Annotated in this window: 101 protein-coding genes, 1 pseudogene and 1 riboswitch (1 of these 103 only partly in view); of the genes and pseudogenes, 33 read left to right on the plus strand and 69 right to left on the minus strand. The window is 69.1% G+C overall.

The genetic code is table 11. The annotated features are described in order from the left end of the window. The 12 genes from ACFV9C_RS05595 to ACFV9C_RS05650 form a co-directional block, all read right to left on the minus strand. On the minus strand, positions 1-1,259 hold a 1,259-nt coding region (locus tag ACFV9C_RS05595; RefSeq protein WP_380190891.1), incomplete at its 3' end, for an NtaA/DmoA family FMN-dependent monooxygenase. Next, positions 1,256-2,314: an LLM class flavin-dependent oxidoreductase gene (locus ACFV9C_RS05600; protein WP_380190892.1), complete on the minus strand. Its 1,059-nt coding sequence runs from the start codon at positions 2,312-2,314 to the stop codon at positions 1,256-1,258. The genes ACFV9C_RS05595 and ACFV9C_RS05600, both read right to left, overlap by 4 nt. Further along, positions 2,311-3,321 (minus strand): aldo/keto reductase, encoded by a 1,011-nt coding sequence (locus ACFV9C_RS05605; protein ID WP_380190893.1) that lies wholly within the window; start codon positions 3,319-3,321, stop codon positions 2,311-2,313. The genes ACFV9C_RS05600 and ACFV9C_RS05605 overlap by 4 nt, the downstream gene beginning before the upstream one ends. A 1-nt stretch (position 3,322) precedes the next feature. After that, positions 3,323-4,363, minus strand: coding sequence for an aldo/keto reductase (locus ACFV9C_RS05610; protein ID WP_380190894.1), 1,041 nt, complete (start codon positions 4,361-4,363; stop codon positions 3,323-3,325). A gap of 10 nt (positions 4,364-4,373) precedes the next feature. Continuing rightward, positions 4,374-5,645, minus strand: a complete 1,272-nt coding sequence (locus ACFV9C_RS05615; protein ID WP_380190895.1) for an acyl-CoA dehydrogenase family protein — start codon at positions 5,643-5,645, stop codon at positions 4,374-4,376. Next, complete coding sequence (locus ACFV9C_RS05620; RefSeq protein ID WP_380190896.1) at positions 5,642-6,712, minus strand: LLM class flavin-dependent oxidoreductase; 1,071 nt, start codon at positions 6,710-6,712, stop codon at positions 5,642-5,644. Before ACFV9C_RS05620 ends, ACFV9C_RS05615 begins: the two co-directional genes overlap by 4 nt. Next, entirely contained in the window at positions 6,709-7,947 is a 1,239-nt protein-coding gene (locus ACFV9C_RS05625) for an LLM class flavin-dependent oxidoreductase (protein ID WP_380190897.1), read from the minus strand. Before ACFV9C_RS05625 ends, ACFV9C_RS05620 begins: the two co-directional genes overlap by 4 nt. Then, positions 7,937-9,151, minus strand: a complete 1,215-nt coding sequence (locus tag ACFV9C_RS05630) for an acyl-CoA dehydrogenase family protein (RefSeq protein WP_380190898.1) — start codon at positions 9,149-9,151, stop codon at positions 7,937-7,939. Before ACFV9C_RS05630 ends, ACFV9C_RS05625 begins: the two co-directional genes overlap by 11 nt. A gap of 305 nt (positions 9,152-9,456) precedes the next feature. Continuing rightward, a complete protein-coding gene (locus ACFV9C_RS05635) occupies positions 9,457-11,079 on the minus strand; it encodes a dipeptide ABC transporter ATP-binding protein (protein WP_380190899.1) in 1,623 nt (540 codons plus the stop codon). Beyond that, the gene (locus ACFV9C_RS05640; RefSeq protein WP_380190900.1) at positions 11,076-11,885 is read right to left on the minus strand and encodes an ABC transporter permease; all 810 of its coding nucleotides are present in this window, start codon (positions 11,883-11,885) and stop codon (positions 11,076-11,078) included. Before ACFV9C_RS05640 ends, ACFV9C_RS05635 begins: the two co-directional genes overlap by 4 nt. 305 nt (positions 11,886-12,190) lie before the next feature. After that, complete coding sequence (locus tag ACFV9C_RS05645; RefSeq protein WP_380190901.1) at positions 12,191-13,366, minus strand: ABC transporter permease; 1,176 nt, start codon at positions 13,364-13,366, stop codon at positions 12,191-12,193. Further along, positions 13,363-14,994 carry an ABC transporter substrate-binding protein gene (locus tag ACFV9C_RS05650; RefSeq protein WP_380190902.1) on the minus strand — a complete coding sequence of 544 codons (1,632 nt, stop codon included), beginning with the start codon at positions 14,992-14,994 and terminating at the stop codon, positions 13,363-13,365. The genes ACFV9C_RS05645 and ACFV9C_RS05650 overlap by 4 nt, the downstream gene beginning before the upstream one ends. 123 nt (positions 14,995-15,117) lie before the next feature. Between ACFV9C_RS05650 and ACFV9C_RS05655 the strand changes: the two genes are divergently transcribed. Next, positions 15,118-16,188, plus strand: a complete 1,071-nt coding sequence (locus ACFV9C_RS05655; protein ID WP_380190903.1) for an acyl-CoA dehydrogenase family protein — start codon at positions 15,118-15,120, stop codon at positions 16,186-16,188. A 152-nt stretch (positions 16,189-16,340) separates the two neighbouring features. Here the strand turns inward: ACFV9C_RS05655 and ACFV9C_RS05660 are convergent, their stop codons facing one another. From ACFV9C_RS05660 to ACFV9C_RS05680, 5 genes are all read right to left on the minus strand, one after another. Continuing rightward, positions 16,341-17,990 (minus strand): dipeptide ABC transporter ATP-binding protein, encoded by a 1,650-nt coding sequence (locus tag ACFV9C_RS05660; protein WP_380190904.1) that lies wholly within the window; start codon positions 17,988-17,990, stop codon positions 16,341-16,343. After that, positions 17,987-18,838 carry an ABC transporter permease gene (locus ACFV9C_RS05665; protein WP_380190905.1) on the minus strand — a complete coding sequence of 284 codons (852 nt, stop codon included), beginning with the start codon at positions 18,836-18,838 and terminating at the stop codon, positions 17,987-17,989. Before ACFV9C_RS05665 ends, ACFV9C_RS05660 begins: the two co-directional genes overlap by 4 nt. After that, positions 18,835-19,866, minus strand: a complete 1,032-nt coding sequence (locus ACFV9C_RS05670) for an ABC transporter permease (RefSeq protein ID WP_380190906.1) — start codon at positions 19,864-19,866, stop codon at positions 18,835-18,837. The genes ACFV9C_RS05665 and ACFV9C_RS05670 overlap by 4 nt, the downstream gene beginning before the upstream one ends. Then, a complete protein-coding gene (locus tag ACFV9C_RS05675) occupies positions 19,863-21,572 on the minus strand; it encodes an ABC transporter substrate-binding protein (protein WP_380190907.1) in 1,710 nt (569 codons plus the stop codon). The genes ACFV9C_RS05670 and ACFV9C_RS05675 overlap by 4 nt, the downstream gene beginning before the upstream one ends. A 94-nt stretch (positions 21,573-21,666) precedes the next feature. Continuing rightward, positions 21,667-22,227: an NADPH-dependent FMN reductase gene (locus tag ACFV9C_RS05680; RefSeq protein WP_380190908.1), complete on the minus strand. Its 561-nt coding sequence runs from the start codon at positions 22,225-22,227 to the stop codon at positions 21,667-21,669. Between the two features lie 127 nt (positions 22,228-22,354). Here ACFV9C_RS05680 and ACFV9C_RS05685 point away from each other — a divergent pair, with 127 nt between their 5' ends. Further along, positions 22,355-22,714, plus strand: coding sequence for a winged helix-turn-helix transcriptional regulator (locus ACFV9C_RS05685; protein WP_380190909.1), 360 nt, complete (start codon positions 22,355-22,357; stop codon positions 22,712-22,714). Between the two features lie 2 nt (positions 22,715-22,716). On the opposite strand, the gene ACFV9C_RS05690 is transcribed toward ACFV9C_RS05685, so the two are convergent. The 6 genes from ACFV9C_RS05690 to sfnG form a co-directional block, all read right to left on the minus strand. Beyond that, positions 22,717-23,688: a zinc-binding alcohol dehydrogenase family protein gene (locus ACFV9C_RS05690; protein ID WP_380190910.1), complete on the minus strand. Its 972-nt coding sequence runs from the start codon at positions 23,686-23,688 to the stop codon at positions 22,717-22,719. A gap of 424 nt (positions 23,689-24,112) precedes the next feature. Beyond that, complete coding sequence (locus tag ACFV9C_RS05695) at positions 24,113-24,616, minus strand: flavin reductase family protein (RefSeq protein ID WP_380190911.1); 504 nt, start codon at positions 24,614-24,616, stop codon at positions 24,113-24,115. Beyond that, a complete protein-coding gene (locus ACFV9C_RS05700) occupies positions 24,613-25,116 on the minus strand; it encodes an NAD(P)H-dependent oxidoreductase (protein WP_380190912.1) in 504 nt (167 codons plus the stop codon). Before ACFV9C_RS05700 ends, ACFV9C_RS05695 begins: the two co-directional genes overlap by 4 nt. Then, the gene (locus ACFV9C_RS05705; RefSeq protein ID WP_380190913.1) at positions 25,113-26,273 is read right to left on the minus strand and encodes an LLM class flavin-dependent oxidoreductase; all 1,161 of its coding nucleotides are present in this window, start codon (positions 26,271-26,273) and stop codon (positions 25,113-25,115) included. The genes ACFV9C_RS05700 and ACFV9C_RS05705 overlap by 4 nt, the downstream gene beginning before the upstream one ends. 10 nt (positions 26,274-26,283) lie before the next feature. Then, positions 26,284-27,495 (minus strand): SfnB family sulfur acquisition oxidoreductase, encoded by a 1,212-nt coding sequence (locus ACFV9C_RS05710; RefSeq protein WP_380190914.1) that lies wholly within the window; start codon positions 27,493-27,495, stop codon positions 26,284-26,286. Then, positions 27,492-28,577, minus strand: a complete 1,086-nt coding sequence (gene sfnG / locus ACFV9C_RS05715; RefSeq protein ID WP_380190915.1) for a dimethylsulfone monooxygenase SfnG — start codon at positions 28,575-28,577, stop codon at positions 27,492-27,494. The genes ACFV9C_RS05710 and sfnG overlap by 4 nt, the downstream gene beginning before the upstream one ends. A 140-nt stretch (positions 28,578-28,717) precedes the next feature. Between sfnG and ACFV9C_RS05720 the strand changes: the two genes are divergently transcribed. The 3 genes from ACFV9C_RS05720 to ACFV9C_RS05730 all read left to right on the plus strand — a co-directional run bounded on the left by ACFV9C_RS05720 (position 28,718) and on the right by ACFV9C_RS05730 (position 31,268). Then, positions 28,718-29,623 (plus strand): LysR family transcriptional regulator, encoded by a 906-nt coding sequence (locus tag ACFV9C_RS05720; protein WP_380190916.1) that lies wholly within the window; start codon positions 28,718-28,720, stop codon positions 29,621-29,623. After that, positions 29,620-30,261, plus strand: a complete 642-nt coding sequence (locus tag ACFV9C_RS05725; protein WP_380190917.1) for a nitroreductase family protein — start codon at positions 29,620-29,622, stop codon at positions 30,259-30,261. The genes ACFV9C_RS05720 and ACFV9C_RS05725 overlap by 4 nt, the downstream gene beginning before the upstream one ends. Positions 30,262-30,428: 167 nt before the next feature. Continuing rightward, the gene (locus ACFV9C_RS05730) at positions 30,429-31,268 is read left to right on the plus strand and encodes a sulfurtransferase (RefSeq protein WP_380190918.1); all 840 of its coding nucleotides are present in this window, start codon (positions 30,429-30,431) and stop codon (positions 31,266-31,268) included. 151 nt (positions 31,269-31,419) lie between these two features. Here the strand turns inward: ACFV9C_RS05730 and ACFV9C_RS05735 are convergent, their stop codons facing one another. Genes ACFV9C_RS05735 through ACFV9C_RS05765 form a run of 7 tightly spaced genes read right to left on the minus strand, consistent with a single transcriptional unit; the run spans position 31,420 to position 40,397 of the window. Next, entirely contained in the window at positions 31,420-32,433 is a 1,014-nt protein-coding gene (locus ACFV9C_RS05735; RefSeq protein ID WP_380190919.1) for an aldo/keto reductase, read from the minus strand. An 8-nt stretch (positions 32,434-32,441) separates the two neighbouring features. After that, the gene (locus ACFV9C_RS05740) at positions 32,442-33,806 is read right to left on the minus strand and encodes an NtaA/DmoA family FMN-dependent monooxygenase (protein ID WP_380190920.1); all 1,365 of its coding nucleotides are present in this window, start codon (positions 33,804-33,806) and stop codon (positions 32,442-32,444) included. A 1-nt stretch (position 33,807) separates the two neighbouring features. Continuing rightward, on the minus strand, positions 33,808-35,238 hold the full coding sequence (locus tag ACFV9C_RS05745; RefSeq protein ID WP_380190921.1) for an NtaA/DmoA family FMN-dependent monooxygenase: 1,431 nt from the start codon (positions 35,236-35,238) through the stop codon (positions 33,808-33,810). Positions 35,239-35,246: 8 nt separating this feature from the next. Beyond that, on the minus strand, positions 35,247-36,995 hold the full coding sequence (locus tag ACFV9C_RS05750) for an ATP-binding cassette domain-containing protein (protein WP_380190922.1): 1,749 nt from the start codon (positions 36,993-36,995) through the stop codon (positions 35,247-35,249). Further along, on the minus strand, positions 36,982-37,857 hold the full coding sequence (locus ACFV9C_RS05755; RefSeq protein WP_380190923.1) for an ABC transporter permease: 876 nt from the start codon (positions 37,855-37,857) through the stop codon (positions 36,982-36,984). The genes ACFV9C_RS05750 and ACFV9C_RS05755 overlap by 14 nt, the downstream gene beginning before the upstream one ends. Position 37,858: 1 nt before the next feature. Beyond that, positions 37,859-38,791 carry an ABC transporter permease gene (locus tag ACFV9C_RS05760; RefSeq protein WP_380190924.1) on the minus strand — a complete coding sequence of 311 codons (933 nt, stop codon included), beginning with the start codon at positions 38,789-38,791 and terminating at the stop codon, positions 37,859-37,861. Positions 38,792-38,795: 4 nt separating this feature from the next. Further along, entirely contained in the window at positions 38,796-40,397 is a 1,602-nt protein-coding gene (locus tag ACFV9C_RS05765) for an ABC transporter substrate-binding protein (protein ID WP_380190925.1), read from the minus strand. Between the two features lie 182 nt (positions 40,398-40,579). On the opposite strand from ACFV9C_RS05765, the gene ACFV9C_RS05770 reads away from it, so the two are divergent. The 3 genes from ACFV9C_RS05770 to ACFV9C_RS05780 are packed head-to-tail and all read left to right on the plus strand — an operon-like array spanning position 40,580 to position 42,297. Further along, positions 40,580-40,975 (plus strand): transposase, encoded by a 396-nt coding sequence (locus ACFV9C_RS05770; protein WP_380190926.1) that lies wholly within the window; start codon positions 40,580-40,582, stop codon positions 40,973-40,975. A gap of 9 nt (positions 40,976-40,984) precedes the next feature. Beyond that, positions 40,985-41,410, plus strand: coding sequence for an OsmC family protein (locus ACFV9C_RS05775; protein ID WP_380190927.1), 426 nt, complete (start codon positions 40,985-40,987; stop codon positions 41,408-41,410). Beyond that, positions 41,407-42,297 (plus strand): sulfurtransferase, encoded by an 891-nt coding sequence (locus tag ACFV9C_RS05780; protein WP_380190928.1) that lies wholly within the window; start codon positions 41,407-41,409, stop codon positions 42,295-42,297. The genes ACFV9C_RS05775 and ACFV9C_RS05780 overlap by 4 nt, the downstream gene beginning before the upstream one ends. A gap of 413 nt (positions 42,298-42,710) precedes the next feature. Here ACFV9C_RS05780 and ACFV9C_RS05785 read toward each other — a convergent pair whose 3' ends face one another. Next, a complete protein-coding gene (locus ACFV9C_RS05785) occupies positions 42,711-44,063 on the minus strand; it encodes an MFS transporter (protein WP_380190929.1) in 1,353 nt (450 codons plus the stop codon). Between the two features lie 269 nt (positions 44,064-44,332). Here ACFV9C_RS05785 and ACFV9C_RS05790 point away from each other — a divergent pair, with 269 nt between their 5' ends. Beyond that, positions 44,333-45,340, plus strand: a complete 1,008-nt coding sequence (locus ACFV9C_RS05790) for an RNA polymerase subunit sigma-70 (RefSeq protein ID WP_380190930.1) — start codon at positions 44,333-44,335, stop codon at positions 45,338-45,340. Here the strand turns inward: ACFV9C_RS05790 and ACFV9C_RS05795 are convergent. The 10 genes and pseudogenes from ACFV9C_RS05795 to ACFV9C_RS05840 form a co-directional block, all read right to left on the minus strand. After that, positions 45,291-45,671 (minus strand): annotated as a pseudogene (locus ACFV9C_RS05795) (SMP-30/gluconolactonase/LRE family protein); the annotation flags it as partial. The gene ACFV9C_RS05790 and the pseudogene ACFV9C_RS05795 sit on opposite strands and share 50 nt — an antisense overlap. A 34-nt stretch (positions 45,672-45,705) precedes the next feature. Beyond that, positions 45,706-46,062: a hypothetical protein gene (locus ACFV9C_RS05800; protein WP_380190931.1), complete on the minus strand. Its 357-nt coding sequence runs from the start codon at positions 46,060-46,062 to the stop codon at positions 45,706-45,708. A gap of 145 nt (positions 46,063-46,207) precedes the next feature. Beyond that, positions 46,208-47,446, minus strand: coding sequence for a TIGR02679 family protein (locus ACFV9C_RS05805; protein ID WP_380190932.1), 1,239 nt, complete (start codon positions 47,444-47,446; stop codon positions 46,208-46,210). Beyond that, positions 47,443-51,528, minus strand: coding sequence for a TIGR02680 family protein (locus ACFV9C_RS05810; protein ID WP_380190933.1), 4,086 nt, complete (start codon positions 51,526-51,528; stop codon positions 47,443-47,445). Before ACFV9C_RS05810 ends, ACFV9C_RS05805 begins: the two co-directional genes overlap by 4 nt. Further along, entirely contained in the window at positions 51,525-52,709 is a 1,185-nt protein-coding gene (locus ACFV9C_RS05815; RefSeq protein WP_380190934.1) for a TIGR02678 family protein, read from the minus strand. Before ACFV9C_RS05815 ends, ACFV9C_RS05810 begins: the two co-directional genes overlap by 4 nt. Then, a complete protein-coding gene (locus tag ACFV9C_RS05820) occupies positions 52,706-54,238 on the minus strand; it encodes a TIGR02677 family protein (RefSeq protein ID WP_380190935.1) in 1,533 nt (510 codons plus the stop codon). Before ACFV9C_RS05820 ends, ACFV9C_RS05815 begins: the two co-directional genes overlap by 4 nt. 348 nt (positions 54,239-54,586) lie before the next feature. Then, positions 54,587-55,234: a response regulator gene (locus ACFV9C_RS05825; RefSeq protein ID WP_380190936.1), complete on the minus strand. Its 648-nt coding sequence runs from the start codon at positions 55,232-55,234 to the stop codon at positions 54,587-54,589. Then, a complete protein-coding gene (locus ACFV9C_RS05830) occupies positions 55,231-56,397 on the minus strand; it encodes a sensor histidine kinase (protein WP_380190937.1) in 1,167 nt (388 codons plus the stop codon). Before ACFV9C_RS05830 ends, ACFV9C_RS05825 begins: the two co-directional genes overlap by 4 nt. A 28-nt stretch (positions 56,398-56,425) precedes the next feature. Next, the gene (locus ACFV9C_RS05835; RefSeq protein ID WP_380190938.1) at positions 56,426-57,943 is read right to left on the minus strand and encodes an alpha/beta hydrolase; all 1,518 of its coding nucleotides are present in this window, start codon (positions 57,941-57,943) and stop codon (positions 56,426-56,428) included. 71 nt (positions 57,944-58,014) lie between these two features. Next, the gene (locus ACFV9C_RS05840; RefSeq protein ID WP_380190939.1) at positions 58,015-58,959 is read right to left on the minus strand and encodes an AraC family transcriptional regulator; all 945 of its coding nucleotides are present in this window, start codon (positions 58,957-58,959) and stop codon (positions 58,015-58,017) included. 139 nt (positions 58,960-59,098) lie between these two features. Between ACFV9C_RS05840 and ACFV9C_RS05845 the strand changes: the two genes are divergently transcribed. The 7 genes from ACFV9C_RS05845 (at position 59,099) to ACFV9C_RS05875 (ending at position 66,001) form a co-directional block, all read left to right on the plus strand. Then, a complete protein-coding gene (locus ACFV9C_RS05845; protein WP_380190940.1) occupies positions 59,099-59,851 on the plus strand; it encodes an SDR family NAD(P)-dependent oxidoreductase in 753 nt (250 codons plus the stop codon). Between the two features lie 20 nt (positions 59,852-59,871). Continuing rightward, positions 59,872-61,299 (plus strand): META domain-containing protein, encoded by a 1,428-nt coding sequence (locus ACFV9C_RS05850; protein WP_380190941.1) that lies wholly within the window; start codon positions 59,872-59,874, stop codon positions 61,297-61,299. Positions 61,300-61,340: 41 nt separating this feature from the next. Continuing rightward, positions 61,341-61,751: an ester cyclase gene (locus tag ACFV9C_RS05855; RefSeq protein ID WP_380190942.1), complete on the plus strand. Its 411-nt coding sequence runs from the start codon at positions 61,341-61,343 to the stop codon at positions 61,749-61,751. A 90-nt stretch (positions 61,752-61,841) separates the two neighbouring features. Then, positions 61,842-62,441, plus strand: coding sequence for an acyltransferase (locus ACFV9C_RS05860; protein WP_380190943.1), 600 nt, complete (start codon positions 61,842-61,844; stop codon positions 62,439-62,441). Further along, positions 62,441-63,328, plus strand: a complete 888-nt coding sequence (locus ACFV9C_RS05865) for a phosphotransferase family protein (protein ID WP_380190944.1) — start codon at positions 62,441-62,443, stop codon at positions 63,326-63,328. The genes ACFV9C_RS05860 and ACFV9C_RS05865 overlap by 1 nt, the downstream gene beginning before the upstream one ends. 113 nt (positions 63,329-63,441) lie before the next feature. After that, on the plus strand, positions 63,442-64,932 hold the full coding sequence (locus tag ACFV9C_RS05870) for an alkaline phosphatase family protein (RefSeq protein ID WP_380190945.1): 1,491 nt from the start codon (positions 63,442-63,444) through the stop codon (positions 64,930-64,932). 55 nt (positions 64,933-64,987) lie between these two features. Next, positions 64,988-66,001, plus strand: coding sequence for a hypothetical protein (locus ACFV9C_RS05875; protein ID WP_380190946.1), 1,014 nt, complete (start codon positions 64,988-64,990; stop codon positions 65,999-66,001). On the opposite strand, the gene ACFV9C_RS05880 is transcribed toward ACFV9C_RS05875, so the two are convergent. The 6 genes from ACFV9C_RS05880 to ACFV9C_RS05905 all read right to left on the minus strand — a co-directional run bounded on the left by ACFV9C_RS05880 (position 65,964) and on the right by ACFV9C_RS05905 (position 72,354). Further along, entirely contained in the window at positions 65,964-66,569 is a 606-nt protein-coding gene (locus ACFV9C_RS05880) for a glyoxalase (protein ID WP_380190947.1), read from the minus strand. The two genes, ACFV9C_RS05875 and ACFV9C_RS05880, sit on opposite strands and share 38 nt — an antisense overlap. 4 nt (positions 66,570-66,573) lie before the next feature. Then, positions 66,574-66,999, minus strand: a complete 426-nt coding sequence (locus ACFV9C_RS05885; RefSeq protein WP_380190948.1) for a PPOX class F420-dependent oxidoreductase — start codon at positions 66,997-66,999, stop codon at positions 66,574-66,576. Between the two features lie 29 nt (positions 67,000-67,028). Next, positions 67,029-68,726: a GMC family oxidoreductase gene (locus tag ACFV9C_RS05890; RefSeq protein WP_380190949.1), complete on the minus strand. Its 1,698-nt coding sequence runs from the start codon at positions 68,724-68,726 to the stop codon at positions 67,029-67,031. Further along, positions 68,719-70,209: an aldehyde dehydrogenase gene (locus ACFV9C_RS05895; RefSeq protein ID WP_380190950.1), complete on the minus strand. Its 1,491-nt coding sequence runs from the start codon at positions 70,207-70,209 to the stop codon at positions 68,719-68,721. Before ACFV9C_RS05895 ends, ACFV9C_RS05890 begins: the two co-directional genes overlap by 8 nt. Next, positions 70,206-71,630: a purine-cytosine permease family protein gene (locus ACFV9C_RS05900; RefSeq protein ID WP_380190951.1), complete on the minus strand. Its 1,425-nt coding sequence runs from the start codon at positions 71,628-71,630 to the stop codon at positions 70,206-70,208. The genes ACFV9C_RS05895 and ACFV9C_RS05900 overlap by 4 nt, the downstream gene beginning before the upstream one ends. A 112-nt stretch (positions 71,631-71,742) precedes the next feature. Beyond that, positions 71,743-72,354: a TetR/AcrR family transcriptional regulator gene (locus ACFV9C_RS05905; protein ID WP_380190952.1), complete on the minus strand. Its 612-nt coding sequence runs from the start codon at positions 72,352-72,354 to the stop codon at positions 71,743-71,745. A gap of 138 nt (positions 72,355-72,492) precedes the next feature. Between ACFV9C_RS05905 and ACFV9C_RS05910 the strand changes: the two genes are divergently transcribed. From ACFV9C_RS05910 to ACFV9C_RS05920, 3 genes are read left to right on the plus strand one after another with little or no spacing between them, the layout of a single operon-like run. Further along, on the plus strand, positions 72,493-74,100 hold the full coding sequence (locus ACFV9C_RS05910; RefSeq protein ID WP_380190953.1) for an amidohydrolase: 1,608 nt from the start codon (positions 72,493-72,495) through the stop codon (positions 74,098-74,100). A 13-nt stretch (positions 74,101-74,113) separates the two neighbouring features. Further along, a complete protein-coding gene (locus ACFV9C_RS05915; RefSeq protein WP_380190954.1) occupies positions 74,114-75,628 on the plus strand; it encodes an APC family permease in 1,515 nt (504 codons plus the stop codon). Beyond that, on the plus strand, positions 75,625-77,580 hold the full coding sequence (locus ACFV9C_RS05920) for a primary-amine oxidase (protein ID WP_380190955.1): 1,956 nt from the start codon (positions 75,625-75,627) through the stop codon (positions 77,578-77,580). The genes ACFV9C_RS05915 and ACFV9C_RS05920 overlap by 4 nt, the downstream gene beginning before the upstream one ends. Here the strand turns inward: ACFV9C_RS05920 and ACFV9C_RS05925 are convergent. The 5 genes from ACFV9C_RS05925 to ACFV9C_RS05945 are packed head-to-tail and all read right to left on the minus strand — an operon-like array spanning position 77,565 to position 82,168. Continuing rightward, entirely contained in the window at positions 77,565-78,962 is a 1,398-nt protein-coding gene (locus ACFV9C_RS05925) for an aspartate ammonia-lyase (protein ID WP_380190956.1), read from the minus strand. The genes ACFV9C_RS05920 and ACFV9C_RS05925 overlap by 16 nt on opposite strands. Further along, positions 78,959-80,101 (minus strand): M20 family metallopeptidase, encoded by a 1,143-nt coding sequence (locus tag ACFV9C_RS05930; protein WP_380190957.1) that lies wholly within the window; start codon positions 80,099-80,101, stop codon positions 78,959-78,961. Before ACFV9C_RS05930 ends, ACFV9C_RS05925 begins: the two co-directional genes overlap by 4 nt. Continuing rightward, positions 80,094-80,762, minus strand: a complete 669-nt coding sequence (locus ACFV9C_RS05935) for a DUF1028 domain-containing protein (protein WP_380190958.1) — start codon at positions 80,760-80,762, stop codon at positions 80,094-80,096. The genes ACFV9C_RS05930 and ACFV9C_RS05935 overlap by 8 nt, the downstream gene beginning before the upstream one ends. After that, positions 80,759-81,196: a RidA family protein gene (locus ACFV9C_RS05940; RefSeq protein ID WP_380190959.1), complete on the minus strand. Its 438-nt coding sequence runs from the start codon at positions 81,194-81,196 to the stop codon at positions 80,759-80,761. Before ACFV9C_RS05940 ends, ACFV9C_RS05935 begins: the two co-directional genes overlap by 4 nt. A 42-nt stretch (positions 81,197-81,238) precedes the next feature. Further along, positions 81,239-82,168, minus strand: a complete 930-nt coding sequence (locus tag ACFV9C_RS05945; RefSeq protein WP_380190960.1) for a LysR family transcriptional regulator — start codon at positions 82,166-82,168, stop codon at positions 81,239-81,241. Between the two features lie 125 nt (positions 82,169-82,293). Between ACFV9C_RS05945 and ACFV9C_RS05950 the strand changes: the two genes are divergently transcribed. Continuing rightward, positions 82,294-83,529 (plus strand): flavin-containing monooxygenase, encoded by a 1,236-nt coding sequence (locus tag ACFV9C_RS05950; protein ID WP_380190961.1) that lies wholly within the window; start codon positions 82,294-82,296, stop codon positions 83,527-83,529. Positions 83,530-83,545: 16 nt separating this feature from the next. Here ACFV9C_RS05950 and ACFV9C_RS05955 read toward each other — a convergent pair whose 3' ends face one another. Beyond that, on the minus strand, positions 83,546-84,178 hold the full coding sequence (locus ACFV9C_RS05955) for a TetR/AcrR family transcriptional regulator (protein WP_380190963.1): 633 nt from the start codon (positions 84,176-84,178) through the stop codon (positions 83,546-83,548). Positions 84,179-84,252: 74 nt separating this feature from the next. Between ACFV9C_RS05955 and ACFV9C_RS05960 the strand changes: the two genes are divergently transcribed. From ACFV9C_RS05960 to ACFV9C_RS05970, 3 genes are read left to right on the plus strand one after another with little or no spacing between them, the layout of a single operon-like run. Continuing rightward, positions 84,253-85,170: an NADP-dependent oxidoreductase gene (locus tag ACFV9C_RS05960; protein ID WP_380190964.1), complete on the plus strand. Its 918-nt coding sequence runs from the start codon at positions 84,253-84,255 to the stop codon at positions 85,168-85,170. A gap of 36 nt (positions 85,171-85,206) precedes the next feature. After that, the gene (locus tag ACFV9C_RS05965) at positions 85,207-85,944 is read left to right on the plus strand and encodes an IclR family transcriptional regulator (RefSeq protein ID WP_380190966.1); all 738 of its coding nucleotides are present in this window, start codon (positions 85,207-85,209) and stop codon (positions 85,942-85,944) included. After that, the gene (locus ACFV9C_RS05970; protein WP_380190967.1) at positions 85,941-88,199 is read left to right on the plus strand and encodes an FAD-dependent oxidoreductase; all 2,259 of its coding nucleotides are present in this window, start codon (positions 85,941-85,943) and stop codon (positions 88,197-88,199) included. Before ACFV9C_RS05965 ends, ACFV9C_RS05970 begins: the two co-directional genes overlap by 4 nt. Before the next feature lie 26 nt (positions 88,200-88,225). Here ACFV9C_RS05970 and ACFV9C_RS05975 read toward each other — a convergent pair whose 3' ends face one another. The 3 genes from ACFV9C_RS05975 to ACFV9C_RS05985 are packed head-to-tail and all read right to left on the minus strand — an operon-like array spanning position 88,226 to position 91,428. After that, positions 88,226-88,717, minus strand: coding sequence for a DUF5134 domain-containing protein (locus ACFV9C_RS05975; RefSeq protein WP_380190968.1), 492 nt, complete (start codon positions 88,715-88,717; stop codon positions 88,226-88,228). 39 nt (positions 88,718-88,756) lie between these two features. After that, positions 88,757-89,155 carry a hypothetical protein gene (locus ACFV9C_RS05980; protein WP_380190969.1) on the minus strand — a complete coding sequence of 133 codons (399 nt, stop codon included), beginning with the start codon at positions 89,153-89,155 and terminating at the stop codon, positions 88,757-88,759. After that, positions 89,155-91,428, minus strand: a complete 2,274-nt coding sequence (locus tag ACFV9C_RS05985; protein ID WP_380190970.1) for a CehA/McbA family metallohydrolase — start codon at positions 91,426-91,428, stop codon at positions 89,155-89,157. The genes ACFV9C_RS05980 and ACFV9C_RS05985 overlap by 1 nt, the downstream gene beginning before the upstream one ends. A gap of 162 nt (positions 91,429-91,590) precedes the next feature. On the opposite strand from ACFV9C_RS05985, the gene ACFV9C_RS05990 reads away from it, so the two are divergent. The 8 genes from ACFV9C_RS05990 to ACFV9C_RS06025 all read left to right on the plus strand — a co-directional run bounded on the left by ACFV9C_RS05990 (position 91,591) and on the right by ACFV9C_RS06025 (position 99,540). Next, entirely contained in the window at positions 91,591-92,739 is a 1,149-nt protein-coding gene (locus ACFV9C_RS05990; RefSeq protein ID WP_380190971.1) for a sensor histidine kinase, read from the plus strand. Next, entirely contained in the window at positions 92,736-93,431 is a 696-nt protein-coding gene (locus ACFV9C_RS05995; RefSeq protein ID WP_380190972.1) for a response regulator, read from the plus strand. The genes ACFV9C_RS05990 and ACFV9C_RS05995 overlap by 4 nt, the downstream gene beginning before the upstream one ends. 65 nt (positions 93,432-93,496) lie before the next feature. Beyond that, positions 93,497-95,575 (plus strand): MMPL family transporter, encoded by a 2,079-nt coding sequence (locus ACFV9C_RS06000; protein WP_380190973.1) that lies wholly within the window; start codon positions 93,497-93,499, stop codon positions 95,573-95,575. A 23-nt stretch (positions 95,576-95,598) separates the two neighbouring features. Beyond that, a complete protein-coding gene (locus ACFV9C_RS06005) occupies positions 95,599-96,246 on the plus strand; it encodes a HEAT repeat domain-containing protein (protein WP_380190974.1) in 648 nt (215 codons plus the stop codon). A gap of 31 nt (positions 96,247-96,277) precedes the next feature. After that, positions 96,278-97,216 carry a HEAT repeat domain-containing protein gene (locus ACFV9C_RS06010; protein WP_380190975.1) on the plus strand — a complete coding sequence of 313 codons (939 nt, stop codon included), beginning with the start codon at positions 96,278-96,280 and terminating at the stop codon, positions 97,214-97,216. A gap of 51 nt (positions 97,217-97,267) precedes the next feature. Further along, positions 97,268-98,119 carry a hypothetical protein gene (locus ACFV9C_RS06015; RefSeq protein ID WP_380190976.1) on the plus strand — a complete coding sequence of 284 codons (852 nt, stop codon included), beginning with the start codon at positions 97,268-97,270 and terminating at the stop codon, positions 98,117-98,119. A 4-nt stretch (positions 98,120-98,123) separates the two neighbouring features. Beyond that, entirely contained in the window at positions 98,124-98,726 is a 603-nt protein-coding gene (locus tag ACFV9C_RS06020; protein WP_380190977.1) for a bleomycin resistance protein, read from the plus strand. A 232-nt stretch (positions 98,727-98,958) separates the two neighbouring features. Then, entirely contained in the window at positions 98,959-99,540 is a 582-nt protein-coding gene (locus ACFV9C_RS06025; RefSeq protein ID WP_380190978.1) for a hypothetical protein, read from the plus strand. A gap of 741 nt (positions 99,541-100,281) precedes the next feature. Here the strand turns inward: ACFV9C_RS06025 and ACFV9C_RS06030 are convergent. The 8 genes from ACFV9C_RS06030 to ACFV9C_RS06065 form a co-directional block, all read right to left on the minus strand. Continuing rightward, positions 100,282-102,030, minus strand: a complete 1,749-nt coding sequence (locus ACFV9C_RS06030; RefSeq protein WP_380190979.1) for a DUF222 domain-containing protein — start codon at positions 102,028-102,030, stop codon at positions 100,282-100,284. A gap of 81 nt (positions 102,031-102,111) precedes the next feature. After that, entirely contained in the window at positions 102,112-102,789 is a 678-nt protein-coding gene (locus ACFV9C_RS06035) for a (2Fe-2S)-binding protein (RefSeq protein WP_380190980.1), read from the minus strand. After that, a complete protein-coding gene (locus tag ACFV9C_RS06040; RefSeq protein WP_380190981.1) occupies positions 102,786-103,586 on the minus strand; it encodes a CbtA family protein in 801 nt (266 codons plus the stop codon). Before ACFV9C_RS06040 ends, ACFV9C_RS06035 begins: the two co-directional genes overlap by 4 nt. A gap of 1 nt (position 103,587) precedes the next feature. Continuing rightward, complete coding sequence (locus ACFV9C_RS06045; RefSeq protein ID WP_380190982.1) at positions 103,588-103,794, minus strand: CbtB-domain containing protein; 207 nt, start codon at positions 103,792-103,794, stop codon at positions 103,588-103,590. A gap of 49 nt (positions 103,795-103,843) precedes the next feature. Then, positions 103,844-103,932, minus strand: a riboswitch (adenosylcobalamin (AdoCbl) riboswitch). Positions 103,933-103,966: 34 nt separating this feature from the next. Continuing rightward, the gene (locus ACFV9C_RS06050) at positions 103,967-104,887 is read right to left on the minus strand and encodes a methylenetetrahydrofolate reductase (RefSeq protein WP_380190983.1); all 921 of its coding nucleotides are present in this window, start codon (positions 104,885-104,887) and stop codon (positions 103,967-103,969) included. Next, positions 104,884-105,705, minus strand: coding sequence for a metal ABC transporter permease (locus ACFV9C_RS06055; protein ID WP_380190984.1), 822 nt, complete (start codon positions 105,703-105,705; stop codon positions 104,884-104,886). The genes ACFV9C_RS06050 and ACFV9C_RS06055 overlap by 4 nt, the downstream gene beginning before the upstream one ends. Beyond that, on the minus strand, positions 105,702-106,493 hold the full coding sequence (locus ACFV9C_RS06060; protein WP_380190985.1) for a metal ABC transporter ATP-binding protein: 792 nt from the start codon (positions 106,491-106,493) through the stop codon (positions 105,702-105,704). Before ACFV9C_RS06060 ends, ACFV9C_RS06055 begins: the two co-directional genes overlap by 4 nt. Beyond that, on the minus strand, positions 106,490-107,386 hold the full coding sequence (locus ACFV9C_RS06065; protein WP_380190986.1) for a metal ABC transporter solute-binding protein, Zn/Mn family: 897 nt from the start codon (positions 107,384-107,386) through the stop codon (positions 106,490-106,492). Before ACFV9C_RS06065 ends, ACFV9C_RS06060 begins: the two co-directional genes overlap by 4 nt. A 232-nt stretch (positions 107,387-107,618) precedes the next feature. Between ACFV9C_RS06065 and ACFV9C_RS06070 the strand changes: the two genes are divergently transcribed. After that, positions 107,619-108,458 carry an SAM-dependent methyltransferase gene (locus ACFV9C_RS06070; RefSeq protein ID WP_380190987.1) on the plus strand — a complete coding sequence of 280 codons (840 nt, stop codon included), beginning with the start codon at positions 107,619-107,621 and terminating at the stop codon, positions 108,456-108,458. A 51-nt stretch (positions 108,459-108,509) separates the two neighbouring features. On the opposite strand, the gene ACFV9C_RS06075 is transcribed toward ACFV9C_RS06070, so the two are convergent. The 5 genes from ACFV9C_RS06075 to ACFV9C_RS06095 are packed head-to-tail and all read right to left on the minus strand — an operon-like array spanning position 108,510 to position 114,228. After that, positions 108,510-109,673: a Gfo/Idh/MocA family protein gene (locus ACFV9C_RS06075; RefSeq protein WP_380190988.1), complete on the minus strand. Its 1,164-nt coding sequence runs from the start codon at positions 109,671-109,673 to the stop codon at positions 108,510-108,512. Further along, positions 109,670-110,722, minus strand: a complete 1,053-nt coding sequence (locus ACFV9C_RS06080) for a Gfo/Idh/MocA family protein (RefSeq protein ID WP_380190989.1) — start codon at positions 110,720-110,722, stop codon at positions 109,670-109,672. Before ACFV9C_RS06080 ends, ACFV9C_RS06075 begins: the two co-directional genes overlap by 4 nt. A gap of 32 nt (positions 110,723-110,754) precedes the next feature. Next, complete coding sequence (locus tag ACFV9C_RS06085) at positions 110,755-112,380, minus strand: extracellular solute-binding protein (RefSeq protein ID WP_380190990.1); 1,626 nt, start codon at positions 112,378-112,380, stop codon at positions 110,755-110,757. 22 nt (positions 112,381-112,402) lie between these two features. Beyond that, positions 112,403-113,311 (minus strand): carbohydrate ABC transporter permease, encoded by a 909-nt coding sequence (locus ACFV9C_RS06090; protein ID WP_380190991.1) that lies wholly within the window; start codon positions 113,309-113,311, stop codon positions 112,403-112,405. Then, entirely contained in the window at positions 113,308-114,228 is a 921-nt protein-coding gene (locus tag ACFV9C_RS06095) for an ABC transporter permease (protein ID WP_380190992.1), read from the minus strand. The genes ACFV9C_RS06090 and ACFV9C_RS06095 overlap by 4 nt, the downstream gene beginning before the upstream one ends. Before the next feature lie 185 nt (positions 114,229-114,413). On the opposite strand from ACFV9C_RS06095, the gene ACFV9C_RS06100 reads away from it, so the two are divergent. Next, a protein-coding gene (locus ACFV9C_RS06100) for a LacI family DNA-binding transcriptional regulator (RefSeq protein ID WP_380190993.1) crosses the window boundary here: on the plus strand, positions 114,414-115,029 show its 5' portion. Its footprint extends 359 nt past the window's final position; only the first 616 of its 975 coding nucleotides appear in the window; the start codon lies at positions 114,414-114,416; the stop codon falls past the right edge of the window.

Raw genomic sequence — 115,029 nt, forward strand, 5'->3', positions numbered from 1 at the left:
TGGCGGAGGGTGGTGCCGGGCGGGGCCGGGGTGAAGAGATCACGTTCGACGAGGAGCGGGACGACCTGACGGGCGAAGCGCTCGAAGTCGACCGACGTGTCGGCGTACATGATCGTGAAGCCGTCGGCGGTGCCGGCGCGCCACCACGATTCCAGGTCGTCGGCGATCTGCTCGGCCGTGCCGATCACGAGGCGGTGGCCGCTGCCGGGTGCGAAACGGGCGAGTTCCCGCGCGGACAGCGGGCGCTCGGCGAGCAGCGCCCGGGTGCTGACCTGGAAGCCGACCGAACCGGCCTCGGCCACCGGGACGTCCGGGAGGTCGTCGAACCGGATCGGCTCGTCGAGGTCTCGCTCGGGTAGGCCCAGGCTGGTGAGAACGCCGCGCGCCAGGTTGTCCATCGGCAGCGTGCCGTACAACTCGTCGGCCCGTCGGCGCGCGTCGTCCTCGGTCTCGCCGACGAGAACGATGACGCCGAGCGACACCTTCACGTCGTCCTGCCCACGCCCGGCGGCGACGGCGCGGCCAAGGATCTCGTCCCGGAAGTCGACGGCCTTGGCTTGCGTCTGCGCGACCGTGAAGATGACGTCGGCCAGTTCCGCGCCGAGTTTCAGGCCGCCCTCGGAGCCGCCGGCCTGCACGACCACGGGATGGTCGCCGGGCACCGGTAGCGGTCCGGCGACCGAGAAGAACTCACCGTGGTGGTCGGCCGGATGGATCCGCGCGGGATCGGCGTACCGGCCGGTCTGCTTGTCGGCGATGATCGCGCCACGCTCCCAGCTGTCCCACAACCGGCGTACGACGGTCAGGAACTCGTACGCCCGCCGGTACCGGGTCTCCTTGGCCATCGGCTCGGTCAACCCGAAGTTCGCCGCCGCGGCCGGGGCGTAGGTGGTGACGAGGTTGACCGCGGCGCGGCCCTTGGTGACGATGTCCAGCGCCTGGAAGCGACGCGCCAGATTGTATGGCGAGTTGTAGCTGGTCGAACTGGTGATCAGTACGCCGACGCGTTCGGTCACCGCCGCCAGGTGTCCGAGCAGGATCAGCGGATCGATGCCGGTGCCTGGGTTGGTACCGACCTCCGGGCCGAGCGCCGGCGCGTCGCCGAGGAAGATCGCGTCGAGGCCGGTCTCGTCGGCGAGCTGTGCGAGTCCGCGGAAGTAGTCGACGTCGAGGTACGCGCGAGGGTCCGCGTCCGGCAGCCGCCAGGCGCTCCGGAAGTGTCCCGGGGTCATGAGTGAGGCGATCAGGTGGAAGGTCATCGCGCTTGCTCCCAGCCGAGCAGGCCGGCGACTTCCGTTGCTGCCTGCAACAATCGGAGGTGCTCGTCCACCGGCGGTACGCCGGGCACGAAGCTCACCAGCAGATCGGTCACGTGTTCGAGGGCCGGGTCGGCGGCGAGTGATTCGGCGATTCCCTCCGCGGGTCCGAGCAGCGCGTTGTCCCGTTCGAGGAACTCCTCGACCGTCAGCTCGGGCAGGCTCCGGCGCGACGCGATCCAGGATTGCCACCGGCTCGCTCCTGGTGCCACCGCGGCGACCGCCGCGGCACGATCCGGGTGCGGATAGATCGCCCGCGAGACCTGCACCCGTGGCGTGACCTCCGGATAGGCCGCCTGGTGCGCGCCCCGGAACGCGGCGACGATCTCCGCTTGGCGCCCGGGTGTCTGCTGCCGGTTGAACGACGTCGCACGCGAGAGCTGCAGACCGTCACCCGCGCGTCCGGCGGCTTGGGCGGAGGCGATCGCGACCGCTGGGTCGGAGGACGTCGCCTGCCACAACCGCCGCCGCAGACCGCGAGCCGGTGGATGGAGTACTTCGCCGAGGCTGTTCACCGGATGACCGGAAAGCAAGCGGTGCAGGCTCGTCACGCGCTCGTCGTACAGCGTGTGGCGATCCGCGAGGTCCTTGCCGAAGGCGTCCCAGGCACCGGGGAACGGGCCGGAGCCGACACCGAGCTGCAGCCTGCCGCCGCTGAGTTCGTCGAGGGTGGCGGCCGCCTCCGCGACGACGAGCGGGTCCTCCAGCGGCAGCACGTACACGCCGGTGCCGAGGTGGATCCGGGTGGTGTGCTCGGCGATCGCGGCCAGCAGTACCAGCGGCGCCGAGACGTGCTCGTTGCCCTGCCGGAAGTGCCGGTGGATCACCCAGCCGGAGTCGTACCCGAGCTCCTCGGCAGCCTTGAACAACTCGATCGCCTGCCGGTACGCATCCGCCGGCGCACTGTCATTGTCCAGATGCAGCAGAAACCCAAGCCGGAACGGCCGCCCGTCCCCCACCCCGGCCCCGATCCGGCTGGCGGCCACCGCCTCGTTCATAGCTTCAGCCCGGTGCCGTGGATACCGTGCTCGTCCACGATGGCCAGCTCTTCGTCGGTCAGCGCCGGGAAGCTCAAAGCCTGCAGGTTGTGGTCCAGCTGCGCGGTCGAACTGGCCCCGATCAGCGCGGACGTGACCTCGTCCCGGCGCAGGACCCACTGCAACGCGAGCTGCGCGAGGGACTGCCCGCGGGACTCGGCCAGCTTGTTGAGTTCCGTCGTACGACGCCTGTAGGTCTCGTCGATCACGTCTGGCGAGAGGAACGTGCTGTTCTGCGCACGTGCACCGTCGGGAATGCTGTCGAGGTACTTATCGGTCAACAGACCCTGAGCGAGCGGGCTGTAGACGATGACACCGAACCCGTCCCGGTCCGCGGTCTCCAGCAGACCGTTCTGCTCCGGACGGCGGTCGTAGATCGAGTACCGGGTCTGGTGGATCAGCAGCGGTACGCCGGCCTCCCGCAGCAGCTCGGCCGCGGCATGGGCGCGGTCCGGCAGATAGTTGCTGATGCCGACGTACAGTGCCTTGCCCTGCTGTACGGCGCTGACCAATGCCCCGACGCTCTCCTCCAGCGGCGTCTCCAGATCCGGGCTGTGGTGGTAGAAGATGTCCACGTAGTCGGTGCCGAGGTCGCGCAGACTGTGTTCGAGCGACGTCAGGATCGACTTCCGCGAACCGCCTTTCAGATAAGGGCTCGGGCCGATCGGGTTGCCGGCCTTCGTCGACAGGATCAGCTCGTCACGGTACGACGCCAGATCCGACGCGAGCAGCCGCCCGAAGGTCGCCTGCGCGGCGCGGTGCGGCGGGCCGTAGCGGTCCGCGTTGTCGAAGTGGCTGATGCCCAGATCGAACGCGTGCAGGATGATCTCGCGCTGCGTCTCGTACGCGTAGTCGGTGCCGAATTTCTGCCACAGCCCGAAGGACACGGCTGGGAGGACAAGTCCGGAGGAACCGGTCCGGCGGTAGGGCAGGGTTTCGTATCTGGCCGGGTCGGCGCTGTAGGTCATCTCATACCTCTCGGTGGCGGAGGGCGGCTGGTTGCAGGGATGGGGTGTCGCGACCGGTGTCGCGTTCCAGGAACTGGGTGCCCGGATCGACGATCTCGTCGATGCGGTCGAGGAGCTCGTCGTTGAGCTGTACGTCGACCGCCCGCAGGTAGGCATCGAGGTGCTCCCGCGTCCGTGGTCCGATGATCACGCTGCTGACGGCCGGGTGATTCAAGGCGAACGCGATCGCCAGCTCGACCAGCGTGAGGTCATTGCTCTCAGCAAGCTTTGCCAGCGCGTCGGCGGCGGCCAGTTTGCCCTGGTTGCGATCCAGCGAGATGTCGAAGCGGCCGGCGATCAGGTCCGCACGCGCCGACTCCGGCTGCTCTCCGCCGAGACGGTACTTGCCGGACAACCACCCTGCCGCGAGCGGGCCGTAGCTGAGCACGCCGACGCCGTACTTCCGGACGACGGGAAAGACCTCCCGCTCCACGCCGCGGACCAGCAGCGAGTACGGCACCTGCTCGGTGTGCGGCGCGATCAGGCCGTACTTCTCCGCGAGCCACTGCGCCTCGACCAGCTGGTGCGCGGGGAAGACAGAGGTGCCGTAGTACCGGATCTTGCCGGCGCGAACCAGACCGTCGAGGGTCTGCAACGTCTCCAGCAGATCGGTGTGCGGATCGGGTCGATGCGCTTGGTAGAGGTCGACATAGTCGGTGCCGAGACGGCGCAGGCTGTTCTCCACCGCCTGGGTGATCCACCGCCGGCTGTTGCCCGCGTGCTGTGGGTTGTCTCCCACCTGGCCGTGGAACTTGGTCGCCAGGAAGAGGTCTTCCCGTCTGGTCGGATTGTTGACAATCGCCTTGCCGACAATCTCCTCCGAGCGACCGTCGCCATAGACGTCGGCGGTGTCGAGCGCGGTCACGCCGGCGTCGATGGCGGCGTGGATGATCTCGATGCTGTCGTCCTCGGCGGCCCGGCGCCCGAAGTTCATCGTCCCCAGGGTGAGTGGTGGAACGAGTACTCCGGTGCGGCCGAGGCGGCGGTCGAGTGCGAGTGCCATGGTCGTCCCTTCAGAACAGGCCGGTTGGAGGCGGTTCGTCACCGGTCAGGTGGAAGCCGCCGACGACCGCGGCCTTCCAGTTGCGCGGGTTGTGGTTGGCGACGGTCCGCGCATTCCGCCAGTGCCGATCGAGCGCCGTACCACGATCCGTCGCCGAACCACCCCCGACGTCGAACACAAGTTCCCCCGCCCGCAACGCCGCCTCCACCGCGACGTACTGCGCCTGCGCCACCACCACCGCCGCCCAAGCCCCCGCGACACGCACCGGATCACTGGGAGTGGCCGAGCCAGGTGCGGCCAACTCGTGGTCGCCGGCGGTTGGCACGGCGGCCAGTTCTTCGGCTGCGAGCAGGACCACCGCTCGTGCGGCGTTCGCCCTTGCCGCGATTTCGCCGATGACGTGGCGTACGTATGGATCGTCGACGGCGCGGTCCGCCGTGCTGTGCTTGATCGGTCGTGCCTTCTCCCTTGCGAACTGGACCGCGTCGTCGAGCGCGGCGCCGGCGATGCCGGCCTCGATCGACGCGAGGTACAACTGCGCGAACGAACCCTGCCAGGGGTTCCGCGGCGGCGCCTCGTCGGCGCGAATCAGCTCGTCCGGAGAGACCCGTACGTCGTTCAGCCGGGTCGTCCCGCTCGCCGTCAGCCGTTGCCCGATCGCATCGAAGTCGTCGAGCCGCTCCACGCCCTCCCGGTCAGTTGGAATCGTGAAGCGGACGATCTTGCCGTCCTCGTCGGTCGCCGTACCGCCGAACCACTGCGCGAACAGGCCGCCCGTCGAGTAGTACTTCGCGCCGCTGAGCACCTGTCCGTCGCCCTTGCGGAGCAGTCTCGTCGCGACCGCACCCGCGGCGCCGCCGCGTTCGTTGGCCGTACCAGCGAACAGGTCACCGTTTCGCAGTCGTGCCAGTGTCCGTTCCCGGTGCGGGAGGTCCCGCCGTGCGACCACACTCGCGGCGGTCAGGAAACTCGAACGAAGCGCCTGCGCGACGTTCGAGTCGGCGCGCGCGATCGCGATGACCAACTCCACGACATCGCGCAACGTCCCGCCCGCACCCCCGTCCTCGACCGCGACACCGATCAGCGTAATCCGCTGCTCAGCCAGCGCCCGAACCTCCTCGAACGGATAGTCCCGAGTACCTTCCCGCTCCCGAGCCGTCGCAGCAAGCCGCTCCAGCACCGGAGCAACACCTGCCTGGATCCCTTCAACAGTCAGGCGCTCCGGAGCAGACGATGTGGTGTCGGTCAGGCCCTGCGTAGTAGGCGGTGCGATGGCGGTCATGCTGTCGCCTCCCGTCCAACGCCAACGGAACTCCGCGCATCAGCCGCCCCAGGCAGCGCGCCCGGTGTCGCGTTTGGCGTCGCACTTGGCGTCGCGGAAGTTCCCGTGTCCGGTGGGTGTGCGGTGGGCGCGACCGGTGCGAGGCCCAGCGCCTCCCGAAGGCTGCGTGCCGGTCCTGGGGCCACGAGTCTCGACACGGCGCTCTCGATCAACGCGAGGAATTCGTGGATCGTGCCGTTCAGGGTCAGCACCAAGCCGTCCAGGGATTGGCTGGTCACCTGGTCGTGGAGCCAGTCGGCGTCGATGCCCGGCGGCACCTGGATCCGGCCGAGCAAGGCGACCTCAGCGCGCGTGCGGCCGCGTCGTTCCAGCTCGGTCGTCAGGGCGGCGTCGGCGAGCGGCGCGGCCGCGATGTCGACGATCACCGCGTCGGCATGGCCGACCACGCAGGCGATCTCGGACGCGTCAGTGACCGCCGCGACCTGGACCGGCCGGCCTTGCACCGACGACGGGCCGTCGAGCGCACCGGCGACTCGATAGAACCGCCCGTCGAACCCAGCAGGCCGGATCAGCTCGTCGCGAACGAAGATTCCCGCCTCCTGATCCCCGACCAGCGCCTCGGACGGGAACGAGTCCCACAGCCGCCGCAGGATCTCGGCGTACTCACACCAGCGCTCCTTCGAATCACTAGCCGCAGCATCGGGTACGACGGCGTCCGTCACCTCGTCGCCCTCCCCCGGCCGCAGCACGAGCCCAGCTCGACCGCCGGTCGCCCGGTCGATCGAGTGGATCCGCCGAGCCAGGTTGTACGGCGCATGATGCGTCGTCGATACGTCCGCGAGGTAGCCGAGCGCCGACGTACGCCCGGCGAGGAACGACGCCACCACCGTCGGATCAAGGACAGCGAAACCCGGCACCGCGTCGAGCAACCGCAGCCCGGCAACTCCGGCCGCCTCGGCCACCTGCGCGATCCGGACCGCGTCGGACAAGCTCCCCACCAACGGCGAATCGGGCCCGCGCCCGTCGGCGTCGATCAGCTGCCCGACGCCCAACTCCAACACGATCATCGCGCCGCCTCCAAAGGACCCCACACGCCGCGCGGCACGTCCGGTACGCCGAGACCGAGGTGGTCGCGCAACGTCGTACCGGCGTACTCGTGCCGGAACAACCCGCGCCGCCGCAGCTCCGGAACGACCTGCTCGACGAAGTGGTCGAATCCCGACGGCAGTACGTCGGGCATCACGTTGAACCCGTCCGCGGCGCCCGCGTGGAACCAGCGCTCGATGTCGCCGGCGATCTGCTCCGGTGTGCCGACCACGATCCGGTGACCACCGCCGCCGCTCAGCTTCTTCAGCAACTGCCGCAGCGTCGGGTTGTCGCGGTCGATGATCCCCTTCACCATCCGGTAGAACGTCTGCGACCCGCCCGCCGCGTCCGGTTCTACCAGCAACTCGGCAGGGATCGGCTTGTCGTCGTCCAACCCGTCCAGCGAGAAGCCCAGCTGCCCGGCCAGCCGCGCACGCGCATACGCATCAGGCAGCACCTCGTCCAGCAGCTCCCGTCGTTGCCTCGCCTCCGCCTCGGTACTGCCGACGACGGTCGACAGCCCTGGGAGTACGACGACCTCCTCGGGCCGGCGTCCGAAGTCAGCGGCACCGAGCCGGATCTCGTCGCGGAACGTACGGGCATGCTCGAGGTCCTGATCGGCGGAGAAGATCACCTCGCCGATCCGCGACGCCAGCCGGCGCCCGTCGCTGGACCCGCCGGCCTGCACCACCACCGGCCGGCCCTGCGGGGACGTGTGCTCGGTTCGTTCCGCCCAGGTCCCGACGACCTGTTCCACGAAGTCGGCCGCCCGGCGGTACCTGAGCGCGTGGTCCGGCTCACCGTCCCGCCCGAAGTTGCGGGCGGCAACAGGTCCGGCGGTGGTGACGACGTTCCAGCCGACGCGACCGCCGGAGACGTAGTCCAGATCGGCGACTCTGCGAGCCAGCTCGGCAGGATCGTTGTACGACGACGACAGCGTGCCGATCAACCCGATCCGCTCGGTCTGCGCCGCGATCCGCGCGAGCACCATCGTCGGCTCGAGGTTGTTGCCCGGCCGGTGCCGGACCTGCGGGTCGAGCACCGGGCCGTCGGCCAGGAAGACCGCGTCCAGTTGCGCGGCCTCGGCCTTCTTCGCGATCTCGGTGTAGTGGTCGATCGTGTAGCTTGCGGTCGCGTCGGTGCCTGGGAAGCGCCAGGAGCCGCCGAAGACGCCGGCGTTCAGGATGTTCACGTTGAGATGCAGTTCACGACTCATGGTCGCTCTCCTTCCGATCGACGAGCACACGGTCGAACGAGCTGTCCGGTGGGGTGCCGTTCACGAGGTAGGCGCCGATCACCCGCGGTTTGTAGATGACCGGGTTGTGGGAGGCGAGCGTGCGGGCGTTACGCCAGTGCCGGTCGAGGTGCGTACGCTCCCGGACGGCCGACGAACCGCCCGCGTTGAAGGCGATCGTCGCGGCGTCGAGGACCGCCTCGATGATCGCGACCTGTGCCGCGGACACGTCGGCGAAGTTCGCGGCGTACGCCTCCCGTGTCCCGGCGGCGTTGGCCGCTTCCAGTCCTTCCGCGGCCAGCCGCAGCAACGTGTCCGCGGTCAGTGACCGGGCGTGGAGCGTGCCGATGACGCCGAGCACCTCTGGGTCTGCGGTCGCCTCGGTCGACAGCGCGTGCAGGCTCGTCCGCTGCCGAGAGCGTACGAGCGTGATGGTCTCTTCACGGATGCTGCGGGCGATCCCGGCGAGGTTCGCCAGATGCACGATCTGGAAGAAGGCGGGCAGCGATCGCAGCGCCTCGCGGACCAGGCCCAGCCGGCCGTGTTCGGCGACCGGGACCGCTTCGAAGTACGTCGTACCGCTGCCCGTCAGGCGCTGCCCGACGCCGTCCCAGTCGTCGGCGTGGACGACCCCCTCGTGTCGCGCCGGTACGACCGCAAACGCCCGCTGCCCGTCCTCGTCGAGCACCGCGACCCGGATGTAGTCCGCGAACAACGACCCGGTCGAGTAGAACTTGGTGCCCGAGACAACCAACTGTCCGTCAACCCGATGCAACCGGGTAGTGATCTCGAACCCGGTGCCAGCTCGTGCAGCATCCGTCCGCACGGACCCGTTCTTGCCGACATCCGCCCGAGCGGCTCCGGCCGGCTCGGACTGCGCGTTGCCGAAGACCGCGCCGGCAGCTATCCGCCGGAGCCAGTACGCGGCGCTCTCCGGGTCGTCGCTGTTGCGCAGGATCTCGACGGCCGAGAAGTGCCCGCGGAGGATCTGCGGCACGTTCGAGTCGGCTTGCCCCGCCTCGGCGAGCAGGTCGAACAGGGTTGGCAGGTCGACGCCGTACCCACCGTTCTCCACCGGCACCCGCAGCCGACCGAACCCGGCGTCCGCGAGTTCCCGCACCAGCTCGAACGGATGCGTCCGTGTCAGGTCCCGCTTCCCGGCGCCCTCCGCCAACCGCGCAAACACGTCCCGGAACCCAGGCAACGCGTCCGCCAAGGTCGGCGGCCCCGCAACAGGCGGAGGAGCCGGAGCCGGCACCAAGGTCAGTGCGGAAGCTAGGGACGCGGCCGTGGTCGATGGTGCGGCTGATGCCGGGGGCCGAGGCGCGCCTGAGCCCGCACGTAAGGCTGAGGCGGGTTCCGGGGCAGGCGCGGGCCCGGAAGCGGGGGCGGGAACCGACTCAGCCTCGGAGGCGGGTACCGCGGTCGGGGTGGAGGCGGGAGCTGAGGGTGTCGTGGTCGCGGAGCTGGTCGATGGGATGGTGTGGTTGGTCATGATGCTCCCTTTCCCGTGGCGGCGAGGGTCTTGCCGGCGACGGCGCTGAGCAGTTGGACTGTGTAGTCGGCTGTTGGCGCTGTGAAGACCTGCTCGGCGTCGCCCTGTTCGACGATGCGGCCGCGGTGCATCACGGCGACCTGGTCCGAGACGGCGCGTACGACGGCCAGGTCGTGCGAGATGAACACGTACGTCAGCGCCAGTCGCTCCTGCAGGTCGCCCAGCAGCTCGAGGATCTGCGCCTGGACCGACACGTCGAGGGCCGAGATCGGTTCGTCGAGTACGACGATCCGCGGTTCGAGCACCAGTGCCCGCGCGATCGCGACCCGCTGCCGCTGGCCGCCGGACAGCTCACGGGGATGCCGATCCACGAAGTCCCCCGGCAACGCCGCGGCCTCCAGCGCCTGCACCACCCGTTCCTCGTGCGTACGACGGCTACGGCGCGGCGGCCAGTGCTTCGCCGGCGTGAACGACAGCAGCGGCTCGGCGACCACGTCGTAAACGTCGAACCGGGGATCGAACGACGAGTACGGGTTTTGGAAGACGATCTGTATGTCGCGGCGCAGCGGACGGAAGTCACGCCGGGACAGCCCGGTGATCTCCTTGCCCAGCAACTGCACGCTGCCCGCGGTCGCCGCGGTCAAGCCGGTCAGTACTCGGGCCGTGGTGGACTTCCCACTGCCCGACTCCCCGACGATCGCCAGCGTCCGTCCCGCCTCGACAGTGAACGACACGTCATCCACGGCGACGAATCCGTCGTACTCCTTCCGCAGATTCCGCACCTCGATCACCGGCTCCGGGTCAGCAGGCGCCGGGCGTTCGCGCGCGAACTCTAGCCGTGACGGGACGCTTGCCAGCAACTGCTGGGTGTACGGATGTTGTGGGTTGTCCAGCACCTCACGCGCCGGCCCGAGCTCGACCAGTTCGCCGCGCCGCATAACGCCGATCAGATCCGCCCGGTCCGACGCCACCCCGAGATCGTGCGTGATCAGCACGACCGCCGTACCGGTCCGGGCACGAAGGTCGTCGATCAGGTCGAGGACCTGGGCCTGCACCGTCACGTCGAGACCCGAGGTCGGCTCGTCCGCGATGATCAGGTCCGGCTCGGCGGCAACCGCCGCGGCGACGAGCACTCGCTGGCGCATGCCTCCGGACAACTCGTGCGGGTATTGACGGTACCGCTGCTCGACATCGGTGAAGCCGACCAGTTCGAGCAGCGCGAGCACCTTCGCACGCCGCTGCGGTGCATCCAGGTCGGTGTGCAGCCGCAGTACGTCCTCGATCTGGTGGCCGATCCGGCGGACCGGATCGAGCGAGACCGTCGGGTCCTGCGGGATCAGGCTGATCGACGTACCCTGCAGTTCGCGCAGCTTGCGGGCGGGGAGGTCGTGGATCGGCTCACCGCGATACCGGATGGAGCCGCCGGCTACTACCGCGTTGTCCGCGAGCAACCCGAGAATCGCGTGGCCTGTCGTGGTCTTGCCCGAGCCCGACTCACCTACCAACGCCAGAACCTGTCCCGAGCCCACCTCGAATGACGCACCGTCGACGGCTCGGGCGAGCCCGTGCTCAACGCGATAGTCGACACTCAGATTGTCGACAGTCAACAATTCGCTCATGCGTGCCGCCTTCCCGACAGGTGATGCGAGAGGTGGTTCGTCGCCAGGACAACGGCGACCACGGTCAGCCCCGGCCACAGGGTCAGGTAGCCGCGGGTCGCGATGTAGTTGCGTCCGTCCGCGACCATCCGGCCCCACTCCGGATCCGGCGGCTGGGCGCCCAGCCCGAGGAAGCTCAGCGAGGCGATCCAGATGATCGCGATCCCGAACTGCACGGTGATCAACGCGACCGTCGGCGCGATCGAGTTCGGCAGTACGTGCCGGAGCAGGATCGAGTACGTCGACGCGCCACTCGTCACCGCGGCGTCGACGTAGTTGCTCGCGCGGGCCCGCAGTACCTCCGCCCGGATCAGCCGGGCGAACGTCGCGGACGACGTCAACCCGACCGCGACCGCGGCCTGCACGATCCCGAACCCCAGCAGCACCACGATGGTGATCGCGAACAGGAACCCCGGAATCGACAGCAGTACGTCGATCAGCCGCATCACCACGCTGTCGACCACGCCACCGAACCAGCCGGCCAATGCCCCGACGAGGGATCCCACCACCACGCCCACGAGCACCGCGATCGCCGATCCGCTCAGCGAGGCACGCGCACCGTAGACCAGCCGGGCGAACTGGTCCCGCCCCAACTGATCCGTCCCGATCCAGTGCGCACCGGACGGTGGCTGCAACTTGCCGGCCGGATCAACCTGCGTCGGTCCGTACGCCGTGAACAACCCCGGCACCACCGCCCAGAGCAGCACCAGCACCACCACCGCACCCGCCAGCAACAAACTCCAATGCCCACCAACCCACCGCAACACCGCCGCTGCACTCGCCGAACTGCGCGGCCGCGCGCCGGACTCAGATTCCCCGGTGGCCCCTGCACCGCGCTGTGGTGCAGGCCCTTCGGAGCCTCGCAGGGCACCCCGCGCACCGTCGCCTCCGGCGCCCGACCTACCATCGCGGACGCCGACGGCCCCACCTCCCTTCCCAACATCACGGGCGCCGACGGCATCCCCACGTCCCGGCAAGCCATCGCCAACTCCGGGCGCTCTGCCGGCCGGCCCAGCCTCTCGTGCACCGGCGCGCCCGCCGGTCGGTTCGGTGCCCTTGGCAACGAAGTTGCTCATGGCATCGCCACCTCCGCCGGGAGCCGGCGGGCCGCCGGCTCGGCTCCTGACCCCGAGGTGAGCCCGGGAGCTGACCCGGCGTGCAGCCCAGGGGCGGGCACTGCGGGCTGCCCGGGGGCGGAGGCTCCTGGCTGCCCGGGGCTGGACCCGGCCGGCTGCCCGCGGGTGGACCCGGCCGGTAGGTCAGCGGTTGACTCCACCGCCTGCCCGTCCGTACGCCAGCGTGCGGATCGGCGTGATCTGCCCTCGACGAGGATCCGTGGATCGACGAGTGGGTACACCAGGTCGACGACCAGGTTGACGACGACGTACGCCGCCGTACTCAGCAACACCACGCCCTGTACCACCGGCAGGTCCTGGGTGTTGACGGCGCTCACGGTCAGCTGACCGATCCCTGCCCTGGCATAGACGGACTCCGTCACGACCGAACCGGCGATCAGCTCGCCGACCGCCAGACCGAGCAGCGTCAGCACGGGCAGCGACGAGTTGCGCAGAACATCCTTCCGGAAGATGTACCCCTCGCCGGCCCCCTTCGCTTGCAACACGTGTACGAAAGGCTGTCGACGGGTCGCCCGCATCGAGGTCGCCAGCACCTGTGCCAGCGGCGCAGCCACCACCAGCCCCAGCGTGGCAGCCGGCGCGATCAGCGCCCGCAACGTCCCGTCGTCCACCGACGGAATCAGCCGCAGCCGAAACGACAAGTACTGCAGCGCCACGATGCCGACCACGAAGGTCGGCACCGAAGCGAACAACGACGGCACCGCGGTGACCAGCGAACGCAACCACCGCCAGCGCCCGTAGTTGATCAGCACCGCCACGACGCCAGCGAACAGCACCCCGAACACGAGACCGAGCCCGGTCAACTGCAGCGTGCTAGGCAGCGCACTGGCGATCAGGTGACCGACCGAGTCCCCGCTGCTCAACGAGTACCCGAACTCTCCCCGGAAGACGCCGCCGAGCGCATGCAGGTACTGCTCGGCGAGCGGTCGGTCAAGGCCGTAGTACGCCAGCATCACCTTCGCCTCCTCCGGCGAGATCTGCGCCTCGGGGTTCGCGATCCGGTTGTGTACCGAGTCGCCCGGCAGGGCGCTCAGGAGCACGAACGACAACGTGTACGCGGCCCACAGCACCAGTACGGCCTGCGCCAGGCGTTTCCCGACGTACGCCGTCATTTCGACAACCAGGTGTCGTACAACCAGGACCTTGCCGTCGACTCGGTCGCGAAGCCGTGGATCTTCGGACCGAGGCCGAACACCTGCGTCTCGTCGTACAGCGGGATCACGTAGCCCTGCCCGAGCACGTAGTCCTCGATCTCCTGGATCGCCGCCTTGCGCTTCGCAGGATCGAACTGCACTGCCTGAGCAGCGAGCAGCCCGTCGAGCTTCACGTCCGCCTTCGGGCTGTGGAGCACGTTGTAGCGATCGCTGCCGTACGACGCTCGCAGTACGCTCGGCTCCCCAGTCGACGTCTGCCCCTGGGTGAAGGACCACTTGGCGCCACGCGCCGTCTCGAGGGCCTGGTACTCGGTCAGCGACGCACTGTTGATCTTGAGCTCGACGCCGGCCTTCTTCCACTGCGACTGCAGCAGCTCGAGCACCGACTGCGAGACCTGGTAGTACGGCGAGACCCAGATGTCGAAGTGCAGGCGCTGACCGTTCTTGACCCTGATGCCGTCCGCACCGACCGTCCAGCCGTCGGCGTCAAGGAGCGACTTCGCCTTGTCGAGGTCATAGGTGAGGTACTTGCTCGAGTCCCCGCGCAACGGCGTGCCCTTCACCAGCAGACTCGTCGGCACCGGGTAGCTCGGCGACAGCACGGTCTTGTTGATCTCCTGCCGGTCGGTCGCCGCCTGCAACGCCAGCCGGATGCTCTTGTCCTGGGTCAACGGGTTCGCGTCGAGCTGGAAGGCGAGTTTGTTGGTCTCACCCTGCACCGGGATCGCGTCGATCTTCCCGCCACCCGCGGCCACGGTCTGCTCGTCGTACGGCGCGATGTTGCGGGCGATCTGCGCCTCACCGGACTGCAGCGCACCGACCCGGGTGCCGGCCTCGGGAACCGTCTTGAAGACGATCTTCTCCAGGTACGCCTTGCCCTGATGACCGGAACCCTCCGGCGCCCAGTTGTAGTCGTCGCGGCGCTTGAGGGTAACCCCGGTCGTGCCGTCGACCTTCTCGACCACGAACGGTCCGGTGCCGACCCAGTTCTCCAGCTTGCTCTGACCGTTGAAGTCCTGCTTCAGGTACGGCTTGCCGAGGATCGAGCTGGCCCGGTAGTTCGACAGGACCTGAAGGAAGCCCGCATTCGGCTTGGTCAGCGTCACACGTACCGTCTGCGGGTCGACGGCCGTGGTTCCCTTGTAGTTCACCCAGAACGAGTCCGGCGGGATGGCCAGCTTCTTGTCGCCCAGGCCGTGCTGGTCGAAGTTCAGCTTGACGGTCTCCGCGTCGAGCGGATCGCCGTTGCTGAACGTCACCCCTTGGCGCAGGTGGAACGTGTAGGTCAGGTGGTCGGGGCTGATCTCCCAGCTCGTCGCCAGCCACGGCTTGAAGTCACCAGTCTTTGGGTCCTGCCAGATCAGCCGATCCACCAGGTTGTCGGTGACGTTGCTGTTCGACCAGGTCGAGTTGGTCGCGTTCCAGGCGACGTACTGGATCGGATCGTAGAAAGTCAGCGTGCCGCCGGACTGCGGGGTGCCGCTGCCGGTATCGCTGCCCGCGGACGATCCACCACAGGCCGACAGCAACAAGGCAGCGGCCGTCAACGCGGCCGTGGCGACCACGGATCTCCTGGATATGCGCATGGTGGACTTCCTTCTGGTACGGCCCCGAGTCTCACGTTATGTCTAGTAAATCTATAGACATAAGTTGCTTAGTAGAGTCGCGTCTCACCAGACGATCAACGGGCGGGAGACGAGATGACGACGGTGAGTTCACTGCTTGAACGGGTCGGTAAGTACGCCGCCGATCACCTGCGGCCGCGTGCGCTGGAGACCGAACGCGTCGGCGTCACCGACCAGGTCATCCGCGACCTGAGGCAACTCGGCGCTCTGAACCACCTGGCTCCCACCGCCTACGGCGGCGCCGATCTGGATCGAGACGCGGACCGCCGGCTGCACGAGATCATCGCCGGCGCCTGCTTCAACACCTGGCTGGTCTGGGCCCAGCACGGCCCGCAGATCGGCCGCATCCGCCAGGCCGTCGAAGACCCCGGCCGGTTGCTCGACTCCGCCCTCGCTGCCTCCATCCTGCGCGGGGAGGTGTTCCTCGGCGCGGCGTTGAGCGACGTTCGGCGATATCCGGACCGGTATGTCGCGGCACACCGGACCTCGAACGGCTGGACGTTCGACGGGACGATCTCGTGGGTCAGCGGCTGGGGTCTCAACGAATGGCTCGGCGTCGCCAGCGTCGACGACAGCGACCCGGCCGAGCCGCGCGTGGTGTACGGACTGATCCCCGTCGGCGCGGGCGTCGACGCGTCGCCGCTGCGGCTGAGCGCGGCCGGCGGGAGCCGGACCGAACGCGTGACGCTCAACGGGATCGCCGTACCTGAGAACCACGTCATCGCCGTACAGGATCTCGAGAGCTGGCGTGCGGCAGACATCGCGGCCGCCGCCGACGCGCGGCCGCACCATTTCGGGCTGGCGGCAACGGTTCTGGACGAGCTCCACGCCTCGTCGCATCCGGCCGCCCGCCAGGTTGCCGATGCCTGGGCTCCGCGGGTGGCCAGGATCCGGGAGCAGGCGTACGCGATCACCGACGAGGTCGCGGCCGCAGGACCAGGCACACCACAGCGCGTCGAGGAGCGCCTCGCTCTGAAGGTCGCCAGCGGCGAAGCGCTCGCCACCCTCACCCGCGCGCTGCTCGTGTCCCGCGCCGGCCACGGCCTGACCGACGACGACACCGCCCAACTCCACGCCCGCTCAGCCCTCTTCCTCCTCGTCCAAGGCCAGACCGCCGCAGTCCGCGAAGCCCAACTGAAGGCCCTGGCCGGTTGATCCCCGTCCGCCACCGGCAGCCGACCTGAGCCCGGCGAGCCGGGCGGACCCCAGCCACTCACCAACCGCGGCCGCAGCTGCGATTCGACCACCAGGCACGCGTGAGCAGGGTCAGCAAGCCTCGGTTGATGAGTGGCAGAGGTCCGGCCTTACTAGGCCGACTGTTCGGATGGCGTCTCGTACCGGTGTGCTCCGGGGATCGCGGCGAGGAGTTCGCGGGTGTAGTCGTGTGTGGGAGAGCGGAGTACCTGCTCGGCCGGACCGGATTCGACGACCGCGCCGTCCTTCATGACCGTCACGTCGTCGGCGATCTGCCGGACCACACCGAGGTCGTGGGTGACGAACACGTAGCTGAGGCCGAACTCGGCCTGCAGGTCGACCAGGAGCTGCAGGATCTGCGCCTGCACGGACACGTCCAGTGCACTGACCGCTTCGTCGAGAACGAGGATCTCCGGGTTCAGCGCGAGCGCCCGAGCGATCGCCACACGCTGACGCTGTCCCCCGGACAGCTGCCCCGGCAACCGGTCGAGGTACTCCTCACCGAGCGAGACCGCGTCGAGCAGTTCGCGTACCCGGGCCCGAAGCGCCCGTTTGGGAGATCCAAAGGCACGTAGGGGCTCGGCGATGATCCGGCTCACGGTGAACCGCGGATCCAGCGAGGTGAACGGATTCTGGAACACGAACTGCAACCGCCGGCGAAGCTCACGCAGCGGACCGCGGCCGAGTCCGGTCAGCTCGACCTCACCAACGTGGACCACACCTGCATCGGGCGCGACAAAACCAGCCAGAACGCTCGCCAGCGTGGACTTCCCCGCACCAGACTCTCCGACCACCGCATGCGTCGTGCCAGCTCGAACCGCAATACTCACACCATCCAATGCCCGTACGACGTGACTCCGCCCGCCGGCACGTGCGACGTACTGCTTCCGCAACTCACGCGCCACGATCGCCTCAGATCCATCGGCCGACCGGAGGAGCGCCGCCTTCTCCTGCACTTTGGCGGGTGTCAGGCGACCAGGGCGGTGGGCCGATGCCAGCAACCGGCGCGCGTACTCGCTGCGCAGTGGCCGTTCCAGCAGCTCCGGCGCGGTGCCCTCCTCGACGATCTTGCCCTCGCGCATCACCAGGATGCGATCGGAGCGGTCGAGGGCGACGCCGAGGTCGTGGGTGACCAGTAGGACGCCGAGCTCGAGACTGCGGCTGAGCTCGGTCAGATGGTCGAGGATCACTCGCTGCACGGTGACGTCGAGGCCGCTGGTGGGTTCGTCGGCGAGGATCAGCTTGGGTTTGCCGGCCAGCGCGATCGCGATCAGAGCGCGTTGTTTCATGCCGCCGCTCAGTTCGTGCGGGTACTGCTCGTACAGTCGCTCCACGTCCTTCAGCCCAGCCGTCCGAAGATAGCCGAGCGCGTCCTCGCGGTCCGCCCTACCCGGGCTGTTGAACCGGACCGCCTCCAGCACCTGGCGGCCGATCTTCTTTGTCGGGTTCAGTGCGGTGCCGGGGTCCTGCGGTACGAACCCCACATAGTTGCCGCGCACCCGAGTCAGCCGCTTGTCGGACCAGTTCGTGACATCGACCCCGGAGTACGCGATCGAGCCGCCGCGGATCCGCGCCGCGTCCGAGAGCAGGCCGAGCGCGCCCTGGATCAGCGTCGACTTCCCGCAGCCCGACTCCCCCACCAGCGAGACGAACTCGCCCGGTGCGACCGTCAGGCTGACACCGTCGACCGCCGGCGTCCAAGAACGCCTGCCGCCGCGGTAGTCGACAGCCAGGTCCGTGATCGACAGCAGTTGCTCGGTCATCGGGCGTGGTCCTTCCGGAACGACGTGCTGATGCGGTGCGTACTGAGCACGACCAGGGCCAGCGCCAGGCCGGGCAGGATCGAGACGTACGGGTGCACCGCCAGGTAGTCACGGCCCTCGGCGACGAGCAGACCCCACTCCGGTTCCGGCGGCGGGGCGCCGTACCCGAGGAAGCCGAGCGAGGCCACCGCGAGGATCGCGGTTCCGACCTCGAGCGCGGCGAGGGCGAGGACGGAGTTGAGCGAGTTCGGTACGACGTGCCGCAGCACCACGGCGGGCCGCCGTACGCCGGCGCCGTACGCCGCCTTCACGTAGTCCTTGCCCGCGACCGTCAGCACCTCGGCGCGCATCACCCGGGCGAACGCCGCGATGGACGAGATGCCGACCGCGATCGCGATGTTGTCGGTGGAGTAGCCGAGCACCGAGACGATCACCATCGCGAGCAGCAGGCTCGGAATCGACAGGAACACGTCGATCACCCGCATCGTCGCGGTGTCGATCGCGCCACCCAGGTAGCCAGCCACGAGCCCGACGACCGTACCGACCCCGAAGGCGATCAGTACGGCGACCAGCGTTGCCGTCAGCGTCGTACTGGCGCCGTACACCGCCCGGGCGAACAGATCCCGCCCGAGTCGGTCCGTACCGAACGGATGCGCCAAGCTCGGACCGGCAAAACTCAGGTTGCTGTCACCTTCGTACGGACTGGCCGAGGTGAACAGCCGAGGCACGACCGCCCAACCGGCAGCGATCACCACGATCACCCACGAAAGCAACAACACAGGCCGCCGTAGGAGGTCCGCGAGCCTGCCGGGGAGCGCCCACCAGCCGGCCTCCGTGGGGCCGTTCACGCCGTACCCCCAGCCGCGGAAACCGCACCGGCCGGTCCACTGCCGGATGCCTCTCCACCCGGCACGCCACTCCCCGACCGAGCCGCTCGGCCCGTCAGCGTGCTGCGGAGGCGGGGGTCGAGGAGTGGGTAGATGAGGTCGATGGCGAGGTTGATGAGTGCGAAGCTGGCCGCGACGAAGACCACGATCCCTTGCACCAAAGGGATGTCGAGGGTGTTGATCGCGGTCTGGGTCAGGCGGCCGATGCCCTGGCGGGCGAAGACCGTTTCGGTGATGACGGAGCCGGCGATCAGGTTGCCGAACGTGATGCCCGCGATCGTCAGCGCGGGCAGGCTCGCGTTCCGGAAGACGTCGCCGACGACGATCGCCGACCGCGGCGCGCCCTTCGCCCGGCTGGTGGTCACGTACCCGGCGCGGAACTCGCTCGCGAAGCTCCGGACCAGCAACTGCGTGATCGGCCCGGAGACCGGGATCGCCAACGTCACGATCGGCAGCACCAGACTCTTCACCCCGGCGTTCCCGAACGACGGAAACCACCCCAGCCGGAACGAGAAGACCTGCAGGAAGATCACCCCAACCAGGAACACCGGAACCGATACCGATGCCGACGGCAACGACTCGACGACCTCCCGGAGCCACCGCCGGCGGGTCGTGGTCGCGACGACCGCCGTCACGAACGCGAAGACCAACGCCAGCACCAGCGCCCCCGTCGCCAGTACGAGCGTGCTCGGCAACGAGTCGAGGATCGCCGCATCCACAGCACGCCCGGACAGCACCGACGTACCGAAGTCTCCACGCACCGCGTGCCCCAGCCGGTCGAGGTACTGCACCACAACCGGCCGATCGAAGCCGTAGCTGTGCACGACCTGCGCGCGCACCTCCGGCGGGATGCTGTTGATCTCGGCCGGATCGAACAACAGATCCACCGGATTGGCCGGCAGTACGAACAGCAGCACGAAGGTCACCGTGAAGGCGGCCCACACCACGAACAACGCCCGCCCGACCTTCAGCACGACATAGCGGATCATCTGCTCTTCCACGCGTCGACGAAGTGGTTGCGCGACTGCGCGTCGAAGACGATGCCGTGCACGTACGGCGCCTCGGCGATCACCTGCGACGGGTTGTAGACCGGGTTTGCCAGCGCGTACTTGTCGACGATCAGGTCCTGCGCCTGTTTCGCGTACTCCTTCCGCAACGCCGGGTCGAGGGTCGAGTCGAGCTTGTCGAGCGTGGACACTATCTCGCCGTACCCCGGGAAGTCCTTCGGCAGGTACGACCCGTCGTCGGCCTGCGGGCTGTACGCGAGCCGCAGTACGCCGGGATCGTTGCGGGACCGGTTCGCCGCCTTCACGTTCCACTTGGTCCTCGCCTTGGACTGCTCGGCGGCCCAGTCCGCGAGCGGGAGAACGGTGAGCTGTACGTCGATGCCGATCTTGCGCAGGTCCTGCTGGATCGACTCGTACGCCGGCTTGTTCGCGACCAGATTGTTGATCCCGACAAGCTTCACCACCAGCCGCTGCCCGTTCTTCACCCGGATGCCGTCCGCGCCAGGTACCCAGCCGTCCGCGTCGAGCAGCCGCTTCGCCTCGTCGGGGTCGTACTTCAAAACAGTGTTGCTGTAGTCCACGAACCCGGTGACTGAGTCCGCCAGGATCGAGCGGGCGATCGAGTAGGACTTCGTCAGCACGGTCTTCTCGATCGACTCCCGGTTCCAGCCGCGCTGGATCGCCTTGCGGACGGCGAGATCGTTGGTCGGGAACAGCGACGTGTTGAAGTCCCAGCGGATCGCCGTACCGGACACCTGCCGCGAGATGATCGTGAAGCCGGCCGCCTTCAACGGCTCCTCGTCGGTCGTGCCGACATCCAGCGTCGCGTCGATCGTGCCGGACTTCAGCGAACCGGTTCGTACACTGGCCTCGGGGATGGTGTTGAAGACGATCTTGTCGAGGTACGCCGGACCTTGGTGGTGCAGCGCCGGCGGTGACCAGTTGTAGTCCTTGCGCTTGACCAGGACCGTCTTCACCTGCTCCTGCCAGGACTCGTACACGAACGGGCCGGTGCCGATCACGTTCTTCGGGTTCGTTCGCTGGTCCGCGCTCTTCTTCAAGGTGGACAAGGAGAGGAAGCCGGGTTGGGCGTTCGCGGTGAACGACGTCGCCTGCAGGAAACTCGCGTTCGGCTTGGCGAATCGCACGACCGCAGTGAACTCGTCCGGCGTCGACGTCCCGGCGTACCCGTTGAACAGCGACGCGCCGCTGGCGACGATGCCGAGCTTCGGGTCGCCATGCACATACTGATCGAAATTGGCCTTCACAGCCGCCGCGTTGAACGGCGTACCGTCGCTGAACGTCACGTCGTGGCGAAGGTGGAACGTGAACTCGGTCAACTGCCTGTTGTACGACCAAGACTCCGCCAGCCACGGCGTGATCTCACCGGTCTTCGGGTCCTGCCACGTGAGCTTGTCGGTGACGTTGTTGCCGATGATCGACTCGGCATAGTTGCTCCCCCACTGCGGATCCGGACTGCGCTGGTAGTCGAGCAGCGCGAACTCCAGCGTGCCACCGGAGACCGGCTTCCCGTCCCCCTGCGCCGCAGCCGCATCGCCCGGCCCGGATCCCACCGCCCACACCACCCCAAGGACGGCGATCAGTACTACGGCAACGCCTCCAGCCACCCACGGCCACTTACGCCGCGGCCCACCCGCCTGCTCGATCGAGGTCAATGAGTCGGTCATCGTTGATCCTAATGTCTAGTTCTTTAGTAGACATAATAGGAAAGGCGACCGACCCACGGACCGCCGTCCACGCCTCGGACCGCAGACTGCTAGATCAGCCCTGGCGCACGGTCGCCAGAGCGTTGGACCACGCGACCACCTGGTCGAGCAGTTCTCCGAGCGCGTCGACCTGCCGCTGCTCTGGGCGGAGCGCGGTGAAGTTCTCGAAGTCGGTGTAGAACGAGAGAGCGACCTGACTGCGGACGGTTGCCAGTTGGAGTTCGGCGGCGATCAGGCGGAGGTGCTCGACCGCGCGGGCCGCGCCGACGACGCCGTACCCGACGAAGCCGGCTGCCTTGTTGTTCCACTCGCGGTACAGGTAGTCGATCGCGTTCTTCAGCGCGCCTGACACGGAGTGGTTGTACTCCGGCGTCACGAACACGTAGCCGTCGTACCGGTCGATGGTCTCGGACCAGCGCTTGGTGTGCTCATTGGCGTACTGACCGGCCGACGCCGGAACCGGCTCGTCCAAGTGCGGCAGCGGGTGGTCGAGCAGGTCAACCAGCTCAAACTTGGCGTCGCCGCGCTCCGATGCCTGTTCCAGTACCCACTGCCCCACCGCCTCGCCGTACCGTCCCGGCCGCGTGCTGCCGACGATGATCGCGATGTTCGTCATGCGTTTCCACCTTCTGTCATGATCGATCCCGAGCGGACCGTCGACAGATGCCAACCAGCGCCGAACGCCTTCCATACCGGCCTCGGCACCCGCACTATTTAGTGCGTCACGCACACGGAGGGAAGAAATGGAACCAGAACTCTGCTCCTCCGACGCGTCCCGCCGGCACACACGAGAGGTCCTCCGCCGGGTCGGCGACACCTGGTCGCTGGCGACGATCGCGCGCCTCACCGACAGCCCGCGCCGGTTCACCGAACTGATGAAAGACCTGCCCGGCATCTCCCACCGCATGCTCACCCAGACACTGCGCTCACTCCAGCGCGACGGCCTGATCAGCCGCACCGCGTACGCCGAAGTGCCGCCGCGGGTCGAGTACGCCCTGACCCCACTCGGCCGGTCACTTCTCGATCCACTCACCGAGCTGACGAGGTGGGCCGAGAACACGCACGCCGAAGTCACCGACCACCGCAGCAGGTTCGACGCCTGAGCTCAACCGACGGCGAGCACCAACTTGCCGCGGGTCGTTGCGCTCGCCAGGCGGTCAAGCGCAACCTTGGCCTCGGCGAGCGGCAGTACGTCGGTGACATCGATGCGCACCTGTCCCGACCTGACCAGATCGAGAGCGGCACGCCCGAAGCGACTGACCGCCTCGGGTGCACGTCGAGCGAGATCACCGATGTTGAAGCCACCGACCAACCGGATGTTCTTCCACAGCGGCTGCACCTGCAGCGTGAGGTCCGGGTAGCCGCCGGCATCCCCGAAGGCAGCGAGCCGCCCGAACGGCGCAAGCAACTCGATACTCTCCGCCCGCACCGACCCGCCGACCGGATCGAGCACCAGATCGACACCCCGACCGCCGGTCAACTGCCGGACCTCCTCGGAGAACCCCTCCCGGAGCAGGACCGCGTCGTACCCGAACCCCTCGGCGTACTCGACCTTCTCGAGCGATCCGACCGTACCGAGAACCCTGCCCGCACCGAGCGCCCGGGCGAGCTGAGCCGCGACTGTACCCACACCACCCGCGGCAGCATGGATCAGAACGGTGTCACCGGCAACGATCCGTCCGGTCCCGGCCAGCAGGCCGTACGCCGTCGTCAGCACGGTCGGCGCCGCCGCGGCAACCGTACGGTCGAGGTCCCCGATCGGATAGGTGAACGCCGCGGGCGCGAGAACGTACTCCGCATAACCTCCGAAGCCCGGAAGGTACGCCGTCACCGGATCGCCGACCGCGACGTTGCCGACGTCCGGGCCGACTGCCGCCACCACGCCCGCCGCCTCAAGTCCGGGCACATCACCATCTGGTTCCGGCGGCCCGAAATCACCGCGCCAGTGCTGCAGCTCGGCGAAGTTCACACCGGCGTGCGAGACCTGGATGAGCACCTCGCCATCCCCCGGCACAGACACCGGGCGATCGAGCTGAATCAGGGCACCTCGGACACTCTTGAAACCAATCGCTCGCATGCTCAAAGGCTCACACCAGCCGCAGCACAGCCGGCCGCGATCTCACATCCTGACCCCGAGCGGTCTCCTGGACGGGTGATCCCCGCCCGCCCAGGAGACCGGCACCGGCAGTAGCCCACCACGGTCCGCCGGTTACCCACGAGCATCCACTCGTGGCGCGCCGGATCGTACGTCGACGGTGCGCCCGCGGTCCCGCCTGGTGAACGGGGCCGATGGCAACCACCGGCCAGAGCACGATCCAGCTCGTGGCGTGACCCCGCCGACGACTGACGGGGTCACACCGGAAAGTCTAGTACGACACTAGACATTCACCGCCACGTCTCAGCGCTCGAGATCGGCGAGGCCCGAGTGGCTGAGCTGTCGGCGCGCATCGACGGCCTGACAAACTCGGGACGAACTTGTCCGCAAGATGCCCTGGCCGGCCTCAGGCGGAGGCGGCCAGGCGGCCGAAGCCGCTGCGGTGGAAGATGAGCGGGGGCGAGGTGTCGGCGTGGTCGACGGCGTGCAACCGGAGGAGCACCAGGACGTGATCGCCGGCCTCGACCTCGCGGTAGATCGAGCAGTCGAAGCGGGCCAGGCCGTCGTCCAGAGTGACGGCGCCGTCCGCGGTCGCGCTGATGGCAACCCCGTCAAACCGCCGCTCGACCGGTCCGGCCAGCTGACGGCAAACCTCGCCGTGGTGATCGGCCAGCACCGTGAGTCCGAGCCTGGTCGCGCGCCGCAGCGCCGGCCAGGTCTTGGAGGCCTTCGCCACGGATACCGAGACCAGCGGCGGGTCGAGGCTCACGGAGGTGAACGAGCTCGCCGCCAGGCCGACCAGGCTCTGGTCGACCTCGGCGGCGACCGCGACCACACCGGTCGGGAAGGTTCCGAAGGCCGCCCGAAGAAGCTTCGGGTCCAGATCCTGGTTGGTGGGGAAGGTGGTCACGCGGGTAGCCCTGCCAGCAGCCCCGTGACCGCGGGCAGCGTGTCGTCGAGCCAGTCCTTGTAGGCCGACGGGTCGTCGTACTGACTGTCGAGGACATACAACGCCCGACCTGGCACAGTGCCGCCGAGTTCTGTGAGGAGAGGGCGCAGGTGCAACTCCGCTGCCAGCGCGTGCCCCGGTCCGGCACCGAGCATGAGCGGTACGGCGACACCTCGCAGTCCCGTACCTCCGGCGAACCGGTCGAGGAACAACTTCAGCAACCCCGTGTAGGTCGCCTTGTAGGTCGGGCTCGCGACGATAACGAGGTTCGCGGCGCCGACCTGCTCTACCAGCGCGCCGACAGACGGCGACTTCCAGTCGAGGAGCTCAGCGCCGACGGCAGCCAGGTCGACGACGAGATCAGGCTCGCCGCCGGTGAGTTCGCGGGCGAGATATTCGGCGGCCGCGAACGTACGACTCTGCGGCTTCGGGTTGCCGACGACAACGGCTGTGCTCGTCATGAGGCTGCCTTTCCAGCAGGAGCGCCGAACGGGACGGTCGACCGGGTTGTCACCGGTGCGGGATGTTGCCATCGGCCACGACGTGCGAGCTCAGGCAGGACGCCTTCGCCGAACCAGTAGGCCTCTTCCAGGTGGGGGTAACCGGACAGGACGAACTCCTCGATGCCAGCCTCGGCGTACTGCTCGATGAGGTCGGCGATCTCGTCGTACGAACCGACCATCGCCGTCCCGGCGCCACCGCGGACGAGACCGACGCCGGCCCAGAGGTTCGGGTAGATCTCCAGGCCGTCCTTGGTGCCCTGGTTGAGCGCGAGCATGCGGCGCTGTCCCTCTGCCTCGCTGCGCTTCAGCCCAGTCTGCACCTCGGCGATCTGCTCCTCGGAGATCCCTTCGAGCAGTCGCGCCGCCTCCGACCACGCTGCGTCTGACGACTCCCGCGCGATGGTGTGCAGCCGTATGCCGTACCGCAGCTCACGTCCTTCATCGGCGGCCAGCTTGCGGACCCGGGCGATCTTGTCGGCGACCGCTTCGGGCGGTTCGCCCCAGGTCAGGTAGACGTCGGCGTGCCGGGCCGCGACCTTGAGCGCCGCGTCGGACGAGCCGCCGAAGTAGATGTCCGGGACCGGATCGGGCCGTTGCGCGAGCGTCGCCTCCTCGACCTGAAGATGACGGCCCTGGAACGTGACCGTCTCGCCGGCCCAGAGCCGGGTGACGATCTCGAGGAACTCGTCGCACCTCTCGTAGCGCCCTTCCTTGTCCAGGAAGTCGCCGAACATGCGCTGCTCGTGACTCTCGCCTCCGGTCACCACGTTCAGCAGGAGCCGGCCGCCGGACAGGTTCTGGAAGGTGCCCGCCATCTGAGCGGCGAGGTACGGCGAGATCAGCCCGGGGCGGAAGGCCACGAGAAACTGCAGTCGCTCGGTCACCGTACTGAGCATCGCGGTACTGATCCAGGCGTCCTCACACCAGGCGCCGGCCGGCGTCAGCGCGGCCTCGAAGCCGAGTTGTTCCGCGCTGCGCGCTATCTGCCCCAGGTACGGGACTGAGGCCGGGCGGCCGGATGCGCCTGCGCCGACCCCGTGGCCGCCGCCGACCACCTGCCGTCCGTCGCCGCCGTTCGTCGGCAGGAACCAATGGAACTTGAGCTGTGCTGACATCCAGGTCCTCTCAGATCTGTCCGTGCCGAGGCGGCAGAACGCCGTCGACAGCCCAGCGCCCGAGGTGCTGGACCTTCCAGGCGGCCGGGTCGTGCAGGGTGTGCGTGCGCGCGTTGCGCCAGTGCCGGTCCAGGTCGAGTTCCGCCAGCGCGGACCGGGTACCGGACACCTCGAACAACCGGCTCGACACCTCGACGGACGTCTTCGTCGTGATCGCCCGAGCAGCAGCTACGGCGAGGCTGGCAGCACCTGCTGTCTCGGCGGTCAGGTTCGCGTTCGCACGATCAAGCGCTCGCCCCGCCTCACCGAGCACGGCATCCGCAGCCCGTACTGCGAGTTCCAGCTCGCCGAATGCCTGCACCACCAGCGGGTCATCCGCAGCCCGCGGTACGCCCGCGTCCGGGTACGGGCGGCTCTTCGTACGAACGAACTCCGCAGCATCGTCGAGCGCCGCCCTGGCGATGCCGGCGTCGATCGCCGCGTGCAGCAGCTGCGCGTAGGCGCCGTACGTCTGCGGCGCGTCGAACATGAGCGCGTACGGCGTGATCCACTCGTCGGTCACCGCGACATCCGTCAGCCGGACCGTCCCGCTCGCGGTCGTCCGTTGCCCCACGGAGTCCCAGTCGTCGATCACCTCGAGCCCCGGTGCGTCACGGTCGACCCAGGCCACCGCCATCGGGCCGTCCACCCCGCGGTGTGCCAGTACGGCGACGCGATCGGCGAACAGTGCGCCGGTGCAGTAGAACTTCGTCCCGTTCAGCCGCCAGCGGCCGGGGCCGTCGGGCGTCAGCGTCGTACGGAAGTCGCGGACGTGGGCCGTGCCTCGCTCGGACTGCGCGTTGCCGATGGTCCGCCCTTGGAGGACCTCGGCGAAGATCCGCTTCTTCTGCGCGCCCGAACCCTGCCGGACCGCCTGATTCAGGTAGACGAAGTGGCTGTGCGGGATCTGCGCCACGTTCGGGTCGCCCGCCGCGATGATCCGGAACACCTCGGCCACGACAGACGCCGGCAGACCGGCGCCGCCGTACGCCTGCGGCACACTGATCGCCAGCAAACCGCTCTCGGCGAGAGCCAGTACGGCGACGACCGGGAGGATCCGCTGGCGGTCCCGTTCCGCGGCGCCGAGCGCGATTTCCGCCGCCTGCTGCCGGGCGATCTCGATTGCCTGATCGGCATCGAGCACCGGCACGCGCGCCACCGACCGAACTCGCGTGGTCGTCATCCGACCCGCTCTCGCTCGGCCGCCTCCAGTTCGCGGACGATCGGCAGGACCTTCTGGCCGAAGTACTCGACGTCCTCCAGGTAGTGCAGGAAGCCGAGCAGGAACAGGTCCACTCCGCGGCGCTTGTACTCGACGATGCGCTCCGCGACCTGCTCCGGCGTACCGATCAGACCGGTCCGGAAGCCGTCGTTGTACTGCACGAGATCGGCGAACTCCGAGTCCTGCCACATCCCCTTCTTGTCCGACGTCGACTGCCCCGCCTGCTTGACGGCGGCGCCGAAGCCCTCGACCGCCTCGCGATCGGCCTTGTCGATGATCTCCCGGAGCACGTCCCGGGCCTCCGCCTCGGTATCCCGCGCGACCACGAACCCGTTCACTCCGAACCGCACCGACCGGCCGTGCACCTGGGCGACGTCGCTGACGTCGCGGATCTGCTCCGCGACCCCCTCCGGCGTGTTGCCGTTCGCGAAGTACCAGTCCGAGACCCGGCCGGCCATGCCCCGCGCGTCGCTCGAGTTCCCGCTTTGGAAGATCTCCGGGGTCGACACCGGCTTGGGTTTCAGGTCGAAGTCGTGCAGCCGGTAGAAGTCACCGTTGAACTCGGCGTGCTCCGACGTCCAGATCTCCCGCACGTACCGGATGAACTCCTCAGAGCGCCGGTACCGCTCACCGTGCTCCAGCCACGGCTCCCCGAGCTTGGTGAACTCGTCCTTGAACCAGCCACTGACCACGTTGATCGCGGCCCGCCCACCGGACATCTGATCGGCACTCGCGATGAACTTCGCCAGTACGCCGGGCTGCCACAACCCCGGGTGAATCGCCGCGATCACCTTAAGCCGCTCCGTCGCCAGCAGCAGCGCGAGACTGAAGCTCGTGGACTCGTGCTGGTACGCCGCGCCGTACGACGCGATGTAACGGACCTGGGTCAGCGCATACTCGAAGCCGTTGTTCTCGGCGAGCTGTGCAAGCTTCTTGTTGTACTCGTAGCTCCAGTCCGTGCGCTGCTCGATCTTGCTGACCACCAGGCCGCCGCTCACGTTCGGCACCCAGTAGGCGAACTTCAGCGCGTCTCCGCTGGTCATGTCCTCGCTCCGCCCGTCTCACGTTCTGACTCGACACCCAATGTCGACAGGATTACTGGACAATGGAGGAGGTTCAAGGGAGTTGCTGCCAGCTATCGCCGATCACCGCATCGGCGGATCCGAGGACGACGGAGGTGGAGATGCGGATCGAGCAGCTCGAGTTCATCGCGGCCGTGACCCAGCACGGCTCGCTGCGCCGTGCCAGCGAACATCTGCACGTCTCCCAGCCCGCGCTCAGCGAGGCGATCGCGAAACTCGAGCGCGAACTCGGCGTACCACTGCTCGACCGGCGCCGCTCCGGCGCCCGGATCAGCGCCGAAGGCCGCGACCTGCTCCGCAACATGATCGAAGTCCTGGAAGCCGTCGACCGACTGAAGTCCGCCGCCGGCGACCAGACCGCCGCGGCCCGCATGCTCCGCATCGGCACGGTGAACGCCGGTACGTCGTCCCTGCTGCTGCCCGCACTGCGAAAGTTCCAGACCATCCGGCCCGGCGCGACCGTCGAGATCCGGAACCTGCAACAGAGCGAGATCGAAACCTCGCTCGCCGAAGGCGGCCTCGACGTCGGCCTCGTCAACCTGCTGAGCGGCGACGACACACCACCCGGCCTGGACGGTACGCCGGTCCGGCACGGGCACCCGGTCGTGGTCATGCCGACCGGACACGAGCTGGCCTCCCGCGCGGAGGTGACGGTCGACGAACTGCGCGCCGAGCCGTTCGTCGGGATGCGCGCCGGCTACGTCATGCACCGCTTCGCGCACCGGATCTTCGGCTCCACGCTGCCCCGCGACTGGCACAGCACCGACGGCGCCGAGATGGGCAAGACGATGGTCGTCGAGGGCTTCGGCCTGACCATACTGCCGGACTACAGCGTTGTCGACGACCCGCTGACCCGAGCAGGCCTGATCACCAGCCGCCCGATCGCAGGCGACCGGACAGTCGTCACCATGGTCCTCCTGCAACGCCGCCAGGGGCGCCCTTCACCCGCCGTCCGCGACCTCGTCAGCACCCTCACCGCCCCTGATTCGCAAAGGCTGTCCGCATGAACTCCACCCTCGTCCTGTCACCCGATCAGTTGCTCACCACAACAAGAACTGTCCGCAAGCGGCTGGACCTCGAACGACCGGTGTCGCGGGACTTGATCCGGGAACTCATCGACATCGCCGTACAGGCCCCGTCCGGAAGCAACGGCCAGACATGGCACTGGCTCGTGATCACGGACCCGGACAAGCGCGCCGTCATCGGCGACTACTACCGGCGATCCCTGCAGGCCTACTTCGCCGACAGGGACGCCGCCGAGCCGACAGTGGATCCAGAACGCGCGGCAGTTCAGCAGCGGGTACGCAGCAGCTCGTCGTACCTCGGCGATCACATGGGAGATGTGCCGGCGCTCGTCATCCCCTGTATCGAGGCCGCTACCTTGCCGGCCGGCAATCAGGCCGGACTGTGGGGCTCGATCCTGCCCGCCGCCTGGAGCTACATGCTCGCCGCCCGCTCCCGCGGGCTCGGCACGGCCTGGACCACGCTGCACCTCAAGTACGAGACCGAGATCAGTGAGCTGCTGAAGCTGCCCGGCAATCTGCGCCAGGCGGTCCTGATCCCCACCGCCTACTCGATCGGAACCACCTTCAAACCGGCCGCCCGCAAACCCCTCGACGAAGTTCTGCACTTCGACACGTGGTGACCCCGGATCCAGGTTCGCCGGTTCAGTGCGCGCCGCGCGAGCAGCCGTTGGCCCGTAACCCCGCAGTTCCTTCTGGAGCGTCCGCGATCCGGTCCGCTATATATCGTTCGGCTCCTGCTATTTAGACTTATGTAACCGATACGGAGCCAGCGCTTGGAGCTAGACCCATGGGCGTAGCGATCACGCAGCGATTCCTCATCTCGGCGGAGCAGCTTGCTCGAAGGCGGGACGGGGTCGTGGTGCTCGAGGTCAGTCGGTCGTCCGAGACGGCGTACCTGGAAGGGCACGTTGCCGGTGCGCATTCGGTCGTGCTGGAGCGAGACCTCGTCGGGCGCCTCACCGAGATGTCGGGCAGTGGTCCGTTGCCGGAACCTGGGGAGTTGCAAGGGCGGCTTCGGCGGTGGGGTGTCGGTGATGACAGCACTGTTGTCGTGTACTCCCGGGAGACCCCGGCGATCGCCACCCGGGCCTGGTGGACATTCCGCTGGGCCGGGCTCGCGAACGTCTTCCTTCTCGACGGCGGTCTGCGGGCGTGGGAGGAGGCCGACGGCACGCTGGATACCGAGATTCCGCCGCCTTCCGAGGGGTCTGTGGTCGTGCGGCCCGGCTCGTTGCCGGTCCTCTCGCCCGAGGATGTCGCCCGGATCGCCGTGAGCGGGCACCTGCTCGATGCTCGAGGTACGGCGGCGTACCTCGGTGACCCGCAACTTCCTCGGCTCGGGCACATCCCCGGCGCGCACAGCGTGCCCGGTTCGGTGAACTTCGTCGACGGCAAGCTTCTGGGTCCGGCGGCGCTGCGTGAGTTGTACGGCGCGTGTCTCGACGGGCACGAGATCGGTGCGTACTGCGGGAGTGGGGTCTCGGCAACCACGACGGTGCTCGCCCTGGCGCAGCTCGGGATCGAGGTGGCGTTGTATCCGGGCTCGTGGTCGGAGTGGATCACCGACCCAGCCCGCCCCTCCGCAACCGGCGACCGCCCCGGTACCTACCCGGCGCCCTCCGACTGAGCGCGCAGGCCGGCCCCGCGCAGGCCGACCCGGCAAGGTCGGCCGCGCGGAGATCCGCGGCGCGGACGTCAGTCGCGCTCCGGTTCGTCGGCCGTGCGGCGAGATGCCGTGCCGGGCGCCCCGCAGTAGGCGGGGAATTGCCAGACAACTCCTAGCCGCGATCGACTCGGCCGGGGCCGCCGGAGAGGTCGCCGCTGAAGAGGTCGCGGAGTTCCGCGTCCTCGTCGGGGGTCGGGGTCCAGTCGGTAGCGCGAAGGTTCTCGTCGAGCTGGTCCGGGACGGTGACGCCGGCGATGACGCTGGTGACGGTCGGCTGGGCGAGGAGCCAGCTGAGGGCGGCGGTGCTGGGGCTGATGTCGCGGTCGCGGGCGAACTGTTCGAACTTCGCCAGGGCTTCCCACGGCGCGTCACGCAGGAGGTAGCGCTTGAGGTTGGTGATCTTTGCTTCGGCTGGTGCGCGGTCGGCGGAGTACTTGCCGGTGAGCAGTCCGTTTTGGAGTGGGAAGTACGGGATGAAGCCCAGCCCGTAGTGCCGCAGGGCCGGGATCAGCTCCTCTTCGGGCTTGCGCCACAGCAGGTTGTACTCGTCGGTCGTCGACACGAACCGGGTCAGGCCGTTGCCCCGGGCGACATGGTCGGCGTCGGCCAGTTGCCACGCCTTGAAGTTCGACGCGCCGACGTACCGGATCTTGCCGGACCGTACGAGCGAGTCGAGGGCGGACAGCGTCTCCTCGATCGGCGTGAGCGGGTCCGGGAAGTGGATCTGGTACAGGTCGATGTAGTCCGTACCCAGTCGCCGGAGTGACTCCTCCGCGGCGGAGACGATGTACTTCCGTGATCCCGGCCGGGCGTAGGCCGGACCGCGCTCACGGAAGAGGTTCAGCCCGAACTTGGTGCCGATGACAACCTTTTCGCGCCGGTTGCCGAGCGCCTCGGCGAACAGCTCCTCGCTCTGGCCGGGATGGTCGCCGTACCCTTCGGCCAGGTCGAAGTACGTGACGCCGAGGTCGAGAGCGCGGTCGACGATCGCGGTCACGGCGCGCTGGTCGGTGGCACGCATCCCGGTGCGGCCGAAGGTGCTGGCGCCGACGCCGATCTCGGACAGGACCAGTCCTGAGGAACCGAGCTGCCGGTGTCCGTCCGGCACGTTGTGGTTGGCGGGCATGTCTCTCCTCAGTAGTCGTCGGTGTCGAGGAGGCCTTGCAGGGTGGACGCCTCGTACTCGGTCCGGAAGATCCCGCGCCGCTGCAGCTCCGGCACGACCAAGTCGACGAACAGATCGGCAGGACCTCGGTGGTACGGCGGGAAGAGTTGGACGCCGTCGAGTACGTTCTCCTCGAGGTTCTCCTCCAGCCAGTCCGCGATCTTCGCGGCGTCACCGACCACCGCCGGCTGCTGCTCGTGCTTTGACCGCTGCACGTACTGGTACAGCTCACGCAATGTGGCGTCCTCGCCGACTTGGGTGGTCAGCACCTGCCGCAGCAACTCCCGGTCGTTCTTCACATCCCTCGCACGATCGCTGATGAAGGGCCGCAGCGCCCCGTCGTCGAGCGATTCCACGTCGACCACGTCCAGCACGCGCTCGGTGTCGCGCACCCGCGACAGGTCGACTCCCAACGCCGCCGAGAAGGCGGCCGGGATCTCCTCGGTCAGTTGCAGTGCGTTGATCTCGTTGAACTTGGCAACCGCCTCGCGCGTCGTGCCCGCCAGGTAGAACGTGATCCCCGGAATGATCTTGAACTTCTCCGGATCCCGCCCGTTCGCCGCGACCCGTTCCTTGAGCTTGCGGTACTCCTCCTTGCCGCGGCTGATCCCGAAGTACGGCGAGAACCGCACCTGCGCGTAGTCCGCCCCGAACCGCAGCGACTCCTCGGACAGCCCGACCTGCACGATCGGGATGTGCGACTGCACCGGCGGCGGCACGTTCAGCGGCCCGCGTACGTCGAAGTGTTCGCCGTGGTGATCGATCTGGTGCCACGAACCCGGCTTGATCAGCGTCCCGCCGGTCTTGTCGCCGAGCAGCAGGTCGTCGTCCCAGCTCTCGTAGAGCAGCCTGTTCACGACCTGCGTGAACTCACGGGCGCGCTCGTACTTGGTCGCCTCGGTCGGCACCGGGTTCTTACCGAAGTTCCCGATCGGGTCGCCGTCGCGGTCGATGCCGAAGACCACGTTCAACGCCGTACGTCCGGCGTTGAAGTTGTCGAGAGTGGCGAGCTGGCGGGCGATCGAGTACGGGTGCTCGAACGACGAGTTCACCGACATCAGGAAGCCGAGGTTCTTCGTGACCGCGGCGGCGTACCCGGCGTACACGAAGTTGTCCCAGCGGTAGATCCGGTTCAGCCGATCCGGTTCGCTGCCGAGCGCGCTACCGGCGAAGACGTAGTCGAGCTTGCCCCGTTCCGCGGTCCGGGCGATGTCGAGGATCACGCTCGGGTCGCGCAGACCGGCGTTGGTTGCTTCCGGCAAGCGCCAGGCGTCGAGGTCCCAGCCGGTGCCGTACGCCGCCAGGCCGAGGCGCAGCTTCCGTCGATTCGACATGTCACTCCTGGGTGAAGGTGTTGGGCGGGACCGCGAGGCCGAAGTGCCCGCGGAAGGTGTCGGTGGTGTAGTCGGTGCGGAAGACGCCGCGCTCCTGCAGGATCGGGACGACTTCGCCGGTGAAGCGCTCGAGCTGGTTCCACAGGAACGGCGAGTTCACGTTGAACCCCTCGGCGGCGCCGCGGTCGAACCAGTCGATCAGGGTGTCGGCGACGTGTTCCGCCGTACCGATGACCAGCGGGAAGCCGCCGGCCACTGCGGCATGCAGGAGGTCGCGGACCCGCACTCCCCCGTTGCCGACCACGCGATCGGTGCGGTCGGCGAGCGAGCGCAACAGGCTCTCACCGTAGGAGTTGAACTGCTCGGCGACATCCGGCTTGATCACGCCGTCCAGGCCGAGCGGCCGCAGGTCGGTGCCGATCCGTTCGGAGAGAGCGCGGACGCTGCGGATGCCCTTCGGCAGCGGGAATCGTGAGGAGGTGACCCGTTCCCAGTCCGGACTTGACCAGAAGGACGCGTCCTGGTCGCCCTCGAGGAGGTCGTCGTCGAACGGCAGCAACGTGTTCAGCTCTTCGTACAGCTCGATCGCGTCCGCACGGGTGTCGCCGATCAGCGGCGCGATGCCGGGAAGGAAGAAGATCGGGTCCTCCCGGCCACGCAGGCGTACGGCGCGTTGCCGGACGTCGGCGTTGAACGCCGCCGATTCCTCGGACGTCGCGGGACCGGTGAAGTTCACGTCGGCCCACTTCGCGGTCAGCTCGCGGGACAGCTCCGACGCGCCGGCGTACAGCAGCGGAATGTGACCCTGGGGCGGACGTTCGAGCGGCAATGTGCCGGCGACCTGGAAGTGCTTGCCCTGGTGGTTCAGGCGGTGGATCTTGCTCTCATCGACATATCGGCCGGTGCTCTTGTCCTGCAGGTACGCACCATGGTCGATACTGTCCCAGAGCTTCTGGATCACCTCGATGAACTCGTCTGCCCGTTCGTACCGCTCGGCTCCGCCGAGATCGGGCAGGCTGAAGTTCTGCGCTGCGAGGTCGTTGGCGCCGAGTACGACGTTCCAGGCCAGCCGTCCGCCGCTCAGGTGGTCGAGCGAGGCGGTGAGGCGGGCCAGGATGTACGGCTCGTAGAACGTCGGGTGGGCCGTGACGACCAGCCCCATCTTCGACGACTGCAGGGCGAGTTGCGACGCGAGCGTGAACGGTTCCAGCCGGCCGGTGTTGTGGGTGGTGATCCACTGCTCGCGGACGATGTCGCCGGGGAGCGTGTCGCCGAGGAAGAAGAAGTCGAACTTCGCGTCCTCGACGATCTTCAGCGCCTTGGTCGCATACTCGAGCTCGAAGGCGTGCGCGGTCGGCGCGTCCGGGTGCCGCCAGCCGCCCCAGTGGGTGCCGTTCAGCCAGTACATGTAGCCGAGGTGGAGCTGGCGCATGGATCTCCTCATGAGGACAGTGCGGACGACGGTTCGGCGGCGCCGGGGATCGACGCCAGCAGTTCCTTGACGTAGTCGGTCCGCGGCTGGGTGAGGATGCCGAGTGCGGGACCGTGTTCGACGATTCGGCCTTGCTGGAGTACGACGATCTCGTCGGACACCTCGGCGATCACGCCGAAGTCGTGCGAGATGAACAGGTAGGTCAGCGCGAACTCGCGCTGCAGGGAGCCGAGCAGGTCGAGGATCTGGCGCTGCACGGTGACGTCGAGGGCCGACACCGGCTCGTCCAGAATCAGCACCTCCGGCCGCGGAGCGAGCGCGCGGGCGATCGCCACCCGCTGCCGCTGCCCGCCGGAGAGCTCGGCGGTGTAGCGGTCGGCCACCGAGGACGGGAGACCGGTCACGTCCAGCAACTCCGCGATCCGGTCCGCACGCTGACTCCGGACTGCTCGCTGAGGCGAGCGGGCGGTCGCGCCCGAGCGCTCGGGAACCTCCCCACCCCGCCTGGCAGCTCCACCGCCGCGCCCGGCTCTCGTGGCGCCGAGCTTGTGTCCTGTGAGCGGTTCTTCGAGGATCGAGCGGACGGTCGCGCGGGGGTTGAGCGAGGCGAACGGGTCCTGGTAGACCAGCTGCACCTTTCGGTACAGGTCCGACAAGCCTCTGCCGCGTCGATGGTGGATGACTGGCTCGCTGTCGATCTCCACCGTGCCGGAGTCGGCCGGCGTCAGGCCGGCCAGCACTCGCACCAGAGTGGTCTTCCCGGAGCCCGACTCGCCGACGATGCCGAGGGTCGTGCCCTTGCGCACCTGGAACGATGCGTCGGCGACCGCTGTCACCTGATCGGACCCTCCGCGGGCTCCGAATGTCTTTGTGAGACTCTTGGCCCGCACCACGACAGGCGAGTCGGACGGGACGGTCCGAGAGAATTCCAGGCGGCTGTTCGCGGCGCGGGTGCCGGAGAAACCGAGCGACGACGCGCGCAGCAAACGTTCGGTGTATTCGTCGCCGGGGTCCGCGATCACCTCCTCGGTGCGGCCGCTGCGGATCAGGCGTCCGTCCTTCAGTACGGCGATCTCGTCGGCGCGCTCGCCGGCGACGCCGAGGTCGTGGGTCACCAGCAGGATCGCGAGGTCGTCGGATTCGACCAGGCTGGTCAGCAGGTCGAGGATCGTCTTCTGCACGGTCACGTCGAGTGCGGTCGTCGGCTCGTCGGCGATCAGCAGTCGCGGCCCGGTACTCATCGCCGCCGCGATCAGCACCCGCTGGCACATGCCCCCGGACAGCTCGTGCGGGTGCCGCGAGTACAGGCGCTCCGGGTTCCGCAGGCCGACCTTCGCGAACAGGTCGATCACTCGCTCCCGGCGCTCCGCCTTCGACGCGAGACCGTGCGCACGCAGCGGTTCGCCCGCCTGCACGCCGACCGGCATCAGCGGGTTCAGCCCGAGCAGAGCATCCTGCGGGATGTAGCCGATCTCCTTACCGCGAACGCCACGGTACTGCCGCTCGGACAGATCAGTCAGGGTCCGGTCGGCGAGCGTGACCTGGCCGTCGGTGATCCGGCCGTTCTCGGCCAAGGTGCCGGTGACAGCCCTGCCGAGGGTGGACTTGCCCGACCCTGACTCGCCGACCACGGCAACGACCGAGCCGACCGCGACCGTCAGACTCACCTGGTCGAGTACCCGGGCCGCCGGCCGCCCAGGCAGCCGGAACTCGACGCCGACGTTGCGCACGCTGAGCAGCGGTTCAGGCGACGACACTGGTCCTCCCGCGGTTGAACGACCGGCCGATCCGGTAGACGGCAAGCACCGTCAGGACGATGACGAGTCCGGGCAGCAGACTCAGCCACCACTGGACCCCGATGAACGTGCGGCCCGCAGCAACCAGCAGGCCCCACTCCGGCGTCGGCGGTGGCGCGCCGAGGCCGAGGAAGCTGAGCGCGGCGACCGTGAGGACCGCCGTACCGATGTCCATCGTCGCGGCGGCGAGCACGGAGCGGGACGCGTTCGGTACGACGTGCCGGAACAGCCTGTATACGTATCCATGGCCGGCAAACACGGACGCCTCCACGTACTTGGCATTGCTGACCTTCAGCACCTCAGCACGCATCAAACGCGCGAACCCCGCCGTACTGTTGATGCCAATGGCAACAGCTATGTTGAGCGTCCCGCGGCCCAGCGCGGAGATGATTGCCAGCGACACGATCAGGCTCGGCACCGCCAGCATGATGTCGACGACCCGCATCAACACGGCATCGAGCTTGCCACGCAGCGCACCGGCGATCAGCCCGAGCAGCGAGCCGCCGATCAGACCGATCAGAACCGCGACCACGGCCGCCTGCAACGACAGCCGCGTGCCGTAGACCGCCCGAGTGAACTGATCACGCCCGAAGTCGTCGGTGCCGAACAGATGATGTGCGCTCGGTGGAAGCAGCATGGATGATGCGTCCTGCCGCAACGGGTCCCCGGAAACGAACAGGCTGGGATGGATCGCGGCAAGCAGGATCACGAGCACCCAGAGGTACGACGCCAGCAGCGCCGGCGAGCGGAGTACGTCAGCCACCCAGCCACGCACAGCGCGCGACGGTGCGGGCGCGACCGCCTTGAGGTCGAGGGTTGCCATCTCACGCGTCCAATCGGATTCGCTTGTCGATCAACGGGTAGACCGCGTCGACCACGAGGTTCACGACCACGAAGATCGCCGCGCTGATCGTCACCGCGACCAGCACCAGCGGCATGTCCCGGCCGTTGACGGCGTCGACGACCAGCCGGCCGACACCGAGGCGGGAGAAGACCGTCTCGGTCAGCACAGTCCCGCCGACCATCACGCCGACCGTGGTCCCGAGCGATGTGATCACCGGAAGCGCGGCGTTCTTCAGCGCGTGCCGTACGACGATGTCGAAGCGGCTCAGGCCCCAGTTCCGCGCGGTCTCGACGTACGGCGAGGTCAGCGCGCCGCGCAGGTTGGCGGTCAGCAACTGCGAGATGCTGCCGCCACCCGCGACCGCCAACGCCACGGAGGCGACGAGCAACCCGCCGAGGCTCTTGTCACCGACGGCCTTGATCAGATGCAACTGGAACGCGAACACCTGCAGCAGCACGAGACCGACCAGGAACGGCGGCAACGAGACAGCGACCGGCGGCAAGGAGATGAGCAGCTCGCGAGCCCACCGCCAGTTCGTCAGCTCGATGACAACCGACAACGTCACACCGAGCACGACAGCGAGCAGCAACCCGAGGAACGCCAGCTTCAGCGTCTCGGGAAAGGACTCGAAGTACACCTGCACAGCGGGCCGCCGCTGATAGACGCTCTGACCGAAGTCACCTCTCAGTGCCCCGACCAGAGCATCCCAGTACTGCACGAGCACCGGCCGGTTGAGGCCGAGCAACTCGCGCTGCTCGGCCAGCAACTGCTTCACGTCCGCACCGTCCGCGCCCGCGGTGAGACCTCCGGCCGCGTCACCGGGCACGATGTAGAGCAGGAAGAACGCGCCGGTGAACGCTCCCCAGATCACGATCACGCCGTACAGCAGCCGGCGTACGCCGTACCTCAGCATCGGGTTACTTCTTCTCGAGCCAGGCGTCGATCAGGTACTGGTCGAGACCCACCGGCTTGATGTCGTGCAACCGCGGCGAGTACGCCCACACGTCGACGTCGTTCGAGACCGGGATGTCGTACGCCTGCTCGACCAGGATCCGCGACGCCTGATCGACGAGCTGCTGGCGCTTGGCCTTGTCAGTCGTCTGGTTCTGCTCCTGCAGCAGGCGATCCAGCTCCTGCCCCTTCGCGTCGTCTTTCGCGATGAAACTCCGGTTCGAACCCGTCGTCGTGCCGTAGTTGGCCCGCAGTACGTCGGGTTCCGGCGAGGACGCGTACCAGTACGCGACGTCGTACGTACCGCTCAGCAGCTTCTCGTTCGCCTCGGCCGCCAGCGGCGGGTCGAGCACCAGTTCGATGCCGATCTTCTTCCACTGGTCCTGCAGTACCTGGAACGCGGCGTCGTCCCGCGGCGCCCGCAGCGACAGCCGCTGACCTGCCGCGTTCACCCGGATGCCGTCGGCACCGATCTTGCTCCAGCCCGCCTGGTCGAGCAGCGACTTGGCCTTGTCCGGGTCGTACTTCAGCAACGCGCTCTGGTCGGAGTAGTACGGGTTGTCCTTGCTCAACGGCCCGGTGGCCGGCTGGTCGATCCCGCCGGACGCGATCTTCACCAGCTCGTCACGGTTCACCCCGACCTGCAGCGCCTGCCGGACGCGGACGTCCTTCAGGAACTTCGACGACGAGTTGATCGGCAACTCGAGACCGGTCGCCGGGTTCAGCGTCTTCGAGATCGTCAGGCCCGCGCCTTGCAACTGCGGGACGTACTTCGCGTTCACCCAGTAGATGAACTGCAGCTCGTCGTCACCGATCACCGCGCCGTTGCGGACCGAGTCCTCCGGGATGATCTTGTAGACGACCTGGTCCAGGTACGCCGGACCGTTGTGCTTGAAGTACGCCGGCGCCCAGTGGTAGTCGTCCCGCTTCTTCAGCACGATGCGCTGATTGGGTACGTATTCACTCAGATAGAACGGGCCGGACCCGTCGATCCACTTCTGCCGCTCCGCCACCGGCAGTTTCGCCGTCTTCTCCGACACGATCCCGACGTACGCCCGCGACAGCGACACCAGGAACGCGGCGTTCGGCTTCGCGAACTGGACCGTGATGTCGTGCTCCGTCGGCGTCGTGATCTTGCTGATGCCCTGGACGATCGTCTTCGCGCTCGAGTGGATACCTGGCCGGTTCAGGCTCTCGAGGTTCGCCTTCACCACGGCCGAGGTGAGCTTCGTACCGTCGTGGAACGTCACGTCGTCGCGCAGTTTGAACGAGTACGTCCGTGCATCCGGGCTCTCGGTCCAACTGGTCGCCAGCCACGGCTCGAGCTTCTTCGTGTCCGGGTTGTAGAACACCAGCGAGTCCGACAACGCGCGCGCGACCGTTCGCCAGACCTGGTTGACCACGGCCGCGTCGATACCGTTCGGCTCGGCGCTGAGACCGATGTTCAGGGTGCCGCCGTTGTGGTCAGTCCCCGAGGCAGCTGTTTGGGTTGAGTTCCCGGAGCAGGCGGCGGTGGCGAGCAAGGCGAGGGTGGCGGCCACTCCGGCAAGCCGACGGAAACAGGACACGGCGAGTTCCTCTCAATAAAAGATCGCGTGACGCTATATAGCGGAGCGTCCGGATCGTGCGTTGCCGACATCGTGACACGGCTGCTGGGAGCGTCAGAGCATGTCTCATATGTCGAGCAACTTAGTCGACTTTGAGTGTGATAGCCGATACATAACCACTTGTACGCGCGTAGTATCACGGCGTGGTGTTCGACAAGAAGTACAGCGACGAGGTCCGGGAGCGTGCCGTCGAGCGGGTGCTGCAGCGCCGCCGGGACGAGCCCGACAACCGCTCGATCGTGCGCGAGGTCTCCGAGGAGTTCGAGGTCGGCCCGCAGTCCCTACGCAAGTGGATGGCACGCTACGACGACGGCAGCTACGACTATGATGCCGACGGCTGGGACCCGGCGCCGGCACCAAAGCAACGCAAGGGCGGCCGTCGCGAGCTCGAGGCAGAGATCGCGGAGCTCGAACACCAGGTCGCCGTACTCCGGGAGGACAACCGCTCGCTCACGCGGGTCGTCGCCCTGCTGTCCGAAGAGTTGCGCGCTGTGACCACGATCCGGGAACCGTCCGCGGGCGAGGTCGGTCGTTCATAGACTCGAGCAATGAACGACCGGATCACCGTCGTCAGCAACCTGCACGGACGGACCACCGACGTCCGCGGCCGTTACACGCTCAGCGGACCGGGCTTCGAGATCGTCTCGGACGGTTCGGTGCGCAGCGGTGGACCGGGCGAGGAGGCAAGCTCGCTCGACCTGCTCGTGGCCTCTCTGGTCTCCTGCGCGCTGAACGCCTTCCGGCACGACTTCGTCGAGAGCGGGCAGCCCGACCGACAGGTGGAGATCTTCGCCCGGATCGAGCGCAAGGTCGAGGGCGACTACCTCGGCACCCTGATCATGGAGTGCTTCATCGACGGCGTCGACAACCTCACCGCCGACCAACTCGTCGCCGAGTACAAGAAGCGCTGCCGCATCTACAACGCCCTGAAGGACAGCCTTCCAGTCGTCTTCGTCCCCCACACCTCGTCATGAGTCAGCTGCTCGACGCCCAGACGGCGTACCGCTTGACGAACCGGTATGTGTTCCTCGAGGTTGCTCCATGGCGGGCGATGGCGGACGGCGCGGATCCCATCGACGGCAGCATCCCCGACGCGGTCGACACCTCGGTGAAGGACGACTTCGCCGGGCGCCCGACCGCCACCAGCGGCCACCTGCCGCTGCCCGCCGTCGGCGACCTCCACGCAGCCCTCCACGCACGCGGTGTCCGGCCGACCGACGACATCGTCGTCTACACGCGCCGCGTCGAGGAGCTCTCCTCCGCAACCCGGGCGTGGTTCACCCTCACCTGGGCGGGGTACCCCTCGGTCCGCGTCCTGAACGGCGGCCTCCAGGCGTGGGTCGCAGCCGGCGGCGTGACCGAGCATCTCCGGAACGCCGAGCCGACAGCTGCGCGCTCCGCCCCAGAAGCACCCGCCGGCGCCGCCGATCCTCCGCGTTCGGCCGGCGTGCGGATACTCCATGCGACCGAGGTTCTCGACATCTCGGAGTACGGAACTCTGCTCGACGGTCGTCCCGCCGCGGCGTACCACGGCTACACCGACGACCCTCGCAGCGGCCATGTCCCGCACGCCGTCCACGCGCACTCGGCCGAGCTGATCGCGCCGGACGGACGGTTGCACCGAGCAACAGATCTTCGCAAGTGGTTCCTGCACCGGCGCTCGATCGGCGGCCACCAGGTCGGCGCCTACTGCGGCGGCGGTGTCTCCAGCTCGCTGCTCGTCTTCGCAGCCGCCGTGATCGGCCAACCGATCGGCTTGTACGTCGGCTCCTGGTCAGCGTGGTCCGCGGACCCGAACCTCCCGGTCGAGCAGGGCGCAGCCCTGAGTCGCTCCCCACTGCTCGATACGGACTGCGCCTGATCGAGATATCGCTCGGACTGCGCCGCTGTCCGGCCTACCGTGACTGAAGAAGCGGTTCGTCACCGGCCAGACTCTCGCCGTCGACGGCGGCATGACGACGGCCTTCTGACCATCAGCGATCTATCTGGTCACCGGCGTGCCGACGAGGACCCGGCCGCCGCCAGAACGCAGCAGCGTCAGCTCGAACGATCTCAGGCCTTCCTGTGTCCGTATCTCTACCGCTCTGGGCGTGAACTCGCGCACCGACCTGCACCGCCACCAGGCCGACAGGTCGGGTCGCGCGGCCGGCAACTCCTTCACGACATGGGCGGCCCGAGGATCATCTGGACGCGTATCGGCGTGCGACGCGCACTGCAGCCTCAACTGCGAAGAGCCGCACATTGATCTCCCTGTCCGGGAATTCGGGGGCAACCTCAACCATTCATCTGGCTGTGGCAGCCGGGGTCCATGTCGGCCGCGCTCATGGCTTGCGGTGGAGGGCGTTGCGTCTGCAGGAGCGGGTCGGGTATCCGGTTGCCGAGTCGCAGCAAGCCGGCTCCGGTCAGTGCTGCCGCCAAGGCGCCGCCCCACCAGACCGCGTCCGGTGAGGTTGCGAGCAGCGCGCCGCCGACCGCGGGGCCGAGGGCTACGCCGGCCAGGAAGGTGAGGCTGTAGAGCGACATGTAGCGGCCGAGCAGATGCGGCGGTGCGAGGTCGGCGACGATTGGGCCGAGCACGATGAACTGCGCGCACTCACCGATCGCGATCACGATCGCGACCCCGGCCAGGACAGTAGTAGCGGTGAGCGTCGAGGTCGTCAGCGTTGCGAGCAGGACAGCGAGCAGGCCGATCGCAAAGAGCCCGCTGGTCGCGGCCAAGGCATGTGTACGGCGCATTCGCTCGACGACGCGTGTGGCTGGAAGCTGCGCGACGACGATGAAGAGCGTGTTGAGGAAAATGACGATGCCGATCTCGCCCGGCCCGACCGGCGTGTGCGCCTTCGCGAACGGCGGGAGGATGTTCGAAAAGAGCGCGCCGCCGGTCAGTATGAGCACGATGTTGGCGGCGGCCAGGACAAGGAAGAGCCGATCGTGAGCGACTGCACGGAATCCTGTTCGCGCGTCGCTCGCCGGAGCAGCATTTGTACTGCGGAGATTCGGGATCCCCACGAGCACAACCAGCGCACAGACACCAAAGGTGACGCCGTCGAGCAGGTACAGCGCCTGGAACGCGCGGAGATGATTGGTGGACGCGATGACGAAACCCGCAACCGTCGCGCCGCTGCCGAGACCGAAGTTGCCTGCGACTCGGCGGAGCGCGATCGAGGAGGCGCGCTGCTCCGCTGTGACCAGGGTCAAGCTCAGAACCTGGTTCGCGGTGCTCGCGACTCCGAACCCGGCGCCGCCGACGGCCGAGCAGAGGAAGGCTTGCCAGGGACGGTCGACGAACGCGAAGCCTGCGTAGCCGAGTGCGCTCGCGAGATTGCCGGTGATCAGGATCGGCTTGGCACGGAAACGATCGAGCAGAGCACCCGAAGGGGGCGTCACGACCGCCGCCGTGGCCATGACCGCCGCCAGCACCAGCCCCGCGGTCGCCGTTGGGAAGCCACGGGCCTGGTGCATGTAGATGATCTCGAAGGGAAGGATCAGTCCAGTGCCGAAGTAGTTGACCGCGGTTCCAGCCTGAAGAACGATGACAGGCCCCGACAGGCCGGTCCGCCAGCCGCCGAACGCGCGAGCGAGCGTCCTGCCCGCTTGCTTCCCGCGGTGAGCTGCTTTCCGGTGCATGCCTGAGACGCTCATCAGCGCCCGCGGCCGCGCAGATCGAGAACACCGAACACCACGCGCTCGGCCGATGCGGACGATTCCATCGCCAACCTCCAGGGGGTCGCTGCCAGCTGCCGCGGGACGATCCGGTGCGCGGATCGTCCGGGCGGTCGCTAGTGCATACACCGCGGCGCTGGAGAACTGGGCGCCCGCGAGCCGCCCAGTTCGCGTCGTGGGCGGTGTATATACCGGGTAGAGGCACGACAAGGCGCGGACGGAAGGGGTGCAAGATGGTGCCGGCCGATCTGCTCTCGCGGGCGCGGGCCGGGGACGGCGAGGCGTTCCGGGAACTGGCCGAGTCCCACCGGCGGGAGTTGCAGGTGCATTGCTACCGGATGCTCGGATCGTTCGCCGACGCCGAGGACGCGGTCCAGGAGACGATGCTGGCCGCCTGGCAAGGCATCGGCGGGTTCGCTGAGGAACGCGCGTCGCTGCGCACCTGGCTGTACAAGATCGCCACCAACCGGTGCCTCAACGCGCGCCGCGCGGCAAGCAGGCGCCCGGCCAGGGAGTGGGATATGTCGCAGTTCCAACCGCCCCTGCCGACCCCGCGCGACGAGGCCGCCTGGCTGCAGCCGTTTCCTGACGCGTTCCTCGAGGGCGCCGTCGACCAGCCGCTCGGGCCGGCAGCCCGCTACGAGCGGAGCGAAGCCATCTCGCTGGCCTTCGTGGCCGCCCTGCAGGTGCTTCCGCCCCGTCAGGTTGCCGTCGTCATCTTGCGCGACGTCCTCGGATTCCACGCCGGCGAGGTGGCCGGCATGCTGGATGCGACTGTCCCATCGGTCAACAGTGCCCTCAAACGAGCCCGCGCCGGTCTGCAGCGCCGGCAGCAAGCCGCCGGCCATCAGCCGCCCGCGGCAGGTTCGCCCGACGAGGAGGCGATCGTGGGCATCTTCGCCCGCGCGTGGGAGTCGGCCGATCTCGACGCGCTGGTGGCCCTGCTGACCGACGACGTCTTCATCGCTATGCCTCCGGAGCCATTCGGGTACGAGGGCCGAGATGCCGTCGCCCGCTACTGGGCCCGCCAGTTCGGCGCGGGCCGCAGGTTCGACCTCGTGCCGACCCGAGCCAACGGCCAGCCCGCATTCGGGGCATACCTGCGCGTCCCGGCCGGAATCCGCCACGCGGCCGGCCTCTACGTGCTCACCCTGGTCGGTGACCGGATCTGCGCCATGACCCGCTTCGAGGTCAGCGTGTTGCCGTGGTTCGGGCTACCGCGATCGCTCCCGGCCCGGTGACGAGTCCTGGAGCAGCGATCGTGAGCAGCAGCGATCCTGGCTGGGGAATACTCCCTCGACTACCAGAGCCTGAGCAAGATCCCCAGCCCAGCCGCCGCCGGGCGGCGCCGCGGCCGAATCGGAGGACGTCGCCCGCGACACGTACCCGGCCGATCCGCCCAGCACACAGATCAGGACCACGATGGCAGCGCGCTCGCCCCGAGAACCAGGGAACCGCCTCGCGACGTGGTCGAGCCGGCCGGACGGTGAACAGCCGGACCGCGCCGCCTCCCCACAATGCGACCCAGACGCCGCCGTCCGCGTCGATCGTCAGACCGTCCGCAGCTCCGTGTTCGACGTCGCCTGCACGAACGGACGCCGGTTCCTCAGATCGTGGTCGAGCACGTCGATCCGATTTGTTGCCGTGTCGACGTAATAGGCCGTGCCGCCATCAGGGGACCAGGCGAGCCGGTACGACGAGGTCGGAGCGCCGCAGCCACCTTGCCGACGTACTGTCGCCGCACCTCGCCGGAATCGCTCAATATCAGCACGTCGCCTGCGAGCATGTCGACCCACCGCAGCCCGGTACGATCCGGCCACCAGACGGGACCTTCGCCGTGCTCGGTCACCACCGGAGTGATCTGTTCTGCCGCAGTCATCGAACTGCTTGCGGCTCGGGCTGCTGAGCCTCCTGCTTGATCCGGGAAAGCCGCCTTGACCAGTTGCAACGCCTCGGCGTACATGTCGATCGGCGCCAGTTGCGGATCTGTGAGTGGCTCCGTCAGGGCGAAACGCTGCCGACGCGGCCGATGTCGGGATGGCGTCGATGGCGACGGAGCACGGCGACTCGTTCCGTCGCCATTGTTGGAGGAGTTACCGCTGCATGAGTCACTGCGCGAGGTCGGACAGGAGGTGGTCCAGGACCTGCTCTTCTTCGATCGCGCGGTCGGTCTTCGCCATCGTCTGGGCGAGCTGCGGATCCCAGGTCGCGGCGACGGGCGTTCCCCGCAGCGCGTGGCCTCGGCGCGGGACTGTCCCGGCCGCCGCCGCATAGTCCGCCGCGCGGAATCTCCAAGGGCGTGCGGGCACGCGATCGAAGATCACGTTGCCGATGCGGAGTCCGCCCCAGTCGAAGTCGCCGTGGTAGACAAGCTGGGCTCCGTCGGCTGTCAGCCGGCGTAGCAGGTGCAAGACCGCCGCGCTCGGCTGGCCGTTGCTGCACACCAGCGGCGCGCACCCCGGCCCGAGCCGGTCCGCGGCGGTCGACACGAGGATCGGGTTCTCGCAGACGAAGACGTACGGCGCCTGCACCAGGATCTCGTCACGGACCAACTGCCGCAGTGTCAGTACAGCGGGCTGACCGTCCTCTCGCAGAGCACCCAGCGCGCGCCCCGTCGCAGACGTGCGAGTCCCCGGAAGCCCCAGCGTGAGCACCGTCGCAGACAACTCGTCCCGAAGAATACCGACCGACGCCCACACCTCTCGCCTCCACTCGGCACCGCTCCCGGAGGCGAGACCTGACAGCGCTCTGGCCGCGCTGAGCGCCAAGGTCGCCAGCGGCCGTCCGTCGTCGAGTGCGTGGGCACGCCCGGCCACGCGCGCAGCGAATCCGCCGAGCAGCTCACCTCGAGCAGGCAACTCCCGGACGACCGCTGCCAGATCAGCGAGTACCGGAACTGCCGCCGGCGGCGTCCCTGTCAATCGCCGGACGAGACCGCTTCGATCCAGTTCACCGAGCCACTCGGTGAGCTCGGGCCGTCCCGCGACCGCCTCGCGCAACGGCCCGAATGCGAGTCGCCAGGCGTGGACCTGCTCGGCGGCCACCACCCGACGATCGATCACCTCGCCGGTCAGGGCGATGATCGCAGCCGGAAGGCCGTCCGGGCTCGCCCCGGAGTCGCGCAGCAGCCGATCGAGCGCAGGCAGCGAGACAGTGAGCGCCCGGCCCGGCACCGGTCGCCGGCCCAACAGCCGCTGCACCGCCGACCGCTGCGAATCCGTTGCGTCCGGCAACATGACGCTCGTGTCCAGCGGCGTGCCGCGCTCCATCCGCTGACGCACCCGGAGTACCAGCCAGGCAAGGTCCTCGGAACCGAGCAGGCGCCGCAAGCGGTCCTCGTCGGTCACTCCCACAACCCGTCCTGCGGTACCTCGACGGTGCCGTGAACATCATGATCGACGCGGGTCCGCCGTTGTCCGTCCCATTCCCAATTGGTGACCAGGACCGCCGGTACGCCGTCCGCGCGGGCCAACTGCGAAATCGCCAAACCAGGCACCTCCGGATAGCAGCCCCACTCACGCTCGCTGGTCATCACCACATCGAGATCGAACGCCGCCAGCAGACCCAGGTACTTCGCCCGCGCGTTGTCGTCGACCCCCGCGAACGCCTCGTCGAGGGTGATGAGCCGCGGAGCGTGTGGGTTCCCGGCCGAACTGTAGTGCGAGGAGGCCGCTGCGAACAGCGGGACACTCGCCGCGAGGACCCGTTCGCCACCGGACGCCGGACCGGTAGCCGACTTCCACTGCCCGTTCTGGTACCGCTGGATCACGAACTGGTTCCACGTCCGATAGTCCATCGCCGCGGTCAGGTGCTCCAACCAGGTACCGGTCGTATCCTGGGCGCGGACCTCGGCGATCCGAGCCTGGAGGAAGTCTCCGACGGCGGCACGGTCCTCCGGCGCCCATGCGTCCGAGGTCTGGCGCAGCAGTCGTTCCCGGGCCGCGGCGAGGCCGGCCGGACCGTCGGGCCGAGGCTGCCAGAGCAGCCGGAGCCGCATGCCGGTGCTGGTCGGGCGATTCTCCAACTCTCCGTTCATCGCCGCGACTTGAGCCTCGGCGGCTGCGATCAACTCCTGCAAGGTGCTGGCCACCTCGTTGACCAGGTGGTTCTCGAGGACCTCCCGCTCGCGTTCACTCAGCAGCCGTTCGCGATCGGCCACGTCCGTGCTCAGCGCCTCGGCCAACTGAGCGACCGTCGCCGGCCGGCCCTGGAACTCGACCTCGACGACAACGCCATCCTCCTGCAGATCCGCCGACGCACGGTTCCCGTGCCGTGACAACGTGTCCTGCAAGGTCTTCAGCTCTGTGTTCAGCCGGTGCTGAGCACGATCCCAGACCGCATCGGCGGCGTCCACCTCGCTCAGTTCGTCGTTCACCCGACGAGCCAGACGCATCGCGGGGATCGCCGCCCACGACGTACCGGCATCGGGAATCTCCAGCCCGGGCAGCGCGACGGCCAGCAGCCCGGTGCCGGCGAATCTGCGGAACGACTCGGCTGCTTCGGCGCGCCGGTCCGCGGCCTCGTCGAGTTGCCGGGTCAGAGTATGGAGTCGGCCATTGGCCTCACCGCGCGCCTCGATCGCCTCGTCGACCCCTGCCCGGGCTGCGTCCTGCGCTGACTGGTTGGCGCGGAGCAGTTCAGTGGTCTCGGCGAGCTGGGCCTGCAGCTCGGCCACCGCAGCTCCGACTGTGTCCTGCAGGGTCCGGTGCCGCTCGGCATCCGCCGTTGCTTCCTGTGCGACGTCATGGGCACGAAGCGCGAGGTCGGCAGACGCACGTTCGGCCACCCGCAGATCGCCCGCTGCCTCCGCGACCTGTCGCGCCGCATCCCCGGCCGCGGACATCGCCGGCCAGAGCTCAACCAGGGCCATGCGGTAGTTGCCCAGCGCGGTCGCCACCCCCGACAAGGCCTCCAGCTCGGTCGGCAAACCAACGTCGATTGCCGCTGTCTCCAGCGTAGACCGCGCTTGCTCAGCTGCCTTGACCGCACCGGCTTCCTTGCCTTCAGCAACTGTGCGGCGCGCGCTGAGCCCCGCCTGCTCCGCGACGAGCCCGAGTACGACGCTGTGCGCCTTGCGCAGCTCCGTATCAGACGGCACGGCGGCGACCTCCAGGGCGAGCGTAGCTTTCCGCTCGTCAAGGCGTTGCCGGGCCAGTTCGAGATCGGCAAGTTGCGCCTCGACTGCGGCTGCCTGCTCGCGCAGTTCGGCCAGCCGAACTCGCCGGGCCGCATCGCGCGCCGTGCGGCCGATGAGGGTCGCGGTCGGCTTGTGCCATCGGCCGGCCAGCACGCCCAGCCGGAACCGGCCGTCGGTGGTCACCCAGGTGTGCACGTCCTGCTCGCCGTACCCGATAGAAGACAGCAGCACGTCGATCAGCTCGCAGGACACTGCGCTCAGCTGTGGATCGTCGGGATCGGTCACAGCTCGCAGGACGGCGCCGAGGTGGACAGGCGCCGCATCGCCGCGGCGGAGCAGGACGTCATCGGTCTCCGCCGCCCGCAGCTCCCCTTCGGGTGTCACCCACGCGTCAAGGAGTCCGGCGACCTCGAGCGCCGCCTCGACCCCGGCACGGTCCACCTCGACGACGTCGTCCGCGAACTCGACCAAGCGCCACAGGGGACCGCCAGGCCGGTTCTCCCTCGCCGACCGATCCCGCGTGTACGGCGCCGGCGGGACCGTGTCCTCACCCCGCTCCAGCCGGACGATCTCAGCGGTCAACTCCTGGCGGCGGATACGCTCGGATCGATGGCGCGCCGCGACGTCCGCGGCGTCGGTTGCGAGCCCGGCGGCCAGGGATTGGCTTGCAGTGGCCACCGCAACGGCGGCCGGGTTCGGGCCGTCGAGGGTCTCCACCCACAGGTCCAGCTCGGCCAGCAGGTCCGCAGAATCCGTCACTCGGAGCTCGGCAGCGCGCTCCAGATGACGGCGGACCTGCGACACCAGGTCAGCCCCCGCCCCGGTGACGGCGTCCGCCGCGGTCCGGCGCCGCTCCGCGAGGCCCGCGGCTTCGGTGTCGAGCTCGGCCAGCTCCCGCCGTACGAGGGACACCTCGTGACCGGCTGCATCGACCGCGCGGAGCAGTCCGCTCACATGGTCGAGCGCGCGCTGCTGGCGACTCGCGATCCTGTCGCCCTGCACACGGAGCTGAACCGGGTCGCCACCAGCCTCGACTGCCACGTCAATGCGATCCGCGTGATCGACGGCGACCCGCGCCGCCGCCGCAGCGTCGACGGACTGCGCCCGAATCCTTCCCAGCAGCTCGTTCTTGGCTGTCCGCCGTTCCTCGGCAGCCGCGAGCCGCCCTTGCTGCTCCTCGACCTTGGTCTCGGCCTCGCCGCTTTCACCGGTCAGCCGCTCCGACTCCGCCCGCGACCGGCGCGCATCGTCGGCCGCCCGCTCCAGCTCACGGGCACTGCGCATCTCCGGGCTCACGCGCAGGGCCGTCTCCCTCGCCTGCAGACGAACACGCTCCGACTCGGCAGCCGTCAACCGGCCTTTCGCGGCAGTCAACCGGCTCTCGGCGTCGGAGACGGTCTGCTGCACGTCGCCGAGTTCCTTGCTCACCCGTTCGAAGGCGCTGTGCGCCTCCCGCGGCAGCCTGGCACGCCGCCGCGAGGCGATCCGCGCATAGCGCCGATAGTGATCCAGGAACGAGCTCGCCGCATCGCGCGCCTCTGTCATCGCTTCCAGCGCGGAGCGGTCCTCCTCGAGACTGCGGAACGCCTCGGCAACGTCGGCGATCACCGCCTGGTCCAGCGGCGGCAACGACTCTGTCAGGGCCGCCGACAGCATCTTCTCACTGGGACGTTTCGACAACTGCGGTTGCCGGAGCTGGATCAGGAGGTCGACGAGCACGCCGTACCGCTGCTCGCCCAGGCCGAACAGACTGTCGTCGACCGCCCGCCGGTAGTCGCGCGCACGGTCGTACACCGTCCCGCGGTCGTCGAGTATGTCGTTCAGCCGATCGCGCGTCAATGCGGTCCCCGTCGCGTCGACCAGCGACAGATCCGCGCCGACCCGACGGCTGGTGACGAAGAACCAGTGCCGCGCGATGCCCCGGCCGGCCACCGCCTTGAGACCACAACCGATCGTCCGGAAGTGGGCGGTGCCGTCGGCGTCCAGCCGACCGAACTCCAGCCAGGCGTAACCGAGGCGTTCGGCATGCGGATGGTCTCCGCCGAGCAGCAGGTTCCACTCCATCCGCTTCTTCGGATCGGCATCCGGTTCGACGCGATGCGCGGACAGGTCGCCGTCGAGCAGGAACGGCAAGGTCAGCGCGAGGACCTTCGACTTCCCGGTCCCGTTGTTGCCCCGCAACAGCAGCCGCCCGCCGCGGAACCAGAACTCCTCCTGGTCGTAGTAGAAGAGGTCCACAAGGCCGGCCCGTAAGGGCTGCCAGCGCTCGAGCCCGGGGGCTGGAAGGATCACAGGGGCTCCTGAATCGTCGGCTCCGCCACGCCGTACCGGGAGAGCGCGGGTCGTGCAGTGACCACGTCACCGACGCGCGCGATCAGCCGGAGCGCCTCGAGCCGGGCGAGAGCTGTCGCTGCGAGCACCCGCTCGGCTCCGGGATCGGCGACATCGCGCCGCCAGTAGCCCTTGTGCTCGACGGCCTTGCGACGCAGCAGGTCGTGGATCTCCTCCACCGGCACGTCCCGGCCGGCCCGACTCGCGAGGTACTCCGCGGTGAGGAGGGTGGCATGCCCTTCGGTCCCGCTCTCCGGCATCCGTACGTCGGTCAGGTCGTCGTACGGATCGACCATCGCCAGACCCTCGGCACGCACTTCGGCCACCAGCCCCGTCAACTCGGTGATCCGGGCGGTGATCGCGGCGCGTTGGCCTTGCAGGTAGGTGCGCTCCACCTCGTCGAGCTCCGCGTAGTACAGCACCGGTTCCTCGAGCAGACGACGGGTCAGGTGGTGGCGGATCCGCTGGTTCCGCAGATCGTCCGTGGTCGGCGGAAGCTCGCGGGTCGAGGCCGCCAGCCGCTCGCCGAAATCAGTTGCCTCGATGGTCGACGGTCCGCGCGACGCGGTGAGCAACGCACCGAGGACGCGTCGCCGTACGTCGTACAGCACGTCGCCGGTGTCCTTCACGAAGGCGTCCTCGTCGCCGGCCACGCGGCCGAGGACGCCGATGTCCATCAGCAGCCGGACCACGGCCACCATGTCGGCCCGCTCTTCACGTCCTTCGAGCTGGAAGACGACACCGGCGCCAGTCAGGCGTGCATCGGCTGCTCCGAGCACCACCTGCTCGGCCAGTCTGCCGAGGGTGATTTGTGCCTCGGCCCTGCTCAAGGCCGCGAGCGCCAGGCAGACCAGCACGTACCGCCGCCGTCCGAAGGCCTGCTTCGATTTCACGTCCCGCGCCGGATGAGTTGCGTCGCCCGGACCGGCGACGGCCTTCGCCAACCGCGCCATCTCGCTGTCGACGACGAGGTGCCAGCCGGTGTTGCGCTCGAACCAGTCCCGGAGCACCGGCGCGTGCCGGCGTACCAGGACGAAGTCGTCGTCCGACTGTCGTAGCAGGGGGCGGCGCAGCAATGCCCTTGCCGCCCGGCGGGACTCGTCCGCGCGCGATGCCGCCAGCGCATCCGTCAGGCCGCTCATGCGCTCTGCTCATCGATGTCGGCGGCCAGCAGATCTACGATCTCGACGAGATGGTCCGGACCGCGGAAGCTGCCGTCCGGGGTACGGATCACGGCGCGCCGCCCGTCGTCGAGCGCAGTGAGACGGATCGCCATCGTGCCGTCGGATGTCGTCGTCTCGACCACACGCCGGCCGGGCACCCGGGCCGCCAGCGCGTCGCCGAGCAACGCCAGGAAGGTGCGGAACGCCGCCGGGTCGAGTTCACCGAGATCCGACAGGCGGGTCGGACGCGAGGTCGCCAGCAGCTCCCGCGCGGCCGCTGCCTCGGCGGACTCTCGGCGCGCCAGGTCGGCGAGGTAGGCACGCTGGGGCGACCGATCGACCACGCGGCTGGGCTTACCACGCCGCTCGTAGCTTCCGGTCCGGCGGAGCCGCGGGCTGATCACCAGCGGCGGGGCGTCGGCCCAGGGCGTCTGTGCGGGGACCATGGCATCGGCGGTCTCGTTCGCCGAGAGGTGGCGGGCGCCGTTCAGACCGAACGACGCCCGCCACAGCCGGTGCAGCTCGTCCTCGCTCGGCGCCTCCGCGAACCACTGTGCCAAGGCACGGAAGTCCGCCGAGCGGTCGGATCGTCCGGAGCGGCGCTCGTTCAGCACCGCGACGACCTGGAGGAGTTGGGGAATCGCGGCCCGTGCCTGCGCCCGCAGCAGCTTCGCCTGGCTCGGATGGTGCGGCTCACTCACGAACCAGGCACAGAATCCTTGCCAGCGCTCCTGCCACAACTGGAGGCCGCGCTCGAACTCCACCGCACGCGGATCGTCCTCCCCGGATGCGCCCGGTGCGGCGTCCTCGGCCTCACGCCAGGCGGCGCCGGCCAGCAATCTGCCGACATCCCGGCGTTCCAGTTCAGCTATCAGGGCAGCGATCTCGGCACCGATACTCACCAGGTCCTTGATGAACCGTTCCAGATAGTCGATCAGCCGATCCTTGTACGCACGGAACACGTCCGCATCAGCATCGTGCAGATCGATCGTGCGCTGCAGCGAACTCATGAAGGCGCGCGCGTTCCCGGCCAGATCCGTGAACCGGTCAACCAGCCCGCGCAGCAGCAGATGCACCTTGGCCGCATCGGGCTGGGCGGCCTCCGACAGCTCGGTCAGCGCACGCAACTGCATCGCGATGTCCGCCAGGGCGACCGCCTGCAAGGCCCCACGCCGACCCAGCGCCTCGTCGTACGCCGACACTGCCTGCTCGACCGCCTCGCCGGGCACCGTCAACTGGTACAGAAACCGGGAGCGATGGAAGTCCTCCACCGATGTCACCCGGCTCGTATCCGGGTCCGCTCGCAGATTGCCCCACTCCACGAGCCGGGCGAGGGCATCGGTGATCACCAGCAGCTCCGCCGCGTCGCGCATCGACGTACGCACGTCCTCCGGCCGCAGGTGCACGACGAACCGCCTCTTGGCCTGCACGAACGCGTCCATGACGGCCCGGTACAGCCGCTCGTTCGGCGCCGTCAGATAGCTGAACGGCGTGAAATCTCCCTGCACTTGGTCCTCCTCCCGATCTGGCCGACGCCAGCGTACCGAGCGTCACCGACACTGCCGCGGGCCATCTGCCACGCCGGCCGCGCCGATCGGGGTTTCTCCGCTGCTGACCGGCCCGGCCGGCTTCGAGGGGCGGTTGTCCACGGACGGCGGATCGGCGTCATCCGCGACGACCTTCCCGAGCAGCTGCTCATCCAGCTGACGCTGAGCGTGCTACAGACCATGGGAGGACCAAATGAACACCGCCGTCGTCACACCGGCCAGATTGCCTCGGCGACCGCGCCACCATGGACGTCGTGCCCGCGAATATCCGACGGGCCGCCGCGGACGGCGCAGACGGCTCGCGCCCGGTCAGCGGACGAGGCCTGATTCCCAGGCCCAGACGGCGATCTCGGTTCGGTTGCGGGCCTGGATCTTGCGCTGGATCGAAGACAGGTGCGATTTCACCGTCGACAGCGAGATCAGCAGTTCGGCGCTGATCTCGGCGTTCGTCCGGCCGCGGGCGATCGCTCGCGTCACGTCGAGTTCGCGTTCGGTCAGCGGCGGCTCGGCGCGGCAGGTCTTGCCGGTCGGCCTGCTGAAGTGCTGCAGGAGGCGGGTGGTGATCGACGGGGACACCAGCGAATCGCCGTTCGCGGCGGCGTGCACGGCTTCGACGAGCAGCCGCGGGCCGGCGTCCTTCAGCAGGAAGCCGCGGGCGCCGGCTTGCAGTGCCTCGTGCACGAGCTCGTCGAGGTCGAACGTCGTGACCACCAGCACGCGCAATGGATCCGCCACCTCCGGTCCGGCGAGCAGCCGGGTCGCGCTGAGGCCGTCCAGCTGCGGCATCCGGATGTCCATCAGCGTCACGTCCGGCCGTAACTCACGAGCGAGCGATACCGCCCGCTTGCCGTCCTCCGCTTCGCCGACGACCTCGATGTCGGGCTCGCGTTCGAGGATGAGCCGGAAGCCGGTACGCACCAACGCCTGGTCGTCCGCCAGCAGGACTCGGACAGTCATGCGTCCACCTCACCAGACAGCGGGAGTTCGGCGAGGACGCGCCATCGACGCCCGCCGTGGTCGTCCTCTTCCCCGGCGGTGAGGGTCCCGTCGAGCGCACCGATCCGCTCCCTCATGCCGATCAGTCCGTACCCGCCGGCGGTACGCCGCGCACGGCCCGGCCGGATCCCGTCGTTCGTGACCTCGACGCGGAGCAGCCTGCCCGCGGGCTCCACGGCGACCGTGACCGTCCGGGCGTCCGGCGCGTGCTTGCGGACGTTCGTCAACGACTCGAGGACGATGCGATGCACGGTCGACACCGTCTCCGGTGCGACGGTCAGGTCCTCCAGGCCCGGCGCGAGCCGCAGGTCGACGTTCGCGTGATCCGCAACGGCTGCCTCTACAGCGGCCACCAAGCCGTCGGAGGTGAGCGGGACAGTCTGCTCAGGGCTCCGCAGCATCGTCACCAGGCGTCGTACGGCGGCCAGCGCCTCGGCGCCGGCGCCCTCGATCTCGCGCAGCACCTGCTGTTCGGGGCCGTCCGCCAGCACGACCTGGGCCGCCTGGGTCCGGACCACCACCCCGGTGATGTGGTGGGCGACCAGGTCGTGCAGCTCCCGGGCGAGCGCGAGCCGCTCCCGGTTCCGCGCCGCCACGAGCTCGGCCTCGCGCCGCGTGTCGGCGTCCCGCAGCATCAGCCCGATCGCGACGCTGCAGCCCCACAGGATCGTCCAGAACACCGCGAGGGTGAGCGTGGTCGAATCCCTGCCGTAGCGGAGCATCGGCGCCGTGACGAGTGCCAGCCCGCCGACGATCGCGACCGCGATCGCCGGCCGGGATCGGAGCCGATGGCAACCGGCTCCGATCAGCAGGACCAGCCCGACGGTCTCGCCGTCACCGCCAAACGGGGCGGCCGGCTTCGCGAAGAAGCCGACCGCGCTGCAGATCAGCGAGACCGCGAACGCGGCGGCCACGATCTGCATGATCGCTCCCGGGTACCGGCGCCGCAGCAGCGCCAGCGCGCTGATCACGGCCCCGGACCCGAAGAACACCAGGGCGCCCGGTGTGACCTGGTCGTGCAGGATCAACCGGCGTACCGCTTCGTCGCCGTTGAAGCCCACCAGCGCCACGACCTCGAGGGCGATCAGGATGCGGCCCAAGGTCCGGTCGGTACGTCGGATCACCGGATATTTCGCCTTTCCTCGTGGAGTCTCAGCGGGGTGCCGCGTCCGCGGAACAGTGGTAGTCGCGGTCCGGCAGCCGGCCCGTCAGCAGGAACGACGTCGCGGCCGTGTTCGCGCACTGGTTCTTGTTCAGCAGGTACACACCGTGCCCGCCCTGGTCTGCCGTCACCATCCGGGCCCGGTCGCCCCACGCCTTCCGCAGCCGCTCGGCGCCGGCCAGCGGGGTCGCGGGGTCGCGGAGGTTCTGCACCATCAGCACGTTCGACGGGCCGTCGCCGCCGACCCGCACCGGCTCCTCGACCGGCTTCGGCCAGTAGGCGCACGGGTTGATGTTCGCCCCGGCCGCACCGAACAGCGGATACCGGACCCGGTCGACAGCGACGTTCCGCTGGTACGACGCCGGCGACGTCGGCCAGTGCGAGTCGTTGCAGATCATGTAGTAGCGAGCCGAGATCAGGTTGTCCACGTCGGCCGCCGTCGCCTTGGCGGTCACGCCCGCGGGCAGCGGCGCCGGCGGCTGGTTCGCCTCGAGCGCCTTGAAGACCTCGGCGAGGGTGGCCAGCTGCGTCGCGCCGTACGAGTAGCCGAACGTGATCAGCCGGAACAACGCCCCGTCCCACACGACGTCGGGCCCCTTGACCGGCGTCCGGTCCAGGCGCGCCGCCAGCCGCAGGTACGTCGCCTTCACCTGGGCCGCCGTACGACCGAGGCCGTACTCGCGGTAGTTGGCGGCGACGTACTTCGCGAAGTCGGGGAACCGGTCGTCCATGCCCTGCGACCACAGCCGCTGACTCTGGTAGTCCCACCCGGCCGGCCCGAGGTTGCTGTCCAGGACCACACGGTCGGTCCGGTTCGGGAACATCGTGGCGTAGACGGAACCGAGGTACGTGCCCCAGGACGCACCGAGGTACGACGTCTTCTGCTCGCCCAGCGCGGTCCGGATGCTGTCCATGTCGCGCGCGGTGTTCTTGGCGCTGACGTACGGCAGCATCCAGGCGGTGTCCGAGGCCGCGCACTGCTCGGCGATCTTCCGGGACTGCTCGGCCCGTTGCGCGACGTCGGCCGCGTTCCGCGCGTACGGCGGGATGTTGCCGAAGAGCTGCTGTTCCTCGGTCAGGTCACACTTCACCGGCGTACTCCGGCCCATCCCTCGTGGGTCGAAGCCGACCAGGTCGTAGCTGTCGAGCACGGCCTGCGGCATCTTCACCGCCACCAGGAACGCGAGGTAGCCCAGCCCCGGGCTCGGACCGCCCGGGTTCGTCAGCAGAATGCCTCGCCGCTTCTCCGGGTTCTTGCTGGGCAGCCGCGAGACGGCGATGTCGATCGTGCGGCCCTCGGGCTTCTGGTAGTCCAACGGGACCTTCAGCGTCCCGCACTGCATTCCCGCCGGCAACGGCACTCCGTCACCGACATCCTTGTCGCACTCGCCCCACTTGATGTCCTGCTTCGGCTCCGCGGCAGTCACCGTCCTCGCCTGCGAAACCCCCGAGACCGTCGCTGCTGCCATTGCGGCAACAGCCACGGCGATGGTCACGACCTTTCGCATCCTGACTTTCCCTCCAGCCGGCACACGTTTCTGACGGCTGTCACTCTGCCGATCAGGGCCGTCCTTCCACATCACGCGCGCGACTGGTTCGTACCCTGGCCGAAAGTACTAGGCCACTGCCGCGCCTGTTTCCGGAACTGTGCGGGCGACGAACCGGCCACGCGGCGGAAGGTCGTACTGAACGCGCTCTCGGACAGGTAACCCGTGGCCCGTGCGATCTCGGCGATCGACAGGGTGTCGCGGACGAGCGCGTCGCGCGCGAGGCTCATGCGCCAGTGGATCAGGTACTCCATCGGCGGTACACCGACGTGGCTCTTGAACGCCTGCGCGAACGCGGAACGCGACATGTGGCTGATCTCGGCGAGCTCCTTCAGGCTCCACGCGTGGGACAGGTCGGCGTGCATCGCGCGCAGCGCCGTACCGATGCCGTCCTCGTTGAGGGCGCCCAGCCAGCCGGTCGGTCGATCTGTCTGGCCGGCGTGCGCACGCAGCATGTGGACGAGCAGGATCTGCGCGAGGTGGTTCTGCACCAGCGGACCGCCTGCCGCCGTGACCCCGACCTCGGTCGCCAGTTGGTCGATCAGTTGCGCGAGCCGCTTGCCGTGCGGGTCGGTCTCGCGGACGATCACGAGCGGCGGCAGAAGATCGGTCAGCAGGGCCGCGTTGCTGTCGTCGAACGCGATGTGCCCGATGCAGAGGTAGAGGTCCTGCTCGGAGGACGGGCCGATCCGCACGAACCCGTCGTCAGCCCTTGCCAAGACCGGCGCCGCCGGGCGCGGCTTCGCCTCGAGCCCACTGGCGAGCACGTACGGCGGCGGGTTGCCCAGCATGAAGGTGTCGCCCTCCCGCAGGAGCACCGGCTCGCGCCCTTCGAGCATCAGCCAGCACGTGCCGCGCACCAGGCCGCCGATCCGCACGTGGACGAACGAGTCGAAGCGCAACGCCCACTCGCCGACGGCCCGGAGGCTCGGCCCGATCACCGTGCGGGGCCGGAGCAGGCCGATCGCGTCAGCCACTGGATCCCCAAAACCGAGCACCGGCGGCCTCCCTGGACGATACATAAAGAATCTTGGACTCAACGTTATGGATCGTACTACCCGACTCCAGCAGTATCGATGTCGAACGATTGACAGCGAGAGTGACGGAGCAACCCCTATGGGACAGCTGGATGGCAAGACGTCGGTGGTCACCGGCGGAAGCAGCGGCATCGGCCTGGCCACCGCCGTACGACTGGCGGACGAGGGCGCGTACGTGTTCGTCACCGGCCGGCGCGAGGCCGAACTGGAGGCCGCCGTCAAGACCATCGGAACGGACCGGGCGACGGCGGTCGTCGGCGACATCTCGAACCTGGACGACCTGGACCGGCTCTACGCAGCGGTTCGGGCCCGCGGCAACGGGCTCGACGTACTCGTGGCGAACGCGGCGATCGGTACGTTCGTGACGCTGGAGCAAACCACCGAGGAGCACTTCGACCAGACCTTCGCGGTCAACGTCCGAGGCACGCTGTTCACCGTGCAGAAGGCGCTGCCGCTGCTCAACGACGGAGCCTCGATCGTCCTCGTCGGCTCGACCGCCGGCGACCGCGGGGTGGAAGCGTTCGGCGCGTACGCCGCGTCGAAGGCGGCCGTCCGATCCTTCGCCCGGACGTGGTCGAACGAACTCAAGGACCGCGGCATCCGGGTCAACGTGGTCTCGCCGGCCTGGATCGAAACCCCCGGCGGCACCGCCGCCTTCGGCGACGAAGAAACCGCCCGTGCCGTCAAGGAAAACGTCGCCGCAACCGTGGCCAAGGGCCGCATGGGCCGCCCCGACGAAGCCGCCGCAGCCGTAACCTTCCTCGCCTCGAACGAGAGCAGCTACATCGTCGGCACCAACATCTACGTCGACGGAGGCACCAACCAGATCTGAACCCGGCTGATACTTGGGGTATGTCGGTGATGGACCTGCCTGAGTTCGAGGCTGCGCTGATGTACGGGGTCGAGGCGTTGCGGGAGGGGCTGGCGGTGGTGGTCGCCAATCCCAGTCCGCTGACGTACGGCGTGATCGCCCGCGATGCGCGGGTGGTGAATCGACTGAAGGGGCGGCCGGCCGGCCAACCCGTTGGGGTCTCGGTGCATACCGAGGCCTCGCACGATCGGCTGTTCCGGTGCCTCGATTTGCGCACTGATTCTCTTGCGATGGTCGACTTCGCGCTCGCCGAGCGGATCACCGTGCTGGCGCCGATCCGGCCGGATCCGACGATGCCCGAGTGGCTGGCGCCGGCGGTCAAGGACGGCTGGGTGCTGTTCTTCGACGGGTCCTGGGGACCGACCTGGTTCCTCTGGGAGAGCCATCCGTTCCTGTACGGAAGCAGCGCCAATCGGACCGGCGAGGCCCCGGCGGCCTCAGCTGCCGAGGCCCGCGCGCAGTTCCCCGCCCGCAGCCAGATGATCATCGACGCCGACGACCAACGTAGGCCGGCCACCGCCTACGGCCCCAGCACGATCATCCGGGTCGCGCGCGACGGCAGGCCGAGGCTGCATCGGTCAGGCATCCAGGACCCCGACGTACTGCTGAACCGTTTGCGCGAGTTCAGATCCGCGGTCGCGGTCCTGGACGGCTCGGCCCGTTCACCGCTGGGCAGGACCTACCTGTCGACCTCGGTGGACGAGAACGGAAAGCCCAAGCAACTGGTGCCGAACACGCGCATCCGGCTCGGGTTCGCGCGGCAGCCCAACAAGAACGAAGGCGACCCGCGAGTGTGGGACATCGTGCGAGCGCACGTCGGCTGCAACAGCCTGGGTACTGCTGCCGCGGCGGGCGAGCTGCTGACCGGGGGACGCCTGTCGATCCCCGGGATCGGCGGGACGCAGGTCGGTTGCGAGCCGCCGCTCCGGGACCAAGAGGAGTGGCTGGAGGCGTTCCTGACCAGCGGACCCGCCTGGCGGCTGAGCGGCGACGAGCTCACTCTCACTTCAGGCGGTACGACGATCACGCTGCTGGACCGCATGGTCGCCGAACCGGACTTCCCGCTCGACGGCGTCAAATGGACGGTCGTGACCACCATCACCAACGCCGACGCACGCCAGGGCTACGGCCGCACCGAAGCGGCGTGGATCCGCTTCGACGACGGGCGCCTCACCGGCTGGACCGGAGGCAACGACGTCACCGGCACCGTCACCCGCAACAACACAGAGCTGAGCTTCACCGACGTCGCCGTCAGCAACCGCGCCTGCACAGCCGAATCCGCCGCCATGCAGGCCGCGATGCTGGCCACCTTCCAACCCGCAGTCTCCTACACCATCGACCACAACCAACTGACCCTTCTGGCCCCCTCCGGCAGAGGCCTCGACCTCTCAGCCCAGGTCCGCTACTAAGCTCTTCGGAAGCAGCGTAGCGCTGGGGCGTGGGAGGTCCGATGGACATCGAGGGGCACAAGGCGGTCGTGCGGGAATTCGACGAGCTGGGCAACGGCATCGGTGACCTGGAACGGCTCGACGAGCTGTGTACGCCGGACATGGTGAATCACGCTCTTGCCCCTGGGATGCCGAGCGGGCTGGAAGGAACCCGCCAGTTCCTCCTGCGGGCCAGGCGCGACATCCATCCGGCACGATGGCTCGAGACGTCGGTCGTTGCCGAGGGCGACCTCGTCGTCCAGTTCGGCCGCCGTGAGATGTATTGGCCCGGCGGCCCCTTCCGCGGCGTCGACCTGACCGCCGGAACGGTCGCCCGGGACGTCGCCTTCGCCTATCGCCTCCGCGGCGGACGTATCTGCGAACGGTGGGCCATCCGCGACGACCTCGCCATGATCCAGCAACTCAGGACCTAGCCAGCGCTGGTGCCGTTCGCGGTGCGTAGGTCGTGGACTCCGGGGAGCGAGACGCAGCGTCCTGCGCAGGGACCGCGTAGCCTGGCGCGGGTGGAGGAGCTCCGGGGTCAGCTGAAGGTCTGGGCGCAGAAGTGGCGTTGGTACCAGCGGAACTCGCTGCCCTGGAACCGCGGGCGGATCCACTGGGAGCTGATGCGGCGCGAGGCGTTCGCGCGGTGGCCGCTGCACGGGAACGTGCTGGAGGCCTTGCAGGACGGCCGGCTCGAGGTCGGCGCCAACGCGATGTTCGAGCCGAACGTGTGGATCACCGTCGGCGACAACGGGCGGGTGCGGATCGGCGACGGGACGTTCCTGAACATCGCGGTGATGGTCGCCGCCCTCGACCTGGTCGAGATCGGATCGCACTGCATGCTGGCGAACGGCTGCTTCGTGACCGACGCCAATCATCGGTACGACGATCCGGACCGGCCGGTGCCGTGGCAGGGGTTCGATTCCAAGGGGCCGACCCGGATCGGCGACAACGTCTGGCTGGGGGCGAACGTGGTCGTCACGAGCGGGGTGACGATCGGCGAGCGATGCGTGATCGGCGCCAACAGCGTCGTCACGCGCGACATCCCGCCGTACTCCGTCGCCGCCGGCGCCCCCGCGAAGGTCCTCCGAGCCGTCACCTACCCGAACACCCGGTCCTGATGGAGCGGGTCGAGGGTGGGTTCGCGAATCGGGTGTATCGGCACGACACCGAGCAGGGGTCGTTCGCGGTCAAGGAGTTGAATCTGGCGGATCGGCGTTGGCCGTACTACGTCGACGATGTGTTCAGGTTCGAGCGGGCGGCGTTCGCGGCCGGGGTTCCGATGCCGGAGCCGGTCTCGGCCGATCGGAACGTGCTCGTGCACCGGTGGGTCGAGGGTGAGAAGGTGCCTGAGGCGCCGGTGGCGGCGGCGTACGGGTTCGAGGTGGGTGAGATCCTCGCGCGGATTCACGCGCTCGACGTCGAGTGGCCTCACGGGGCGGTGGACGAGCCCACGGCGGACGACTGGCCCGAGCTCGCCGAGCAGGCCCTGAAGACGGGGCAGCCCTGGGCTGATGAGTTGGCTTCGCGGGTTGAGACGTTCCTCGCGATCGCGCGGTACGTCGACACCTGCGAGCGGCCCGGTCCCGTCGTACTGACCCACAAGGACATCCAGCCGTGGAACCTGCTCGCTCGGGACGGCAGGCCGGTGGTGCTCGACTGGGAGCTCTCGGGGCTGCTCGACCTGTCCGGCGAGCTCGGCTCGACTGCGCTGAGCTTGGCGAAGGGGCCGGGCTTGGACGACATCGAGCCGGCGATCTTCCGTGCGGTCCTCGACGGGTACGCCGCCGGCGGGGGCACGCTGCCGCCGTCGGGACCGAGCTGGTTCGTGTACCTGGTCGGCGGCTGGCTCGGGCACACGCGGTGGAACATCCTCCGCTGCCTCGCGGGCGTCGAGGCGAGCACCGGGCCGGACCTGGCGCTGTCGCAGGAGTCGGCGCTGAACGGCGTACGCGGCCTGCCCGAACTGTACGAGCGTCTCCCGGACCTCGCGACGCTGCTCCCGTGACCGAGATCCTGAAACCCAGCTGAGTGCGCGCAACCGTGGGGCTCGGCAGTGTTCACCAGTACGGCACATCCGCTTCCTGCGGTGGGCGCCGTACGCGGTCTTTGCTGTGGAGCATGGTGGAAACGCAAGGGATCACCCGTAGGCGCCTGCTGGGCGCGGCCGCCGGTGCGGCCGCGGTGACGGCGCTGCCCACGTCGATGCAGAAGGCGCTCGCAGCGCCCGCGCCGGAGCTCCGGTCGCTGCGGCAGATCGAGCACGTCATCTTCCTGATGCAGGAGAACCGGTCGTTCGACCACTACTTCGGCACGCTGCGCGGGGTACGCGGGTTCGACGACCCGACCGCGCTGCGGCTGCCGTCCGGCGCGTCGGTGTTCCGGCAGCCGGACCCGAACCACCCGGACGGCTACCTGATGCCGTTCCGGCAGAACACCAAGACCACGAACTCCGCGAAGGCGTACGGCACCGGCCACGCGTGGGACGTGCAGCACAAGTCGTGGAACAACGGCGCGATGGACAACTGGGTGGTGGAGCACACCGCCAGCGACGGCGCGCACGGGCCGTTCACGATGGGGTACCTGACGCGCGAGGACCTGCCGTTCCACTACGCGCTCGCCGACGCGTTCACCGTCTGCGACAACTACCACTGCTCGGTGATGGGCCCGACGCACCCGAACCGGGTGATGGCGATGAGCGGCACCCTCGACCCGCACGGGCTCGGGAACGGCCCGGTCCTGGACAGTTCCGCGCCGAAGCAGCTCTACACCTGGACGACGTACCCGGAACGCCTGCAGCGCGCCGGGGTCAGCTGGAAGTACTTCACCGCCAACCCGTACGACACCGGCCACGGCTGGTTCAAGAACTTCGCCGAGGCCAAGCCGGGCGACCCGCTGTACGACAACGGCATGGTGCGGTACTCCCCCTCGATGGTCGCGGACGTGATCCGGCGCGACGAACTGCCGTCGGTCACCTGGCTGGACGCGCAGTACCTGCCGAACGTCTACGGCCTGCCCGAGGGCGCCGAAGGACCGAACAACCTGGTCGCCGGCGGAGCGGAGTACATCGCGACGATCCTCGACGCGCTCGCCTCCACCCCCGAGGTGTGGCAGAAGACGATGTTCGTGATCACGTACGACGAGAACGACGGCCGGTTCGACCACGTCGCCCCGCCGGTCCCGCCGCCGGGCACGCCGGACGAGTACGTCACGGTGTCGCCGCTGCCCGCCTCGGCCGGTGGTATCGCCGGGCCGATCGGCCTGGGCTTCCGCGTCCCGACGATCGTCGTGTCGCCGTTCAGCCAGGGCGGCTGGGTGTGCAGCGAGGTCTTCGACCACACGTCGACGCTGAAGTTCCTCGAACGCCGCTTCGGTGTCCGCGAACCGAACATCAGCGCCTGGCGACGCGCCACCGTCGGGGACCTCACGTCGGCGCTCCGCCTCGACGGCCAGGGCAAGCGCTCGTTCCCCCAGGGGATCCCGACGTACGACGACACCGTCGCGCAGTTCGCACTCGAACAGCACGAGGTGGCGACCCTCCCGCCGCCGGTGGTCCCGACCGTCCAGCAGACACCGCACCAGGAACCCGGCCACCGCCCGCACACCCGCTGACCGCGCCGCTCCGATCGCACCGTCCCCTGTCGGTGGGCTGTCCTAGGATGCCCGGGTGGATGGTGCGGTCGGTCGGGTGCTGCGACCCGACGAGTTGGCGGCGTACCGTGGCGCGCCGCTGATCGTGTTCATCGGGATCAGTACGGCGGGGTCGAGCATTCATCGGGTGCATCCGGCGTGGGCGCCGTCGCTCGTGCCGGGGACCGAGCTGCGCGGTCTCGATCTTCCCGAGACCGTGCGGCCGGACGAGCTGCGCCGCGTGGTGACGGACCTGTGCGCGAACCCGGCGATCCACGGTGCGGTCGTGACCAGTCACAAGCTGCGGATCTTCGAGGCCTGTCACGAGCTGCTGGACGCGAGCGATCCGCTCGCCGGGCTGACGCACGAGTTCAACTGCCTCGCCGTGTCCGGGACGCCGCGGGCGTACGCGCGGGATCCGTTGTCGTTGGCAACGATCCTCGATCCGGGCGGGTCGCTCGACGCGGAGCACGTCGTCTGTATCGGCGCCGGCGGCGCGGCGACCGCGCTGCTGCTCGCCGTCTGCCTGGACGTCGGCACGTCGCTGGAGCAGAGCAGGCCGGTCCTTCGGCCGTCGCGCCGGCAACTCACCGTCGTCGGTCGTACGGCGAGCTCGCTGGCGGCGCTCCGTACCGTGTGCGCGGGGCTCGGTCTCGCGGAGGACGCCGTACCGCTGCTGCTCACGTCCGACGCCGACGAGGTGGCGGCGATCGTGGCGGATGCTCCGCCGGGTTCGGTGATCGTCAACGCGACCGGGCTGGGGAAGACCTCGGCGGCTTCACCGTTGCCGGATGCAACGGCCTTCCCGGAGCGGGCGGTCGCGTGGGACTTCAACTACCGCGGCCCGCTGACGTTCCTGCAGCAGGCGGGCGCGGCCGGGTTGCGGTGCGTGGACGGCTGGGAGTACTTCGTCGCCGGGTGGTCGGCCGCGCTCGCCGCCATCGCGGGCATCCCGTTCACCAACGCGCTGCTGCAGGATGCCACCAAGGCCTCGGCTGCCTTCGCACCGCGTACTAGTTGGACTCCCACTGGAAGCCGTCCGGGTCGGTGAAGCTGCTTCCGTCCGCGGCCAGCGTGATGCGGTGCGATCCATCGCCTTCCATCGGTACGCCGGCGTCCTTGGCGAGCGCCTTGCGCGCGTAGAGCCCCAGCTTCACCTGGCCGCCGCCCTCGAACTCGACGTACTTGCGGCCGAAGCTCTTGCCGACGGTCAGGCCGTGGTCGACGTAGAACTTCTTGCTCGCGGCAACGTCGTCGCAGCCGAGCAGCAGGACGACGGAGTCGATCGCGCGGGTGGCCGGGCCGGTGTCCTTCTTCGCGGAGGTGGCGATCTTCCAGATGGTCCCGTCCGGGGCCTGGAGGGTGCCGCCGTACCCCCACAGCGACTTGGTGACCGGCTTGATCACCGTCGCACCGTTGGCGACCGCGCTGTCGAACAGGCTGGTCACCGTGCTCGGCTGGGCCACGGTCAGGGACAAGGTGAAGCCGCGGAATCCGTTCGATGCGGCGGCGGACTCGCGGACCCGTACCTGCTCGGCGAGGCCGAAGGCGTCCGCCAGGAACTTCTCGGTCGATGCGACGTCGGTTGCTTCCAGAATCACACTGTCAAGAGTTGTCATGCCTCTAAGCTAGGAAGTCGCGGCCGGGGTCGCTTCTCGATTCCTGATCGATCGTGCGGGTCGCGCGCGGGCCGTCGATGCCCCAGGCGATGATCGTCGCCGGGATCAGGCGGATGATTTCGCGGGAGAAGTACGGCAGCGGTGGGTCGACGTCCGTCACCGCGACCGCGGAGCCGCGGATCTCGATGCCGCGCGGAGTCCACGGATCGATCGACGCGAGGTCGTCGACAACCAGGGAGACTGTGCTGCCCTGCTGGATGTTCCGGAACTTCTTGGACGCGCCGAGCGCGTGGCCGCCGATGGTGATCGTGTCGGCGTCGACGAAGAAGCCGACGGGGTTGTTCTGGACGTCGCCGGCGGGTGAGACGGTCGCTAGGCGGCCGAGGGGTTGCTCGGTGAGGTAGGTGAGTTCGGCGGGGGTGAAGATCATGCACGTAGTGTCCAACGTTGCCCCTGGGGTCAGGGCAAGAGAAGGAGGTCGGCGGCGCGTTCGGCGACGAGCATGACGGTGACGACGGGGTTGACCGAGGTGAGGGTCGGGAAGACCGAGGCGTCGGCGATGCGGAGGCCTTGTACGCCGTGGACTCGGAGGTGTGGGTCTACGACGGGGCCGATGCCGCAGGTGCCGCTGACGTGGTAGACGGTTTGGTGGATGTCGCGCTCGATGGTCGAGAGTTCGGTGCCTTCGACGTGTTCGCCGGGGAAGACCTCTCGGACGAGCCAGGAGCGCATGGGTTCCTCGGCGGCGATGCGGCGGGCCAGGCGGACGCCCTCCAGCAGCATCTGTTCGTCGTAGCCGTCGTCGTCGGTGAAGGAGCGGTAGTCGATCGCGGGTGGGGCGTCGGGGTCGGAGGACTCGATCCAGACCCGGCCGCGGCTGCGGGGGCGGGCTACGTTCGGGGCGATCGCGACGATGTGTTCGGGGAGGGGTGGCTCGGCGTGGTCGGCGAGGTAGCGCTCGGCGTGGACGGCCCAGGGCTCGACCGGGAAGTGCATCATCACGTCGGGGCGGTTGTCCGGGCCGAGGGTGATCATCGCGCCGGCGTCCCAGCCGCTCGCGCAGACGTCCGGGGGTGTTGTCTTCGCCTCCCAGACGACGAGGCCTTCCACGTGGTCCTGCAGGTTCTCGCCGACGCCGGGCAGGTCGACCACCACCGGCACACCAGCGGCGTCGAGCACCTCACGCGGACCGATCCCCGACAGCTGAAGCAACCGCGGCGAGTCGATCGCCCCACAACACAGGACCACCTCCCGCCGAGCGAATATCTCCCGCTCAACCCCCTCGCCGTCGCGCACCCGCACCCCCATCACACGCGGCCCACCGCCGGCAGAGGCGGAGGCGGCGGCAGAGGAGGCGGAGGAGGCGGAGGAGGCGGAGGCGGAGGAGGAGGAGGCGGAGGCGGCGGACCCCGTGGCGTGGGCGGCGGACACGGGGGGAGGGGCGGCGGACCCGGTCGAGGGGGCGGCGGGCCTTGGGGCGGGGGGCCTGGGGGCGGGTGGGTGGTCGAGGAGGAGTTGGACGGCTCGGAGGCCGAGGAGGACCTTGGGGCCGGTGGGTGTGGTGCGGGATGGGTGGAGGTAGTGGATGGAGGTGGAGGAGCGGAGGTTGGTTTCGGGGGTGTAGCCGAGTTCGAAGAAGCCGGTGCCGTTGGCGGAGTCGGTGCGGCGGCCGTCGTTCCAGTGGGTCTGTTCCGGTACGCCGAGGGCCTTTGTGGCGCTGGTGACGACGTCGGCGACGTACGGGTTGCGGTCTGCCTCCGCGACCGGGTGGATCGGGGTTCGGAGGCGGTCGTACAGCGGGAGGATCTCGTCCGGGCCCCAGCCGTCGGCGCCGAGGCTGACCCACTCCTCGAGGTCGCCGGGGAGCGGGCGCCAGGCGATCATCGTGTTCGCGGTCGAGCAGCCGCCGAGGATCCGCAGCCGCGCCATCCGGAGGTGCGAGTTGCCGCACTCGTTGGGTTTCGAGCGGTAGTCGAGGTCGTACTCCCCCTCGAGCATCTCGTCCCAGCGCCGCAGCTCCCGCGCCCGCGGTTCGTGCTCGTCGTCGGGCCCCCACTCGACGAGCGCCACCTCGCGGCCCGCCTCCGCGAGCCGAGTGGCGAGCAGCGCACCCGCCGTACCGCCGCCGACCACGACGTACTCGTAGGTGTCACCCATGGTGGAACCAGGTCGTCTTCAACCCGGTGAACTTGTCCAGCGCGTGCAGTGAGAGATCCCGCCCGTACCCGGAGTGGCCGAACCCGCCGAACGGCGTCGACACGTCCAGCGCGTCGACGCAGTTCACCGAGACCGTGCCGGCCCGCAGCCGGCGCGACACCCGGTGCGCCCGGCGCAGGTCGTCGGTCCACAGCCCGGCCGCCAGCGCGTATGGCGTACCGTTCGCCACCGCGACCGCCTCGTCCTCACTCCCGACGGTGTGCACGGTCAGCACCGGCCCGAACACCTCGGTCTGCGCGATCGACGCGTCCGGCGCCACCCCGGCCAGCACCTGCGGCCGGACGAAGCAGGTCGTCGCCGCCCCGTCGACCACGCCGCCGCCGTACGCCTGCCCCGCCTCCGACGCGCCGCGCTCCATCAGCGCCAGCACCCGCTGCGCCTGCCGCTCGCTGACCAGCGGACCCATCTGCGTCGCCGGGTCGAGCGGATCGCCGACCACGATCGCGGCCGCCCGCTCGACCACCCGGCCGATCAGTTCCTCCGCGACACCCCGCTGTACGACGAGCCGCGAGGTGGCGGAGCACACCTGCCCCGAGTTCGTGAAGATGCCCGCGGCAACACCGTCCGCGACCGCGTCGAGATCGTGGACGTCGTCCAGTACGACGACCGCGCTCTTTCCGCCGGCCTCGAGCCACACCTGCTTCATGTTCGACTCACCGGCGTACGTCTGGAACAACCGCCCGACGGCGGTCGACCCCGTGAACGTCACCGCATCCACATCGTGATGCCGCCCGAGCGCCGCGCCGGCAACGGGTCCGCTCCCGGGCACAACGGACAGCACGCCCTCGGGGAGGCCGGCCTCGGCCGCCAACGAGGCCAGCCGCAGCGCCGACAGCGGCGAGTCCTCGGCCGGTTTGAGTACGACGCTGTTGCCCGCGGCAAGCGCCGGCGCGAGCTTCCACACCGCCATCTCGAGCGGATAGTTCCACGGTACGACGGCCGCGACCACGCCGAGCGGCTCGCGGGTGACGACTGCCAGGTCACCGGGCCCGGTCGGCGCGACCTCGCCGTACACCTTGTCGAGGCTCTCGGCGTACCAGCGCAGGATTGCCGCAGATCCAGGGACGTCGATCGACGCGGTGTCGACGATCCGCTTGCCGGCATCCCGGCAGTCGAGCAGCGCCAGCTGGTCGAGATTCTCGACCACGAGATCCGCCCAGCGCATCATGACCGCGGCCCGCTCGCGGGGATGCACCCTCGACCAGTGCCCGGCCTCGAACGCGCGCCGTCCAGCCGCGACGGCCCGATCCACGTCGTCCGCGTCGCACTCGGCAACGTCGACGAGCACCAGGCCGGTCGCCGGGTCGACCGTCGGGCGGGTGGCGCCGCGCAGCGCCGGGACCGGGCCGTCGATCCAGGCGAGCGAAGGCGTCTCGAGCTTCGCCGCGAGGTCCTGCCAGTTCTCGTAGGTCCGGTTGCTCATGCATGGTCCCCTTGGGTGGTCACCGGTTCGGCGGCGATCCGCGCGCGTGCACCCGTCGTCGCCCGTACCCACACGTAGTAGACCGGGGCAATGATGGCAAGTCCAACGATCCAGGAGATGTCCACGCCGTCCAGCGCCTTCGCGACCGGCCCGGTGAAGAGCGCGTTGGACAGGAACGGGACCTGTACGGCGATCCCGAGCACGTAACAGCCGACCGCCGGGACGTTGACCTTCCCGTACACCCCGCCGTTCGTCGTGAACAGCGACGGGATGTCGTACTCGCCGTGCCGGATCAGGTAGTAGTCGACCAGGTTGACGGCCGTCCACGGGATCAGCACGCAGAGCAGCAGGAGCATCAGGTTCTCGAAGTTCTCCAGGAAGTTGCCCTTGCCGGCCAGCGCGATGACGAGCGCGACCGCGAAGATCACGGTGCAGACCGCGATCCGGGTGCCGGCGCCCGGCTGCCAGCGTGGCCGGAGCGTCTGCCCGATGGTGAGGCTGGACAGCGCCCCGCAGTACAGGTTCATCGCGTTGGTGGCGGCGATGCTGATCGCGAAGATCGCGAGGACGACCGCACCGATCGCACCACCGGCCGTGTGGACGCCGGTGACCGTGTCGGCGTCCGGCCAGGCCGCGCCGATGAACGCCCCGAGCAGCATCGGGAACAGCGAGCCGAGCACGCAGCCGGCGTACGTCGCCCAGAAGGCCGCCCGGACGCCGGTGTCCTTCGGCATGTAGCGGGTGTAGTCGGAGACGTACGGCGCGTACGCGATCTGCCAGAGCGCGGCGAGCGACACCGTGCCCATGAAGCCGGCCCAGCCGAAGCTCCCGCTCGACATCGTCCCGGACGGCAGCCCGACGACGGCGAACAGCATCACGAACGCGGCCACCAGCGCGAGGCCCGCGAGCGCGCTCAGTACGCCGGCCATCGCGTGGATCACGCGGTAGCCGTAGATCGCGCCGACGACCCCGAGTATCCCGACCAGCACGATGCCCGGCGTCTCCCCGATCGGGGTGAGGTCCGCGAGCGCCTGGCCGCCGAGGACCATGTTCGACGCGAAGAACGCGGTGTACATGACCACGACGATCGTGACCACCAGCAGGCTGCCGTACGACCCGAACTGGGCCCGCGTCTGCAGCATCTGCGGCACGCCCATCTGCGGACCCTGCGCGGCGTGCAGCGCCATCACGACGCCGCCGACCACGTTGCCGATCAGCAGCGCGAGGATCGCGGCCCAGACCGGCAGGTGGTAGACGGCGGTCGCCAGGACGCCGGTCGCGACCGTGAGCAGCATGATGTTCGAGCCGAACCAGATCGTGAACAGCTGGGTCCAGCGACCGTGCCGTTCGTCGACCGGGATGTGCTCGATGGTCCGGTGCTCGAGTGCCTCGCGGCGGGTGCTCTCGGATGTCGCGCTCATGGGGTGCTCCTGGAACTCGGCGGTTCAGATCACCATCGACCGGGTGTGAGCCATCTGTCCATCACAGAAAATACGCGTCCTGGATCAGGAAAGTCGATGACTGCCGCCGAGTTCACACTGCGGTAACAAGAGAGCATCCGACCTCGCGCTCCACGAGCGCCGCGACCAGCCCGCGAGCGCGCTCGACGCTCACAGCGGCGTTGTGCCCGACGACATGCAGCCCGACCGCGTCCTCCAGCGCGACCACCGTCTCGGCGATCTCCCGCGGCGAGCTCCGCAGCGCGAGTACGCCGCGTTCGGCACCGCGGGCGAGGACCAACTCGTAGAGCGACACCTCCTGTTCCCAGAGCGAACTCATGAGCGCCGCGTGTGCGGAACTCCGCGCAGCGTGCACGTGGAGCTGGTACAGCACCCGGAAGTGCAGGTCGTCGACGTCGTCCGGCGTCCCCCGCCGTACCAGCTCGGCGAGCTGCCGGAGCGGGTCCTCCAGCCGGTCGATCGCCTCCCGGCGGGCGGAGTAGAAGCGGCGTACGGCGTCCGCGTGGACGTCGAGCACCAGCTCGTCGAGGTCGCGGTAGTAATAGGTCACCAGGCCCGCGGACAGGCCCGCCTGGGCGGCGACGTCGCGGATGCGCAGGCCGGCGACACCGGTCTCGGCGATCGCCCGCCCGGCCGCCCGGACGAGGTCGCCACGCCGCTCACGTTGATCCTTGGGACGCGCCACCCCGGAATTATCTATGACATGCATCAAAGAATCGAGTCTTCTGAAACATTGCCGAAACCTGAACTTTGCAGTGCGATGACAGGAAGCTGATCAAATTCTTTGCGACGAGCAGCAAAGAACTCGGTGGAAGGAGCAACGATGGCTGCCGACCTGGTGTTCCACGGCGTCGTCCGCCGTGACGCCTATACCGCGCCGACCGATGCCGTCGCGGTGCGGAACGGCGTCGTCGTCGCCCTCGGTCGCGGTGCCTGCGACGCGCTCGTCGACCGCGGCACCGAGGTCGTCGAGGGCGTGGTCACGCCTGGGTTCGTCGACGCCCACGCGCACCCCGTGATGGCCGGTCTGAACCGGTTGCGCTGCGACCTGGACGACCTCCACAGCCTCGAGGACTACCGCCGCCGGATCAGCGAGCACCGGCCGGGTGACGGCGAGTGGTTCCTCGGGTCGGGGCGGTACGGCGACGTGTTCCCCGGCGGCTTCCCGTCGGCCGCCGAGCTGGACCGGCTCGTCGGCGAGCGTCCCGCCGTACTCACGTCGCACGACGCGCACGGCGTCTGGGTCAACTCCGCAGCGTTACGGCGCGCGGGGATCGACGACACGACCCCGGATCCGGCCGGCGGCCGCATCCACCGGGACGAGCACGGCCACGCCACCGGGTTCCTGATGGAGTCGGCGGCCGACCTGGTGACCGACCTGGTTCCGAAGCCAGGCCGGGCCGAGCTGGTGGACGCGCTCCTGGAGGCGCAGCGGTACCTGCACTCGCTCGGGATCGTCGGCTGGCAGGATGCCGCCGTCGGCGAGATGCTCGGCATGCCGGACCTCTTTCCTGTGTACCGCGAGGCCGCCGAGTCTGACCGCCTGACCGCCAAGGTCACCGGCGCACTCTGGTGGAACCTCGACGAGGATCTGACGCAGGTCGACCGGCTGTTGCAGCGCCGCGCGGAGGCCGAGGCGTGGCCGCATTTCCAGGCGAGCGCGGTGAAGATCATGCAGGACGGCGTCTGCGAGAACCTCACGGCCGCCGTCATCGACCACTACCACGGCCGTCCGGGCGAACGCGGCCTCAGCTTCGTGGACCCGGAGTTCCTCGGCCTGGTCGTGAAGCGGCTGGCGGCCGAGGGGTTCGACCTGCATCTGCACGCGGTCGGCGACCGCGCGGTCCGCGAGTGCCTCGACGCCCTCGAAGCGGCACCACGCCACCCGGACGCCCGCCATCAGCTCGCGCACCTCGACCTGATCGACCCGGCCGACGTACCGCGGCCGGCGGCGCTCGGGGTGATCGCCAACATCCAGCCGCTGTGGGCGCGGGAGGACCAGGTCCTCGTCGAGACCAAGCTGCCGTACCTGACCGACGCCCAACGCCGGCACCACTTCGCGTTCGGCTCGCTGCGGGCGGCCGGTGCGGAGCTGGCGATGGGGTCGGACTGGCCCGTCAGCAGCCCGAATCCCTTGTGGGGCATGCATGTCGCCGTGCACCGGACGGCGCCGTACGGCGATCCGCATGCACAGGACGACCACGCCCGTACCGTTCCGCTCCTGCCTGACGAGGGCATCGACGTGGCGACGGCGTTCCACGCCGCCACCGCGGGCGCCGCCCGTGCCGCCCGGCTGGACGGCACCGGAACGCTCCGCGTCGGCGCGCCCGCCGACCTGGTCATCCTCGACCAGGACCCGTTCGAAGCCGCGGACCTCGCGTCCGTGACCGTACTCGCCACCTACGTCGACGGCGTCGCCGTCCACCACTGACAGGAGGACCGCGATGTCCGCCACCCCCACCGCTCTCGCCCAGGAGCAAGAGTCCAAGCTGCTCAAGACGCTGGGCCGGTTCGACCTGGTGTTCCTGCTGATCGCCGCCGTGGTCGGACTCGAGACGCTCGGCCAGGTCTCGACGTACGGCGCCGAGGCGTTCACGTGGACGCTCGTCCTCGCCGCGCTCTTCCTGATCCCGTACGGCCTGATCTTCGCCGAGACCGGAGCTGCCTTCACCGAGGAGGGCGGCGCGTACACGTGGGTCCGCGACGCCTTCGGGCGCAAGGCCGGCGCGATTGCCGCGTTGCTGACCTGGGTCACACAGCCGGTCTGGGTCGGCGGGTCGATGGCCTTCCTCGCGACCGAGGGCTGGAACATCAACCTCACCAAGATCGCCGCCGGGTCGACGGCCGACTACGTGTTCAAGCTGGTCTTCATCTGGCTGACCGTCCTCGCCGCGATCGTCAGCCTGCGGTACGGCAAGTGGCTGCCGACCGTCGGCGCGATCCTGAAGGTGGCGCTGCTGATCTTCTTCGTCGGCACCGCGGCGCTGTACGCCGCCAAGAACGGCATCGCGGACCTGTCGATCCACGACTTCTCCCCCACGCTGACCGGGCTGTTCGGCGCAACGCCGCTACTGCTCTTCGCGTACCTCGGCTTCGAGTCGGGCAACAGCGCCGCCGGCGAGATGAAGAACCCGAAGCGCGACGTACCGTTCGGGATCCTGCGGTCCAGCGGCATCGCCGCGCTGTGCTACCTGCTGCCAATCTTCTCGATCCTGCTGGTGGTCCCGAAGGACATGATCACCGGCATCGGCGGGTTCTTCGACGCCACCGCGACTGTGTTCAGCGTGTACGGCGGCGCGGCGGACGTGATGCTCAAGGGGCTGTCCGTCTGCCTGGTGTTCGTCCTGATGACGCAGGGCGCGGCGTGGATGATCATCTCGGACCGGATGCAGGCGATCGCGGCCGCGGACGGCGCGTTCTTCGGCGGCTTCTTCGGCATCTTCAACCGCCGGCTGAGTACGCCGGTGCGGGTCAACTTCCTGTCCGGCACCGTGGCGACCGTGTTCATGCTGGTCGCGATGAAGGTCAGCGGCAGCGCCGGGGCGATCTTCGGCGTCGTACTCACGATCGCGATCACGACGTTCCTGCTCTCGTACCTGCTCGTCATCCCGGCGGCGATCCGGCTGCGCAAGGTCGACCCGGACCGCCCGCGCCCGTTCCGCGTGCCCGTCCCGGACCGGTGGTTCGCGGCGATGGGCTGGCTGTGCTTCGCGTGGATCGTGCTCGGTTCCTGGGTCGCGATCTTCCCGGGCACGCTCGAGCCGCTGTTCGGCATCGAGTACGGCTTCCACGACGTCTGGGGCGTCAGCCGCGGCACGTTCGAGCTGTTCACGATCGGCACGCTCGTCGTACTGCTTGCCCTCGGCATCATCGGCTACCTGCGCGGTGCGCCCGTACGCCGTGCCGTCTCGCTCGACCCGACCGACCACACCACTCACGACAGGAGCGGCGTCGCATGACGACCATCGCCAACCCCGGCCTCGCCCGTACCACCGGCCCGACGCACCCGCTCGACCGGTTGAGCGCCGCGGAGATCGACCACAACCGCAGCATCCTGGAGGCGGCCGGCCTGATCGGTCCGGCGACCCGCTTCCCGCTGGTCCAGCTCGCCGAACCGGGCAAGGCGGACGTCCTCGCCTGGCAGCCCGGGCGGCCCTGGGACCGGCGCGTGTGCTCGGTACTGCTCGAACGCGGCACGGGCATCGTGACCGAGGTCGTCGTGTCGCTGACCGAGGGCGAGGTCGTGTCCCGCCGCGAGGTCGACCTGGTCGACGAGGGACAGCCGCCGATCATGGGCGAGGAGTTCGACCTGGTCGAGCGGATCCTCTGGGCCGACGAGAAGTGGTGCGCCGCGATGGCCCGCCGCGGCCTGACCACCCCCGAGCGGATCCGGATCTCCGCGCTCAGCGCCGGGCACTTCGAGCTCCCCGGCGAGGACGGGCGCCGGCTGGTGCGCTGCCTGTCGTTCCTGCAGCTGGACGACGACGACAACGTCTGGGCACATCCCATCGACGGCATCGTCGCGTACGTCGACCTGAACACCGGCGAGGTCGTCGAGCTGATCGACGCCGGCGAGTTCGACGTACCGCTGGACCGGGCCGACTTCGAGCGCGGCCCGGGCACGGTGCCCGAGCGGACCAGCCAGCGGCCGATCGTGATCACCCAGCCCGACGGGCCGAGCTTCGCCGTCGAGGGCGACCTGGTGCGCTGGGAGAACTGGGAGTTCCGGATCGGGTTCGACCAGGTCGAGGGGCTGACGCTGCACCAGCTCGGCTTCCACGACCGGTCCCAGGACCGGGTGCGGCCGATCGTGTACCGCGCCTCGGTCGCCGAGATGGTGGTGCCGTACGGCGACCCGTCGCCGGTGCGGTTCTGGCAGAACTACTTCGACGCCGGCGAGTACTCGCTCGGCAAGGAGGCGAACTCGCTGGCGCTCGGCTGCGACTGCCTCGGCGAGATCCACTACTTCGACGCGATCGTTGCCGACGACAACGGGCTGCCGCGGCCGATCGAGAACGCGATCTGTATGCACGAGGAGGACTTCGGGGTGCTCTGGAAGCACACCGACTCCTACAACGGCACCAGCTCGACCCGGCGGCAGCGGCGGCTGGTGATCTCGTTCTTCATCACGGTCGGCAACTACGACTACGGGTTCTACTGGTACCTGTACCTCGACGGCACGATCGAGCTCGAGTGCAAGGCGACCGGGGTCGTGTTCGCGTCGGCGTACCCCGGGGCCGGGTATCCGTGGGCGAGCGAGATCGCGCCGGGCGTGGGGGCGCCGTACCACCAGCACCTGTTCTCGGCGCGGCTCGACCTGATGATCGACGGAGTCGGCAACGCGGTCGACGAGGTGGACGCCGTACGGGTGCCGGTGTCGGACGAGAACCCGTACGGCAACGCGTTCACCCGGCAGGCGACGCGGCTGCGGACGGAAGGTGAGGCGGCGCGGCTCGCGGACGGGGCGGTCGGGCGGACCTGGCAGCTGGTGAATCCGCAGGTGACGAACGCGCTCGGGCAGCCGGTCGGGTACACACTGCATCCCGAGGGGCAGCCGACGCTGCTGGCCGATCCGTCGTCGTCGATCGCGCGGCGGGCGGCGTTCACCACGAAGCACCTGTGGGTGACGGCGCAGGACGATGCCGAGCGTTACCCGTCAGGGCGATTCGTCAACCAGAACAGGGGAAACACCGGGATCGACACCTGGACGCAGGCGGACCGCGACATCGACGGGACGGACATCGTCGTCTGGCACACGTTCGGCCTGACGCATTTCCCGCGCCCGGAGGACTGGCCGATCATGCCGGTCGACTACACCGGCTTCACCCTCAAACCCAGCGGCTTCTTCAACCAGAACCCAGCCCTCGACGCACCCCGCCCGACCAGCACCTCAGATCATTGCTGCCACTGAAGATTGGCGAGAACCTGCGGGCTGAGGAGGGTGTCCAGCTCCTCAGCCGTCAGGTCGCCGGTAGCCAGGGCTAGGGTACGTACGTCGCCCGCGCCGGCGAGGACCGCCTTCGCGAGTTCTGCGGAGCGGGTGTAGCCGAGGTACGGCGTGAGCGCGGTGACGAGGCCTACGTTGCGCGCGGCAACCGCTGTGAGGGCGACCTCGTCGACCGTGATGCCGTCGACGCACAGCTCTCGCAGTGCGTCGAACGCCGCGGCTGTCCACGCAAAGCCCTGCAAGAGCCCATGGCAGATCACCGGCTCGAAGGCGTTGAGCTGCAACTGCCCGCCCTCGGCCGCCATCGTGACCGTCACGTCCGTGCCGATCACCCAGAACGCGACCTGGTTTACCAGCTCCGGAATCACCGGATTCACCTTGCCGGGCATGATGCTCGACCCCGCCTGCCGGGCCGGCAACCGCAGTTCCGCCAGCCCGGCCTGCGGCCCGGACGCCAGCAGCCGCAGGTCGTTGCAGATCTTCGACGCCTTCACCACGATCCGCTTCAGCACGCTCGACACCTGCACGAACGCCCCGGTGTCGCCGGTCGCCTCGACCAGGTCCCGCGCCCCGACCAACGGCAGCCCGGTGATCTCCGCCAACTGCGCGACCGCCCGCTCCCGATACCCCGGATGCGCCGTGATCCCTGTACCGATCGCCGTGGCGCCGAGGTTGATCTCGCACAGCAGCCCGCGCGAGTCCTCCAGCCGCGCCAGCTCCTCCCGCAACGTCACCGCGAACGCCCCGAGCTCTTGCCCGACCGTCATCGGTACGGCGTCCTGCAACTGCGTCCGCCCGATCTTCGGTACGGCGCGAAACTCCACCGCCTTCGCCGCGAACGCGTCCGCCAGCGCCACGACCGCCCCGCTGAGCCGGTCGATCGCCGCGATCAGCGCGAGCCGGACCGCCGTCGGGTACACGTCGTTCGTCGACTGGCACCGGTTCACGTGGTCGAGCGGATGCACCTCGTCGTACGCCGCCCGCGGCAGCCCGAGGAGTTCCAGCGCACGGTTCGCGATCACCTCGTTGGCGTTCAGGTTCGTCGACGTACCGGCGCCGCCCTGGAGGACGTCGACGACGAACTGGTCGTCGAGCTGCCCGGTCCGCACGTCCTCGGCGGCCTGGGCGATCGCGGCGTAGCGGCGGTCATCGAGCAGGCCGAGGTCGTGGTTCGCCCGGGCGGCGGCGAGCTTGACCGCGCCGAGCGCGGCGACGAGTTCGCGATGACTGCCGACCGGGGTGCCGCTGACCGCGAAGTTCGTCAGCGCCCGCGCGGTGTGCACGCCCCAGTAGGCGTTCGCCGGGACGTCGTACGGACCGAGTGAGTCGGACTCGGTCCGCATCATCGCGCGGCCGTATCCACCACGGCCATGTCCAGCGCGGTCCACGCGAGCGCGGTCGCGGCGTCGAGCAGTGCCTTCTCGGCGTCGCCGCCGACGCAGTGCGCGGCGAACTCCGGCTGGTGGTTCAGCGCCGGCAGCGACCCGATCCCGACATACGGATGAATGGCCGGCACGATCTGCGACACGTTGCCCATGTCGGTCGAGGCGCGGTTCATCCGGCGGGCCGGCGTCCCCGGATCGAATACTCGGCCCAGGGCCTCGGCGTTGCTGACGTACGCCTGCAACGCGGGCTCGTACGTGCGGAACTCGGCGTATGGCTTGCTCTCCGGGGCGATGTCGAGCGTGGCGCCGGTGGCGAGCGCCCCGGCTTCGAAGCAGCGCCGTACCTTCTCCTCGGTCTCGGCGAGCTGTGCGAGCGACTCGGCGCGCACGTACCAACGCCCCTCGGTGCGGGCCGGGATCGCGTTCGGGGCCTCTCCCCCGTTCGTCATCACACCGTGCACGCGCACTGTCGGCGGGAGCTGCTGGCGGAGCAGGCCCATCGCGACCTGGGCGATCGTGAAGGCGTCGGCGGCGTTGACACCTTGCTCCGGGTACGCCGCGGCGTGCGCGGCCTTGCCCTGGTACGTGATGTGCGAGTGCGACACCGCGAACGGCTCGGCCTCCGCGACGTCCACCGGCGCCGGGTGCACCATCATCGCCAGGTCCAGCCCGGCGAAGGCGCCGCGGTCGAGCAGCTCGATCTTGCCGCCACCGCCCTCCTCCGCGGGCGTGCCGTACACCTCGATCGTCAGCCCGGCCGCGTCCGCCAACGGCGCGAGCGCGCGGGCCGCGCCGACCGTGATCGCCGAGATCAGGTTGTGCCCGCACGCATGCCCGAGACCCGGCAGCGCGTCGTACTCGGCGCACAGCCCGAGCCGGAACGGCCCACTGCCGTACGTCGCGAGGAACGCCGTCTCGAGCCCGAGGTACGCCGAGGTGACCGTGAAACCGGCCTCGTCGAGCGCCTCGGCGACCCAGCGTGCCGAACGGTGCTCCTGCCAGGCCGTTTCGGGATGGGCATGCAGTTGCTCGGAGAGCTGGATCAACCGCTCGGCGTCGGCCGCGACCGTCCGCGCGGCGTGCAGCCGGGTGTCACTCATCGCCGGGTACGCCGTACGACGGTGCCGCGGCCGGGTTGAGCCCGCGCGTGACGTAGTCGTCGCGCTGCGGAAGCCAGCGGTCGAGCAGCGCGCGCAGATCCCCGATCGGCTCGTCGCTCCAGTCGACCCGCAGATCAGTCTCGCGCCACGGCACCCGCCGGACGACGGAAAGCCCCGCGGAGTGGACGGGCCCGGCTTCACCACCGGCTTTCAGGCCTGCCTCCAATGCCGTCAGCAGGCGCTCCTCCAGCTCTCCGGTCGACGACTCGAACGCCTCGACGATCGCGCCCACGACCGCCGGCCCGGCCAGCATGTTGCCAGCAGCAACCACCTGGGTCCCGACCCGGTCGCGGTGCAGGCCGAGCGCCTGGTCACCGGAGTACGCCGCGCCGTCTCCGTCCAGGGAGAGGACGGTCAGCTGGCGGTGTTCGATCAGCTCACGGTCGCGTACGACGTTCTCGAGCGCGGTCCGCGCGTCCGCGCCGTTCGCCAGCTCGTCGAGCAGCAAGGTGCCGAGCCGGGGATCGGTGATGTTCTGCGAGGACGCTCCGCCGACGCCCGCGCGCAGGTGGACGCAGCGGGCCGCGACGGCCGGGCTCGACGACGTGACCGCGATGCCGACAGCGCCGTTCCCGTCGGTGCCCAGGACCGAGAACGTCACGGGATCACCGCGATCGCGTCGACCTCGACCAGCCACTCCGGGCGGGCCAGCGCGGACACCACGATGCCGGTCGAGATCGGGTGCACGCCCTTCGTCCAGCGGCCGATCGTCCGGTACACCGTCTCGCGGTAGCGCGGGTCGACGAGGTAGATCGTCAGCTTGACCAGGTGCTCCATCCGCGCGCCCGCCTCGCGCAGCAGCAGGTCGATGTTCGCCATCGCCCGCTCGGTCTGCGCCTCGACGTCGCCGACACCGACCGACTCGCTGGTGTCCAGGTCCTGCCCGATCTGCCCGCGGACGTAGACCGTGTTGCCGGCCACGACGGCCTGGCAGAGGTCGTTGTCGAGGTTCTGCTCGGGGTAGGTGTCGCGGGTGTTGAACGGACGGATCCGGGTGTGGCCGCCGACGACGATCGGCTCCGCTGCGTGCGTCATACCACCGAGCGTAGGAAGCCTGACGGGTGCTGTCGAGACGATCTATTTGGCCCCGAACATCGACGCAATCGATCCACGGTCGACGAGGTCGCCGATCAGCTCCTCGACCGCGGCCACCCGCCGGGTCGAACGGACGCCGGTAGCCTTGATCAGTACGACGTCCAGCGCCGGCGCCTCGTGCGCGATGTCGACCGCGACCACCTCGCGCGCGTCGGGGCGGCCCGAGCTGCGCGGGCGGACGTTCAGCACCGTGTAGGCGAGTCCGCGGGCGACGAGCGCGCGGCAGGTCTCCGCACTCGTGGAGCGGAACCGGGGCGTCGGATTCAGGCCGACCGCGCGGAACATCCCGGTGAAGTAGTCCCGGCTGTACGGCAGGTCCAGCAACGCCAGCGGTTCGTCCGCCAGCTCGGCCAGCTTCACCTTCTTCCGCCGGGCGAGCCGGTGTGTGCGCGGCAGCAGCACGTACGGCGGCAACGTGTACAGCGAGGTGACCTCCACCCGCGGGTCCGAGGTGATGTCGTACCCGACCGCGATCTCGAACCGGCCGCTCGCCACCCCCTCGACCAGCTCCTCCAGGTCCACCTCGCTCGTGTTCACCGCCAGCCCGGGCAGCCGCTCGGCCGCCTCCGCGAGCAACTCCGGCAGCAGATACGGCGCCAGTACGCCGAAGCAGGCGAGGTGCAGCGTCCCGCTCACCTCGTCACCGAGGCCGCGCGCCTCGTCCGCCAGCTCGGCCGCCTGCCGCAGCAGCCGCCGGCTCGCCGCCAGCAACTGCTCACCCGCGGAGGTCAGCGTGACGCCGCGGGCGTGGTGCCGGAGCAGGAGCTGCACGTTGAGCGCCCGCTCCAGCTCGACGAGCGCCGTGGACAGGGCCGACTGCGACAGGTGGATCGACTGCGCGGCGGCGGTCACACTGCCCGCCTCCGCCACGGCAACGAAGTACTCCAGCTGCCTGAGCGTGTACTGGGCCATGGCTCACTCTAGGCCTTGCATCGATCGAGCGGAACTAGAACGCCAGGAAGATCTGTTGGACAGGGGGATTGCCGGACGCTGAGGATCGAAGCGAGACAGTGAGTACGGCGGACTGGAGGTTGGGGATGTCGAACCTGGAGGTGGAGGTCGTCGTCGTGGGCGCGGGGCAGGCCGGCGTCGCGATGAGCGAGCACCTGGGCAACCTCGGCGTACCGCATCTGGTCCTGGAACGCGACCGGATCGCCGAGCGCTGGCGGACCGCGCGCTGGGACTCGCTGGTCGCGAACGGGCCCGCGTGGCACGACCGCTTTCCCGGGCTGGAGTTCTACGACCTGGACCCGGACGGCTTCGCCGGGAAGGACCAGGTCGCCGACTACTTCGTCGCGTACGCCGAGAAGATCTCCGCGCCGATCCGCACCGGCGTCGAGGTGACGTCGGTCCGCAGGCACGACGGCCGGCCCGGGTTCCGGCTGGAGACCTCGGACGGGACGATCGACACCCGCTTCGTGGTCGCCGCGACCGGGCCGTTCCAGCGGCCGGTCATCCCCCCGATCGTCCCGGCCGACGCGGGCCCGGTGCAGCTGCACTCGAACGCGTACCGCAACCCCGGCCAGCTGCCCGAGGGCGCCGTACTCGTGGTCGGCGCCGGCTCGTCCGGCGTACAGATCGCCGACGAGCTCCGCCGGTCCGGGCGGCAGGTGTACCTCTCGGTCGGCCCGCACGACCGGCCGCCGCGCAGCTACCGCGGGCGGGACTTCTGCTGGTGGCTCGGCGTCCTCGGCCTCTGGGACCTGGAGACGCCGCCGGCCGGGGCCGAGCACGTCACGATCGCGGTCAGCGGCGCGAACGGCGGCCACACCGTCGACTTCCGCGCCTTGGCCGCGAGCGGCATCCGGCTGGCCGGCATGACCGCGTCGTACGGCGACGGCGTACTGCGGTTCGCGAACGACCTCGGCGAGAACATCGCCCGCGGCGACGCGAACTACCTGGCTCTACTGGACCAGGCCGACGCGTACGTCGAACGCAACGGCCTGGACCTCCCCGAGGAACCGTCGGCCCGGGAACTCGGCCCAGACCCGGAGTCCGTCACCGATCCGCTCCTTGAGCTCGACCTGTCCGGCATCAGCTGCATCCTCTGGGCCACCGGCTACGCCACCGACTACAGCTGGCTCCAGGTCGACGCCTTCGACGACGCCGGCCGGCCTCGCCAGCGCCGCGGCGTTTCCACCGAACCAGGCGTCTACTTCGTCGGCCTCCCCTGGCTCTCCCGGCGCGGCTCCAGCTTCATCTGGGGCGTGTGGCACGACGCGAAGTACATCGCCGACCACATCGCCACCCAGCGGAACTACCTCTCCTACTGATCGATGCCGCACGACGTTAGGTCGTGAGGAACGAGCGGATGTGGTCGAGCGCCATGTCGAGGGCGGTCTCCATCGGGGCGATGTCGTGCTGGGTCTCGGCGAGGAGGTAGCCGCCCTGGAGTGCGGCCATCAGGCCGACGGCGAGTTTGTCGAGGTCGGCGGTTTCGGCGAGAGTGCCGGCGGCCTGCATGCGGCGTAGGCCGCCGGCGATCAGGCCGGTCCACTCCGCGAAGGTCTCGGCCAGGGTGGCGCGGGCCTCGTCGTTTTGGTCGGACAGTTCGCTGGCCATCGAGCCGAGGGCGCAGCCGTACGCGCCGTTCTGCAGGGCGTTGCGTTGGACCAAAGCGTCCCGCCAGCGCAGCAGGCCGCGGAACGAGCGGAGGCGTTCCAGGTAGCCCTGCTCGCGTTCGAGAACCTGGCCGGACCGGAGCGCGACGACCGCTCGGACCAATTGGTCCTTGTCGGCGAAGTGCTGGTAGAGCTGCGACTTGCTCGTCCCACTGGCCGCCCGGACATCGTCGAGGGTGGTCGCGTTGACCCCACGGATGTACATCAGGTCCGCGGCGGCCTCGACGATGCGCGCCCGGGTCGCGACGCCGCGCGCCGTCAGGCGGCGGGACGGCGCGTCGGCGGCGGTTCCTCCAGTCACGGTCCCAACACTACCGGCCGGGGCCGTCACGGTGTATCGTTCTGGACGAAATAGTCCAATCTTGGGAGGTTCTGATGAAGGCGATCGTGGTGACGGACCAGGCCGCGGGGACGGCCGGGATGACGCTGACCGAGCGTCCTCAGCCGCCGGCAGCGATCAACGACGTCGTCGTGGCGGTCCGGGCGTCGGGATGGGTCCCGACCGAGCTGGAGTGGCCGTCGACCTGGACCGACCGCGCCGGCCACGACCGGGCGCCGTCCGTTCCCGGGCACGAGTTGGCCGGGGTGGTCACGGCGCTCGGTTACGGCACGACCGGGCTGTCGATCGGGCAGCGGGTGGTCGGCCTGACCGACTGGCATCGCGACGGCACGCTGGCCGAGTACGTCGCCGTCGAGGCGCGCAACCTCGCCCCACTGCCGGGCGACGTCGACTTCACGGTGGGTGCGAGCCTGCCGATCTCCGGGCTGACCGCGTGGCAGGGGCTGTTCGACCATGGGCGGTTGCGCGCGGGCCAGACCGTGCTCGCCCATGGCGCGGCCGGGGCGGTCGGGACGATGGTGACGCAGCTCGCGCGCGAGGCCGGCGCCTACGTCATCGGTACCGGACGCGCCGCCGACCGGCAGAAGGCGCTCGACTTCGGCGCTCATGAATTCCTCGACCTCGGCAACGACACCCTGGCGGACGTCGGCGGCGTCGACCTGGTGTTCGACGTGATCGGCGGCGACATCCAGAAGTACTCCGCGGCCCTGATCCGCCCCGGCGGCACGCTCGTCTCGATCGTCGGCCCGGTCGAGCACCGCCCCGCCGACGGCCTCGCGATCGACTTCGTCGTCGAGGCCGACCGCAGCCAGCTGACCGAGGTCGTCCAACGCGTTCGCGACGGCCGTCTCCGCACCAACATCGGCGCGGTGGTCACGTTCGACGAGGCCGTCGCCACCTTCAACTCCACCGAACGCACCAAGGGCAAGACGGTCATCCGCGTCCACGACTGACTCGCCAACCCCGGCTGATGGTGCTATAAAAGCACCGTGAAGCTTCCGGCGCAGCCCAACAAGTCGTTGATGGATGGGCTCGCCTGTCTGCAGGCGCTGTCGCTCTGCACCGAGCCGGTCGGGTCGCGGGAGCTGGCGCGGCTGTTGCGGCTGGAGCCGACCAGGGTGAATCGGCTGCTCGGCACGCTGGCGTCCATGGGGCTGGCCGAGCAGGACGCGCAGCGGAAGTACCGTCCCGGTCCCGGCATTCACGCGTTGGCCGCCCAGAGCCTCTTCGGTTCTGGGTTGGTCAACCGGGCGGTCCGGTATCTGCCGCCGCTGCACAAGTACGGCCATGTCGTCGCGCTCGGCGTGCTCTGGCGCGATCAGACGTCGTACCTGTATCAGGTCAACCCGCAGAGTCCGGCGGACCGGGGCATCGTGCAGGGCTTCCCGTTCCCGGCCGCGTCGTCGGGTATCGGGCTGGTGCTGCTCGCCCAGCAGCCCGAGGAGTCCGTACGGGAGCTGTACGAGCCGACCGAGCCGCCGCTGCTGCCGCTGAACTTCGACCCGCCGGACCTGGACGCACTGTTCCGCAGGCTGGCGCAGGTCCGCGAGGAGGGGCACGCGCTGGTGACCACCGACCTCGGGCGCCGCACGCTCGCCGTACCGGTGGGAGACACGGCGTACGCCGGCGTCGGGTTCGCCGGCAAGTTCCGCAACGACGACGTACCCGGGCTCAAGGCCGCTCTGACCGACGCCGCCGCCAACATCGACCGAACCGAGGTGCCATGAGCATCGTCCGCGAACCTGCCACCGCCGGCCGCGCGTTCCGTACCGAGCACCTGCGAGCCGACCTGGTCGTCGTCGGAGGTGGTCTGGCCGGCACCTGCGCGGCGATCACCGCGGCCCGCGCCGGAGCCCGGGTCGTCCTGGTCCAGGACCGGCCGGTGCTCGGCGGGAACGCGTCCAGCGAAGTGCGGCTGTGGGCGCTCGGAGCCACCGCACACATGTTCAACAACAACCGCTGGTCGCGCGAGGGCGGCGTGATCGACGAGCTCCTGGTCGAGAACACGTTCCGCAACCCCGAGGGCAACGCGGTCCTCTTCGACGCGGTGCTGCTCGACAAGGTCGTTGCCGAGGACAACATCACACTGCTGCTCAACACGGCCGCGACCGCGGTGTCGAAGGACGGCTCGCGGATCACCTCGGTGACGGCCTTCTGTAGTCAGAACTCCAAGCGGTACGAGCTCTCCGCGCCGATGTTCTGCGACGCGTCCGGCGACGGCGTCCTCGGCTACCTCGCCGGGGCGGCGTACCGGATGGGTGCCGAGTCGAAGGAGGAGTTCGGCGAGCTGTTCGCGCCCTCGGAGTCGTACGGCGGGCTGCTCGGGCAGTCGATCTACTTCTACAGCAAGGACGTCGGCGTACCGGTGCGGTTCACGCCGCCCGACTACGCGCTGGACGACATCACGAAGATCCCGAGGTGGCGGAGCTTCAACACCAAGGTGCAGGGGTGCCGGCTGTGGTGGATCGAGTACGGCGGCCGGCTCGACACCGTGCACGACACCGAGGAGATCAAGTGGGAGCTGTGGAAGGTCGTGTACGGCGTCTGGAACCACCTGAAGAACTCCGGTGAGTTCCCCGAGGCCGAGACGCTGACGCTCGAGTGGGTCGGCCTGATCCCCGGCAAGCGCGAGAGCCGCCGTTTCGAGGGCCTCACCATGCTCACGCAGCACGACCTGGTCGAACAGCGCCGGCACGACGACACGATCGCCTCCGGCGGCTGGTCGATCGACCTGCATCCGGCCGACGGGGTGTTCAGCGAGCACGCGGGCAGCAGCCATCTGCATCCGCGCGGCGTCTACCAGATCCCCTATCGTTCGCTGGTTTCCCGCGATGTCAGCAATCTGCTGCTGGCGGGCCGGATCATCAGCGTCTCGCACGTCGCGTTCGCGTCGACCCGGGTGATGGCGACCTGCGCGCAGCTCGGTCAGGCGGCCGGGATGGCCGCCGTACTCTGCACTCGCGACGGGCTGCTGCCGGCCGACCTGGTGGAGCCGGAGCGGATGCGCACGCTGCAACGGGAACTGCTGCGCACCGGGCAGCACATCCCCGGCGTACGCCTCGAAGACCCCGACGACCTGGCGCAGCGGGCCGCCGTTGTGTCGGCCTCGAGCTCGCTAGTTCTCTCCACCTTGCCCGACGACGGTCCCGTCGTACCGCTGAACCACTCGCGGGCCCAGTTGCTGCCGCTGCCCGCGGGGCCTCTGCCTCAGTTGACGGTGACCGTCGACGTCGCAGCGCCGACGACGCTCACAGTCGAGCTCCGGACCGGCAGTCAGCCTGACGACTACACGCCGGATGTCGTCCTCGGCAGCCGGCGGTTCTCGCTGGATGCGGGCCTGGGGCAACAGCTGAAGGTGGACATCGAAGGTTTCGTCGACGAGCCGCGGTACGTCTTCCTGGTGCTGATACAGAACGACGACGTGGCGGTCCGAACCACCACGAGACGTGTCACCGGCCTGGTCTCCCTGGAGCACAAGTCGACGCAGGAAGCCGACGACAGCGTCGGTCGCCCGCGAGTCGAGTTCTGGACGCCGGAACGTCGTCCCGGCGGACACAACTTCGCCCTGTCCGTCGACCCGCCGGTGCACGCGTGGCCGGTCGAGAACGTCCGCAACGGCCACGCGCGCCCGACCGCACACCCCAACGCCTGGGTGGCCGACCCCGATGACAGCCGGCCCACCGTTCACCTGCACTGGCACGACACCCGACGCATCGCCCGCGTCGAGCTCGGCTTCGACACGGACTTCGACCACGCGATGGAATCGGCGCTGTGGAACCACCTCGAGCACGCGATGCCGTTCTGTGCCAAGCATTACGTCGTACGGTCGGGCCAAACTGTCGTCGCGGAGCACACCGACAACCACCAGACCCGCCGTACGATCGCCTTCGACCCGCCCCTCGAGACAACCGACCTCTCCGTCGAAATCGTCGCGAGCCAGGGCGACGTTCCCGCCGCCCTGTTCGAGATCCGCTGCTACTAGTCGAGGACGAAGGCGTGCAGCCAGGTTCACAGGACCGGGTTCATCATCGCCAGCATTACCACCATTCCGGCGGTCGCCAGGGCGTGGCAGCAGCACATCAGCCGGTGGCCTGAGCAGCGGGTCGCGCGCAGTACCCACCAGCCCGCGGCGAGGGCGAGCGAGCCGGTGACGACCCAGCTCAGCATGCCTGTCCACGTCCGTAGCGCCATCGGCATCGTGCTCAGCATCCAGACCATGCCGAGGTTCATCGCCGCATGCATCAGCGCCCCGGCCCGTACGGCGACGTCAGCCGACCTCGCCAGGTGCCGGAGGAACACGACCGCCGCTCCCCCGAACGCCACCACCTGCACCCAGCGGGCGACACCGTCCAGAGGCAACCACAACATCGCCAGCATCGCCGCGCTCATCACGACATGGTTCACATCGGTGAAGACCTCGATCCCCCGCCCGCGCCCGGTCGCCAGCCGCCACAGGCAGTACAACCCCGTCGTACCGAAGACCAGCGTCAGCGTGTTCACATCAAACACGTCGAAGCCGGGCGGAGGATCTCGACATGGTCAGGCGAGCGGCAGCAGCGCCCGGTGCGATCGCAGGATCAGGTGCAGCGAACTGTGCAGCGCGAGCCCGCCGAGCGAACCCAGCGCCCGGAACCGCAGCGTCACGTCGACGACCGCCGGTCCGTCGAACCGCACCCGCAGGCTCCCGTCCTGGGCCGGCTCGCCGGTCAGCTCGTGCACCGGCAGGTCCAGCTCGACGCCCGGCACCGGGTCGCTCTCGATCATCAGCCTGCCGGTGACGAATCCGGTGTTGACGATCGGGAACTCGATCGTGTGCCACTCACCGGCGGCCAGGCTCGGCACCCGGTTGCCGGTGGTGGCGACGTTCACCCGGGCCTCCGGGTTGATCACCACCGAGAGCGCCGCGGTCGTCTCGACCGGATCGCAACAACCCGCCATCAGTCCACCTCGCATTCGTCGCGCCGGCTCGCGTACGTGGCCTGCGCCTCGTCGTACGCCGACCGTGCCGCCTCCCGCTCGTCCTCGCGGATGAAGCCGGACTTCGCCGTCCACAGCGCGTCGACCGAGTCGTACAGCCACTGCGCGCTGCGCCGCGACGCGCGGATCGGCTGCCCGGCGATCTCGACGAAGACCGGCTGGGTGTGGACGCTACGCAGGATCCGCACCGCGACCCACGCGGACCGCTCCAGCGGTACGTCGAACCCGATCGCCTGCTCGTTGCCGTCCGCAACGATCTCCTGGGAGCCGACGGGTACGCCGTTCACCAGCACCTCGACGAGGACGTTCCGGGTCTGCCCGATCCGCGACCGCTCCAGATGCCAGCCGACCGGCGCCGAGTACACCGGCTGTCCCGCGGCGGGTGCGGCCGGCGGCTCTTCCGGCAACCAGGCCGCGACCGTCGCCGTCACGCGCGCAGTCCCCGGAGCGTCGACGGACTGTTCGCGGTCGGGCGAGCCGTTGACCGCGAAATCGTAGACGTGGCTGCGGCCGTCCCCGAAGTACGACGCCCTGTCCTTCAACCCACCGAGCCAGGTTTCCAAGGCCTGCGGGCCCTGCGGCGGCTCGGGCAGCTGGACGTACGTCCGCCCGACGCCCGGCCCGTCGTCGTAGATGCACGGGTAGTCGGTCTCGCCGAGCATCAGCGTGCGGTACCCGACGTTCAGCAGGTGGTACCAGATGTTCAGCTCGGCCGCCGGCGCGAACTCCGCACCGCACTGGAAGTCGGCCGCCCCCAGCGGTACGTCGACGATGATCTCGTTGGACCCGATCGACTGGAACCCCGGTACGACGTAGTTCGGCAGCTCGTCGGTGTCGACCGCGAGCCCGAGGCCGCAATGCGCGTACCCGACCAGGGCGTTCTGCGCGTGCCCCCAGCGCATCACCGGGAGGTTCCAGGACGGCCAGTCCTCGATGAGCTTCGTCCCCGGGTAGTCCTGGTCGGTGAGCCCGAGCAGGATCACGTGCCCCGAGTGGCTGGACGGGAACCCGGACACCTCGAGGTCGTACCGCAGCAGGCTCTGCCCGTCGCGGTCGGTGTCCTGCGGGTCCCAGGTCATCCCCTGCGCCCGCTGCATCGCCGGGTACTCGAGCTCGGCGCGCGGGCTGATCGACGAGCCGCTGAAGAACTGCTTCTGGTGGTAGTAGCACGGGCCCCAGGTGAGCACGCTGCCCATCCACAGGCCCTCGCCGCGGACGTGCCGGATCATCGTCTCCGGCGTCACGCCCTCGGACGGCACGTTGTAGTGCGAACAGCCGCCGGCGTGGATGTGCGGGTCGCCCGAGTAGTACCCGTGCGCGGCCGGATCGGTCCAGCGGTCGAGGGCGATCGTCAGCGCCGACGTACCGGCGTCCACGTCGACGTCGAGCCGCACCTCGCGGTACTCCGGGCCGCGCCGCGCGGAGATCTCGTACCGCCCGGCCGGGAGCGTGATCACCTCGCCGGTCGCCCGGTACACGTGGTCGTGGAAGAACATGTCCGGCGCCAGCCGCATCGCCTTCGACGGGTACGCGCGGCGCTGTGCGTCCCGGACGGTCAGCGTCGCCACGGTGCTGCTGCCGTCGGGTTCGCGGACGTCGAGCCGGATGTCACGGGCGGCGGCGCACTCGAAGTCGTACTTCGCGGCGTACGGGCGGGTCTCGAACCCCATCCGCTGCCACGCCTGCCGGAGCGGACCGCGGGTGATGCTGTCGTACTGCTCCTCCACCGCCATCACGAACGACAGCTCGCCGCTCCGGGCGCCGTCGTCGCGGCTGTACAGGCTGATCACCTTGTACTCGACGTCGACGCCGGACACGTCCGTGGCGCCGGTGAGCTTCACCTCCAGCCGGCTCTTCTCGATCCGCGGTACGACGGTCAGCGTGTCGGGCATCGCGATCCGCGCGGAGTGGCTGTGGAAGTCGACGTTCTGGAGCACGTGGTTCGAGACCGCGGACAGGTCGCCCAGCAGTTGGTGCGGGTTCGCGACCCGGACCAGGAAGCTCCGCCAGCCGTGCTGGACGAGCCGCGGCGGCGCGGCCCCCGGCGTACTGGCGGTGAAGCCCTGCTCGTCGATCTCGACCTCGACGATCACGTACGGGCGGAGCAGTTCGTCGACCTTCGCGGCGTCGGCGGCCTCGGCCAGCCGGTCGGTCAGATCGTCAGGGAGTGGTTCGCCGATATCGCGGAGTTTCTCAACGGCACGAGTCGCGGATGCCAGCAGCGGCTGGAACACAGGACCTCCTCGTCGTGGGCCAGCCATCGACACTAGTCCCGATCCGCGCGCCCGGCCTCAGGTTTTCCTACTCCGGGGGGAGTACGCCAACGGAGTACGCGCAGCCGGGGCGTCCTTCGCCGGGAGGACGTTCTGCGGCGGGGCGGCGCCTATGGTGAGCAGGTGACGTCTCGGGAGCGACTGGTGGACGCCGGGTTGGCCGGCGTCGTACTCGTGGCGGCCGAGGTGGCGATCCTCGCCGGGCGGGAGCCGGGGTCGATCCCGCGGAACTGGTTCGCGTACGTGCTCGGCGGCGTGATGGCCGGGGCGATCCTGCTCCGGCGGCGGAACCCGCTGGTCGAGGTGTACCTGGTCGGCGTCGCGTTGTTCGTGTACTACGCGATCGGTTATCCGGGCTTCCCGCCCGCCGTCGTGCTCGCGGTGCCGATGTACGACGCGGCGTACGCGGGACGCACCGCACGTGCGGTTCCGGTGCCGTTGCTGCTGTTGACGACCGGGGTGGTGGTGTCGCTGCGGAAGGGTACGACGCCGCTGGACACCGTCGACATCTTCCTGCCGCAGTACGCGCTGGTCGCGGTCGCCGTACTGCTGGGTGCGCTGGTCCGCAGTCGGCAGGCGTTGGCGGAGCAGTCGCAGGAGCGGTTGCGCGCGGCCGCCGCTGAGCAGCAACGGGAGGCCGAACGGCGGCTGGTCGAGGAGCGGCTGCGGATCGCCCGCGAGCTGCACGACACCGTCGCACACGCGATCTCCACGATCACGGTGCAGTCCGGTACGGCGCTGTTCATGCTGGACCAGGACCCGGACAAGGCGCGCGAGGCGCTCAGCGCGATCCGCCGTACCGGCAAGGAGGCGCTCGGCGAGATGCGGAGCACGCTCGGGGTACTGCGGTCGCAGGGTGAGCCTGCAGTGAGCCCGGAGAACGACGCCGGGTTGGCCCGATTGCCTGCGCTGCTGGACGCTGTGCGCGCGGCTGGTCTGGAGGTGGAGGTGGAGTCGCGGGTGTCGGCGCTGCCGGAGCCGGTCGACCATGCGGCGTACAGGATCCTGCAGGAGGCGTTGACGAACGTACTGCGACACGCCGGGGCGGACGCCCGCGCGCGGATCCGGTTGGAGCAGACCGGCGACGCGCTCGAGGTCGAGGTGGTCGACGACGGCACCGGGCCGTCGGATTCGGTCGGTGGGTACGGGCTGAAGGGGATGACCGAGCGGGCCGCAGCACTCGGCGGTCAGGTCGAGACCGGCGCGGCACCCGGCGGCGGGTTCCGGATCCGTGCAACGCTGCCGGTTCGTGACACCGGAGGTGAGCGGTGATTCGGGTGCTGCTGGTGGATGATCAGGCGTTGGTGCGGGCGGGGTTTCGGGGGTTGCTGGACAGTGCTGCTGACCTGGAGGTCGTCGGCGAGGCGGCGAACGGCGGTGAAGCGGTCGCGTCGACCCGCGCGCTGCTGCCCGACGTGGTGCTGATGGATCTGCGGATGCCCGAGGTCGACGGCGTGACCGCGACCCGGCGGATCACCGAGGACCCACGGCTGAGCGCGGTCCGGGTCCTGGTACTGACCACCTTCACCGACGAGGACGACGTCTTCGCCGCACTCCGGGCCGGCGCCAGCGGCTTCCTCGTCAAGGACGCCGAACCCGAGGAGCTCCTGCAGGCCGTACGCACGGTCGCCGCCGGCGAGGCACTCCTCTCGCCGCGCGTCACACGCTCGGTCATCGCCCGCTTCACAACCACCGACACGGGACCCGCCCAGCGCCGTACGCCCCCTGAACTCGAACTCCTCACCCAGCGCGAACGTGAGGTCGTCCAACTCGTCTCCGCCGGCCTCTCGAACGACGACATCGCCCGCCGACTCGTCGTCAGCCCGCTGACCGCGAAGACGCACGTGTCACGGGCAATGGCGAAGGTCGGCGCGCGCGACCGCGCACAACTGGTCGTCTTCGGGTACGAAAGCGGCCTCGTCGTACCGGGCGGCTACTCCCCGGGGAGTACCCAACCGCAGTAGTTCTTGACGGAGACTGTCTGCGGTAGGCGGACGATCGGGCAGCGCGTTCTCGCGACCCTCCTGGTATGACCCGAATCGCAAGCTTCTGCTACCGGCACCGGCTCGTCGTCGTGCTGTGCTGGATCGCGCTCACCATCACGTCGATCGGACTCGCCAAGCAGTACGGCGGTCCCGCGGCCACCGAGCTGGGCACCGGCTCGTCGCAGTCGTCCCGGGCCCTCGCCCTGTACAAGCAGCACTTCCCGCGGCAGGCCGCCGACACGCTGACGCTCGCGGTGCACGCGGACCGGCGGCTGGACGACCCGGCCGTGCGGACCGCCGTACTGCGGACCGTCGACCGGCTCGAGGCCGCGGATCACGTCGCGTCGGTCGTCACGCCGTACCAGAACCCGCGGCAGCTCTCCGCCGACGGCCGCACCGGGTACGCCGTCGCGACGCTCGACGTCTCCGCCAACAAGATGCCCGCGGCAACGATCAAGGACCTGCTCAAGGCATTGCCGACGGGGAACGGCGTGCAGTTCGCGCTCGGCGGTACCGCGGTGGACGCGGTCGAGACGCCGGGCGGCGGTCCCGCGGACGCGGTCGGGCTGGTCGTGGCGGCCGTCGTACTGCTGCTGACGTTCGGATCGGTGCTCGCGATGGGGCTGCCGATCGTCACCGCGCTGTTCGGGATCGCGGTCGGGCTGTCCGGGCTCTCGCTGCTGCAGAACGCGTTCCCGGCGCCGTCGTTCGCGCCGATCCTCGCGACGATGATCGGGCTCGGCGTCGGCATCGACTACGCGCTCATCATCGTCACCCGGTACCGCGAGGCGCTGGCCACCGGGCGTACGCCGCACGACGCCGTCGTCCTCGCCGCGTCGACCGCCGGACGGTCGGTGCTGTTCGCGGGCGGTACGGTGGTGATCGCGTTGTGCGGGCTGCTGCTGCTCGGCCTCGACTTCATGCGCGGCGTCGGCCTCGGTTCGGCCGTCACGGTCGCGATGACGATGGCCGCCGCGACCACGCTCCTGCCCGCGCTGCTCGGCTTCACGGGTCGCCGGCTCGCCGTACGACGGAAGTCTTCGAAGGTCCCGTGGTCCGCGCGCTGGGCCGGTGTGATCGCGCGCCGTCCCATGCTCGCCACCGTCGTCTCCGCCGCGGCGCTGCTCGTCCTCGCCTCGCCCACGCTCAGCCTGCGGTTCGGGATGCCCGACGCGAGCACGCAGCCACACGACACGAGCGGGTACGCCGCGCAGAAGATCATCACCGACGGCTTCGGACCAGGCGCCACGTCCACGCTGCTCGTCACGGTGAAGCTGCCCGGCGCCGACCCCGCCGCCGTCGGGGCCGAGGTCGCCCACACCGCGGGCGTCGCGTCCGTGAGCCCCGCGCAGGTCAGCCCGGACGGGTCGATCGCCGTACTCGCGGTCCAGCCGACGACCGGCAGCCAGGACCCGGGCACGACCGATCTGGTCCAGCGGCTGCGGGCGGTCGACCCGCATATCCTGGTCGGCGGAGCCGCCGCGGCCGCTGTCGACTTCGCCCAGCTGACCGCGAACCGGCTGCCGTTCATCATCCTGGTCGTGGTCGGGCTCTCGCTCGTCCTCCTGGTCGGGATCTTCCGCTCGGTGACGCTGGCGCTGAAGGCCGGCCTGATGAACCTGCTGTCGATCGGCGCCGCGTTCGGTGTGCTGGTCGCCGTACTGCAATGGGGCTGGATGCACCGGGCGCTGAACTTCCCGACAACGATGCCGGTGACCGCATGGGTGCCGATGATCATGTTCCCGGTGCTGTTCGGCATCTCGATGGACTACGAGGTGTTCCTGATCTCCCGGATCCGCGAGTCGTACGTCGCCGGCGGCAGCACCCGGGCCGCCGTCCAGGACGGGCTGTCCCGGACCGCCCGGGTGATCACGGCCGGTGCGGCGATCATGATCGCGGTCTTCCTGTCGGTGATGCTCGGCGCCGATGTCGGCGTCAAGCAGCTCGGGTTCGGCCTCGCGGTCGCGGTCTTCGTCGACGCCACGATCGTCCGGCTGGTGCTGGTCCCCGCCTCGATGGAGCTGCTCGGGCGGCTCAACTGGTGGATCCCCCGCTGGCTGGACCGGCTGCTGTCCGCGCGGCAGGGTGCGATGCTTGACCTTGACACAGTGTCAAGGTCTTGACTGGCGGACAGGAGGTGGTTCGCGTGAACCCGAAGTACGACCCCCTGGGGTCAGCCGACACATCCACCCGGCTGCGGGCGGCGATGGCAATCGGGGCGGAGGCCGACCCGTCGGCCGTCCAGGTGCTGGTGGCGCGGTGCGGGGTGGAGCCGGACTTCTTCGTACGCGACATGCTCACCTGGGCGCTGATCCAGCTGCCGCGCTCGGCGACGGTGCCGCTCGTCGTCGCGGAGTTGGAGTCCGCGAACGCCCAGGCCCGGAGCCAGGCGCTGCACACGCTGTCGAAGCTGAAGGACCTGGCGACCTGGCCGGCTCTCACCCGTGAGTTGCTGCACGACCCGAACGACGAGGTCAGGCGGACTGCCTGGCGTACGGCGGTCGGGCTGGTGCCGGCCGGCCAGGACCGGCAGCTCGCGGCGGAGCTGGCGACAGAGCTCGGGCGCGGCGACCGCGACGTACAGCTGAGCCTCAGCCGCGCGCTGGTCGAGCTGGGCGACGCGGCCTCGGACGCGTTGGAGAGTGCGCTGTCGAGTCCGAAGCAGAAAGTGCAGGCGCACGCCCAGGCCACCGAGCGCCTGCTGCACGACCCGGGCGCGAACTTCGGTGCGCTGCTCGACGAGGCGAAACGAGCCGTTGCTCTTGGCCCCCAGCAGGTCCATGCTCATCGGTGAAGTGGCCCGCCGGTCCGGGGTGAGCTCGCGAATGCTCAGGCATTACGAGTCCCTCGGGCTGGCGCGGCCCACCGGCCGGACGATCGGCGGCTACCGCGAGTACGCCGACGACGACATCCGGCGGATCTTCCACGTCGAGGCGCTGCGCTCCCTCGGCCTGTCGCTGCGCGAGATCGGCCGCGCGCTGGAGGACCCCGGTTTCGCGGCGCCCGCGCTGCTGAGCGACCTGATCCGCCGTACCGAGGACCGCCTGCACCGCGAGCAGGAACTCCTCGACCGCCTCCGCGCGATCGACGCCGCGACCCCCGGCGACTGGCCCGACGTACTCCGGGTCGTCGAACTCCTGCACAGCCTCAACTCCCCCAGCGCAGCCCGCCGCCAGCAGGCCGTCCTGGCGCCCACCGAACTCCCCGCGGAGGTCCTCGCCGGCGCCCTCCTCACCGAGTCCGACCCGAACGTCGCCGGCGCGCTGCGCTGGGCGCTGGCCCGCTCCACCGACGACGTACTCGCCGCCCTGACGCCCGCCCTCCGCTCGGCCGACGTCACCATCCGCCGCCGCGCCGTGGTCGCGATCGCCGAGATTGCCGATGCTGATGCGATCCCGGTCCTGACGGCCGCCCTGAAAGACCCGGACCTCGCCGTCCGCAAGCACGCCGCGCTGTCGCTGGGCACCCGCGGCGAGCGTTCCGCCGTACCCGCGTTGGTTGCCCTGATCATCGAAGGCGCCAACGACGTCGAGGCCGCCGAAACCCTCGGCACCCTCGCCACCGACCCCACCACGGCCACCCACATCCTCGCCGCCCTGACCCACAAACTCAGCCACAGCACCCCCGAAGCTCGCCTCCGCCTCGTCCAGGCCCTCGGCGAACTCCCAGCATCCGTCACCAGCGAGACCCTCTCGACGCTCACCGACGACGCCGATGTACCCGTAGCCCTTACCGCAAAGGCCCTGCTGAGGAAATTCGGTTGATGCTGAGGCGCGCGGCGCGCATGGTGCAGGCATGGCGTCGACGGCCTCGTTATGGCGGCGGGAGATGGTGCAGCCGCTGCTTCGTACGTACGCAGCCGCGCCGGGAGTGTGCGCCGTACTGCTCGGCGGCTCGACCGCGCGGGCAACGCCGACCGCTGGTCGGACGCCGAGATCGGCGTCTTCTGGGAGACCGCGCCGACCGAGCTCGCCCGCTCGGAACTGGCCACGGCCGGTGGCGCGCGGGACAGCCGGCTCTTCGAGTACGACGCCGGCGAGCAGGTGTGGTGCGACGATCTCTATCTGGGCGTGGGCTCTCCGGCCGGCCTGCTGGTCGAGGTCGTTCACCAGTTGGCCGCGGCCACGTCACAGGTCCTCGACGCTGTTCTCGTCGACCACTCGCCGGATCCGGCCGCGCTGAACGTCGTCGACGGCCTGCTGGACGGGATGCCCTTCCACGGCGTCGATCTGCTCTCGGGATGGCGCGAGCGCGCGGCGATGTACCCGCGAGAGCTTGCGGTCGCGGTCATCGAGTCCGCGGGCGTCATCGACCACTTCTGGCGCTGGGAAATGCTGATCGAGCGACGCAATCCGGTGCTGTTCGCCGGGCTGCTCAGCTCGGTCAGCCAGCAACTGCTGACCATGCTGCTGGCGCTCAACCGCCGCTACGGCCCCAAACACAAGTGGCTCCCGACGAACCTCGACCTCGCACCGGACGACCTCGACCGCAGACTCCGGCAGGTCTTCGCCGTCGCCCCGGCCAACGCCGCCGAGATGCTTGCCGAACTCGTCGAGGAGACCTTCACGCTGGTCGAGACCGAGCTGCCCGAAGTCGACATCACCCGCCTCCGCGCCATCTTCCGCCACCGCCGCCCACCCCTCGACCACCCACCGTTGGCACAATAGCCCGATGGATCCAGCACTTGTCCCGGAGCTCCTCGTCGAGTCGGTTGCCCAGAGCATCGAGTTCTGGTGCGGTGTGTGCGGGTTCGAGATCCGGTACGAGCGGCCCGGTTTCGCGTACGTCGTACTCGGCGACGCTCACGTCATGCTCGAACAAGCCGGCGTCGGCCGGAACTGGGTGACCGCTCCGCTGGAGAGGCCGCTGGGCCGAGGTATCAACCTGCAGATCGCCGTACCGTCGATCGTGCCAATCGTGGAGTCGCTGTACCGGGCCGCGTGGCCGCTGTTCATGGAGCCGGAGACCAAGTGGTACCGCACCGATGAGGGCGAGGTCGGCGCCGAGCAGTTCCTGGTGACCGATCCGGACGGCTACCTGCTCCGCTTCCAGTCCCCCGCGTACGTCCTGCAGGTCAACGGCGAACGCTTCCAGGTCGCCACCCGCCCGGGCCATCCCGGCACCTACGACTACACCTGGCTCACCGGCCCCAACCCCGGCTACGGCTTCACCGAATCCGGCCCCACCACCCCCACCCGCACCAACCCCGACCACCACCAGGCCATCACGTCCTTCCTCTCCGGCATCAACCCTTCAACCGGCTACCTCGACTGACCCCTCGGCGTCGCCGTCGACGGCCCTCGCAGCGGCGACTCCACGGGGCGGCTCCACGGCGCGGGCTTGCTGCCCGGGGCCGCAGGCAATCTCGCGCCGGAGCCCAACACCGCAGGCACAACAGGCACCGCACGCCCGGCGGCCTATCGGATCCGCCGAGTACCACATGCGGCGATTGCCGCGGAACGGCGAACAACCAGGTGCCGTGCGCACAGCAGGTAGGACATCTACTGTGAGTGCTGCGGCGACGGCGAGTGCTGCGAGGTACGCCGGCGCCGCGATGACGGCGCGTACGGCGGACACAGCACGTCCCGCGCGTGCCACGGGTACGCCGGGTACCGCAACGACCGGCAGAGGTAGCGCCAACACGACGGCCGCCAGGCGTACCGCAGGTGCGGTACGCCGTGAGTACGGCGGCCGCCTCGCGTCGAGTACCGCCGGGGTACGGCGGCACAGCGAGTACGCCCAGTACAACGGGGGCCGCAGGTGCGGCAAGTGCTTCGTATCCCGCAGATACCACGGATACGGCGAACACCGCACGTACGGCACAGCCCGCAAGTACAGCGGTTCCGGCGGCCGCCAGGGCACTCACAGGCACGGCAGGCACCGCAGGCACGGCAGGCACGGCAGGCACGGCAGGCACGGCAGGCACGGCAGGCACGGCAGGCACGGCGGGCGCCGCGGGTACGGCGGGCGCCGCGGGTACGGCGGGCGCCGCGGGTACGGCGGGCGCCGCGGGTACGGCGGGCAAGGCGCGTATCACAGGTGGGGCAAGGTGGTGCGGCCGGTGCGGCACGTACGGCGACGATGGTGAGCCGCCGCAGGCATCGCGGGCACGGCTGGTACGGGACGTGGGACGGCTTCCGCAGGTGTCGGGCGCACAGGGGATGCCGCGAGCACCGCAAGCGGGGCGGGTGTGGAGAGGGCAGTTGGCTCGCCGTCGAGTATCGCGGCGTACGGCAGCACTGCGGAGTACGGGCTGTACCACGGGCACCGCAGGTACGGCAGGTGCGTCGTGCACCGCACGTATTGCGATTAGGCGAATGCCGCGAGTACGGCGAGTGCTGCGGGTCCGGTGGATGCCGTGAGGCTCGGGGTGCTGTGGGTGAAGAGGGTGTCGTGAGTACCGCATGTACGGCGAGGGCGGCCGGTTGCGCAGGTGCGGTGCGGAGATTGACGGCGGCGGGTGGTGTGGTGACGGGCAGGAAGCGTGTCGGCGCTGCGCCTGCTTTGGTCGCGTTCGGTGGGTGAATGGATAGCGGGCCGGGCGCGACTTTGGCGGATGCTGACGTGGGTGTGACTTGTCGGTCGCCGCTTCGCGGGGCTGTCAGCCGAGGGCCTGTGTGCCTGTGATGTGACGGGCCGAGGCAGGTGGCGGTCGCCGAATTGTGGCCGGAGTCTGGGGATGCGTTCCGGGGTGGGCGGGTAGCGGCTGGAGAGAACGCGCGGTGTCGAGGTCGTCAGGGCGATCCGGGCGTGCCGGACTGTCGAGCACAGGCGGGTGGGCACCCGCGCTCGACAGATTGGTGGCATATTGCCCGAGCTGGGTCGAGGGTCAGATGGTGGCGAAGGAGGGTGGGCCGGTTGCGGGCTCGGTGGGCGTGCGGTTTCCCCAGACGGCGAAGTGGGTTGCGGCGGTGAGGGTTGCTTCGTCGGCTGTCCAGCGGTTGGGTCGTGGGGTGGGTGGGTCGGTGTCGCCCCAGGGGTTGAGCGTTGGGGGCGGGTCGCCGGCGCAAGCAGGCACGGGCCCTGGCAAATCGGAGCAGGCGGGTACGACGCCTGGTGAGTCGGGGCAGGCGGATACGGCGCCCGCCGGCTCAGGGCAGGCAGGTACGACGCCCGCCGGCTCAGGGCAGGCAGGTACGACGCCCGCCGGCTCAGGGCAGGCAGGTACGACGCCCGCTGGCTCGGGGCAGGCGGGTACGACGCCCGGCGGCTCGGGGTAGGCGGGTACGACGCCCGGCGGCTCAGGGCGGGCGGGTGCCGTGCTCGGTGGCTCGGGGTGGGCGGGAGCGGCGAGTGGTGGAACGGGGGTGGTGGGGGTGTCGCGCTGTGGTTCGCGTGGGAAGTCGGGGTGGGCGGGGGCTGGGCTCGGTGGTTGGGTGGGGCGTGTAGGCGTCGGGTCGGCCCAGGTGGGGCGGGCTACGTCGACCTTGCCGTTGGTGATGGTGATGTGCCAGCGGTCGTTGTGCAGATCCACGTGGTGGCGGCGGCACAAAAGCGCGAGGTTGGTCAGAGCCGTGGCTCCGCCGTCGACCCAGTGCGTCAGGTGGTGGGCGTCGCACATTACCGGCGGCGCTGCACAGACCACGCAGCCGCGGTCGCGGGCGATCAGGGCGTGCCGGATGTGTCTGGTGACGAGGCGTTCGCGGCGGCCGACGTCCAGGGGTTCGGAGTTCGAGCCCAGGACGAGCGGGATGACGTTCGCGTCGCACGCCAGACGCCGGACGGTGGCAGCGGAGAGGTCGTCGCCGTAGATGGTTTGGCCGGTGGCGTGGGCGGTGGCTGATTTCAGGTCGTCGAGGTCGATGGTGACGGTGATGTTGGCCTTCGCGCCGTGGCCGGCGGTGTCGGTGTCCCAGGCGTTCGCGGCCACGGTGAGCGCTGTGGTCAAGGCGTCGGCTTGGCGTTTGTCGCGGGGGCGGGGGTCGTGTTCGCCGTCGACGGTCTTGTGGGGGCGGGCACCCGCGTGTATGACGGCGCGCAGGAGTTCGGCGTTGTCGTTGGCGAGGTAGCCGCGGAACTTCACGCCGTTCTCGGCGGTGCTCAACGTCAACGACTCGCGCTGATAGGCCTTGTGTTCTTCGGGTTCGGGGCCGTCGGCGTCGATCCGGTCGCAGAGGTGTTTGGCGGCGGTGCGGAGTTCTTGGGGGGTGTGGGTGGGGACGAGGCCGACCAGTTGCTGCTCGGTGACGTCCAGGGTTTCGGTCGGGACGCGGTCACGGACGCGTTCGAGTTCGGTGATGATCGCGGCCGCGTGGCCGATCTGCATCTGATGGACGGTGCCGTCGGCCGACTCGATGCCGCCGGTGAGGGCGTCGTTCACGGCCTGGTACTTGGGCAGCGCGCGGGCCAGGCGGACGTCGCGCCAGACCTCGGCACGGTCACGGCGGTGGCGGACGGTGAGGAGTTCGACGGTGTCGCGGGCACCGAGCTCCTGGGCGAGGCCGTCGGTCTCGGAGCGGGCGATGAGTTGCAACTCGACGGATCGCAGGCGGGTGATCTGGGTACGGACCTTGTCCAGGGCAGGCAGCACCTCGTGGTTGCCTAGAGCAACCACTGTGCGTCCGCCGAGAATGTCCATGCCGATGACTGTAGCTGGCGGGCCGGACAGTTTTCAAAGCCGGGAACCCCTTATTTTCAAGGGAATTAGTTATCCACAGATTTATGACTTGTTGAGGACGCAATCGCCGCAGAGAGGGCCGTCGCGATCGGGAGCGGCGCGGTAGATGAGGCAGCAGCTGCGGCGGCGGAAAGGGTTGGAGGTGTGGGCGCCGCGAAGGGGTGGGACGTCCAGCAGGGCAGTGGCGACGGCACGGGAGCGGGTGGCGAGGGTGGGGGCGGCGTTTGACAGAGCGGTGGCGGCGCCGTTGACGGCTGAGGCGACGTTGCCTACCAGGATGTGGTCCGAGAGGTCGAAAGCCTGGGCGATCGTGGGCAGTGGGCCGTCGAAGAGTTCGTGGTGCAGGTCTCCGCCGGCCGGCGGGATCGGGGGTAGGGAGAGGGGGAAGGCGCCGCCGAGGACGGGTTGCCAGTGGAGTTGGTCGAGGGCGAGGGTCGGGACGCGGTCCTCGAGTACGACGGCAGCAAGAGCTGGGGAGATCAGGCGGGCGACCAGGCCCAGATGGGTCACCGAGGCGGCGACGCGTACTTCGATCGCCGTCGGGTCCTGGCCGCTCGCGGCGCCTAGGTAGGCCCGTGTCTGGGCGATGCGATCCGCCAGGATCGCAGGATCGTCAACAATCTCCACGAGCCGGCGCCAGGGCGGATCCGGCGTCGGGTCCACGTGCTGTTCGACGGCGAAGAACGGGCCCAGGGCGGCGATCCGGTCGAGGAGTGTCACACCGCGACCTGGACGGGAGTGCGGAGCAGGCGGTCGGCAAGTGGGCCGAAGACCGCGCCGATCACGCCCCAGAGCAGGACCTGTGCGCCGACGGAGTACAGGCGGAACGCGTACAGGCGGTCCACGTCGAAGCCTGGGTAGACGATCGTCCCGTGGGAGTCGGTCAGCGGCAGCGGGGTCTCGGTCGCGTGCCGGCCGTACTCCTGCACGTTCGCGGCGAGGTGGCCGAGTGATGGCAGGACGGCCATCACGACGCCGATCAGTACGACGTACGCCGCCAGCGCCAGGAGGGTCGCGTTCCAGTTGCCGAAGCGGGGGCGCAGGAGCTTGCCCAGGGCAACGGCACCGATCAGGAAGAGGAGTGAGCAGACGACCATCGCCAGGTACAGGTTGGCGCGGGTCTGGATGGTCTCCTCGTGGCCGATCGCGGGTGGGTTCGCGGGGTACTTCAGGAAGAGTACGAAGTAGAACCCGAGGAAACCGCCCACCGCGACCAGCATCGCGAGCGTGCGCGGGCGGAGGTTGCCGACGCGGCCGAGGCAGATCGTGTACGCGACCGCGAACACGGCACCCATCGCGATCCCGAACAGGATCATGCCGACGCCCAACCCGGCGTTCGCCTGGAGTGTCCGGCTGAACAGGTCTGGCCCGGACGGCTCGTGGGCGGCGTCGCGGCCGGCTTCGTAGTCGATCGCGGCCTGGATCTGCGGTTCGGCGAAGATTCGTGCGAAACCGAACGCGACCAGACCGCCCGCTCCGCCGGCCAGCAGGCCGCGGAGGATCAGTTTGCGCTCCACCTCAGTGGCAGGGGAAGCCGAGGAAGTGCCGCGCGTCGTGCACGAACTCGTGGATGTGCATGTCCTTGCCGAAGATCGAGTACGCGCCCTGGTCGACGCCGATGAAGTAGTACGCCAGGAACGCCAGGAACGCCGTACCGACCAGCCACAGCACGGCCTTCGACACCGGAAGAACAACCGTCGTCGTCGACGCAGACAGATTACTCACGTGAGAGCCTCCTTCAGGGGATCGTGCGTCCCGCTACCAGTGGAGCGTCGTGACGGCGAAGTATCTGACTTACCGGACGTGTCCGGCTCACAGTGGCGCGACCGTGCCGAATTCCCATCGGCTTCCTTGCGCCGTCACTGTCTGGGAGGGTACGGACCTCACCCCCGGCCAGTCAACCGACGAACGTGCGCAGCTCCTTGACCAGCTCGACACTGGCGTCGTTCTCGATCCGCCGGGTCGAGACGCTCTCGACGTTGAACCCGAACGGGATCCCACGGTCCCGGCAGTACGTCGACAAAGTACGGGCGATCCCGACGCAGTGCGCGTACGAGTCCGCGACCGGGTCGCCGGAATGCACCAGCTCGTTACGGAGCCACCGCGGCACCCGGACACCGAGCCAGGCAAGGAACTCCAGCGTCTTCACCGAGCCGCAGATCGACAGCGTGAACACGATCGGCACCGGCTCGACGTTCTCGGCGCGGCACAGGTACAGATAGTCCGACGCCAGGTCCATCGCGGCGCCGACGTCGTAGATGATCTGCGTCACGAAGAACGAGCAACCGCTGCGCTGCTTCCGGAGCAGCCGCTCGTGCTCGTCGAGGCGGGACGAGTGCCGTTCCGGGATCGTCACGCCGCCGAGCGGCAGGGCCGACCCGGAGCGCTGCCACAGGTCGTACGCGGCCGGCAGCGTCGTTCGTACCTCGGCCGCGCTGGTCGGGGCGCCGACCATCACGGTGCCGAGCTGGTCCGAGGGACGCCGTACCCAGGAGTCCAGCTCGGCCGCGGTGTACTTGCCGACCGAGCGGTACACGATCGTCGGCCGGTCCCACCAGGACAGCTGGTCGGCGAGGAAGTCCGCCGGGTCCATCGTCGGGCTGAACGGGAACGGCCGCTCCTCCGGTATCCGCTCCGCCTCGTCGTCGATGTCGTAGAGGATCAGCGCGTCGATGTCGAGCTGCTCGAGCCGCGTCCTCGTCACCGCGGTGAAGCGTTCGAGCGCGTCCGGGGCGATCGACCGGCGGGGCGGCGTCATCCCGTACAGCAACAACTCAGTACCGCGCCCACTCCCCAGCAACGCCGACAGATCGTTCACCGAGCCAGCTTAAAGGAGGACACCAGCCGGCACGCGAGGTAGACGAGGAACGAGATCGTCGTGATGTACGGGCTGATCGGCACCGAACTGCCCGCGGACAAGAGGATTCCGCCGACCGCCGCGGTGACCGCGAAGGCGACGCTGAGCAGCGGTACGACGATCGGCGACGACGAGACCCGGAGCGCCGCGGCGGCCGGGGTGACGAGCAGCGAGAGGACGAGCAGCGCCCCGACGATCTGCACCGAGACCGCGACCGCGAGGCCGAGCAGGATCATGAAGACGATCGACAGTACGCCGACCGGAACGCCCCGCGCGGCCGCGACGTCGGCGTCGGTGCTTGCGAAGAGCAACGGTCTCCACACCAGCACCAGTCCGGCCACGACCAGCACCGAGATCCCGATCAGCGACGTGATCTGCGGGGTGTCGATCGCCACGATCTGCCCGGTCAGCAGGCCGAACTTGTTCGCCGCCCGCCCGTGGTACAGCCCGAGGCACAGGATGCCGAGCCCGAGACCGAACGGCATCAGTACGGCGGTCACCGAGTTCCGGTCCCGCGCCCGCGCGCCCAGTACGCCGATCAGCAGCGCCGCGACCAGCGATCCGGCGAGCGCGCCGGTGACCACGCCGGCGCCGAACAGCAGGCCGGCCGCCGCGCCGGCGAACGACAGCTCGCTGACGCCGTGCACCGCGAACGCCATGTCGCGCATCATCACGAACACCCCGATCAGCCCGCCGACGACGCCGAGCACGACGCAGGCGATGATCGAGTTCCGCAGCAGCGGCAGCAGTTCGGCGTACCCGGAGAAGTCGAAGATCATCGGGCACCGACCGGTTCGTGCTGCTGCTCGGGGATGCCCGCGACCAGGATCCGCCCGTTGTGCCGGATCACCTCGACCCGCGCGTCGTACAGCTCGCTCAGTACCTCGGTGGTCAGCACCTCGTCCGGCGTACCGATCCGGAACCGCTGGTTGGCGATGTACAGCACCCGGTCGACCTTGTCCAGGATCGGGTTGATGTCGTGGGTGACGAACAGTACGCCGAGGTCGAGCCGCCGGCGGGCGTCGTCGACGAGGTCGCTGACCAGCCGTTGATGCGGCAGATCCAGCGACAGCAACGGCTCGTCGCACAGCAGCAACCGCGGGTCGGCCGCCAGCGCCTGGGCGATCCGCAGCCGCTGCTGCTCGCCGCCCGACAGCGACGACAACGGGGTGGACGCGTACGCCTCGGCTCCGACCGACGACAGCAACTGGTTCACCCGCTGCCGGCGCCGCCGCGACGGGATCGGCACGCCCCACCGGTGCCCGTCCAGCCCGAGCGCGACCAGGTCCCGGCCCCGCAGCGGTACGCCGTCATCCGCCGGCCGTTGCTGCGGGATGTACCCGATCCGCCGGTCGCCGCGACGGACCGGCGTACCGAGGAACGTCGCCGTACCGGAGCGGAGCCGGGTCTGCCCGAGGATCGCCTTGAGCAGGCTGGACTTCCCGGACCCGTTGGCGCCCAGTACGGCGATCAGCTCGCCGCTGTGCACCTCCAGGTCGAGGCCGTCCCAGAGCGTCCGGGACCCGAAGCCGAGCGCAGCCTGCTCCAGGGTCAGTACGACGCTCATCGCCCGAGCGCGGCGCCGACCGCGTCGAGGTTCGCGGTCATCCAGCCGATGTAGTCCTTGCCGCTCGGAAGCGTCTCAGTGACCGGCACTACCGGGATGTTGTTCTGCTTGGCGGCGGCGAGCAGCTTGTCGGTCTCCGGACCGCTGGTCTGCTCGTTGTACGCGAGCAGCTTCACCTCATGCTTGCTGTACAGCTCCAGCGTCGCGGCCAGGACCTTCGCAGGTACGTCGCTGCCCTCCTCGATCGCCTCGCTGAACTCGGCGGGCGTCTTGTTCTGCAGGCCGACCGCGTCCAGCAGGTACAGCGGCACCGGCTCGGTGATCGCGACCGGCTGCCCGGCGTACTTCGTCTTGAGCGTCGCCTCCTGCCGCATCAGGCCGTCGATCTTCTGCTTCAGCGCGGTCGCGTTCTGCTGGAACGTCGACGCGTTCGCCGGCGCGGCCTTCGAGTACGCCTGCTGGATCTGGTCGACGACCTTCGCGACCGACGGGAAGTCGTACCAGACGTGCTCGTTGCCGGTCTTGCCGGAGATCGTGACCGCGTTCAGGACCGTCGCGGACGAGTTCTTCGCGGTCTTCAGCATCCGGTCCATGAAGTCGTCGTACCCGCCGCCGTTCTCGATCACGACCGCGGCGCCGGCCAGCGCCGCCTGGTTGCGGGTACTGGCCTCGAACTCGTGCGGGTCGGCGTCCGGGCTGGTGATGATCGAGGCCACCTCGACCTTGTCGCCGCCGACCTGGCCGGCGAGGTCACCCCAGACGTCGGTCGACGCGACCACCTTGACCTTCCCGGCGGACGAATCGACGGCCGCCTGGTCCCCGGACGAACAGGCACTGGTTCCGAGGGCGAGAGCGGCGGCAAGAGCAGGCAGAACGAGCAGTCTGCGGTTCACGGTACGACCAACCTTCGAGCGGAATGAAATGACAATCGTTATCATTATCGCATCTCGTGCCGGACCGCCAGCCGGCCGGGTGCAAAACTTCCGTCAAGGGCGCTCGCGAGGCACGCCGAGCACTGTGGGTGTGACGCCTGACCGGAGTAGGGTTCTGCTGCCGGTGTCACGGTGAGTTGTGCGCCGGTTACGATGAATTCCAGTTCTGAACCGCACCGCGAATGGGATGTTCATGGCCGAATCGCACGACGCCGAACCGGGGATGTACGACCAGCTGAATCTGGACAAGCCGCACCCTGCCCGGGTGTACGACTACTTCCTCGGCGGGAAGGACAACTTCGCCGCCGACCGGCAGGCCGCGGAACACCTGCTCCAGGCGTTCCCGGGGTTCCGGACCGCCGCCCAGTCGAACCGGATGTGGATGCACCGGGCCGCGCGCTACGCCGCCGAGCAAGGCATCACGCAGTTCCTCGACATCGGCACCGGCATCCCCACCGAGCCGAACCTGCACGAGGTGGTCCAGGAGATCATCCCGTCGGCGCACGTGGTGTACGCCGACAACGACCCGATCGTGCTCGCCCACTCGCGCGCTCTGCTGGTCAGCAAGCCGGAAGGCAAGACGGCCTACCTCGAGGCCGACGTCACCGACCCGCAGGCGATCCTGGCCTCCGACGAGGTCAAGGAGCTGATCGACTTCACGAAGCCGGTCGCGCTCAGCATCGTCGGCGTCTTCCACTACCTGCCCGACCACCTGAAGCCGTACGACCTGGTCAGCCAACTGGTCGCGCCGCTCGCGCCGGGCTCGCTGCTGATCTTCTCGCACTGCACCCCGGACTTCGCGCCGGAGCTGTGGGAGCGCGCGATGGTCGTCTACAAGGCCGACGGCGGCGAGGCCCAGGTCCGCAGCAAGGAAGAGGTGACCCGCTTCTTCGAGGGCACCGAGCTGGTCGAGCCCGGCGTCGTGTCGCCGTTCCGCTGGTTCCCGGACGACGAGACCCAGGAGTACGTCGACCGCGGCGAGTTCACCGACATCATGTGCAGCCTCTGGGTCGGCGTCGGCCGCAAGCCCTGACCCCGGCCGGGCTGACGGCAGCCTAGGACGCTGCCGTCAGCCGCTCAGCCGTCAGGGCCGGAAGGCCTCGACGATCTCGTCCTTGCCGAACCCGCCGTGCAGCATGCCGTAGAACCGGTGGTCCGGGGTCAGGTCCGTACGGCGGACCCGGGTGCCGGTGATCGCCGACGCGTACAGCGCGGTGACGAACTCCATCGTCGGCCGCGTACTGGCCAGCGACGTATCGTGCGGACGTCCCGCCAGCAGGTCGTCGACCAGGTGGCCGATCTGCGCCTCGTGGTTGCTCGGGACGTCGGCACCCGCCGACGCCGCCCACGGATCGGCAGCGACCCCGGCCTCAGCGGACTCGGCCTTGCGGACACCCGGGTCCAGCCCGAGGGTGGCCGCCTTCGCCGCGTCCGGCGCCGGATGGAACGTCCAGTCCTTGTCGGAGTACCCGTAGACGTGGTTCACCTCGAGCGTGCCGCCGGCCGTGTCGATCCGGATCCGGCTCAGCTCCCGCGGCGACAGCAGGCTGTTGATCACGGTCGCCACCGCCCCGCTCTCGAACACCACCGACGCCATCGACACGTCCTCGAACTCGACCGGCCGGTCGAGCCGTACGGCGGTGGCGTCGATCGACTTCCACGGCCCGAGCAGATGCAGCAGCAGGTCGATCTGGTGGATGCCGTGACCGAGCGTCGGGCCGCCACCCTCCCCGATCCAGGTACCGCGCCACTCCGGGTCGAAGTAGCTGACCGGCCGGAACCACAGCGTTTCGCAGACCGCGACCAGCGGCCGGCCGAGCGCGCCGCGGGCGAGCAGGTCGTGGGCCCGGATCGCGCCGGAGCCGTGCCGGTGCTGGAACACCACCGACGCCGATCCGGCACTCGCCGCCTCGACCTTGGCGACGTGGTCCAGCTCCTCCAGGCTCAGTACCGGCGGCTTCTCCAGCAGCACCGACCGGTCCGCGGCCAGCGCCTCGGCCGCGAGCTCGCCGTGGCTCTCCGGCGGGGTCGCGATCGAGATCAGGTCCGGCTCCTCGGCCGCCAGCAGCTCGGTCAGGCTGCCGTACGGGCGCCCGCCGAACCGGTCGGCCAGCGTCCGTGCCTTCTCCTCGTGGATGTCCGCCGTACCGACGAGCTCCGTCCGGCCTGTGCTCGCGTAGGCCTCAGCGTGCCGGCGGCTGATGTTGCCGCACCCGACGATCGCGACCTTCAGGACGCCGTCCGTCATCGGGCGGCTCCGCGCAGCACGGCGTTCTCCTGGGCGACCAGCGCGAGCCGGGTCGCCTCGAACGTGTGCTCCTGCGGTGCGGCCGTCGTGGTCCGCTCCCGGACGTCATGGATCAGGTCCTCGTAGTACGAGGTCTTGACGTCCGAGCAGTCGATGTACTGCGTACCCTCCTGGTTCGCCAGGAACAGGTGGTTGCCGCCCTCGCGGCCCTCGATGTCGATGTACTTGCGGAGCTCGATGTAGCCGTCGGTGCCGAGGATGATCAGCCGGCCGTCACCCCAGGTCGGCAGCCCGGCCGGTGTGTACCAGTCGACCCGGATGTAGCCCTGGGCGTGCTCGCTGCGGAGCAGCATCTCGCCGAAGTCCTGCAGGCCGGGGTCGTCCGGGTTGCCGAAGTTGCCGACCGTACTGGTGACCACCTCGGCGGTCTTCGCGCCGGTGAACCAGAGGAACTGGTCCACTTGGTGGGAGGCGATGTCGGCCAGGATCCCGCCGTACCGCGCCTTGTCGTAGAACCAGTCCGGGCGGCCGGCGCCGCCGGCCAGGTGGGCGCGGTCGCCGATCCGGTGCGGCCCGAGGCCGAGGGTCTGGACGACCGTGCCGATCTTGCCCTCGCGGACCAGTGTGCCGGCCTTGATCGCGGCCGGCACCTCGAACCGCTCGGAGAACGTCACCGACCAGAACCGGCCGGTCTCTGCGACCGCCCGCTCGATCTCGGCGAGCTGGTCGAGCGTCGTGCAGCCGGGCTTGTCGGAGACCACGTCCTTGCCGGCCCGGAGCGCGGCGACCGCGATCGGCCCGCGCCGGTCCGGCACGGCGGCGGTGACGATCACGTCGATCCCGTCCCGGGCGATCAGCTCGTCGAGGTCGTCGGCGAACGGTACGTCGGGGTAGCGCTCGCGGAGCTGCGTCGCGACCGCGGCGGACGGGTCGTCGGTGGCCATCCCGACGAACTCGGCACCGGCCCGGAGCAGGCCGGCGACCTGCCCGAAGATATGTGAATGGTCAAGCCCGACGGCGGCGAACCTGACGTGCTGACTGGAGGTCAAGGTGTTCCTTCCGTAGAACGTGTTCCGGATGTTCAGCGCGAGGACTTCAGGGCCTGAGCGAGTTCCTCGGCGATCTTGTCCCCACCGTCACTCTTCCACTTCTTCACCGCGGGCGCCCAGGCGGACAGCGGCTTGCGGCCCTGCACGATGTCGTCCGTGACCTGACCGATCGCGTCGTTGAGCTGCTTGTTCTTGCGGTTCCCGGTCTCGGAGTACAGACCGGCGGCAGGGTTGTCGAGGGCGGTCGGTACGACGCCCTTCATCGCGTTGAACTGGGTCTCGGCGCTGCCCGCGTGCTCGGGCAGGAAGATCGTCCACGGCGCGTCGGCCTGGTACATCAGGCCCAGCTGGACCTCGCTGAAGCCCTTCGCGTTCAGCACCGGGTTGCCGTCGACCAGCTTGTGGTGCACGCCGGCCAGGCCGTACTTGCGGAACAGGTACTCCTGGGTGCCGAACGGCGTCGCCAGGAAGTTCAGGTACCCGAGCAGCGCCTCGACCCGGCCCTCGGCCTTCTTGCTGATCGCGGTCACGCCGATCGCCGGCGCGCCGAGCCAGATCGTGCCCATGCCGGAGCCGTCGTGCTTCGGCGGCGCGATGATCGAGATCGTCGCCTTCGGGTCGGTCATTGTCTGCAGGTACGTCGGCCAGCCGCTGAAGGTGTCCTGGACGAGCGGGCTGGAGCCGTTCGCGAACCGGGTCTTCATGTCCAGGTTCTGGCCGGAGTACGCGTCCGGGTGGATGTAGCCCGACTTCCAGAGCTGCTGCAGGATCTTCAGCACCTCTTCCTGGCCGTCGTGCTCGAGCGAGTTGACGAGCTTGTCGCCGTCCTTGCTCCAGCCGTTCGGGATGTCGAACATGTTCCGGACGAACTGGGTCGGCGCGGTGGCCAGCGCGAAGCGGTTCAGCTTCTTGTTCGTCAGTGCCTTGCAGAGCTCCAGGAACTCGTCCGAACTCTTCACCTCGGCCTTCAGGCCCTGCGCCTCGAGGATGTCGCCGCGGCTGTACATCACCTGCGAGCTGATCGCGCCGCGCGGGACCGGGATGCCGTAGATCTTGCCGTCGAAGATGCCCGAGTTCCAGGCCAGCTCCGGCAGGTTCGCCAGGTACGGGTACTTCTTGATGTTGTCGCCGGACAGGTGCGGGGTCAGGTCGACCGCCTTCGCGGCCAGCATCTGCGGCGTCTGCGGTACGTTGCCGACCGTGAAGACGTCGCCCAGCTGGTCGCCGGCGACCACGGTGGCGAACTTCTTGTCGTAGTCCACCGACGGCGTCAGGTTCACCTGGACCGGCGACCCGACCCGCTTGTTGAACTCCTGCCAGAACGTGTTCTGCTCGAGCTTCGGCGGGATCGGCGTGTTCGTGTACGTCGTCACCGTGATCGGCTTGCCGTCGCCCGGCGCCTGGGTGATCGCCTGCACCGGGCTCGCCGGGTACTTGTTGAACGCGTCCGGGATCTTGTACTCGGCGCCGGGCAGGTCCGGCTTGACCCCGTCGTACCGCTCGTACGCCGGCCGGATCTTTGTCTTGGTGGCCTCGTCGTTGCCCGCTCCCGACGCGCCGCGGCCGTTGTTGGAGCAGCCGACCGTACCGGCCAGCCCGAGCGCCGCGGCACCGGCGAGCACCGCCCGGCGGCCGAGCCGCGCATCGTTGACGTTCATGGGGGTTCCTCTCTGAGAAGTTTCAGCCCTTGACGGCGCCGGTCAGGACGCCCTTGGCGAAGTGGCGCTGGATGAACGGATACACGCAGAGGATCGGGACCACGGAGATCATCAGGATCGCCATCTGGATCGAGGTCTGCGGCGGGGCCGCCTCACCCGCGAGTCCCAGGTCCTGGCCGCCGAGCTCGACGCCGTTCACGACGTACGTCCGGAGCACCAGCTGCAGCGGCCACTTGGCGCTGTCGTTGAGGTAGAGCATCGCGTTGAAGAAGCTGTTCCAGTAGCCGACGCCGTAGAACAGGCCGATCACCGCGATCACCGCCTTGGACAGCGGCAGGCCGATGTGGCGGAACAGCTTCCACTCCGAGGCGCCGTCGATCCGCGCGGCGTCGATGATCTCGTTGGGCAGTCCAACGAAGAAGGAGCGGACTACGATCACGTTGAACGCACTGACGCTGACCGGCACGATCACCGCCCAGAGGCTGTTCAGCAGACCGAACTGCTGGACGGTCAGGTAGGACGGGATCAGGCCCGGGTTGAACAGCAGGCTGATCAGCACCAGCAGCAACAGCGCCTTGTTGCCGATCGTGCCGCGGCGGCTCAGCGCCCACCCGAGCGTGCAGGTCAGCGCGACCGCGATCGTCGTACCGACGGCGGTGACGAACGCGCTGATCAGCAGCGCCTGCGTCACGGTCCCGCCGGACAGGATCGAGCGGTACGCCGTGAAGTCGATGCCTTTGGTCGGGAACAGTACGAACCCGCCGGCCTTGGTGACCTCCGCGGCCGGCGCGAGGCTGGTCGAGATAACGCCGATGAACGGCAGCACGACGACCGCGCAAATAACGGTCAGGAAGACCGCCTTGACCACACGCTCGGTGACGCCCGGCATCGGCATGCCGCCCACCATGGTGCGGGACTGTTTGGCTTTCATCCGCGGTACACGCCTTCCTCGCCGAGGCGATGGGCGATCTTGTTGGCGGACAGCACCAGGGCCAGGGCGACGGCGCTCTTCACCAGGCCGACCGCCGCTGCCACCCCCCAGTTGCCGCCGAGGATGCCGTTGTTGTAGACGTACGTGTCGAGTACGTCGCTGGCGTCGACGCCAACTGCCTGCTGCTGCAGGACGATCTGCTCGAACCCGACGGTCAGCGAGTCACCCAGCTTCAGGATCAGCAGCAGGATGATGATCGGTTTCAGCCCGGGCAGCGTGACGTGCCAGGTCTGCCGCCAGCGTCCCGCGCCGTCCACCGCCGACGCCTCGTAGAGCGAGCGGTCGATCTGGGACAGTACGGCGAGGAACAGGATCGTCGCCCAGCCGGTGTCCTTCCAGAGCACCTGCGACGTGAGCAGCGCGCGGAAAGCCTCGACGTTGCCGATGATGTGCATCGGGCTGTAACCGTGGCTCCGCAGCCAGTTGTTGATCATTCCGGTGCCGCCGAGCACCTGCTGGAAGATCGCCACCACGATCACCCAGGACATGAAGTGCGGCAGGTAGATGATCGTCTGCACGAACTGCCGGAGCTTGTTCGACAGCAGGCTGTGCAGCACCAGCGCCACCACGATCGGCGCCGGGAACACGATGACGGTCTGAATAAGCGTAAGAATCAGCGTGTTCTTGACAGCGTTGAGAAATTCTCCGTCACCGTTGAAGATCACCGAGAAATTCTGGAATCCGGACCAGAGACTCTTACCGACGCCCAGGTACGGCTGATAGTCCTGGAAGGCGATAATATTTCCCCAGAGCGGGTAATACTGGAACGCCAGCAGGATCAACAGACCCGGAACCGCCAGCAGCAACACTGGGTAATCACGCCTCAATCGCGTCCCCAGCGAGCGCTTTTCACCCACGGACTCTCCTCTGGTCGGTCGCTCGAATAAAAAGTGATCGATCCACTTCTGAGCCGGTAGCTAACCTCAGCTGTGTTTGGGTGTCAAGACCTCGGTGATAGGCTGCGGAGCCTCGGAGGATCCCGGGGAGAAGGAGGGGGTTCGTGGCAGAGTCAGCACCCAGACGGCCGGCCACCATTCACGAAGTGGCCAGTTTGGCCGGCGTCTCGCACACCACTGTGTCGCGCTACCTGCAGGACAAGGACAGCCTGAAGCCGAAGACCCGGGTCAAGGTCGAGTTCGCGGTCAAGACCCTCGACTACCGGCCGAACCTGGTCGCCCGGTCGATGCGCACCCGGCACACCAACCGGCTCGCGATCGTGCTTGCCTCCGGCATGCACTTCCCCGGCCGGATGCTGGCCGCGGCCTCCCACACCGCCCACGAGGCGGGGTACCAGGTCGAGATCGTCAGCGTCGAGGGCGGCTCCGCGGCCCGGTCGGCCCGCGTCGACGAGCTGGCCAGATCCGGACAGGTCGAGGGCATCCTGGCGTTCTCGCCACTCGCCCTCAAGGGCAAGAAGACGAACCGGGTGCCGATCGTCGAGAGCAGCACGTACGACGACAAGCTGCACGGGCTGGCCGAGCTCGCGGACGCGACCCCGGTCCGGGAGATCGTCGACTACCTGGCCTCCCTCGGGCACCGGACGTTCCTGCACCTGGCCGGCGACCTGGAGAACTTCGCCTCCGCGCGGAACCGGAAAAGCGTGTACCTGGAGACGATCGAGCGCCGCGGGCTGCGGTCGGCCGGGGCGATCGACTGCG

Source organism: Kribbella sp. NPDC059898, from assembly GCF_042730855.1.
Classification (GTDB): Bacteria; Actinomycetota; Actinomycetes; order Propionibacteriales; family Kribbellaceae; genus Kribbella.

What these genes read in the sequence shown, in the direction of transcription:
- ACFV9C_RS05660 (WP_380190904.1), bottom strand. Translation starts at nt 17,990, where the DNA reads ATGACCGAGCAACTGCTGTCGATCACGGACCTGGCTGTCGACTACCGC.
- ACFV9C_RS06000 (WP_380190973.1), top strand. Translation starts at nt 93,497, where the DNA reads ATGACCCGAATCGCAAGCTTCTGCTACCGGCACCGGCTCGTCGTCGTG.
- ACFV9C_RS05645 (WP_380190901.1), bottom strand. Translation starts at nt 13,366, where the DNA reads ATGACGGCGTACGTCGGGAAACGCCTGGCGCAGGCCGTACTGGTGCTG.
- ACFV9C_RS05845 (WP_380190940.1), top strand. Translation starts at nt 59,099, where the DNA reads ATGGGACAGCTGGATGGCAAGACGTCGGTGGTCACCGGCGGAAGCAGC.
- ACFV9C_RS05890 (WP_380190949.1), bottom strand. Translation starts at nt 68,726, where the DNA reads ATGGGTGACACCTACGAGTACGTCGTGGTCGGCGGCGGTACGGCGGGT.
- ACFV9C_RS06055 (WP_380190984.1), bottom strand. Translation starts at nt 105,705, where the DNA reads ATGATCTTCGACTTCTCCGGGTACGCCGAACTGCTGCCGCTGCTGCGG.
- ACFV9C_RS05950 (WP_380190961.1), top strand. Translation starts at nt 82,294, where the DNA reads ATGTCGAACCTGGAGGTGGAGGTCGTCGTCGTGGGCGCGGGGCAGGCC.
- ACFV9C_RS05710 (WP_380190914.1), bottom strand. Translation starts at nt 27,495, where the DNA reads ATGACGACCACGCGAGTTCGGTCGGTGGCGCGCGTGCCGGTGCTCGAT.
- ACFV9C_RS06075 (WP_380190988.1), bottom strand. Translation starts at nt 109,673, where the DNA reads ATGACGGACGGCGTCCTGAAGGTCGCGATCGTCGGGTGCGGCAACATC.
- ACFV9C_RS05945 (WP_380190960.1), bottom strand. Translation starts at nt 82,168, where the DNA reads ATGGCCCAGTACACGCTCAGGCAGCTGGAGTACTTCGTTGCCGTGGCG.
- ACFV9C_RS05705 (WP_380190913.1), bottom strand. Translation starts at nt 26,273, where the DNA reads ATGTCAGCACAGCTCAAGTTCCATTGGTTCCTGCCGACGAACGGCGGC.
- ACFV9C_RS05780 (WP_380190928.1), top strand. Translation starts at nt 41,407, where the DNA reads ATGAGTCAGCTGCTCGACGCCCAGACGGCGTACCGCTTGACGAACCGG.
- ACFV9C_RS05610 (WP_380190894.1), bottom strand. Translation starts at nt 4,363, where the DNA reads ATGGCACTCGCACTCGACCGCCGCCTCGGCCGCACCGGAGTACTCGTT.
- ACFV9C_RS05620 (WP_380190896.1), bottom strand. Translation starts at nt 6,712, where the DNA reads ATGATCGTGTTGGAGTTGGGCGTCGGGCAGCTGATCGACGCCGACGGG.
- ACFV9C_RS05925 (WP_380190956.1), bottom strand. Translation starts at nt 78,962, where the DNA reads ATGATGCGGACCGAGTCCGACTCACTCGGTCCGTACGACGTCCCGGCG.
- ACFV9C_RS05865 (WP_380190944.1), top strand. Translation starts at nt 62,441, where the DNA reads ATGGAGCGGGTCGAGGGTGGGTTCGCGAATCGGGTGTATCGGCACGAC.
- ACFV9C_RS06020 (WP_380190977.1), top strand. Translation starts at nt 98,124, where the DNA reads ATGGATCCAGCACTTGTCCCGGAGCTCCTCGTCGAGTCGGTTGCCCAG.
- ACFV9C_RS05760 (WP_380190924.1), bottom strand. Translation starts at nt 38,791, where the DNA reads ATGCTGAGGTACGGCGTACGCCGGCTGCTGTACGGCGTGATCGTGATC.
- ACFV9C_RS05635 (WP_380190899.1), bottom strand. Translation starts at nt 11,079, where the DNA reads ATGAGCGAATTGTTGACTGTCGACAATCTGAGTGTCGACTATCGCGTT.
- ACFV9C_RS06090 (WP_380190991.1), bottom strand. Translation starts at nt 113,311, where the DNA reads ATGAAAGCCAAACAGTCCCGCACCATGGTGGGCGGCATGCCGATGCCG.
- ACFV9C_RS05615 (WP_380190895.1), bottom strand. Translation starts at nt 5,645, where the DNA reads ATGACCGCCATCGCACCGCCTACTACGCAGGGCCTGACCGACACCACA.
- ACFV9C_RS05625 (WP_380190897.1), bottom strand. Translation starts at nt 7,947, where the DNA reads ATGAGTCGTGAACTGCATCTCAACGTGAACATCCTGAACGCCGGCGTC.
- ACFV9C_RS05940 (WP_380190959.1), bottom strand. Translation starts at nt 81,196, where the DNA reads ATGACGCACGCAGCGGAGCCGATCGTCGTCGGCGGCCACACCCGGATC.
- ACFV9C_RS05850 (WP_380190941.1), top strand. Translation starts at nt 59,872, where the DNA reads ATGTCGGTGATGGACCTGCCTGAGTTCGAGGCTGCGCTGATGTACGGG.
- ACFV9C_RS06085 (WP_380190990.1), bottom strand. Translation starts at nt 112,380, where the DNA reads ATGAACGTCAACGATGCGCGGCTCGGCCGCCGGGCGGTGCTCGCCGGT.
- ACFV9C_RS06010 (WP_380190975.1), top strand. Translation starts at nt 96,278, where the DNA reads ATGCTCAGGCATTACGAGTCCCTCGGGCTGGCGCGGCCCACCGGCCGG.
- ACFV9C_RS05835 (WP_380190938.1), bottom strand. Translation starts at nt 57,943, where the DNA reads ATGCGAAAGGTCGTGACCATCGCCGTGGCTGTTGCCGCAATGGCAGCA.
- ACFV9C_RS05960 (WP_380190964.1), top strand. Translation starts at nt 84,253, where the DNA reads ATGAAGGCGATCGTGGTGACGGACCAGGCCGCGGGGACGGCCGGGATG.
- sfnG (WP_380190915.1), bottom strand. Translation starts at nt 28,577, where the DNA reads ATGACCAGCGGAGACGCGCTGAAGTTCGCCTACTGGGTGCCGAACGTG.
- ACFV9C_RS05970 (WP_380190967.1), top strand. Translation starts at nt 85,941, where the DNA reads ATGAGCATCGTCCGCGAACCTGCCACCGCCGGCCGCGCGTTCCGTACC.
- ACFV9C_RS05745 (WP_380190921.1), bottom strand. Translation starts at nt 35,238, where the DNA reads ATGCGCCAGCTCCACCTCGGCTACATGTACTGGCTGAACGGCACCCAC.
- ACFV9C_RS06060 (WP_380190985.1), bottom strand. Translation starts at nt 106,493, where the DNA reads ATGAGCGTCGTACTGACCCTGGAGCAGGCTGCGCTCGGCTTCGGGTCC.
- ACFV9C_RS05720 (WP_380190916.1), top strand. Translation starts at nt 28,718, where the DNA reads ATGCGGATCGAGCAGCTCGAGTTCATCGCGGCCGTGACCCAGCACGGC.
- ACFV9C_RS05815 (WP_380190934.1), bottom strand. Translation starts at nt 52,709, where the DNA reads ATGAGCGGCCTGACGGATGCGCTGGCGGCATCGCGCGCGGACGAGTCC.
- ACFV9C_RS05670 (WP_380190906.1), bottom strand. Translation starts at nt 19,866, where the DNA reads ATGATCCGCTATGTCGTGCTGAAGGTCGGGCGGGCGTTGTTCGTGGTG.
- ACFV9C_RS06030 (WP_380190979.1), bottom strand. Translation starts at nt 102,030, where the DNA reads ATGGACATTCTCGGCGGACGCACAGTGGTTGCTCTAGGCAACCACGAG.
- ACFV9C_RS05775 (WP_380190927.1), top strand. Translation starts at nt 40,985, where the DNA reads ATGAACGACCGGATCACCGTCGTCAGCAACCTGCACGGACGGACCACC.
- ACFV9C_RS05735 (WP_380190919.1), bottom strand. Translation starts at nt 32,433, where the DNA reads ATGCCCGCCAACCACAACGTGCCGGACGGACACCGGCAGCTCGGTTCC.
- ACFV9C_RS05685 (WP_380190909.1), top strand. Translation starts at nt 22,355, where the DNA reads ATGGAACCAGAACTCTGCTCCTCCGACGCGTCCCGCCGGCACACACGA.
- ACFV9C_RS05920 (WP_380190955.1), top strand. Translation starts at nt 75,625, where the DNA reads ATGACGACCATCGCCAACCCCGGCCTCGCCCGTACCACCGGCCCGACG.
- ACFV9C_RS05880 (WP_380190947.1), bottom strand. Translation starts at nt 66,569, where the DNA reads ATGACAACTCTTGACAGTGTGATTCTGGAAGCAACCGACGTCGCATCG.
- ACFV9C_RS06015 (WP_380190976.1), top strand. Translation starts at nt 97,268, where the DNA reads ATGGCGGCGGGAGATGGTGCAGCCGCTGCTTCGTACGTACGCAGCCGC.
- ACFV9C_RS05605 (WP_380190893.1), bottom strand. Translation starts at nt 3,321, where the DNA reads ATGACCTACAGCGCCGACCCGGCCAGATACGAAACCCTGCCCTACCGC.
- ACFV9C_RS05675 (WP_380190907.1), bottom strand. Translation starts at nt 21,572, where the DNA reads ATGACCGACTCATTGACCTCGATCGAGCAGGCGGGTGGGCCGCGGCGT.
- ACFV9C_RS05600 (WP_380190892.1), bottom strand. Translation starts at nt 2,314, where the DNA reads ATGAACGAGGCGGTGGCCGCCAGCCGGATCGGGGCCGGGGTGGGGGAC.
- ACFV9C_RS05740 (WP_380190920.1), bottom strand. Translation starts at nt 33,806, where the DNA reads ATGTCGAATCGACGGAAGCTGCGCCTCGGCCTGGCGGCGTACGGCACC.
- ACFV9C_RS05825 (WP_380190936.1), bottom strand. Translation starts at nt 55,234, where the DNA reads ATGACTGTCCGAGTCCTGCTGGCGGACGACCAGGCGTTGGTGCGTACC.
- ACFV9C_RS05895 (WP_380190950.1), bottom strand. Translation starts at nt 70,209, where the DNA reads ATGAGCAACCGGACCTACGAGAACTGGCAGGACCTCGCGGCGAAGCTC.
- ACFV9C_RS05930 (WP_380190957.1), bottom strand. Translation starts at nt 80,101, where the DNA reads ATGAGTGACACCCGGCTGCACGCCGCGCGGACGGTCGCGGCCGACGCC.
- ACFV9C_RS05680 (WP_380190908.1), bottom strand. Translation starts at nt 22,227, where the DNA reads ATGACGAACATCGCGATCATCGTCGGCAGCACGCGGCCGGGACGGTAC.
- ACFV9C_RS05650 (WP_380190902.1), bottom strand. Translation starts at nt 14,994, where the DNA reads ATGCGCATATCCAGGAGATCCGTGGTCGCCACGGCCGCGTTGACGGCC.
- ACFV9C_RS05800 (WP_380190931.1), bottom strand. Translation starts at nt 46,062, where the DNA reads ATGTACGCCGAGGCGTTGCAACTGGTCAAGGCGGCTTTCCCGGATCAA.
- ACFV9C_RS05790 (WP_380190930.1), top strand. Translation starts at nt 44,333, where the DNA reads ATGGTGCCGGCCGATCTGCTCTCGCGGGCGCGGGCCGGGGACGGCGAG.
- ACFV9C_RS06070 (WP_380190987.1), top strand. Translation starts at nt 107,619, where the DNA reads ATGGCCGAATCGCACGACGCCGAACCGGGGATGTACGACCAGCTGAAT.
- ACFV9C_RS05700 (WP_380190912.1), bottom strand. Translation starts at nt 25,116, where the DNA reads ATGACGAGCACAGCCGTTGTCGTCGGCAACCCGAAGCCGCAGAGTCGT.
- ACFV9C_RS05870 (WP_380190945.1), top strand. Translation starts at nt 63,442, where the DNA reads ATGGTGGAAACGCAAGGGATCACCCGTAGGCGCCTGCTGGGCGCGGCC.
- ACFV9C_RS05980 (WP_380190969.1), bottom strand. Translation starts at nt 89,155, where the DNA reads ATGGCGGGTTGTTGCGATCCGGTCGAGACGACCGCGGCGCTCTCGGTG.
- ACFV9C_RS05910 (WP_380190953.1), top strand. Translation starts at nt 72,493, where the DNA reads ATGGCTGCCGACCTGGTGTTCCACGGCGTCGTCCGCCGTGACGCCTAT.
- ACFV9C_RS05855 (WP_380190942.1), top strand. Translation starts at nt 61,341, where the DNA reads ATGGACATCGAGGGGCACAAGGCGGTCGTGCGGGAATTCGACGAGCTG.
- ACFV9C_RS05785 (WP_380190929.1), bottom strand. Translation starts at nt 44,063, where the DNA reads ATGCACCGGAAAGCAGCTCACCGCGGGAAGCAAGCGGGCAGGACGCTC.
- ACFV9C_RS05885 (WP_380190948.1), bottom strand. Translation starts at nt 66,999, where the DNA reads ATGATCTTCACCCCCGCCGAACTCACCTACCTCACCGAGCAACCCCTC.
- ACFV9C_RS05730 (WP_380190918.1), top strand. Translation starts at nt 30,429, where the DNA reads ATGGGCGTAGCGATCACGCAGCGATTCCTCATCTCGGCGGAGCAGCTT.
- ACFV9C_RS05915 (WP_380190954.1), top strand. Translation starts at nt 74,114, where the DNA reads ATGTCCGCCACCCCCACCGCTCTCGCCCAGGAGCAAGAGTCCAAGCTG.
- ACFV9C_RS05690 (WP_380190910.1), bottom strand. Translation starts at nt 23,688, where the DNA reads ATGCGAGCGATTGGTTTCAAGAGTGTCCGAGGTGCCCTGATTCAGCTC.
- ACFV9C_RS05900 (WP_380190951.1), bottom strand. Translation starts at nt 71,630, where the DNA reads ATGAGCGCGACATCCGAGAGCACCCGCCGCGAGGCACTCGAGCACCGG.
- ACFV9C_RS05755 (WP_380190923.1), bottom strand. Translation starts at nt 37,857, where the DNA reads ATGGCAACCCTCGACCTCAAGGCGGTCGCGCCCGCACCGTCGCGCGCT.
- ACFV9C_RS05725 (WP_380190917.1), top strand. Translation starts at nt 29,620, where the DNA reads ATGAACTCCACCCTCGTCCTGTCACCCGATCAGTTGCTCACCACAACA.